The sequence below is a fragment of the Ruegeria sp. CDSA034 genome, assembly GCF_059612275.1.
Window position 1 is genome coordinate 168,868 of the sequence record NZ_JBXWQH010000003.1, and the last position, 110,094, is coordinate 278,961.

119 protein-coding genes (2 of these 119 cut by a window edge) are annotated in these 110,094 nt (G+C 57.7%); 73 read left to right on the forward strand and 46 right to left on the reverse strand.

Annotated elements, in window-relative coordinates; all coding sequences use genetic code 11:
- The 4 genes in view from dusA to AC2FLJ_RS07625 are tightly spaced (at most 40 nt apart) and all read left to right on the forward strand, a layout consistent with a single transcriptional unit that may run on beyond the window.
- On the forward strand, positions 1–107 hold the 3' portion of the coding sequence (gene dusA, locus AC2FLJ_RS07610; RefSeq protein ID WP_496705127.1) for a tRNA dihydrouridine(20/20a) synthase DusA. 889 nt of this gene lie to the left of the window's left edge; the window shows 107 of its 996 coding nt (coding positions 890–996); the start codon falls outside the window, past its left edge; its stop codon occupies positions 105–107.
- 40 nt (positions 108–147) lie between these two features.
- Positions 148–972: a sulfite exporter TauE/SafE family protein gene (locus tag AC2FLJ_RS07615; RefSeq protein ID WP_282151560.1), complete on the forward strand. Its 825-nt coding sequence runs from the start codon at positions 148–150 to the stop codon at positions 970–972.
- Entirely contained in the window at positions 969–1,751 is a 783-nt protein-coding gene (locus AC2FLJ_RS07620; protein ID WP_496705129.1) for a hypothetical protein, read from the forward strand. Before AC2FLJ_RS07615 ends, AC2FLJ_RS07620 begins: the two co-directional genes overlap by 4 nt.
- Positions 1,752–1,784: 33 nt before the next feature.
- On the forward strand, positions 1,785–2,513 hold the full coding sequence (locus AC2FLJ_RS07625) for a SpoIIAA family protein (protein WP_496696900.1): 729 nt from the start codon (positions 1,785–1,787) through the stop codon (positions 2,511–2,513).
- A gap of 268 nt (positions 2,514–2,781) precedes the next feature.
- Here the strand turns inward: AC2FLJ_RS07625 and AC2FLJ_RS07630 are convergent, their stop codons facing one another.
- Genes AC2FLJ_RS07630 through ccmI form a run of 3 tightly spaced genes read right to left on the reverse strand, consistent with a single transcriptional unit; the run spans position 2,782 to position 4,721 of the window.
- Positions 2,782–3,015 (reverse strand): DUF1289 domain-containing protein, encoded by a 234-nt coding sequence (locus AC2FLJ_RS07630; protein ID WP_058274068.1) that lies wholly within the window; start codon positions 3,013–3,015, stop codon positions 2,782–2,784.
- Positions 3,016–3,033: 18 nt separating this feature from the next.
- Complete coding sequence (ruvX, locus tag AC2FLJ_RS07635) at positions 3,034–3,498, reverse strand: Holliday junction resolvase RuvX (RefSeq protein WP_058278324.1); 465 nt, start codon at positions 3,496–3,498, stop codon at positions 3,034–3,036.
- Positions 3,495–4,721, reverse strand: a complete 1,227-nt coding sequence (gene ccmI, locus AC2FLJ_RS07640; RefSeq protein WP_496705132.1) for a c-type cytochrome biogenesis protein CcmI — start codon at positions 4,719–4,721, stop codon at positions 3,495–3,497. Before ccmI ends, ruvX begins: the two co-directional genes overlap by 4 nt.
- Positions 4,722–4,917: 196 nt before the next feature.
- Between ccmI and AC2FLJ_RS07645 the strand changes: the two genes are divergently transcribed.
- From AC2FLJ_RS07645 to AC2FLJ_RS07660, 4 genes are all read left to right on the forward strand, one after another.
- Complete coding sequence (locus AC2FLJ_RS07645; protein WP_058278329.1) at positions 4,918–6,162, forward strand: sarcosine oxidase subunit beta family protein; 1,245 nt, start codon at positions 4,918–4,920, stop codon at positions 6,160–6,162.
- Between the two features lie 76 nt (positions 6,163–6,238).
- Positions 6,239–6,568, forward strand: a complete 330-nt coding sequence (locus AC2FLJ_RS07650; RefSeq protein WP_109311456.1) for a sarcosine oxidase subunit delta — start codon at positions 6,239–6,241, stop codon at positions 6,566–6,568.
- A gap of 43 nt (positions 6,569–6,611) precedes the next feature.
- Positions 6,612–9,626, forward strand: coding sequence for a sarcosine oxidase subunit alpha family protein (locus AC2FLJ_RS07655; RefSeq protein ID WP_496705134.1), 3,015 nt, complete (start codon positions 6,612–6,614; stop codon positions 9,624–9,626).
- Positions 9,619–10,185, forward strand: coding sequence for a sarcosine oxidase subunit gamma (locus AC2FLJ_RS07660; RefSeq protein WP_496705136.1), 567 nt, complete (start codon positions 9,619–9,621; stop codon positions 10,183–10,185). The genes AC2FLJ_RS07655 and AC2FLJ_RS07660 overlap by 8 nt, the downstream gene beginning before the upstream one ends.
- Here AC2FLJ_RS07660 and AC2FLJ_RS07665 read toward each other — a convergent pair.
- A complete protein-coding gene (locus AC2FLJ_RS07665) occupies positions 10,179–10,415 on the reverse strand; it encodes a hypothetical protein (protein ID WP_496705138.1) in 237 nt (78 codons plus the stop codon). The two genes, AC2FLJ_RS07660 and AC2FLJ_RS07665, sit on opposite strands and share 7 nt — an antisense overlap.
- Before the next feature lie 102 nt (positions 10,416–10,517).
- The gene (locus AC2FLJ_RS07670) at positions 10,518–11,279 is read right to left on the reverse strand and encodes an FkbM family methyltransferase (protein WP_496705140.1); all 762 of its coding nucleotides are present in this window, start codon (positions 11,277–11,279) and stop codon (positions 10,518–10,520) included.
- 101 nt (positions 11,280–11,380) lie between these two features.
- On the opposite strand from AC2FLJ_RS07670, the gene AC2FLJ_RS07675 reads away from it, so the two are divergent.
- Positions 11,381–11,980, forward strand: a complete 600-nt coding sequence (locus tag AC2FLJ_RS07675) for a superoxide dismutase (protein WP_109311451.1) — start codon at positions 11,381–11,383, stop codon at positions 11,978–11,980.
- A gap of 328 nt (positions 11,981–12,308) precedes the next feature.
- Here the strand turns inward: AC2FLJ_RS07675 and AC2FLJ_RS07680 are convergent, their stop codons facing one another.
- The 5 genes from AC2FLJ_RS07680 to AC2FLJ_RS07700 all read right to left on the reverse strand — a co-directional run bounded on the left by AC2FLJ_RS07680 (position 12,309) and on the right by AC2FLJ_RS07700 (position 16,833).
- Positions 12,309–13,322: an alpha/beta fold hydrolase gene (locus tag AC2FLJ_RS07680; protein WP_496705142.1), complete on the reverse strand. Its 1,014-nt coding sequence runs from the start codon at positions 13,320–13,322 to the stop codon at positions 12,309–12,311.
- Between the two features lie 19 nt (positions 13,323–13,341).
- Complete coding sequence (locus tag AC2FLJ_RS07685; protein WP_496705143.1) at positions 13,342–14,781, reverse strand: glutamine synthetase family protein; 1,440 nt, start codon at positions 14,779–14,781, stop codon at positions 13,342–13,344.
- 103 nt (positions 14,782–14,884) lie between these two features.
- Positions 14,885–15,283 carry a cupin domain-containing protein gene (locus AC2FLJ_RS07690; RefSeq protein WP_108859955.1) on the reverse strand — a complete coding sequence of 133 codons (399 nt, stop codon included), beginning with the start codon at positions 15,281–15,283 and terminating at the stop codon, positions 14,885–14,887.
- Between the two features lie 4 nt (positions 15,284–15,287).
- Positions 15,288–15,722, reverse strand: a complete 435-nt coding sequence (gloA, locus tag AC2FLJ_RS07695; protein ID WP_085823161.1) for a lactoylglutathione lyase — start codon at positions 15,720–15,722, stop codon at positions 15,288–15,290.
- Between the two features lie 19 nt (positions 15,723–15,741).
- The gene (locus tag AC2FLJ_RS07700) at positions 15,742–16,833 is read right to left on the reverse strand and encodes an aromatic ring-hydroxylating oxygenase subunit alpha (RefSeq protein WP_496696884.1); all 1,092 of its coding nucleotides are present in this window, start codon (positions 16,831–16,833) and stop codon (positions 15,742–15,744) included.
- 457 nt (positions 16,834–17,290) lie between these two features.
- Here AC2FLJ_RS07700 and AC2FLJ_RS07705 point away from each other — a divergent pair, with 457 nt between their 5' ends.
- Together AC2FLJ_RS07705 and AC2FLJ_RS07710 are read left to right on the forward strand one after the other, a co-directional pair.
- On the forward strand, positions 17,291–17,803 hold the full coding sequence (locus AC2FLJ_RS07705) for an Lrp/AsnC family transcriptional regulator (protein ID WP_472724040.1): 513 nt from the start codon (positions 17,291–17,293) through the stop codon (positions 17,801–17,803).
- A 498-nt stretch (positions 17,804–18,301) separates the two neighbouring features.
- Complete coding sequence (locus tag AC2FLJ_RS07710) at positions 18,302–18,754, forward strand: baeRF12 domain-containing protein (RefSeq protein WP_496705146.1); 453 nt, start codon at positions 18,302–18,304, stop codon at positions 18,752–18,754.
- 50 nt (positions 18,755–18,804) lie between these two features.
- On the opposite strand, the gene AC2FLJ_RS07715 is transcribed toward AC2FLJ_RS07710, so the two are convergent.
- On the reverse strand, positions 18,805–19,356 hold the full coding sequence (locus AC2FLJ_RS07715) for an LOG family protein (protein WP_058277461.1): 552 nt from the start codon (positions 19,354–19,356) through the stop codon (positions 18,805–18,807).
- Positions 19,357–19,482: 126 nt separating this feature from the next.
- Between AC2FLJ_RS07715 and AC2FLJ_RS07720 the strand changes: the two genes are divergently transcribed.
- From AC2FLJ_RS07720 to AC2FLJ_RS07730, 3 genes are all read left to right on the forward strand, one after another.
- Positions 19,483–20,799, forward strand: a complete 1,317-nt coding sequence (locus tag AC2FLJ_RS07720; protein ID WP_496705148.1) for a LysM peptidoglycan-binding domain-containing protein — start codon at positions 19,483–19,485, stop codon at positions 20,797–20,799.
- Between the two features lie 79 nt (positions 20,800–20,878).
- Positions 20,879–22,678: an ABCB family ABC transporter ATP-binding protein/permease gene (locus tag AC2FLJ_RS07725; RefSeq protein ID WP_496696876.1), complete on the forward strand. Its 1,800-nt coding sequence runs from the start codon at positions 20,879–20,881 to the stop codon at positions 22,676–22,678.
- Positions 22,679–22,836: 158 nt separating this feature from the next.
- Positions 22,837–23,160 (forward strand): hypothetical protein, encoded by a 324-nt coding sequence (locus AC2FLJ_RS07730; RefSeq protein ID WP_496696873.1) that lies wholly within the window; start codon positions 22,837–22,839, stop codon positions 23,158–23,160.
- A gap of 45 nt (positions 23,161–23,205) precedes the next feature.
- Here the strand turns inward: AC2FLJ_RS07730 and AC2FLJ_RS07735 are convergent, their stop codons facing one another.
- Both AC2FLJ_RS07735 and AC2FLJ_RS07740 read right to left on the reverse strand, forming a co-directional pair.
- Complete coding sequence (locus AC2FLJ_RS07735) at positions 23,206–27,003, reverse strand: efflux RND transporter permease subunit (protein ID WP_496705151.1); 3,798 nt, start codon at positions 27,001–27,003, stop codon at positions 23,206–23,208.
- Positions 27,000–28,232: an efflux RND transporter periplasmic adaptor subunit gene (locus tag AC2FLJ_RS07740; protein WP_472724036.1), complete on the reverse strand. Its 1,233-nt coding sequence runs from the start codon at positions 28,230–28,232 to the stop codon at positions 27,000–27,002. The genes AC2FLJ_RS07735 and AC2FLJ_RS07740 overlap by 4 nt, the downstream gene beginning before the upstream one ends.
- Before the next feature lie 225 nt (positions 28,233–28,457).
- On the opposite strand from AC2FLJ_RS07740, the gene AC2FLJ_RS07745 reads away from it, so the two are divergent.
- The 5 genes from AC2FLJ_RS07745 to AC2FLJ_RS07765 all read left to right on the forward strand — a co-directional run bounded on the left by AC2FLJ_RS07745 (position 28,458) and on the right by AC2FLJ_RS07765 (position 33,857).
- The gene (locus AC2FLJ_RS07745; RefSeq protein WP_496696869.1) at positions 28,458–29,129 is read left to right on the forward strand and encodes a hypothetical protein; all 672 of its coding nucleotides are present in this window, start codon (positions 28,458–28,460) and stop codon (positions 29,127–29,129) included.
- Between the two features lie 42 nt (positions 29,130–29,171).
- Positions 29,172–30,494 (forward strand): outer membrane protein assembly factor BamB family protein, encoded by a 1,323-nt coding sequence (locus AC2FLJ_RS07750; protein WP_282120414.1) that lies wholly within the window; start codon positions 29,172–29,174, stop codon positions 30,492–30,494.
- A 48-nt stretch (positions 30,495–30,542) separates the two neighbouring features.
- On the forward strand, positions 30,543–32,006 hold the full coding sequence (der, locus tag AC2FLJ_RS07755) for a ribosome biogenesis GTPase Der (protein ID WP_496705154.1): 1,464 nt from the start codon (positions 30,543–30,545) through the stop codon (positions 32,004–32,006).
- Positions 32,007–32,170: 164 nt separating this feature from the next.
- On the forward strand, positions 32,171–33,157 hold the full coding sequence (locus tag AC2FLJ_RS07760; protein ID WP_496705156.1) for a fatty acid desaturase: 987 nt from the start codon (positions 32,171–32,173) through the stop codon (positions 33,155–33,157).
- 91 nt (positions 33,158–33,248) lie between these two features.
- Entirely contained in the window at positions 33,249–33,857 is a 609-nt protein-coding gene (locus tag AC2FLJ_RS07765; RefSeq protein ID WP_496696863.1) for a helix-hairpin-helix domain-containing protein, read from the forward strand.
- Positions 33,858–33,911: 54 nt separating this feature from the next.
- On the opposite strand, the gene serS is transcribed toward AC2FLJ_RS07765, so the two are convergent.
- Positions 33,912–35,204, reverse strand: coding sequence for a serine--tRNA ligase (gene serS / locus AC2FLJ_RS07770; RefSeq protein ID WP_496705158.1), 1,293 nt, complete (start codon positions 35,202–35,204; stop codon positions 33,912–33,914).
- 72 nt (positions 35,205–35,276) lie between these two features.
- Complete coding sequence (locus AC2FLJ_RS07775; RefSeq protein ID WP_496705160.1) at positions 35,277–36,941, reverse strand: mechanosensitive ion channel family protein; 1,665 nt, start codon at positions 36,939–36,941, stop codon at positions 35,277–35,279.
- A 201-nt stretch (positions 36,942–37,142) separates the two neighbouring features.
- On the opposite strand from AC2FLJ_RS07775, the gene yajC reads away from it, so the two are divergent.
- The 10 genes from yajC to AC2FLJ_RS07825 all read left to right on the forward strand — a co-directional run bounded on the left by yajC (position 37,143) and on the right by AC2FLJ_RS07825 (position 44,138).
- Positions 37,143–37,430 (forward strand): preprotein translocase subunit YajC, encoded by a 288-nt coding sequence (yajC, locus tag AC2FLJ_RS07780; RefSeq protein ID WP_058274044.1) that lies wholly within the window; start codon positions 37,143–37,145, stop codon positions 37,428–37,430.
- Positions 37,431–37,463: 33 nt separating this feature from the next.
- A complete protein-coding gene (gene secD / locus AC2FLJ_RS07785) occupies positions 37,464–39,125 on the forward strand; it encodes a protein translocase subunit SecD (RefSeq protein ID WP_496696858.1) in 1,662 nt (553 codons plus the stop codon).
- 1 nt (position 39,126) lies between these two features.
- A complete protein-coding gene (secF, locus tag AC2FLJ_RS07790; RefSeq protein ID WP_058277475.1) occupies positions 39,127–40,101 on the forward strand; it encodes a protein translocase subunit SecF in 975 nt (324 codons plus the stop codon).
- Positions 40,094–40,864: a sulfite exporter TauE/SafE family protein gene (locus tag AC2FLJ_RS07795; protein WP_282151534.1), complete on the forward strand. Its 771-nt coding sequence runs from the start codon at positions 40,094–40,096 to the stop codon at positions 40,862–40,864. Before secF ends, AC2FLJ_RS07795 begins: the two co-directional genes overlap by 8 nt.
- Complete coding sequence (locus AC2FLJ_RS07800; RefSeq protein WP_496705163.1) at positions 40,851–41,204, forward strand: Mth938-like domain-containing protein; 354 nt, start codon at positions 40,851–40,853, stop codon at positions 41,202–41,204. The genes AC2FLJ_RS07795 and AC2FLJ_RS07800 overlap by 14 nt, the downstream gene beginning before the upstream one ends.
- A 147-nt stretch (positions 41,205–41,351) precedes the next feature.
- Positions 41,352–41,966: a heme ABC exporter ATP-binding protein CcmA gene (ccmA, locus tag AC2FLJ_RS07805; RefSeq protein ID WP_496696852.1), complete on the forward strand. Its 615-nt coding sequence runs from the start codon at positions 41,352–41,354 to the stop codon at positions 41,964–41,966.
- Positions 41,963–42,619, forward strand: coding sequence for a heme exporter protein CcmB (ccmB, locus tag AC2FLJ_RS07810; protein WP_058274038.1), 657 nt, complete (start codon positions 41,963–41,965; stop codon positions 42,617–42,619). Before ccmA ends, ccmB begins: the two co-directional genes overlap by 4 nt.
- 61 nt (positions 42,620–42,680) lie before the next feature.
- Positions 42,681–43,454 (forward strand): heme ABC transporter permease, encoded by a 774-nt coding sequence (locus AC2FLJ_RS07815; protein ID WP_058274037.1) that lies wholly within the window; start codon positions 42,681–42,683, stop codon positions 43,452–43,454.
- Complete coding sequence (gene ccmD / locus AC2FLJ_RS07820) at positions 43,451–43,609, forward strand: heme exporter protein CcmD (protein ID WP_199520000.1); 159 nt, start codon at positions 43,451–43,453, stop codon at positions 43,607–43,609. Before AC2FLJ_RS07815 ends, ccmD begins: the two co-directional genes overlap by 4 nt.
- Positions 43,602–44,138, forward strand: coding sequence for a DsbE family thiol:disulfide interchange protein (locus AC2FLJ_RS07825; protein WP_282120427.1), 537 nt, complete (start codon positions 43,602–43,604; stop codon positions 44,136–44,138). Before ccmD ends, AC2FLJ_RS07825 begins: the two co-directional genes overlap by 8 nt.
- Positions 44,139–44,252: 114 nt before the next feature.
- Here the strand turns inward: AC2FLJ_RS07825 and acnA are convergent, their stop codons facing one another.
- Positions 44,253–46,943 (reverse strand): aconitate hydratase AcnA, encoded by a 2,691-nt coding sequence (gene acnA, locus AC2FLJ_RS07830; protein WP_496705166.1) that lies wholly within the window; start codon positions 46,941–46,943, stop codon positions 44,253–44,255.
- Positions 46,944–47,174: 231 nt separating this feature from the next.
- Here acnA and AC2FLJ_RS07835 point away from each other — a divergent pair, with 231 nt between their 5' ends.
- The gene (locus AC2FLJ_RS07835) at positions 47,175–47,876 is read left to right on the forward strand and encodes a DUF1223 domain-containing protein (protein WP_496696846.1); all 702 of its coding nucleotides are present in this window, start codon (positions 47,175–47,177) and stop codon (positions 47,874–47,876) included.
- Here the strand turns inward: AC2FLJ_RS07835 and AC2FLJ_RS07840 are convergent, their stop codons facing one another.
- From AC2FLJ_RS07840 to purB, 5 genes are all read right to left on the reverse strand, one after another.
- Positions 47,877–48,800, reverse strand: coding sequence for a lysophospholipid acyltransferase family protein (locus AC2FLJ_RS07840; protein WP_282120430.1), 924 nt, complete (start codon positions 48,798–48,800; stop codon positions 47,877–47,879).
- A gap of 115 nt (positions 48,801–48,915) precedes the next feature.
- Positions 48,916–50,007: a flagellar motor switch protein FliG gene (locus AC2FLJ_RS07845; RefSeq protein ID WP_496696843.1), complete on the reverse strand. Its 1,092-nt coding sequence runs from the start codon at positions 50,005–50,007 to the stop codon at positions 48,916–48,918.
- A 68-nt stretch (positions 50,008–50,075) separates the two neighbouring features.
- A complete protein-coding gene (locus AC2FLJ_RS07850; RefSeq protein ID WP_058277484.1) occupies positions 50,076–50,615 on the reverse strand; it encodes a tetratricopeptide repeat protein in 540 nt (179 codons plus the stop codon).
- 104 nt (positions 50,616–50,719) lie between these two features.
- On the reverse strand, positions 50,720–50,872 hold the full coding sequence (locus AC2FLJ_RS07855) for a chitin-binding domain-containing protein (protein WP_160116474.1): 153 nt from the start codon (positions 50,870–50,872) through the stop codon (positions 50,720–50,722).
- Positions 50,873–50,993: 121 nt separating this feature from the next.
- The gene (purB, locus tag AC2FLJ_RS07860; protein WP_496696840.1) at positions 50,994–52,298 is read right to left on the reverse strand and encodes an adenylosuccinate lyase; all 1,305 of its coding nucleotides are present in this window, start codon (positions 52,296–52,298) and stop codon (positions 50,994–50,996) included.
- 89 nt (positions 52,299–52,387) lie between these two features.
- On the opposite strand from purB, the gene AC2FLJ_RS07865 reads away from it, so the two are divergent.
- The 5 genes from AC2FLJ_RS07865 to AC2FLJ_RS07885 all read left to right on the forward strand — a co-directional run bounded on the left by AC2FLJ_RS07865 (position 52,388) and on the right by AC2FLJ_RS07885 (position 54,855).
- Positions 52,388–52,720, forward strand: coding sequence for a hypothetical protein (locus AC2FLJ_RS07865; protein ID WP_496705170.1), 333 nt, complete (start codon positions 52,388–52,390; stop codon positions 52,718–52,720).
- On the forward strand, positions 52,717–53,139 hold the full coding sequence (locus AC2FLJ_RS07870; RefSeq protein ID WP_496705172.1) for a DUF6314 family protein: 423 nt from the start codon (positions 52,717–52,719) through the stop codon (positions 53,137–53,139). Before AC2FLJ_RS07865 ends, AC2FLJ_RS07870 begins: the two co-directional genes overlap by 4 nt.
- 68 nt (positions 53,140–53,207) lie before the next feature.
- Positions 53,208–53,795 carry a biotin transporter BioY gene (locus tag AC2FLJ_RS07875; RefSeq protein WP_496705174.1) on the forward strand — a complete coding sequence of 196 codons (588 nt, stop codon included), beginning with the start codon at positions 53,208–53,210 and terminating at the stop codon, positions 53,793–53,795.
- Positions 53,796–53,936: 141 nt separating this feature from the next.
- A complete protein-coding gene (locus AC2FLJ_RS07880; protein WP_496705176.1) occupies positions 53,937–54,494 on the forward strand; it encodes a hypothetical protein in 558 nt (185 codons plus the stop codon).
- Positions 54,495–54,504: 10 nt separating this feature from the next.
- Positions 54,505–54,855 (forward strand): hypothetical protein, encoded by a 351-nt coding sequence (locus tag AC2FLJ_RS07885; protein WP_108860327.1) that lies wholly within the window; start codon positions 54,505–54,507, stop codon positions 54,853–54,855.
- Positions 54,856–54,864: 9 nt separating this feature from the next.
- Here AC2FLJ_RS07885 and AC2FLJ_RS07890 read toward each other — a convergent pair whose 3' ends face one another.
- On the reverse strand, positions 54,865–56,079 hold the full coding sequence (locus tag AC2FLJ_RS07890; RefSeq protein WP_108860328.1) for a bifunctional alpha/beta hydrolase/OsmC family protein: 1,215 nt from the start codon (positions 56,077–56,079) through the stop codon (positions 54,865–54,867).
- A 241-nt stretch (positions 56,080–56,320) separates the two neighbouring features.
- Here AC2FLJ_RS07890 and AC2FLJ_RS07895 point away from each other — a divergent pair, with 241 nt between their 5' ends.
- Positions 56,321–56,515, forward strand: coding sequence for a hypothetical protein (locus AC2FLJ_RS07895; protein WP_109311422.1), 195 nt, complete (start codon positions 56,321–56,323; stop codon positions 56,513–56,515).
- Positions 56,516–56,519: 4 nt separating this feature from the next.
- On the opposite strand, the gene dddP is transcribed toward AC2FLJ_RS07895, so the two are convergent.
- Entirely contained in the window at positions 56,520–57,863 is a 1,344-nt protein-coding gene (gene dddP, locus AC2FLJ_RS07900; RefSeq protein ID WP_496696834.1) for a dimethylsulfonioproprionate lyase DddP, read from the reverse strand.
- 123 nt (positions 57,864–57,986) lie between these two features.
- Here dddP and AC2FLJ_RS07905 point away from each other — a divergent pair, with 123 nt between their 5' ends.
- Positions 57,987–58,730 (forward strand): heme-dependent oxidative N-demethylase family protein, encoded by a 744-nt coding sequence (locus tag AC2FLJ_RS07905; protein WP_496696833.1) that lies wholly within the window; start codon positions 57,987–57,989, stop codon positions 58,728–58,730.
- 36 nt (positions 58,731–58,766) lie between these two features.
- On the opposite strand, the gene AC2FLJ_RS07910 is transcribed toward AC2FLJ_RS07905, so the two are convergent.
- The 5 genes from AC2FLJ_RS07910 to AC2FLJ_RS07930 all read right to left on the reverse strand — a co-directional run bounded on the left by AC2FLJ_RS07910 (position 58,767) and on the right by AC2FLJ_RS07930 (position 63,255).
- Positions 58,767–59,678: a hypothetical protein gene (locus AC2FLJ_RS07910; RefSeq protein WP_282169331.1), complete on the reverse strand. Its 912-nt coding sequence runs from the start codon at positions 59,676–59,678 to the stop codon at positions 58,767–58,769.
- A 199-nt stretch (positions 59,679–59,877) separates the two neighbouring features.
- Positions 59,878–60,666, reverse strand: coding sequence for a lytic murein transglycosylase (locus AC2FLJ_RS07915; protein ID WP_108860333.1), 789 nt, complete (start codon positions 60,664–60,666; stop codon positions 59,878–59,880).
- A 66-nt stretch (positions 60,667–60,732) separates the two neighbouring features.
- The gene (locus tag AC2FLJ_RS07920) at positions 60,733–61,377 is read right to left on the reverse strand and encodes an MSMEG_1061 family FMN-dependent PPOX-type flavoprotein (RefSeq protein WP_496705180.1); all 645 of its coding nucleotides are present in this window, start codon (positions 61,375–61,377) and stop codon (positions 60,733–60,735) included.
- Positions 61,378–61,476: 99 nt separating this feature from the next.
- A complete protein-coding gene (glnA, locus tag AC2FLJ_RS07925; RefSeq protein ID WP_058277498.1) occupies positions 61,477–62,883 on the reverse strand; it encodes a type I glutamate--ammonia ligase in 1,407 nt (468 codons plus the stop codon).
- A gap of 33 nt (positions 62,884–62,916) precedes the next feature.
- The gene (locus AC2FLJ_RS07930) at positions 62,917–63,255 is read right to left on the reverse strand and encodes a P-II family nitrogen regulator (protein ID WP_058274017.1); all 339 of its coding nucleotides are present in this window, start codon (positions 63,253–63,255) and stop codon (positions 62,917–62,919) included.
- A 169-nt stretch (positions 63,256–63,424) separates the two neighbouring features.
- Between AC2FLJ_RS07930 and AC2FLJ_RS07935 the strand changes: the two genes are divergently transcribed.
- From AC2FLJ_RS07935 to tig, 3 genes are all read left to right on the forward strand, one after another.
- On the forward strand, positions 63,425–65,161 hold the full coding sequence (locus tag AC2FLJ_RS07935) for an NAD(P)H-hydrate dehydratase (RefSeq protein ID WP_496705182.1): 1,737 nt from the start codon (positions 63,425–63,427) through the stop codon (positions 65,159–65,161).
- Positions 65,162–65,462: 301 nt separating this feature from the next.
- Positions 65,463–66,587: a porin gene (locus AC2FLJ_RS07940; protein ID WP_496705184.1), complete on the forward strand. Its 1,125-nt coding sequence runs from the start codon at positions 65,463–65,465 to the stop codon at positions 66,585–66,587.
- Between the two features lie 183 nt (positions 66,588–66,770).
- Positions 66,771–68,102 carry a trigger factor gene (tig, locus tag AC2FLJ_RS07945; RefSeq protein WP_282151585.1) on the forward strand — a complete coding sequence of 444 codons (1,332 nt, stop codon included), beginning with the start codon at positions 66,771–66,773 and terminating at the stop codon, positions 68,100–68,102.
- A 95-nt stretch (positions 68,103–68,197) separates the two neighbouring features.
- Here the strand turns inward: tig and AC2FLJ_RS07950 are convergent, their stop codons facing one another.
- The 7 genes from AC2FLJ_RS07950 to rpsF form a co-directional block, all read right to left on the reverse strand.
- A complete protein-coding gene (locus AC2FLJ_RS07950) occupies positions 68,198–69,049 on the reverse strand; it encodes an acyl-homoserine-lactone synthase (RefSeq protein ID WP_496705186.1) in 852 nt (283 codons plus the stop codon).
- A 97-nt stretch (positions 69,050–69,146) separates the two neighbouring features.
- Positions 69,147–69,848 (reverse strand): LuxR family transcriptional regulator, encoded by a 702-nt coding sequence (locus AC2FLJ_RS07955; protein WP_058274014.1) that lies wholly within the window; start codon positions 69,846–69,848, stop codon positions 69,147–69,149.
- A gap of 214 nt (positions 69,849–70,062) precedes the next feature.
- Complete coding sequence (locus AC2FLJ_RS07960; protein ID WP_496705188.1) at positions 70,063–70,551, reverse strand: transglycosylase SLT domain-containing protein; 489 nt, start codon at positions 70,549–70,551, stop codon at positions 70,063–70,065.
- A 154-nt stretch (positions 70,552–70,705) separates the two neighbouring features.
- A complete protein-coding gene (locus AC2FLJ_RS07965) occupies positions 70,706–71,062 on the reverse strand; it encodes a hypothetical protein (protein WP_496705190.1) in 357 nt (118 codons plus the stop codon).
- 240 nt (positions 71,063–71,302) lie between these two features.
- The gene (rplI, locus tag AC2FLJ_RS07970) at positions 71,303–71,923 is read right to left on the reverse strand and encodes a 50S ribosomal protein L9 (RefSeq protein WP_109311413.1); all 621 of its coding nucleotides are present in this window, start codon (positions 71,921–71,923) and stop codon (positions 71,303–71,305) included.
- 12 nt (positions 71,924–71,935) lie between these two features.
- Positions 71,936–72,163 carry a 30S ribosomal protein S18 gene (gene rpsR / locus AC2FLJ_RS07975; RefSeq protein ID WP_005982441.1) on the reverse strand — a complete coding sequence of 76 codons (228 nt, stop codon included), beginning with the start codon at positions 72,161–72,163 and terminating at the stop codon, positions 71,936–71,938.
- A gap of 27 nt (positions 72,164–72,190) precedes the next feature.
- Positions 72,191–72,544, reverse strand: a complete 354-nt coding sequence (rpsF, locus tag AC2FLJ_RS07980; protein ID WP_082637099.1) for a 30S ribosomal protein S6 — start codon at positions 72,542–72,544, stop codon at positions 72,191–72,193.
- 284 nt (positions 72,545–72,828) lie between these two features.
- On the opposite strand from rpsF, the gene AC2FLJ_RS07985 reads away from it, so the two are divergent.
- Both AC2FLJ_RS07985 and AC2FLJ_RS07990 read left to right on the forward strand, forming a co-directional pair.
- Positions 72,829–73,347: a hypothetical protein gene (locus AC2FLJ_RS07985; RefSeq protein WP_108860342.1), complete on the forward strand. Its 519-nt coding sequence runs from the start codon at positions 72,829–72,831 to the stop codon at positions 73,345–73,347.
- A gap of 128 nt (positions 73,348–73,475) precedes the next feature.
- A complete protein-coding gene (locus AC2FLJ_RS07990; protein ID WP_108860343.1) occupies positions 73,476–74,048 on the forward strand; it encodes a YceI family protein in 573 nt (190 codons plus the stop codon).
- Between the two features lie 59 nt (positions 74,049–74,107).
- Here the strand turns inward: AC2FLJ_RS07990 and AC2FLJ_RS07995 are convergent, their stop codons facing one another.
- Positions 74,108–75,334 carry a cytochrome b/b6 domain-containing protein gene (locus tag AC2FLJ_RS07995; RefSeq protein WP_496696817.1) on the reverse strand — a complete coding sequence of 409 codons (1,227 nt, stop codon included), beginning with the start codon at positions 75,332–75,334 and terminating at the stop codon, positions 74,108–74,110.
- A gap of 161 nt (positions 75,335–75,495) precedes the next feature.
- On the opposite strand from AC2FLJ_RS07995, the gene fabD reads away from it, so the two are divergent.
- From fabD to mltG, 7 genes are all read left to right on the forward strand, one after another.
- A complete protein-coding gene (fabD, locus tag AC2FLJ_RS08000; protein ID WP_496705193.1) occupies positions 75,496–76,434 on the forward strand; it encodes an ACP S-malonyltransferase in 939 nt (312 codons plus the stop codon).
- Positions 76,435–76,476: 42 nt separating this feature from the next.
- On the forward strand, positions 76,477–77,214 hold the full coding sequence (gene fabG / locus AC2FLJ_RS08005; protein WP_058274008.1) for a 3-oxoacyl-[acyl-carrier-protein] reductase: 738 nt from the start codon (positions 76,477–76,479) through the stop codon (positions 77,212–77,214).
- 209 nt (positions 77,215–77,423) lie between these two features.
- Positions 77,424–77,657, forward strand: a complete 234-nt coding sequence (locus AC2FLJ_RS08010) for an acyl carrier protein (protein WP_005982462.1) — start codon at positions 77,424–77,426, stop codon at positions 77,655–77,657.
- Between the two features lie 139 nt (positions 77,658–77,796).
- Entirely contained in the window at positions 77,797–78,336 is a 540-nt protein-coding gene (locus AC2FLJ_RS08015) for a GNAT family N-acetyltransferase (RefSeq protein ID WP_282120449.1), read from the forward strand.
- Positions 78,337–78,459: 123 nt separating this feature from the next.
- On the forward strand, positions 78,460–79,203 hold the full coding sequence (locus tag AC2FLJ_RS08020) for a 1-(5-phosphoribosyl)-5-[(5-phosphoribosylamino)methylideneamino]imidazole-4-carboxamide isomerase (protein ID WP_058274006.1): 744 nt from the start codon (positions 78,460–78,462) through the stop codon (positions 79,201–79,203).
- Positions 79,204–79,395: 192 nt separating this feature from the next.
- Complete coding sequence (gene fabF, locus AC2FLJ_RS08025) at positions 79,396–80,661, forward strand: beta-ketoacyl-ACP synthase II (protein WP_109311409.1); 1,266 nt, start codon at positions 79,396–79,398, stop codon at positions 80,659–80,661.
- Positions 80,662–81,822 (forward strand): endolytic transglycosylase MltG, encoded by a 1,161-nt coding sequence (gene mltG / locus AC2FLJ_RS08030; RefSeq protein WP_496705196.1) that lies wholly within the window; start codon positions 80,662–80,664, stop codon positions 81,820–81,822.
- Positions 81,823–81,861: 39 nt separating this feature from the next.
- Here the strand turns inward: mltG and AC2FLJ_RS08035 are convergent, their stop codons facing one another.
- Positions 81,862–83,118: a DEAD/DEAH box helicase gene (locus AC2FLJ_RS08035; RefSeq protein ID WP_496705198.1), complete on the reverse strand. Its 1,257-nt coding sequence runs from the start codon at positions 83,116–83,118 to the stop codon at positions 81,862–81,864.
- Positions 83,119–83,538: 420 nt separating this feature from the next.
- On the opposite strand from AC2FLJ_RS08035, the gene AC2FLJ_RS08040 reads away from it, so the two are divergent.
- The 19 genes from AC2FLJ_RS08040 to AC2FLJ_RS08130 all read left to right on the forward strand — a co-directional run bounded on the left by AC2FLJ_RS08040 (position 83,539) and on the right by AC2FLJ_RS08130 (position 99,982).
- The gene (locus tag AC2FLJ_RS08040) at positions 83,539–84,606 is read left to right on the forward strand and encodes a linear amide C-N hydrolase (RefSeq protein ID WP_496696807.1); all 1,068 of its coding nucleotides are present in this window, start codon (positions 83,539–83,541) and stop codon (positions 84,604–84,606) included.
- 498 nt (positions 84,607–85,104) lie between these two features.
- A complete protein-coding gene (locus tag AC2FLJ_RS08045; RefSeq protein WP_496705411.1) occupies positions 85,105–86,475 on the forward strand; it encodes a DNA-packaging protein in 1,371 nt (456 codons plus the stop codon).
- 109 nt (positions 86,476–86,584) lie between these two features.
- The gene (locus tag AC2FLJ_RS08050) at positions 86,585–87,295 is read left to right on the forward strand and encodes a S1 family peptidase (RefSeq protein WP_496705201.1); all 711 of its coding nucleotides are present in this window, start codon (positions 86,585–86,587) and stop codon (positions 87,293–87,295) included.
- 147 nt (positions 87,296–87,442) lie between these two features.
- Positions 87,443–88,606, forward strand: coding sequence for a phage portal protein (locus AC2FLJ_RS08055; protein WP_496705203.1), 1,164 nt, complete (start codon positions 87,443–87,445; stop codon positions 88,604–88,606).
- A complete protein-coding gene (locus tag AC2FLJ_RS08060; protein WP_108860356.1) occupies positions 88,599–88,817 on the forward strand; it encodes a GTA head formation protein, RCAP_rcc01685 family in 219 nt (72 codons plus the stop codon). The genes AC2FLJ_RS08055 and AC2FLJ_RS08060 overlap by 8 nt, the downstream gene beginning before the upstream one ends.
- A 26-nt stretch (positions 88,818–88,843) precedes the next feature.
- Positions 88,844–89,389, forward strand: coding sequence for an HK97 family phage prohead protease (locus tag AC2FLJ_RS08065; RefSeq protein WP_496705204.1), 546 nt, complete (start codon positions 88,844–88,846; stop codon positions 89,387–89,389).
- A 34-nt stretch (positions 89,390–89,423) separates the two neighbouring features.
- The gene (locus AC2FLJ_RS08070) at positions 89,424–90,602 is read left to right on the forward strand and encodes a phage major capsid protein (protein WP_496705206.1); all 1,179 of its coding nucleotides are present in this window, start codon (positions 89,424–89,426) and stop codon (positions 90,600–90,602) included.
- A gap of 169 nt (positions 90,603–90,771) precedes the next feature.
- The gene (locus AC2FLJ_RS08075) at positions 90,772–91,371 is read left to right on the forward strand and encodes a head-tail connector protein (protein ID WP_496705208.1); all 600 of its coding nucleotides are present in this window, start codon (positions 90,772–90,774) and stop codon (positions 91,369–91,371) included.
- Complete coding sequence (locus tag AC2FLJ_RS08080) at positions 91,368–91,706, forward strand: phage head closure protein (protein ID WP_496705210.1); 339 nt, start codon at positions 91,368–91,370, stop codon at positions 91,704–91,706. Before AC2FLJ_RS08075 ends, AC2FLJ_RS08080 begins: the two co-directional genes overlap by 4 nt.
- Positions 91,703–92,116 carry a DUF3168 domain-containing protein gene (locus AC2FLJ_RS08085; protein ID WP_496705212.1) on the forward strand — a complete coding sequence of 138 codons (414 nt, stop codon included), beginning with the start codon at positions 91,703–91,705 and terminating at the stop codon, positions 92,114–92,116. Before AC2FLJ_RS08080 ends, AC2FLJ_RS08085 begins: the two co-directional genes overlap by 4 nt.
- Before the next feature lie 20 nt (positions 92,117–92,136).
- Positions 92,137–92,550, forward strand: a complete 414-nt coding sequence (locus tag AC2FLJ_RS08090; RefSeq protein WP_496696792.1) for a phage major tail protein, TP901-1 family — start codon at positions 92,137–92,139, stop codon at positions 92,548–92,550.
- A gap of 4 nt (positions 92,551–92,554) precedes the next feature.
- The gene (locus AC2FLJ_RS08095) at positions 92,555–92,875 is read left to right on the forward strand and encodes a gene transfer agent family protein (protein WP_496696790.1); all 321 of its coding nucleotides are present in this window, start codon (positions 92,555–92,557) and stop codon (positions 92,873–92,875) included.
- The gene (locus AC2FLJ_RS08100; protein WP_496696788.1) at positions 92,872–93,081 is read left to right on the forward strand and encodes a rcc01693 family protein; all 210 of its coding nucleotides are present in this window, start codon (positions 92,872–92,874) and stop codon (positions 93,079–93,081) included. The genes AC2FLJ_RS08095 and AC2FLJ_RS08100 overlap by 4 nt, the downstream gene beginning before the upstream one ends.
- Positions 93,068–93,730: an RcGTA-type gene transfer agent tail tape measure protein gene (locus AC2FLJ_RS08105; protein WP_496696786.1), complete on the forward strand. Its 663-nt coding sequence runs from the start codon at positions 93,068–93,070 to the stop codon at positions 93,728–93,730. The genes AC2FLJ_RS08100 and AC2FLJ_RS08105 overlap by 14 nt, the downstream gene beginning before the upstream one ends.
- Before the next feature lie 16 nt (positions 93,731–93,746).
- Positions 93,747–94,379, forward strand: coding sequence for a phage distal tail protein, Rcc01695 family (locus AC2FLJ_RS08110; protein WP_496696784.1), 633 nt, complete (start codon positions 93,747–93,749; stop codon positions 94,377–94,379).
- Positions 94,379–95,266 (forward strand): phage/gene transfer agent baseplate hub protein, encoded by an 888-nt coding sequence (locus AC2FLJ_RS08115; protein ID WP_496705215.1) that lies wholly within the window; start codon positions 94,379–94,381, stop codon positions 95,264–95,266. Before AC2FLJ_RS08110 ends, AC2FLJ_RS08115 begins: the two co-directional genes overlap by 1 nt.
- A complete protein-coding gene (locus tag AC2FLJ_RS08120) occupies positions 95,263–95,709 on the forward strand; it encodes an NlpC/P60 family protein (RefSeq protein ID WP_496705217.1) in 447 nt (148 codons plus the stop codon). Before AC2FLJ_RS08115 ends, AC2FLJ_RS08120 begins: the two co-directional genes overlap by 4 nt.
- On the forward strand, positions 95,710–99,678 hold the full coding sequence (locus tag AC2FLJ_RS08125) for a baseplate multidomain protein megatron (RefSeq protein ID WP_496705219.1): 3,969 nt from the start codon (positions 95,710–95,712) through the stop codon (positions 99,676–99,678).
- Positions 99,679–99,685: 7 nt separating this feature from the next.
- Positions 99,686–99,982, forward strand: coding sequence for a DUF7742 family protein (locus AC2FLJ_RS08130; protein ID WP_496705221.1), 297 nt, complete (start codon positions 99,686–99,688; stop codon positions 99,980–99,982).
- On the opposite strand, the gene AC2FLJ_RS08135 is transcribed toward AC2FLJ_RS08130, so the two are convergent.
- Positions 99,963–100,301, reverse strand: coding sequence for a TraR/DksA family transcriptional regulator (locus AC2FLJ_RS08135; protein ID WP_108860362.1), 339 nt, complete (start codon positions 100,299–100,301; stop codon positions 99,963–99,965). The two genes, AC2FLJ_RS08130 and AC2FLJ_RS08135, sit on opposite strands and share 20 nt — an antisense overlap.
- 84 nt (positions 100,302–100,385) lie before the next feature.
- Between AC2FLJ_RS08135 and cysE the strand changes: the two genes are divergently transcribed.
- Positions 100,386–101,195 carry a serine O-acetyltransferase gene (gene cysE, locus AC2FLJ_RS08140; RefSeq protein WP_058277511.1) on the forward strand — a complete coding sequence of 270 codons (810 nt, stop codon included), beginning with the start codon at positions 100,386–100,388 and terminating at the stop codon, positions 101,193–101,195.
- 6 nt (positions 101,196–101,201) lie between these two features.
- On the opposite strand, the gene AC2FLJ_RS08145 is transcribed toward cysE, so the two are convergent.
- The 4 genes from AC2FLJ_RS08145 to pdhA form a co-directional block, all read right to left on the reverse strand.
- A complete protein-coding gene (locus AC2FLJ_RS08145; RefSeq protein WP_496696776.1) occupies positions 101,202–101,438 on the reverse strand; it encodes a hypothetical protein in 237 nt (78 codons plus the stop codon).
- A 148-nt stretch (positions 101,439–101,586) separates the two neighbouring features.
- Positions 101,587–102,891: a pyruvate dehydrogenase complex dihydrolipoamide acetyltransferase gene (locus AC2FLJ_RS08150; protein ID WP_496696774.1), complete on the reverse strand. Its 1,305-nt coding sequence runs from the start codon at positions 102,889–102,891 to the stop codon at positions 101,587–101,589.
- Positions 102,892–102,905: 14 nt separating this feature from the next.
- Complete coding sequence (locus AC2FLJ_RS08155; protein ID WP_282169358.1) at positions 102,906–104,273, reverse strand: pyruvate dehydrogenase complex E1 component subunit beta; 1,368 nt, start codon at positions 104,271–104,273, stop codon at positions 102,906–102,908.
- Between the two features lie 15 nt (positions 104,274–104,288).
- Entirely contained in the window at positions 104,289–105,278 is a 990-nt protein-coding gene (pdhA, locus tag AC2FLJ_RS08160; protein WP_496696772.1) for a pyruvate dehydrogenase (acetyl-transferring) E1 component subunit alpha, read from the reverse strand.
- A 243-nt stretch (positions 105,279–105,521) separates the two neighbouring features.
- Between pdhA and AC2FLJ_RS08165 the strand changes: the two genes are divergently transcribed.
- The gene (locus AC2FLJ_RS08165) at positions 105,522–105,998 is read left to right on the forward strand and encodes a hypothetical protein (protein ID WP_496705224.1); all 477 of its coding nucleotides are present in this window, start codon (positions 105,522–105,524) and stop codon (positions 105,996–105,998) included.
- A 27-nt stretch (positions 105,999–106,025) separates the two neighbouring features.
- Positions 106,026–106,232 carry a hypothetical protein gene (locus AC2FLJ_RS08170; protein WP_496696768.1) on the forward strand — a complete coding sequence of 69 codons (207 nt, stop codon included), beginning with the start codon at positions 106,026–106,028 and terminating at the stop codon, positions 106,230–106,232.
- Between the two features lie 56 nt (positions 106,233–106,288).
- Here the strand turns inward: AC2FLJ_RS08170 and AC2FLJ_RS08175 are convergent, their stop codons facing one another.
- From AC2FLJ_RS08175 to AC2FLJ_RS08185, 3 genes are all read right to left on the reverse strand, one after another.
- Positions 106,289–106,588 (reverse strand): FtsB family cell division protein, encoded by a 300-nt coding sequence (locus tag AC2FLJ_RS08175; RefSeq protein ID WP_058273997.1) that lies wholly within the window; start codon positions 106,586–106,588, stop codon positions 106,289–106,291.
- A gap of 165 nt (positions 106,589–106,753) precedes the next feature.
- The gene (locus tag AC2FLJ_RS08180) at positions 106,754–107,098 is read right to left on the reverse strand and encodes a lysozyme inhibitor LprI family protein (protein WP_058277516.1); all 345 of its coding nucleotides are present in this window, start codon (positions 107,096–107,098) and stop codon (positions 106,754–106,756) included.
- Positions 107,099–107,159: 61 nt separating this feature from the next.
- A complete protein-coding gene (locus AC2FLJ_RS08185) occupies positions 107,160–108,350 on the reverse strand; it encodes a phosphoglycerate kinase (RefSeq protein WP_496696766.1) in 1,191 nt (396 codons plus the stop codon).
- A gap of 136 nt (positions 108,351–108,486) precedes the next feature.
- On the opposite strand from AC2FLJ_RS08185, the gene AC2FLJ_RS08190 reads away from it, so the two are divergent.
- Together AC2FLJ_RS08190 and AC2FLJ_RS08195 are read left to right on the forward strand one after the other, a co-directional pair.
- Positions 108,487–108,993 (forward strand): peptidylprolyl isomerase, encoded by a 507-nt coding sequence (locus AC2FLJ_RS08190; RefSeq protein WP_108860369.1) that lies wholly within the window; start codon positions 108,487–108,489, stop codon positions 108,991–108,993.
- Positions 108,986–109,534, forward strand: a complete 549-nt coding sequence (locus AC2FLJ_RS08195) for a peptidylprolyl isomerase (protein WP_109311395.1) — start codon at positions 108,986–108,988, stop codon at positions 109,532–109,534. The genes AC2FLJ_RS08190 and AC2FLJ_RS08195 overlap by 8 nt, the downstream gene beginning before the upstream one ends.
- 39 nt (positions 109,535–109,573) lie before the next feature.
- On the opposite strand, the gene AC2FLJ_RS08200 is transcribed toward AC2FLJ_RS08195, so the two are convergent.
- Positions 109,574–110,094: the 3' portion of an alpha/beta fold hydrolase gene (locus AC2FLJ_RS08200; protein WP_496696763.1), read on the reverse strand. 322 nt of this gene lie beyond the right edge of the window; 521 of the gene's 843 nt are visible here — the last part of the coding sequence; the start codon falls outside the window, past its right edge; its stop codon occupies positions 109,574–109,576.

Genomic DNA, 110,094 nt, shown 5'->3' on the forward strand with positions numbered 1-110,094 from the left:
CGCGTGCGTGGAGGCGGGCTTTGTCCGAGGGTGCGGTTCACGATGGGGCAGGCCCCGAGGTGATGCTGCAGGCGCTGGACAGCATCGCGCCTTTGGCAGAGGTTTGACAGCTACAGGATACGGCCAGTTGGCCGGTTTGGGGGGATGATGCCCGAGACGATGTTACTGGCCCAGATGCTGGGCCTTTTGCTTGTAATCGGGGCGCTGGCCGGTGTCTTGGCTGGATTGCTGGGTGTCGGCGGCGGCATCGTTCTGGTGCCCGCGTTTTTCTATGCGTTCCAAACGCTTGGGTACGGCGGCCCGCAATTGATGCAGTTGTGTCTTGCGACCTCGCTGGCAACCATCATCATCACTTCAATGCGATCCGTCTTGGCGCATAACAAGAAGGGCGCGGTGGACTGGGATATCCTGCGCGGCTGGGGGCCAGGAATTGCAGTTGGGGCCATTGTCGGCGTGCTGGTCGCCTCGGCGCTACGAACCGAAGCGTTGCAGGCGTTGTTCGGAGTGTTGGGTATGGTCATCGGCGCTTATCTGGGCTTGGGCAAATCGGAATGGCGGCTTGGTGATGTGATGCCAAAAGGCGTGAAGCGGGCCGTTTTGTCGCCTTCGGTCGGGTTCCTTTCAGTTCTTATGGGCATTGGCGGCGGCAGCTTTGGCGTGCCGCTGATGAGCCTGTTCAACACACCCATCCACAGGGCGGTTGCAACGGCGGCCGGGTTTGGCGTGATCATCGCCGTGCCTTCAGTTCTAGGCTTTCTATTCTTGGACATAGCGCCTGAACACCGCCCGCCGTTCACAATTGGCGCTGTCAATTTGATAGCATTTGCAATTGTCGTGACCATGACCATGATCACCGCGCCGTGGGGTGTGAAACTGGCGCATGCGATGGATCCCAAACCATTGAAGCGCGTGTTCGCGGTGTTTCTGACGCTGGTCGCCTTGAACATGCTTCGCAAGGCGTTGGGGCTATGACCGATTTTTGGGACAAGGGCTGGATCAGGTTTCCACACGATCCGACACTTGCCCAATGGGTTGAACACGCTTTGCCGCAAGCCCGCGCCTCGGTCACAGATCCAACCTTTGCGGAATGGCTGGATTGCGAAGGCACGTGGTTCATCGGCGTGGATGCGCTGGATAACGATCCAGAGGGCAGGGTGGGGCAATCAGACCTTTTGTCAGGTCAGGCGATGGACTTTATCGCCGAACATTACGGGCGGTTGCCACTGCACAAGGGGCAGGTCTCGGTCGTTTATCCCGGTTATCCCCGCCCACGTCGTGGCGAAAACGATGCCGCCAGCAGATACCGGCGGAACCGTGACGCGGCGCATGTAGACGGTTTGCGTCCCATGGGGCCGGATCGCCGACGACGGGTGGATGAGCCACACGCATGGATCCTTGGCATTCCGTTAACGGATGCAAGCGCGGATGCCGCACCGATGGTTCTGTGGCAAGGCAGCCACAAGATTCTGGGGGCAACCTTTCAGCGTGCCATGGAAGGCCAACCCACGGACAGTCTGCACCAGATTGACGTCACCGACATATATCAGACCGCCCGTCGTGAGGTGTTTGAAACCTGCCCCCGTATCGAACTGCCTGCAAAACCGGGTGAAGCCTACCTGCTGCATCGCCACTGCCTGCACGGCGTCGCGCCTTGGGCCGAGGGGGCGACCGCCGGGCCGGATGGACGGATGATCGCCTATTTTCGTCCGGAATGCGCGGGGGGAGTAGCCGAGTGGATCGAATCCCCGTAACCTGTTGCCATTATTCAGGTTTGGAGGTTTTCGATGATTACGGTTCATACGCATTCTGAAGGGGCCCAGATTGAGGTCGAGCTGTCCGGCGAAGTGACAAGCAAAGATTACAGCGAGACATTGGTCCCCGCGATCGAAGCGGCGTTAGAGGCTCATGATGCGGTGCGTTTGTTGGCGATCGTGCAGCCAGAGTTCAAAGGCTATGATCTTGGGGCCGCGTGGTCCGATACCAAGCTGGGTCTCAGCCACTGGCGCGGGTTTGACCGTATCGCAGTTGCGGCTGATCAGGGCTGGGTGCAGACCAGCATCCGTCTGGCCGCACCGATTCTGCCATGCCCCGTTCAGGTGTTTGAACTTTCGGAACTTGAGGTCGCGCGCCGTTGGATGCGCGAGTCGCTGGGTGCCATTCATGTGACCGATCTGGGCGGGCCCTGCGTGCAGATCAGCCTGATGGGCAAATTGGATCCCGAGGAGTACCAGCAGGCAGAGCGTGATCTGGATACCTTGCTAAGCTCAAAGAACGGGTTCCGTCTGTTGATCGACCTGCGCGAGTTTGACGGCTGGCAGGGGCTGACCGCACTGGCCGCGCATTTCCGCCTGGCCCGAGGGCATGTGGGAATGCTGGATCGCGCCGCTATAGTGGGGGACAAAGCGTGGCAACATATGGCGCAGCGTGTCGCCAGTCACGTTCTGGGTGCCCGTACGCAGTTCTTTCCTTCTGAGGATTTCGAAAACGCAAAATCCTGGCTTGCAGCCGGGTAAGGCGGCGGCCGGCAGAGCGAAAGATTTCGCCTGGCTTTACCATTACGCAAGGTTAAATTTTCGGCTGTTTATTTTTTCTTGATCAGCCGGTCAAAAAAAGATTAAACGTGTTTTAGTCTTCCGTATGACCACTTCGGAAGAACTTAAATGCTGAAGAGCGCCGCTGTGGGTTGCCACTCACTTACGCATGTCGTCGAACTTGATCCCCCCTCGGAGTTCAGACCGACCCGCAGCGGCGCGAATTCAGCCAAAAAGCCAGAAGTGGATATCAGGATTTGTTCATTCGCGCAGCCCGCCCACCGCGCCGTTTGGCGAGGCGGGGTTTGCGTGCAGGCAGATCTTCCATGATTTCGGCACGCTCAACGCTGTCCATTTTCGACCAGCGCGTGATCTCATCAATTGTGCGATAACAACCGGTACAGATGCGCTCGGTCGGGTGCACGACGCATATCTGGATGCAAGGGCTCTCGACCTCGTTCCTTTTCCAGACCATGTTTGTCATCGGTATACCCCGTTGCCCTTAAAGAAAGCGCAGCCTATCCAGCGCTCCTTGTAGAATATAGCCTGCCGCGACGTGATCGATAACCTGTCCGCGACGTTTTCGTGACGTATCCGCCTCAAGAAGTGCCTTTTCCGCCGCGACTGTGCTTAGCCGTTCGTCCCAGAAGCTGATTGAAACCTCGGTCAGACGTGACAGATTTCGGGCAAAAGCGCGGGTCGATTGGCACCGGGGGCCTTCGGTGCCGTCCATGTTTTTGGGCAGGCCGAGTACGACACCACCAATCTCGCGGTCCGCGATGATGTCCAGCAATCGGGCCGAATCCAGGGTGAATTTCTTGCGCCGCACGGTCTCAAGCGGGCTGGCCACGCCGCGCATCCGGTCGGACACGGCCACGCCGATGGTCTTTTCGCCCAGATCCAACCCCATCAGGGCAGTCATAGGGGACAATGCGGCGGCGAAGTCTTCGAACTCGTCGTATATCATTGAGCAATACCTGCCTGAAGTGCGGCAGCGTCGATGATCTCCAGCGCATCGGCGTCTCCGGCAAAGACCGCCATGGCTTCGTTCCTTATGTCGATCGCGCGCTGTCCTTCGCCCAGAACGCCCAGTGCAGCGATCAGACGGGCCCAATCCTCGGGCGCGCCTCCTTCGGTGGCCAACCGGTCGGAGAGCTGATTAACCATGCCTCGGATCATCTCTTGTCGTTCTTCCGGGGTCAGCGAAGCGGCAGCCTCGACGTCATCCTGGCTTGGGCCGGGTCCTGCGGGGGCAGAAACCTCGGGCGCGTTGAACACCCCTGCGCGAAAGGCCAGCTCATCCAGTTGGGCCAGAATTGCGTCGACCCATGGCGCGCCGACCGGTGCGTTGCGCAAGGCGTCGGTCCAGATGCGATACCCGATGTCGGGGCGCCCGACCTGCACCATCATCTGGCCAAGGTAATACAGCGCCGGGCCATGTCGCGGATCGCGTTTTAAAGCTTCGCGCAATGCAGCTTCGGCTTCGGGGGATACATATCCACCCGCCGACAAGATCATCATTTCGGCCAGATGCGAATAAGCGTCTGCAGGGACAGCGTCGCCAGACAATTCGATCACGCGCTGCTGGGCCTTGTAAGCGGCCGAAAAGTTGCCTGCGTTCGCCTCGTGTTGCGCCAAAAGAACATGGCCTTGCAGGTCATCGGGACGCGCTTCGACGGTTTCACGTAACTGCTCCAAAAGCGCCGCATAGCTTTCTTCCAGCTGCGGCAGGGGGGCTGGTGTTGTGGTGGCTTCGAATTCAGCTTGGCTGGGGCGTTCCGCGCGCAAGGTTTCCGCTCGATCAATGCGCAGCGACAGAGGTTGATCCGGCAGCCCCGCCGCACCCATCCGGTCGTACATCCAGGTCGCACCGCCGACCAGGATAAGACCCACGGCTGCGATAGCGGTGACCGAAGCCCAAAGTGGCGGTCCCGGTCGAGTCGACTGTGCCTGTATCTGTACGTCTGCGGCCAGAATACGGCGTGAAATCTCGGTGCGTACACGCTCGGCATCTGCTTCCCCGATGACACCTCGGGCGAGATCCTTGTCCACGCCCGCCAATTGTTCGCGATAAACACGCAGGTCATAGGCCGCTGCGGGTTCGCGTGTGTCGCGCGCGCGCAGGATAGAATAGCCCAGGAACACTGCAGTCACGGCAGCTGTTAGGATGATCAGGACCCAGAACGACATGGCTTCTCCGAAGTGGCTGCCCTGACTTAGACCTCTCGGCGGGCCGACAAAAGGGACAAATGGCCGCTGGCAGACTTCGTGTCGCAATAATGGGGCCTATGTCGCAATAGTGCGATATTACGGCGTTGAACGGCAGGGGCGCGCTGGCGTTACGCGGCATATCTTCGCGCAATCACCGAACCGGATGGATTCGCCTATGAAACACTATTCAGCCTTTGCTGTAGCGCGCGAAGCGCTGCGCTATCACACCGGATGGGAACGCGCCTGGCGTTCGCCCGAACCCAAGAAGAAATACGACGTGATCATTGTCGGTGCGGGCGGTCATGGTCTGGCCACAGCTTATTATCTGGGTAAGAACTACGGCATCCAGAATGTCGCCGTGATCGAAAAAGGCTGGCTGGGCGGTGGTAACACCGGTCGGAACACGACTATCATCCGCTCGAACTACCTGCAGGACCCTTCGGCAGCGATCTACGAAAAAGCGCGCAGCCTGTACGAGGATCTGAGCCAGGAACTGAACTATAACATCATGTTCAGCCCCCGTGGCGTTATGATGCTGGCCCAGACCCATCACGAAATTCGCGGATATCAGCGCACGGCGCATGCCAACGCATTGCAAGGTGTTCAGACCGAATGGATCACCCCCGAGCGCGTCAAGGAGCTGGTGCCGATCATCAATATCGACGGTCCGCGCTATCCGGTTCTGGGCGCATTGTGGCAGGAACGCGGGGGCACCGCTCGTCACGATGCCGTGGCTTGGGGATATGCGCGCGCCTGTTCCGCAATGGGCATGGACATCATCCAGCAATGCGAGGTCAAAGGCGTCAGGTCTGAGAATGGCCGCGTTGTTGGCGTCGATACCACCAAGGGTTCTATTGACTGTGACAAGCTGGGTATGGTGGTTGCGGGCCATTCCGGTCAGCTGGCCGAGATGGCGGGCTTCCGTTTGCCGCTTGAAGCCATTGCCCTGCAGGCGTTGGTGTCCGAGCCGATCAAACCCTGCATGGACGTGGTGGTGATGGCCAACACCGTGCATGGCTATATGTCTCAGTCCGACAAGGGCGAGATGGTGATCGGCGGCGGCACTGATGCCTTCAACAACTACACCCAGCGCGGCAGTTTCCATCATATCGAGGAAACCGTTCGCGCACTGGTCGAAACCTTCCCGATGATCTCGCGCCTGAAGATGTTGCGCCAGTGGGGCGGGATTGTGGACATGACTGGTGACCGGTCTCCGATCCTGTCGAAAACGCCACTGGGCGGCTGCTTTATCAACTGTGGCTGGGGCACGGGTGGCTTCAAGTCGATCCCTGGATCGGGATGGGGCATGGCGCAGCTGATGGCCACGGGTCATTCACCGCTGACCGAAGCCTTTACGCTGGATCGCTTCAAAGAGGGCCGCTTCATCGACGAAAGCGTCGCCGCCGGGGTGGCGCACTAACACCCTGGCCTGAAGGTGCCACCTAATAGAATTCTGGTTGGCCACATTGCCAGCCGACCGCCAAAAGGATGACCATATGCTGATCCTGAACTGCCCGTATTGCGGCGTCGACGCCGAAGAATCTGAACTGTCCGCCGGAGGTGAGGCGCACCTGAAACGCTTCGGTCCCGGCTCGTCGGATGGCGAATTCCACGACTACCTGTTCATGCGTGAAAACCCCAAAGGCGTTCATTTCGAACGCTGGCGCCACAGCAACGGCTGCGGTAAGTGGTTCCACGCCGCTCGCTGCACACAAACGCTCGAAGTGTTCGGAACCTATTCCGCCCAGACGACCGAGCCGCCGAAAGAACTCAAGGACGCGATCACTGCAAAGCGCCCTGGCTGGACGTGGAGAGAGTACGAATGATCCGCGCTGCCATCCCTAATTCCGCCTGCGAAAGGTCCGCAACATGAGCACCCGTCTCGCAAAACAAGGCCGGCTGATTGACCGGTCGAAACAGGTCACCTTCACCTTCAACGGCACCTCGATGCAGGGGTACGAGGGCGACACACTTGCCTCGGCCCTGCTAGCCAATGATCAGATGATGATGGGCCGGTCATTCAAATACCACCGGCCGCGCGGTGTTGTCGCCAGCGGTGCAGAAGAGCCGAACGCTTTGGTTGGCCTGGGGCAGGGCACCCGGTTCGAGCCGAACCAGCGCGCCACAACGACCGAGCTGTTCAATGGTCTGACCTCAATTTCACAGAACCACTGGCCGAACCTGGAATTCGACATCGGTGCCGTGAACACAGCGCTGGCGCGGTTCCTGCCGGCGGGCTTCTACTACAAGACGTTCATCCACCCCAAGCCATTCTGGAAACACGTCTACGAGCCGATCATCCGGCGGTCGGCCGGTCTAGGTAAAGCACCCGACAAGGACAACCGCGACGCAGATACTTATGAGCACTTCTACGCCTTCACCGACGTTCTGGTGATCGGTGGCGGTGTCGCCGGGTTGCAGGCGGCCATGGCTGCGGCCGAGACCGGTGCCAAGGTTCTGCTGATCGAGCAAACCGCGCATTGGGGTGGGCGTGCTCCGGTCGATGGCGGGGCCATCAATGATGAGCCTGTGGATAAGTTCGTGGAACAAATGGTTTCCAAACTGGAAACAATGGACAACGTCATCATGCGCAACCGCTGCATGGGCGCGGGCGTCTATGACCATGGTTATGTGCTGGGGTATGAGCGTCTGAACGACCATAAACCGGGCACACAAGGTCCACGCCATCGCCTGTGGCGTATCCGGGCCAAGCAGGTCGTCACTGCAACAGGTGCAATCGAACGTCCGCTGTCATTTGCGGGCAATGATGTGCCGGGCGTCATGCTGGCCGCGGCCATGCGCGACTATGTGGTGAATTGGGGCGTAACCCCGGGCGAACGTGTAATCGTTGCGACCAACAATGACGACGCATATCGCACAGCGATCATCCTCAAACAGGCAGGTGTCGATGTTCTGCGTGTGATCGATGCGCGTGCTGCAGCCGGACCGCTGGCCGAAGAGGCGCGACAGCTTGGCATCCGGGTCGACCCCGGCAAGGCCATTGCCAAAGTCAAAGGCGGCAAGCGCGTCAAAAAGGTCGAGATCTGCAATCAGGAAGGCATCGGTGGCGCTCGCGAAGAAGTTGAGTGCGACGCGGTTGCCATGTCTGGCGGCTGGTCCCCGGTTGTTCATATGTGGTCGCATTGCGGCGGCAAGCTGATTTGGGACGAGGCGCACGCGCATTTCCGCCCTGATCCGGCGCGGCCACCACTTGGGGCGAACGGCGAGGGATTTGTTGTGGCTGCCGGTGCGTCTAATGGCCCTCTGGCATTGGGCGATGTCCTGACGGACGCGCACGCTGCGGGCAAAGCGGCCGCCAAAGCAGCTGGCTTCAAGCCAAAGAACACCAAAGCTCCGGCTGGTGAGGCCACGCAAGAGGCCGCTATGCAAGCGGTCTGGCTGATGCCCGCCAACGCCGAAGTGCAGTTACGCATGAAATCCTGGCTGGACTTCCAGAACGACGTCAAAGTCTCTGACGTGCAACTGGCCGCGCGCGAGGGCTATGAAAGCGTCGAGCATACTAAGCGATACACTACACTGGGTATGGCGACAGATCAGGGTAAGTTAAGCAATATCAACGGGCTGGCGATTCTTGCTGATGCGCTGGAATCGGAAATCCCGAAGGTTGGCACCACCACCTTCCGCCCGCCATATACCCCTATCTCGATGGGTGCGATTGGCGGCGAAGCGCGGGGTGAGGTGTTCCAGCCGATCCGCCAAACACCGATGCATGACTGGCACGATAAGAACGGCGCCGATTGGGAGCCGGTCGGTCACTGGCGCCGGACCTATGCCTATGTGCGACCCGGCGAATCCGTGCACGATGCGGTGAACCGCGAGGTGAAGAACACGCGTGATAATCTCGGTCTGCTGGATGCCTCGACGCTGGGCAAATTGATCGTCAAAGGCCCCGATGCCGGTAAATTCCTGGACATGATGTACACCAACATGATGTCCACGCTGAAGATCGGCAAATGCCGCTATGGCCTGATGTGCTCGGAAAACGGGTTCCTGATCGACGACGGCGTTGTCGCCCGCATCGACGAGGATACCTGGCTGTGTCACACAACCACCGGCGGAGCCGAACGCATCCATGCCCATATGGAAGAATGGCTGCAGACCGAGTGGTGGGACTGGAAGGTCTACGTCGCCAACGTGACCGAGCAATACGCTCAGGTGGCGGTTGTCGGCCCCAATGCCCGCAAGCTGCTTGAAAAGCTGGGCGGCATGGATGTCAGCGCTGAGGCGCTGCCATTCATGGAGTGGCGCGACGGGCAGATCGGTGGTTTCGATTGCCGGGTCTACCGGATTTCATTCTCAGGTGAACTGAGCTGCGAAATCTCGGTTCCGGCCAGCCAGGGGCAAGCCTTCTGGACCGCTCTGATGGAGGCAGGTAAGGAATTCGGAGTGATGCCGTACGGCACCGAATGTCTACACATCCTGCGGGCCGAGAAGGGCTTTATCATGATCGGGGACGAGACCGACGGCACCGTGATCCCGCAAGATCTGGGGCTGCACTGGGCGCTTTCGAAAAAGAAAGAGGACTACCTTGGCAAACGTGCCCATTCGCGCAGCCACATGGCCGATCCGGACCGCTGGAAACTTGTTGGTCTTGAGACTGTGGATGGTTCTGTCATCCCTGACGGAGCTTACGCAGTCGGCGAGGGCGTCAACGCCAATGGTCAGCGCAACATGATCGGGCGCGTGACCTCGACCTATTACTCGGCCAATCTGGGTAAGGGCATCGCCATGGGTCTGATCAAGCACGGTCCCGACCGCATGGGCGAGATCGTCGAGTTCCCAGGCACCGATGGTAAAACCTACAAAGCTAAGATCGTGGACCCGATCTTCTTCGATAAGGACGGGGAGAAGCAGAATGTCTGAACCTATCAGCGCACTGAACCACGCAAGCTATGATGGCATCGCCAAGGTCCAGGAATGTGGCCTGCAGGGAATGATTACCCTGCGTGGCGACCTGTCCGACAAGGTGTTGGCCAAGGCCGTCAAGGACGCAACGGGTCAAAAAATGCCCGGTCAGCGCGAAGTTCTGGTCAATGGTGAGGCCGGCGTTTGCTGGATGTCCACCGATGAATTACTGGTGCTTGTTCCCTACGCCGAGGTTGAGGCCAAACTGGCGGCCATGACCAACGCGCTGAGCGGTACACACGCGTTGGCCGTCAACGTCTCGGACGCCCGCGCGGTGTTCCGTATCTCGGGCGGCAATGCGCGTGAGGTGCTGGGCAAGCTTGCCCCGGTCGAGCTGTCGGCGGAGGCATTTCAACCAGGTCAGATCCGCCGCTCGCGCTTGGCGCAGGTGGCAGGGGCGTTCTGGATGGACGACGCTGAAACCTTCCGCGTTGTCTGTTTCCGGTCGGCCGCAGACTACGTGTTCAAGTTGCTTAAAGTTGCGGCGCAGCCCGGCAGCGAAGTTGGGGTTTACTGAACCGAAGTGAACAGAAAAGCCTCGGCTAAGCCGGGGCTTTCTTTACCCGGTGAGTACGCTGCAAACTCCGGATCCATAAGGATTGTCGGCAACGTCTGTGAGCGCAAAACTGGCGCGATCCAGCCATGGCCGTCCGACTTCGTGATTTCGCATTTGTATTCGACGGTGCCAGCTAAAACTGATTGCGCGGAAACGATCATCGCAGCAATCGCCGTAAGCGAAGCTTTCATTTTTGTTATCCTTGAAACTATTCCGTGGGTTCACTTCAACAAGCTCACGCTTGGGTTGCAAGTGTGGAAACACCTACTTCGACAGGGCTAATGGCCGCATTACTAGCCAGTAAACAAAACCGTACGGTACCGTGTCATTTCCGTTGGGCTGAGCGCTTTCTGAACATCCAGCTGGCGTCCGGTTTCGTCAGTAATTTCAGAATAAAAGGAGAGACTGCTCAGCAGGTCTGAGGTCCGCTGATGTCTGTCCTCTTCGGGCAAAAGCGGTGAGTGGAGTGAGAGGTACAGAGTAGGTCGCGTCCGTTTCAACCAGGGCAGGATCGTTGGCAGCACAAAAAACTCAGCCCCTTCAATATCCATCTTGACCAGAGAGATACCCGACAGGTCATTCGCGGCCTCGAACTGGTCCCATGCGATCGTCAAGGCGTCGTTGCCATGCGTTCCGTCATGCAAAAGTGAGCTGGTGGAATCCCCCGGCTCGCCGCGCACCGACGCCATACGGGCCACTCCGAACTGGTCCGACAACGCCACGCCAAAGGCCGAAACGTTGCGGATGTCGTTCAGGTCGAGGTTCCAGGCCAGATGCCGAAAGGCCGTTGGGTCCGGTTCGAAACACCAGACGTGCCGCGCCTTGCGGGCACCGTACAGGACCGTGGGGCCAATCCACGCGCCGATGTCCAGATAATCCCGATCTGCCGACAGATACTTGTCGAGTACCGCGAAGGTTTCAGGCTCCCACTTGCCATCAGACGCCTTGCGCCAAAATTTCGAATGATAAGGGTCCAGCCGAAACGGCTCGCCATTCAACTGGCCCGCATAGTATCCGCGGGCGCGGTAAAACATCTTGCGCGCCTGTGTAAGCATCGCCTGCCTCCGGGTTTTCTTGTCTCGGCTCTTGACCTGCGGCGGCTGCCAAAGCATTTAACCTTGGGAACCGCAACTTACATTTTTAACAGGGGGCCGATATGGCTTTTGAACTTCCTGATCTTCCTTATGCACATGACGCGCTGGCAGCCAAGGGTATGTCCGCGGAAACACTGGAATATCACCACGACCTGCACCACAAGGCCTATGTCGACAACGGCAACAAGCTGATCGCTGGCACCGAGTGGGACGGCAAGTCGCTGGAAGAGATCATCGTTGGCACCTACGACGCAAATGCCGTCGCGCAAAACGGCATCTTCAACAACATCAGCCAGCTGTGGAACCACAACCAGTTCTGGGAAATGATGGGCCCCGGCGGCAACGCAATGCCCGGTGACCTGGAAAAAGCCTTGACCGAGAGCTTTGGCTCGGTTGACGAGTTCAAGTCGCAGTTCAGTGCGGCTGGTGCTGGTCAGTTCGGTTCGGGCTGGGCGTGGCTGGTCAAAAACGCAGACGGCTCGCTGGCTGTAACCAAGACTGAAAACGGCGTTAACCCGCTGTGCTTTGGTCAGACAGCACTGCTGGGCTGTGACGTTTGGGAGCACAGCTACTACATCGATTTCCGTAACAAGCGTCCGGCTTACCTGTCGAACTTCCTCGACAATCTGGTGAACTGGGAAAACGTTGCATCGCGGATGTGATTGTTGACCCGATAAGGGTTTATCAAGGGCCTGCTGGCGGTGACGTCGGCAGGTCTTTTTTATTTAGATGGGTGTTTCTGAAGGTGATGCGGCGTTTTGCAATCGGCGTCGAATGGCAGCAGTGAGCCCAAAGTTTCGAATGCTGTGACTGGTATTGGCGTCTGCTGTGTGCGGTAAAGCGGACTTTAAAAAGTTGATCGAACAAACCAAAGTAGAGCTATACCTAAACCAACATGTTTGCGTTCCAGTTGCCGCGTTGCCGCCCCTCGTTTCACGAAAAATATCGGTAAATAGTGAATGCGTACGGCCCCCAGTTATTCACCAAGTGTTAATCTTCTAAAAGTTCCCGAATATTTGCATCTAGCTGCGCAGTGAAACCTTTGTCATTGCCTGGATTGGCAGCGCAATGGCCCCAAGGGGAATTGTAAGGGCGGAAGACGGCGCGAGGTATGTGGTGGGCCTCAATTTCGTTGTCCTCGGGAGGGAAATATAGATCCTGAGTACAAGGCATCAGAATGGCACGAGCCTTGATGGCACCTAGCGCCAGTTCAAAATCTTCATTGTAAAGCGGCCCGGCTGAGATGTCGCCTGCCTGCCAAGTGGCAAGCTTTGCCAGTAAGTTGTTGGCATCCCAGCCCTGCACATGGTCCTGCTCCCAATCCTGCATCAGCTCTTCTATCGATTGGAATCCCAGCTGCCGATATAGCCCCTCGCGATAGAAGGTCTGAGAGAAGGCCCAGCCTGCATAAACCCGGCCAAAGGCGCTAAGCCCGGCCTCGGGTGGGCTGTCATAATTACCGCCGTTCCAATTCTGATCCGCACAAAGGGCGGCCTTGACCCCTTCGAGGAAGACAAAATTATGCGATGAGGTCTTGGCCGAGGCGCAGAAAGGCAGGATCGCTTGGACCATGTCCGGGTATTGCGCCGCCCACTGGTAGGATTGGCAGCCCGCCATTGACCAGCCAGCGACTAGGGCGATTTTCTCGATCCCCAGGTGATCATGGATCAACCGATGCTGGGCAGCGATGTTGTCCCACATCTGCACCAGCGGAAATCGCGGGCCGTCCTGCGGCGCAGGCGTATTCGATGGCGACGATGAGCGACCATTGCCGAACAGGTTCGGGCTGACGATAAAATGGCGGCTTGGATCAATCGCGCGACCTGGGCCAAAGAACCCCTCGTTACGGGAATTAGTGCCAGTATAAAAGGTGGGCAGAACGATGACGTTGTCACGGGCGGCCGACATTGTACCGTAGGTCTGATAGGCAAGCTTGGCATCCTTCAATACCTTGCCCGACAAAAGCGGAAAGTCGCCCAGCTCGTAAATCTCAAAATCTGGCACCACCCGATCCTTTCCTGTCTTAGTAGAGCCGCAGATATTCCTGCACTTCCCAATCGGTGACCGATTGGTGATACCGCTCCCACTCATCGTTTTTATATTCGAGATAAGAACTACGCATCACCGGGCCCATCACATGTTCCGCCATGGCATCGCCACGCAAAGCCTCAATCGCGTTATAGAGCGTTCGCGGCAATCGGTGGATTCCGAGTTCGGCAAGTTCAGCTTCGGTCTTAGAATAAAGATCAAAATCTGTTGGTTCGCCCGGGTCGGTCTTTTCTTTGATGCCCTTAACACTACAGCTCAGATGCATCGCCATTGCCAGATAGACATTCATGGTCATGTCGCAGGCACGGTTTTCGATGCAGTGGCGGCTCTGTGGCAGGCGGAACTGGGCCGAGCGATTGTTGAAGCCATATGTGATATTGGTCGGAGCCCAGGTGACAGTGCCGCCTTCAAAACCGCCAACGCGCGGCACCAACCCGTTATAGGAATTCACTGTCGGACAGGTGATTGCGGTGATCGCTTCGGCGTGCTGCATCAATCCGCCTACTGCCCAGCGGCTCTCGTCGCTCCAGTTGCCATCGGGTGTCTCAAAAATGTTTTCGCCAGGGCGACTTTCATGCTGCATCGACAGGTTGATATGCGCCCCGGACCGCCAGTCCCCCACAGTTGGCTTTGGCATGAAGGTCACAAACAGCCCATGCTGCTTGGCCACCTCTTTCAACGTGATGCGCAGAAAAGCCAACCGGTCGGACATCTCCAGCAGGTTGGTGTAGTGGAAATCAAGCTCAAACTGGGAGTACGCACCCTCGGCCACCACGTCATGCAGGTTCCAGCCTAATCCTTCGATGATGTCGATCAGGGTTTTTAGGAATGGCATCGAGTCGATGGAATACTCAACATCATAGCCAAATGCCTGACGACGCGGACGAAGCCCATCTGCAGGGTCATTGTCAAATGCCTTAACGGGCTGCCCGGCGTCGTCATATTTCATCACGATAAACTCGGGTTCTACCCCGGCGTAACCAGTGTACCCTTCCAGCGCGGCCTCGTGCATGGCGCGTTTCAGGGCCTGACGCGGGCAGACATTATAGGGTGCGTCTTCCCAGTAGAGATCCGAGAAGATGATCGCCATCGATGTGTCCCACGGACAGACGTAGACGGCATCGAGATCCGGAACCACCACCTGATCGCTGTCGGCGGGGCTTAGCTCGGGCACGTACGAAATCGAATGCACCGCGAATTGCGGGCCTTTTCCAAGGCATAGCGGTTCAAAATCACTCATCGGTACGGGTTTTGTTTTTGGAATACCGTGCAGGTCAATCCAGGCGGCCATCACGTATTTGACGCCAGCCTCCTCCAGACGTTGCCGTACCTCTGCGATACGCGGGCGGTTACGCTCGACAGCGTCATGGAAAGTCTCGTAGTAGATGCGGGTGCTGGCATTATCCTTGGGCATTCGGCGTCCTCCCATCGAATGGCAATCAGATTTGGTTCACCGAGGGTGATCCCTCAGTGTTGGTGCTGGTTTCGTTTGTTCTGTCGCTCAGCGGTTAAGATGTTCAGCCGGGGACAAAATCGTCAGGATCGATGCCCGGAACCTGCGTGATCCCGGCAAGCTGTTTCCAGTTGTGAGGGTAGGCGGCATAGAAGATCACGCATTTGCCGTCCGACTCGTAGGAAATGTGGTTGTCCTTCGGGACAAACAGCACATCACCACGATTGCAAACATAGCTTTTGCCATCGCAAACCAGTCGGAATGTACCCTCAAGGCAATAAATGATCTCGTCGCAGGTCAGATCCCACGGCACCTTGATGTTGTTCAGAACGTTGATACCGCCGCACATGGACTTGCTGAATTCGCTGGTCACCATCGGTTTGATGTAAGTGTCGCTGTCCCCCATCGAGTCGTAGCGGTTTTGAACCAGATCGAATTTGAAAAGTTGAGGTGTGTCACCCATTTGGTCAGCCTTCCTGTGCCAGGTGTTTCAGTATGGATTCGTTCAATTCGACCTTGTAACCGTCAGGGTCCTCGCAAAAGGCGATGACCCTTGTGCCGTTTTTCATTGGCCCCGGTGGGCGGGTGATGTTTACCCCGGCCGCAGCCAGCTGTTCGCACGCGGCATAAACATCTGGCGTTTCGATGCAGATGTGGCCCCAGCCGTCGCCTTTGTCATAAGGCGTGCCCTGATCCCAATTGGCGGTCAGCTCCAGCGTTGGAAACTCGGCCTCGGGCCCATAGCCGATAAAGGTATTGGTGAATTTGCCTTCGGGGTAGTCCGTGCGCCGCTGCACTTCCATACCCAGAATTCCGCAATAGAAATCCAGTGACTTCTCCATATCTGTGACCCGCATCATCGTATGGGCCAGACGAAACCCTTTGGATATGGACTTGTTCATCGTTATTGTTCCTTCTTGCTTAGGCACCAGCTACGTCGCGCTCGATCAGATCCTGAAAGGCGCGCACGCTGTCTTCCCAAGCGGGCGACAACAGGCCTCCATCCTCGGCGACCGGGGATTTGCGGCCCTCAAACATGCGTTCAACCATCTCGTGATCTTCCTTGTGGACATCCCACCAAAGGTTTCTGAGGGCTTGTATTTCATCGGCGCTCAGTTCCTGGCCTTCTGTCGTGTAAAGTGCTCGGTACTGGCGCATTTTTCCGGGGCCGATGGGTACGTTCAGATAGACGCCTAGTTGATCAGGGAAATAGCGACCCAGAATGAAGTTGGGGTACAGTGTCAGATATCGAGAGCTGACGCCCAGACTGCCGGATGTGCCTAGTTCTTCGTTCAGGTCCACCGCGCTGCCGATGCAGTTTCCGTCGATGAGGGTATAGTGGTTTTCCAACGGCTGATCGGTGGTTGAGGCATGTACAAACTGGACGTGGTAGGGCTCGATAAAGTTCTCCATGATCAGCTTCCAGTTGGTGCCAATCTCACCAAAATCGAGCAGGCCAATTGGTTCCACTCTGGTGAAATCCATCCCCTCCAGCCGGCTGATCAAAGGCGCGGCATAGTCTTCGAAATCAGGCGCGTTCCCATCCAGATTGACGAAAATCCAATCATGCCAGACATGGGTCCGTACGGGTTTCAGCCGGTGCTCTTTGATGTCAAAACCGTCGAACTCCTGCCTTCCGGTTCCGGCAAAATGCGGTGCAGCCCGCAGGCGTCCATCCAGATCATAGGCCCATGCATGATAGGGGCAGCGGATCAGCTTGCCGACATTCTTGGGTTTGTCGACCAATGTCATGCAGCGGTGCAGGCAAACATTGTGAAACACCTGGATGTCGCCATCACGACCGCGCACTGCCAGCAGTGGCAAGTCGGCGCAAGTGACAGGATGCGCATCGCCTGGGTTGGATATCTGATGGGCAAACCCGATGAACACCCAGTTCTTGGCCAGAACCGTCCGGCATTCCTGCTGCCAGAACTCTTCGCTGCGATACGCCCCGGCGGTCAGCCCGTGCTGAGGCCCTCCAATAGCCTGGGCTCTATCCTCGGCAATTGTCATTTGTCCTCCCTTCGACACTGCCACCTGTACCTGTCGGTCCAACGACAGGCGCATGGTTTTTCCGTTTCTCGCGGTCTTCCTACTTGCCGACTTTGTCCCGCCGCGCCGGGCCTTGAGGTTTCGACTGCGAATATCGCATTTTTCGTCTAGCGATATTTCGATTTCCGCGATTAATTGGAATTTTGGGACAAGAATCGGAAATGATCTGGTCAAAAAACGGCATGATGGTACGAATTTCGAATAACGAGGTCGTGTGGATTGCGAGAGTCGCAATTCCAACGGGATTTTACAGAAAATTTGACAATAGGCCCGCGTCACCGTCCTTGGAATCTGCGGTGTCGAGGGCAAAGGATGTCGTTTTCTGCACTTCCTGCCACAGATTTCTTAGCGGAGAATTGCGGATTTCGATGTCCTCACCTAGTCTCAGCTACGAATGCAGCAATCGAGCATCAGGTATATGGCAGTCAAAAAGCAATCAAACGTGCGCGCCACCGCACAGAGCATTAGGTCCCCAAAGGATGACTTGAACCAACAGATCATCCGGCTGTTGCAGCAAGATGGCCGGATGGCCTTTTCGGAGATTGCGCAGCAGTTGAACGTGTCCGAAGGAACCATCCGCAACAGGGTGAGCGGTCTGCGAGACAATAACATGTTGCGGATCGTCGCGATGTCGGATCCCGTGGCCACAGAGTACACAACCGACGCGATGATTGGGTTGAATGTGGCTGTTGGCGTGACCCCACGCCAAGTGGCGGAGCGGCTTGAAAAGAACCCTCGGGTTGTTTTCATTCTGTGGGTCGCGGGTCGATATGACCTGATCATTGAATTGGTCAGCGACGATGATGACGCATTGAAGGAATTTCTGGAGCATGAAATCCACGCGAATGACGATATCGCCAATGCCGACGTTATGCCGGGGTTGAAGAACTTCAAGAATCAATTCCTGCTAAAGCAGGATGTGAGGGAATGATTGGGGAGAAGCCCATCGCTGAAGCCAATAGGGCGAAAGGATTTTGACAGAGTTTTTGCGGAGATAATATGCGCCGGTCTTAATGTCGCCTCCGACAGCAATCAGTCTTCCCAACTGTGCAAAAGATGTTGTCTGACAAGTCGTCGTGAATGCCGGGTTGCTTCAGCAAAATACCGCTTTGCGTTGGCAGACAACCTTTGTGCTCAGATAAGCGAACAGCGGGTTTGTCCGCAAAACTGACTTTAGTCGAAAAGCCATTCGACAGTGTCGACGTGACCCTGCAACTCTGCCGCAGGAGAAAACCTGCCTATACGTCAACTTTCGAATTGAGACCTATTGTACGCCGTCCCGCAATACCTAGCTAAAGTATGCGGAGGGAGAGAGCCGTAAACCACTAAGAAAACGGTCAGGCAACGCGCCGAATGACTTCGGTGCGTCTCGGGTAAGCTGTGCCTGACGCATGAGGGATGGCCAAAAACGCCATTACAGGAGAACACAATGGTCGAACTTGCACAGGGAACATGGGTTGTCATCGCCGACGGGGAAAAGGCGCTGTTCATGGAGAATATCACCGACGCTGAAGATCCCAATCTGGTTGTCGTATCCGTAGAAGAAAGCAATGGACCAAGGACCAAGCCTTCGGACCGGGCCGGTCGTCGTTTTGACACGGCGCCACACCAGAAATCGGCCGTGGAAGAGAGCAAATGGAAAACCCACGCGAAGTCCCTATTCGTGCAGGATGTCGCCAACTTGTTGAACCGCAAGGGATTAAAAGGGGCCTATAAACGTTTGGTCCTGGTGGCCAGCCCGCATGTTCTGGGGCTGCTGCGTCGGCGGTTGCACAGCGAAGTGCTGGGAAAAGTGGTTGCAGAGGTTGATAAAACCCTGACCAATCACCCGCTGCACAAGGTTGAACAAGTGTTGCGACAGCGCTTTGCCCCTGCGACTTGAATTCGGTGAAATCAAACGGGCGGTTCTGACCGCCCGTTTTACCAGCCGCGTTAGTTCAGAACTTTTCTGAGCACTGACATTGCGGCGTTGGGGCCGTCGACCCATGTGATGAAGTCTGACAGCGACGCATCGGCAAAGCCTTGGCCGATGACCTGTTGCAACAACTCGTGCAGCGTATCCCAATACCCATCCACATTCATGACTAGAATGGGCTTGTCGTGCAGGCCCAACTGACGCCAAGTAAGCGCCTCGAACAACTCGTCCAGCGACCCCGGGCCGCCGGGCAGGACGATGACTGCATCGGCGTTCATGATCATGACCTTCTTACGTTCGTGCATAGTCTCGGTGACCACGAAACGGGTCAGGTCCGTTTTGCCGACTTCGCGTTGCAGAAGATGCACGGGGATGACGCCGAACGTGTCGCCACCAGCGGATTGCGCGGCACGCGCGACCTCACCCATTAGTCCGACATCTCCGGCACCGTAGACCAGTCGCCAGCCTTCTTCGGCCAAAAGGGTTCCAAAGTGCTGCGCCGCTTCGGAATAGGCCGGATTCGCGCCATTTCGTGACCCGCAATACACACAGACAGATTTCTGAGACATGGGATGGCTTCTCCGGGCTTGTATATGGTGTTTTGACCCGTGATAGCGGGATTGATAGATTGGCTCAACCGTCAGGCAGAATGTGTTATACTCAAAGCACTTGCGCTGCGGAGTGAAGGGAAAAGAATGAATTCCAATTCGGGAAGCGAAAGTTCCGGAACTTTCACCTGGGGGGTGATTGCCGGCGTCGTTGCATTGGTGGGAGCCGGTGGGTTGTACCTGTCCGGTATCTTCGGCGCTGGTCCTCAGGACGCTGTGCCGCAACAAGACACCGCAGTCCAGACCACGGAAGCGGCCAGTACGAATTCCACCGCCTCTGAGGATCAGACCACGGCAATTCAGGAACAGGAAGCCATTGATCAGTCTGATGACACTTCTGCACCAGCGACTGATACCGCCGAGGTCGAGCCGGTTGCCGCACCACCGACTCTGGACCAGATTTTCGTAGAACCCGACGGAAATACTGTTCTTTCGGGCAACGCAGAACCGGGTGCGGACATTCGTGTTTTGCTGGATGGTGAGCAGGTACACAGCTTTACCGTCGACGACTCCGGTCAGTTTGCCGAGTTTCTATCGATCCCATTCTCAGATGATGCACGCGGGTTAACACTGGAAACTGCGGGTGAGGATCAAACTGTCCGTTCGGACGATTATTTGATTGCAGCCTTGCCTGAACCGGAACCGGCAATTGAGCAGATAGCTGCCTTGGAAACAGGTGACGCCGCCAGTGATCAAACTGCAGGGGCGCAAGACACGTCGACGCCTGCGACGACCGATGAAACATCGACAACCGGTGATGTCGAAACGGCGGAGGCAGTTGCAGATCAACCAGAGGATCAACCCCAGGAAACTGCACAACAAGTCGCTGAAGAAAGCAACGAAAGTCAACAAGTTGCTATTTTGCGTTCAGGGGAAGACGGGGTTGAACTGGTTCAATCTCCAACAGCCGAACCCGATACTTCGGATGAGGTCTCGTTGGACACGATTGGGTATTCTGACGTTGGCGACGTTGAACTGACTGGCCGGGTGCCGGACGGGTCTGCGGTGCGGCTGTATCTGGACAACCAGCTTGTCGCCGACCTGCCGCTGGTCGATGATGGTAAATGGCGCAGCGAGTTGGAAGGGATTGACCCCGGGATCTACACCCTGCGTGTGGATGAAATCGCCACGGATGGCACCGTGGTCAGTCGCCTTGAAACGCCGTTCAAGCGCGAACCACTGGAAGCTCTGCGCGCGGCAGAGGGTGGTGACCAGCCCGAGGGCGAAACAGATACCCCCCCGATCCGCGCGGTCACTGTGCAGGAAGGCGACACGCTTTGGGCCATATCGCGTGATCGGTTCGGCGATGGTATCCTTTACGTGAAATTGTTCGAGGCTAACCGCGACGCGATCCGCGATCCTGATTTGATATATCCCGGTCAGATATTCACCATCCCGGAATGAACTATTGCTGCTGGCCCTTGGTGGGCCAGCGGTCTATCTCTGACCGCAGATCAGGTACGTGATGAGACGAGCAGCGCCAATGACCTCAGCCGATACGCCCACGCCCGACGACCGCCGCTCTGGTTGGCGCACGATCCGGAAGGTTGCGCCTTATATGTGGCCCGAGGACGAGCCTTGGGTAAAACGTCGCGTCGTTCTAGCCATGGGTATGCTGGTGCTGGCCAAGCTGATCGCCGTCTATACCCCTATCCTTTATAAGGGCGCTGTCGATGGGCTGGCAGGTGAGGGTGTTCCGCCACTGGCCTTGGGCGCTGTTGGCCTGACCGTGGCGTATGGCGTCGCACGTATGATGACCGTTGGTTTCCAGCAGTTACGCGATGCGGCCTTTGCCCCGGTAGGGCAGCGGGCCTTGCGCGCACTGGCATTGGAGACCTTCCAGCACATCCACCAGCTGTCCATGCGTTATCACGTGACGCGCCGCACCGGAGGGCTGAGCCGGATCATCGAGCGTGGTGTGAAAGGCGTGGAATTCCTGCTGCGCTTTTTGCTGTTTTCCATCGGTCCATTGATCCTGGAACTGCTGTTGGTCGCGATCATTCTGATGTGGCTGTTCGACGTCTGGTATCTGGTTGTCGTTGCTGTCACCATCGCGCTGTACATCTGGTTCACCTTTGCGGTGACCGAATGGCGCGTGAAGCTGCGCCGCGAGATGAACGATCAGGATACTGAGGCCAACCAACGCGCCATCGACAGCCTGCTGAATTTCGAAACCGTCAAGTATTTCAATGCTGAGTCACGCGAGGCGGCTCGGTACGACGTGTCGATGAAGGCCTATGCCGGGGCTGCGCTTAAGACGGCGTATTCGCTGGCCTTCCTGAATTTTGGTCAGTCCCTTCTGATCACTTGCGGGCTGATCGGCGTGATGGTTCTGGCGGCCATGGGGGTGCAGCAGGGTACGCTGACCGTCGGCGATTTCGTCATGGTCAACGCCTATATGATCCAGATCACAGTGCCGCTGAACTTTCTGGGCACCGTCTACCGGGAAATCCGCCAATCGCTGGTGGATATGGGGCAGATGTTCGACCTGTTGGAACAACCGACCGAGGTGCAGGACAAGCCCGGCGCGCCAGATCTGGTGGTCAGTGGTGGTGAGGTGACATTGGACAATGTGCGCTTTGGCTATGATGTGGACCGCGAGATACTCAAAGGTGTGTCGCTGACGGTACCTGCTGGCCAGACTGTTGCAATTGTCGGTGCCACAGGTTCGGGTAAGTCAACGATAGGCCGCTTGCTGTTCCGGTTCTACGATGTCACCGGGGGCGCGTTGAAGATCGACGGGCAGGACGTGCGCCACGTGACCCTGAACAGCCTGCACTCAGCCATCGGTGTCGTGCCGCAGGACACGGTGCTGTTTAATGATACGATCCGGTACAACATCGCTTATGGCCGGGACGGGGCCACGCAGGAAGAAGTCGAAGCAGCTGCCAAAGCTGCGCAGATCCATGATTTTATCGTGACCTTGCCAGAAGGCTATGACACCAAGGTTGGAGAGCGGGGCCTGAAGCTGTCGGGTGGTGAGAAACAACGGGTGGGCATTGCGCGTACCCTTCTGAAGAACCCGCCGATCCTGCTGTTGGATGAGGCGACCTCGGCGCTGGACACAGATACCGAGCAGGACATCAAGGATGCCTTGGCGCGGGCAGGCGAAGGACGAACCGTGCTGACGATCGCGCACCGCCTTAGCACGATTGCCGAGGCGGACCGCATTGTCGTTCTGGAACGCGGAGAAATCCTTGAACAAGGCACCCATGACCAGCTTTTGCAGCGCGCGGGCCGTTACGCGCAGCTCTGGAGTCGCCAGCAAGCGGACGCGGCCTGATCCGGTCATGAGGGTAATTCCTGAGGCCGGGCAGAACAGCCCTGCAAAAATGCGTTCATTCCCGCAGGTTTAATTTGACGTTCATTTTCCTTGGTGACAAATCACCTAAAGTCACGGTGCCAGGTTCTTTGGCCGGACCTTAATCAAAGGAATATCTAATGAAAATGCGTGCAGCAGCAGCCTTGGCCGCAACTGTTCTTGTGGCGACTTCGGCATTTGCCGAGGATCTTGAATTTCTGGTTGTGAATGACTCCAGCGCGGATCTGGTCGAGTTCAATGTCTCACCTGCGTCTTCCGACAGCTGGGAGGGGAACCTGCTGCGCGGTGGCTATGTCGCGCCCGATTACGAAATCGATGTTGTCATCGCGGATGGTCTGACCACATGTGTCTACGATATTCGGGGGGCGTTCGACGATGGTTCGTCGGCTGAAGACTTCGGTCTGAACCTGTGTGATTTGGGTGAATATGTATTCACCGACTAGGTCATAGAAAAGAAAAATGGCGAACCGTGGGGTTCGCCATTTATGTTACTCAGCCGCCTTGAGGGGCGATGTTGGTGGGTGATCGGGACGCTCATCCTTGTCTGCATCTGGTGCGGGCGCAGTCGGCGTCTCATCACCCCAGACAACCTCGGTGGCCTGTACCTGACGGGCAGCGTGACCAACCGCCATATCCTGAGCGATTTGGCTGGAACGACCTGCAGTGGCGCGTGCCAGCGCCTTGGCCAGCCATACCGCATAGGTGGTGACCCACACCCGTAGCGCCAGGAACGATGGCGTCACGATCAGCGTCAGAACCGTTGCAATACCCAGCCCAAACACAACTGCCGTAGCCAGCTGTTTCCACCACAGCGCAGTTGGGCTGTCGATAGAATAGCCGCCATTGATGAAGTCCAGCGACAATCCGAACATCATCGGCGTCAGACCGGCCATCGTGGTCAAGGTGGTCAGTAGAACCGGCCGGATACGCGCTTCAGCCGTGCGGATGATCGCCTCGATCCGGGGCATATATCGGCTATATTCCTGATATGTATCGATCAGAACTATGTTGTTGTTCACCACAATCCCTGCCAAGGCCACAATCCCTGTACCGGTCATGATGATCGAGAACGGTTGCTGCATGACCATCATCCCGATCAGAACGCCGGTGGTCGAAAGCACAACGGCCAGCAGAACAAGCACCGAGTTGTAGAACGAGTTGAATTGCGCCAGCAGGATCACAAACATCAGGCCTAAAGCAGCCAAGAAAGCGCTGGACAGGAAAGCCTGGCTTTCTGCCTGATCTTCCTGATCGCCGGTCCATTCCCAACTGACGGTGCTGCCGAAGGGATTGGTTTCAAGCCACTCGGTCAGCACTGCAATGCGTTCGTTGGGATTGATCAGGCTAATCCGGGCGTCGCCGGATTCAATATCAGACCGCATGACGTCGACGTTTTCTGCGCCTGTAAGCGTCACCAGCTCATAGATATTGCCTGTCGGGGCGGTTAGCGTCGCGCCGGTAGGTTCGGATCCGTCGACAACCTCGCGCACGATTGCCAGCCGTTGCTCTGTGCCATCTTCATTGTCTACCACAACTTTGCTCAAGCCTGGCTCAACATCCGCTTTCACATCGTAATAGCGCTGCTGGTTGATCCGGTTGATCTCGGCCAGTTTGGCCACAGGCTTGCGGGTGACAAAGTTCGACAAAGGCACCAGCCCATCCGGCGTACGCACCTTGAGCGTATCCAATGTCGACAAAACCCGGTCTTCATCGGGCAGGCGAACGCGGATTTCGATTTCCTCGTCCACGCTGTCGGGGCGCATTTCGCCCAGCAGCAGCCCGCGCGTGACCAGCTGCACCATCGCGCCCACGGTTGCCACATCCGCGCCAAAACGACCCGCTTTGGCAACATCCACGTCGATTTGCCAGTCGATACCCGGCAAGGGCAGGGTGTCTTCGATCTTGATCAGGCCGGGCGTTTCATCGAACGTTTTACGGGCCGCAGCAGTGGCTGAGTTCAGTTCTTCCCAGCCATCCGCCTTGATGCGCAAATGAACGGGTTTGGCCGAGGCCGGACCCTGTTCCAGCGGTAGGATTTCCACGATGAAGCCCGGAATTTTCGCAAGTTCGGCGTTCAATTGATCGAGCACGAAGTCGCCGTCATATTCCGGGGCAACCGTTTCACGGTCGATCAACCCGCCGAAGATCGGTTCGGACACGTTAGGCCGGTCTTCCCACGGGATGATTTCAAACTGGACGCGACCGACAGTGTCTGCCGGTGCTTGCGCACCTCCATTGTTTTGGTTCAGCCCGCCTTCTCCGGCAAAGGAAAACACGTTCACGACTGCGGGATGTGCGCTGATAATTTCTTCGGCCGCCAGTACCATTTGGTCCTTTTCGACCAGCGATATGTTGCCACGTGCACGAACATAGGCCGTGGCTTGCTCGGGTTCGCTTTCGACGAAGAACTCTACACCCCGATTGTTGTTCCCAAATGCGGTCATGACTGACATCACGGCGAAGCCAATGACGACAATCGAAACAATCGGCATGATTGGGTTGCCGACGAGGAACTTGATGACATAGCCAAAGGGTGTGTGTTCGCGTGCTGTATGCACATGCTGATCGGGTGCGCGTTCTATTTTGGCGGCACTCAACGTAACAGAACCGGCAAATGCTCCAAAAATGAACAGGAAGGCGCCAAGCAGAACTGCTCCGAATGCGCCTTCGGGTAACAGATAGGTCGGATTCAGCAGTTGCATCGCACCAAGGAAGATCAGGTACAGCGATGGCGGCACCATAACCGCACGAACCCACCACCGGGTGCGTGCGCGCAGCCAGTCGGATGTGCGGTCAAAAACCCGGCTCAGACGTCCCGAAACACCGCCCATGACAGGCAGATAGATCAGTGCAACGATCAACGAAGCGGACAAAACGAAGATCAGCGTGACAGGCAGCATGCCCATGAATTCACCCGGGACACCCGGCCAAAACAGCATCGGCAGGAAGGCGCACAATGTTGTGGCCGTGGATGACACGATAGGCCAGAACATACGCTGCGCAGCCTCGACATAGGCGTGCATCGGGCCGACGCCCTCTTTGATGCGCCGGTCAGCGTATTCCACGACAACAATGGCCCCGTCGACGAGCATACCCACCGCAAGGATCAGACCGAACATCACGATGTTCGAGATGCTGATGCCCATGACTGCCAGGAACGCAAAACACAGCAGGAATGAGGTCGGGATCGCAAAACCAACCAGCAATGCGGCGCGTGTGCCCAAAGAGGCCAGAACAACGATCATCACCAGTGCGATGGCCGTCAGAACCGAGCCTTCCAACTGGCTGACCATCGAACCGACGATGCGGCTTTGGTCGTTCGAGGTGCCCAGCTGGATTGCGGCCTGCATCTCGGGCGGCCATTTGGCCTGCGCAGCGGCAATGGTTTGTTTCACACCCTCGACTGTGTCGATCAGGTTGTAGCCCTTGCGCTTAACCACCTGCAACGCGACGGTTTGTTCGCCGTTGAAACGGGCGGTGCCTTCGCGGTCCTCAAAGGTATAGTTGATCTGCGCCAATTCCCCCAGGGTGACGACCCGGTCGCCGTTCACTTTGACCGGCAGGCCATAAACATCCTGCGCAGTTTTGAAGGAAGAGGGGATCTTGACCGAGAATGTTCCCTGAGCGGTTTCAACCTCACCGGCAGCGATCAGCTGATTGTTGTTGCGCACAACATCGATAAGCTCGGCGGCGGTGACGTTGTATGCCTCAAGCCGAAGAGGGTCGATTATGACCTCAAGCAATTCGTCACGGTTGCCCGCGATACCGGCTTCGAGCACCGAATCCATCGCCTCAAGGTCGTCCTGTAAAGCCTTGGCGACCCGCGCCATAGTGCGCTCGGGGACTGCACCCGTCAGGTTGACGATAACGATGGGGAATTCTGAGAAATTGATCTCGGTCAGCGAGTATTGCTCGGCTCCGTCGGGGAATTCGGCTTGCGCGCTGTTCATCGCGTCGCGCACATCAGCCATGATCGCGGTTTTGTCCCAGCCGAAATCGAACTCCAGCGCCACGCCGGCATACCCTTCGGCGGCGGTCGAGGTCATCTCTTTCAGCCCATCAAGGTCCGCAAGTTCGGTCTCCATTGGTTTGACCAACAGGTTTTCCGAATCCTCGGCTGAGATGCCCGGAAACTGAACCGAGACAAACAGGGCAGGGATTTCAATGTCTGGCTCGCCTTCTTTCGGCAGGCTGACATAGGCAAAGCCGCCAATCACCAATGAGATGGCGATAAAGGCCAGAACCATTCTGGCCCGGCCGGCGGCCCAACTGACGATTCCGGTCATTTGGAAGCTTCCCGATATGTGGGTTCAACTGTGACGCCGCGGGTCACGAACTCTTGCCCGATGACGATGATGTCCACAGTTTCCGGCAGGCCACCGACCCAAACGCCTTCGGCAGTATCACGAAGAAGAACGACGGGCTGGAAATCGACCACGTTGCTCTGGCCAATGGTGCGGACACCGAGTTGACCGTTATTGCTCAGGGTCAGTGCCGATTGCGGCAGGAAATGCGCCTTGGCCCCGGCGGCCGAAATGCGGATGTCGGCGGTTTGGCCGTCCCGAATGGCCAGTTCCGGGTTCGGAACAGTGATTTCGACCTCAAACGTGCGGGTTGTTTCATCGGCCGAGCGGCTCAGGAATGTCACACGACCAGAAACCTGCAGGCCAGTGACCAACTGCGCCGTGGCTTCGGTTCCGACAATGATGCGGTTCACCTCGGTTTCCGGCACAAAACCCACCAGCTTGATTGGATCTAGTTGGATAACGGTCGCGCATAGCGCACCGGGCTGCATCAGGCTGCCCAATTCTGCGGTATCGCTTTCCAACAATCCCTTGAAGGGTGCTGTGATCGTCTGGCGATCGATTTCGCGTTCCGCGGCTTTGACCTCGGCGGTTGCGGCTTCGATTCCAGCGCGGGTGGCCTCAAGACCGGCTTCGGCGGTTTTGATACCGGCCTCGGCGGTTCTCATCGCCGCCTCGCTTGAGATTCTGCGTGTTTCAGATCCAAACCCCGAGTCAGACAGTTTATTCGCAGCCGTCAGGTTGATCTCGGCTTCGGCGACACGCGCATGTGCTTCTTCCAGGCGGGCTTCGGCTTCTGGAATGCGGCTTTGGGCTTCTAGCTTGGCAGCCTTCGCTTCGGCCAAACTGGCGGGGCGGGTGCCTGGATCAAGCTCGCACAGAAGATCGCCGGCTTCGACGAACGTGCCTTTGCGCTTAGGCTCTGAGATGACGGTCGATGTGGTTTCAGCCAGAACTTCGACCTGACGATTGGCCTTGGTCTGGCCCCGCAACAACACGGCGCTGTCAATTTCACGTGCGGTTGACCTAAGGGCAACAACGCCAATCGTCGCCTGATCCACGTCCACGACTTCGCCAGATTCGCTGGCAACCTCAGGGCTGGCCTCGGCTTCCGCGCGCCCGGCGAAAGAGAACAGGCTATCCCGTTCGAAAACCAAAAAAAACAAAACAACAATAACCAAAGCGGCGTTTACTAATGAAATCAATCGCATGCAGGACAACTCCCAGAATTCTGCGCCACATTTTTTTTGCGGTCATGCTAGAAAGTGGGGACGATTATGTATCGTTTCCACACTAAACTGAATAGTTCGGTTTATTTTTTTCTACAAGAGGGCAGGCCACCGGCGGGATTGTAAAAAATCGGGCTCTTGGCTTGGCGATTGCGCCGGGGTATGACATGGCGCCATACACCAAGGATGCAGCCCCGGAGGGCAGGGATGAGCGACGTCGACAGTTTTATTGATGAGGTGACCGAAGAGGTACGCCGGGACCGCCTGTTCTTGCTATTGCGTAGATGGGGCTGGATCGGTGTGCTTGTGGTTGTCCTGATCGTGGGCGGTGCTGCGTTCAATGAAGTCCGCAAGTCGCGCGCAACCAGTCAGGCGCAGGATTTGGGTGATTCAATCCTGGCGGCGCTGGCACAGAATCAGTCGGATGACCGTGCCGCCAGTCTTGCCGCCGTCGAAACACAATCGCCGGGTGGGGATGCGGTTCTTAACATGCTGTTGTCGGCCTCTCAGTTTGAGGCCGGATCGGAACAGGATGCGGTCGCCAGCCTGAACGCCATTGCGTCCCAAGGGGATCTGCCGGAAATCTACCGCGCGATCGCGGCTTTCAAGGCGCTGCTTTTGCAAAGCGACACTCTGCCCGCAGCCGATCGCCGTCTTCAGTTCGAAGCGCTGGCTGCGCCGGGTGCTCCGCTGCGGTTGCTGGCCAAAGAACAGTTGGCCCTGATTGATGTGTCCGAGGGCAATGTTGACGCGGCCATCACGCGGCTTCAGGCCTTGCGCCAGGACGCAGAAGTTGGCGTGGATCTGCAACAGCGTGCGGCTCAGTTGATTGTAGCGCTGGGTGGCGAACCAGAGCCGCTGATCGCCCAACAGGGCTGATCCGGTGGCGGCAGGAAAACTTACAGGCGAGTTCGGAACATCATGGTAGCAAGTCTATTCTCCCGTATTGGATTGCCGATGGCAGCCCTTTCACTGACCCTGGTCGCCGCCTGCCGGGAACCCGAGGTTATCTTGCCGGGGCCGCGAGAAGATATCCGGCCCACTGCCGATACCGAAACGGTGGAAACTCGCGGCTCAAAACCGATCAGCCTTCCGGCGCAAAGAGCCAACGCGAGTTGGCCGCAAAGCCCGGGTACGGCCGCGTTCCGGACGACCAATGCACAGTTGCGCGCAACGCCGCAGCGCATCTGGTCCGCATCAATCGGTCAAGGTGACTCGCGCAAGCAAAGGATCACGGCTGATCCCGTGGTTGCGGGCGGGTTGATTTATACGCTTGATGCCGGCGCAACGGTGTCTGCAGTGTCGCCGCAAGGGCAGGTTGTTTGGAACACCGATCTTATTCCGCCAAGTGATGGCGACTCGGATGCCACGGGTGGTGGCATGGCCTATGATAACGGTGTGCTTTATGTGTCTTCCGGCTATGGCCGCCTAACAGCGCTGGATGCCAAAACCGGTGCAGTTCGTTGGCAAAAAAGGTTGAATGCGACCGGTAGCGGCGCGCCTTTGGTCAGTAGCGGGCTGCTGTATCTGGTGGCAGGTGACGAAACTGGCTGGGCGGTCAACACCAAGGACGGCCGCATCGCCTGGCAAATTCAGGGCACCCCAAGCGTTGGAAACGTTCTGGGTGCGCCGGCGCCAGTGATTGCATCAGATTTTTCCGTGTTCGCCTTTGGCTCGGGTGATGTCGCAGCGACGTTCCGTCGGGGGGGGATTCGCCGCTGGAACGCGTCAGTAGCCGGGGGACGTCGCGGACGTGCGGCGGCGCAGATCGTCGATGTAACCGGTGGACCAATGGTTGCGGGCGATAAGATCTATATCGGCAACCATTCTGGGCGCACAGTCGCGTTTGACGCCAATTCCGGCGAACGGATATGGACCGCAGACGAGGGGGCCGTCGATACCGTCTGGGCCGCTGGCAACAGTATTTTCCTGATCAGCGACCGCAGCCAACTGGTGCGGCTGGACGCTGCGACCGGAGCGATTGTCTGGGCGCAGGACCTGCCGGGTTTTGTTAAGGATAAGCCGGGACGCCGCGGTCCGGTCTACGCGCATTATGGTCCGATCATGGCGGGTGGGCGCATCGTCATCGCCTCGAATGACGGCTATGTTCGGTTCTTCAGCCCTGTTGACGGAGCACTGGTGAACCGTGTCGAAGTGCCAGGTGGCGCGACCACGGCACCGGTTGTGGCGGGTCAAACACTGTACGTCGTGTCGACCAAAGGTGATTTGCACGCTTTCCGTTGACCACAAGATGCGCTAAAGGGCGCGTCTGAGTCTTGAAAGTTGAGTATCATGTCGCTGACCCTCGCCATCGTGGGGCGCCCGAATGTGGGCAAATCCACCCTGTTCAATCGCCTTGTGGGCAAACGTCTGGCTTTGGTCGACGACCAGCCCGGCGTGACGCGCGATTTGCGCGAAGGCCAAGGGCGTCTGGGGGATCTGCGCTTTACCGTGATCGACACTGCGGGGCTTGAAGACGCAACCGACGACAGCCTTGAGGGTCGCATGCGCCGCCTGACCGAGCGTGCGGTGGACATGGCAGATGTCTGTCTGTTCATGCTTGACGCGCGCGTCGGGGTCACGCCAACCGATGAGATGTTTGCCGAGATTCTGCGCAAACGTTCCAAACACGTGATCCTTGCGGCCAACAAGGCCGAAGGAAACGCGGCGGATGCGGGTGTGCTTGAAGCCTATAACCTTGGTCTGGGTGAGCCGGTGCGCCTGTCGGGCGAGCATGGCGAAGGGATGACCGATCTTTATTCCCAGCTTATGCCATTGGCCGATGCCGCCGAAGAACAGGCGGTCGAGTATGCGCCGGAAACCGATATCGAACTGGATGAGGACGGTGAGGGCGAGACGCCAATGATCACCGCCGAAAAGCCTTTGCAGGTGGCAGTTGTTGGCCGCCCGAACGCGGGCAAATCCACATTGATCAACAAGATCATTGGGGAAGACCGCCTGCTGACCGGGCCAGAGGCTGGTATTACGCGCGATGCCATCAGTCTGCGGATCGATTGGGCCGACCCGGACGGGGACAGCACGCCGATGCGTATCTTTGATACGGCCGGTATGCGTAAAAAAGCCAAAGTTCAGGAAAAACTTGAAAAGCTTTCAGTCTCGGATGGTCTGCGTGCTGTGAAATTTGCCGAAGTGGTGGTGGTTCTGCTGGACGCTGCCATCCCCTTTGAACAGCAGGACCTGCGTATTGCCGATCTTGCCGAGCGTGAGGGTCGCGCCGTTGTTGTCGCCATCAACAAATGGGACATCGAAGAAGATAAACAGGAAAAGCTGCGGGATCTGAAAGAGTCATTCGAACGTTTGCTGCCGCAACTGCGTGGCGCACCGCTGGTGACGGTCTCGGCAAAGACAGGCCGGGGTCTGGAACGGTTGCGTGCCGCGATCCTGCGGGCTCATGACATTTGGAACCGCCGTGTGCCGACGGCCGCGTTGAACCGCTGGCTGACAGCCATGTTGGAGCAGCACCCGCCGCCAGCCCCGCAGGGTCGTCGGATCAAGCTGCGGTATATGACTCAGGTCAAAACCCGCCCGCCGGGCTTTGTCGTCATGTGTTCGCACCCTGACAAGATGCCAGCCAGTTACACCCGGTATCTGGTCAACGGTCTGCGCGAATCTTTTGACATGCCCGGTACTCCGATCCGCCTGACTTTGCGCGGACAGGGGGACAAGAACCCGTACAAGGGACGCCGTAAGAAAAACGCGGGCGCCTTGGCCAAACATCTCAAAGGTCGCGCGTAACTGCGCCAATTTTCAGCATTTTCGGCTGAAGGGCGTGACAGCCCCATTTCCCCGCGCTAGCATTCACTGGCGTGCATCTGTTTTTGTGTGCGCGTAATTTCACGCGGAGCTTCCGCACCAGTTTTTGACAACCATTGGACCTGACCAACGTGAGGAGCGGCTGGATGGATCTGAGGGAATACACTCGGCAATACGCGGTTCAGGACAACAGATTGGCCGCGCTGAGCTATTTTGGAACCTTCGCGATGTACTTCACATCGCTGGCGCTGGCGATCATCTTTGTGGATCGCTGGTATGTCATGATCCCGGCCGGGGTCGTCTTTGCCTTTTCGGCGGTGCGCCTGTACGTGCTTCAGCACGATTGCGGCCATCACTCGCTGTTTGAGACACGTCGCCAAAACGAGTGGGCGGGCCACGGGCTTTCGCCGTTCACCTTTGCGCCCTTCGAGGTGATGAAACAGAATCACAACTTGCACCACGCCGGAATCGGCAATCTCGAGCACCGTGAGACGGGCGAAATCCACACAATGACCGTGCGGGAATGGAACAAGGCGGATTGGAAAGCGCGCCTATATTACAGGCTCTACCGAAATCCCTTCATCCTGGTTCCGGCTGGGGCGCTGTTCACGTATTTCATCCGCTATCGGTGGCCCAAGAACACAGTTAGATTTGGCGTGAAGGGTGTATTGCTGCACAACTTGTCGATCATCGTCTTTCTTGGCCTTCTTTACCTGATAGCTGGCACCATGGGTATTCTGGTCTGGTTGGTGTTTTCGCTTTTGGGTGGGATGCTGGGTGTTTTTTTGGTCTATCTGCAGCACAATTTCGAAGACACATACTGGGACCGTCGTCCGGATCTGGACCCGCAACTAGCGGCGCTGCAGGGATCATCGGCGCTGGATTTTGGTTGGTGGTTCGACAATGCGGTTGCCTGCATCACGCTGCACGACATCCATCATTTCAATGCGCGCATTCCGTCTTATCGGCTGCGTGCATGCCACTATAACCTACCGCCCGAATTCACGCCCCGCCGGATCAAATTCCCCGAGGCTGTTGCCGCTTTGAACCTGAAACTGTGGGACGAAGACGCCAAGCGGCTAGTGCCGTTTCCCGGAAAGGACCAATCCGGTAACCTTGCACACAGTAGTTGACATAAATGACCTGCATCTCTGGGCACTGGCTTGTGAGAACGTGTATCTGGTATACATAAGATAATGCAGGGAAAATCGGAAAGGACAAAGAATGACCGCAGTGACCGCAATAAAAGGCGTTGGAGAGGGGCTAGGAAAGTCACTCACCGCCAACGGTTTCAAAACCGCTGAAGCTGTTGCCAAGGCAACCCCCGCTGCACTGGTCAAAGCTCCTCGTATCGGCAAAGCCCGCGCAGCCGTCCTGATTGCCGCCGCGAAAGAGGCGATTGCGGCGAAACCAGCAGCCGCAAAACCCGCCGCGACTAAGCCAGCCGCCAAACGCCCTGCTGCGAAAACAAGTACGCGCCGCGCGCCTGCCAAAAAGCCCGCAGCGCGCCGAACAGCGCCCCGCAAGACCATCGCCGCCGCCGCTGCCGACAAGCGGGCGGAAGAGGCTGCGCGCAAAGCGGCTGAGGAAAAGGCCGCAGCCGAACTGGCAGAAGCCAAGGCAAAAAAGAAGGCTAAGGCCAAAGCCAAGGCTGAAAAGGCCGCTAAAAAGCTTGAGGAAATGGAAGCCGTCTTTTCAAAAGCCAAGGACAAGGTGAAGGCCAAGGCGAAGAAAGATAAGAAGAAAGATAAAAAGAAAAAGGCCGACAAGACGGACAAGAAGAAAGATAAGAAAAAAGATAAAAAGAAGGATAAGAAAAAGGCGAAGAAGTAAGCCTTCTCCGCCCTTAAGCCTCTTGAACCGGCGCCCTGTTGGCCGCCGGTTTTCTTATGCCAGCGTGCCGTCCAGTTGCAGCGTCAGCTTACCACCCAGATAGGGGGCCAGAACCTCGGGCAGGGTGACGGTGCCGTCTGCGTTCTGGCCGTTTTCCAGCACGGCGATCAGGCAGCGCCCAACAGCCAGACCGGATCCGTTCAGCGTGTGAACGTATTCCGGTTTGCCCCCAGCCTCGGGACGGAAGCGCGCGTTCATCCGGCGCGCCTGAAAATCACCACAAGTCGAGACTGAGCTAATCTCACGGTACGTATCCTGACCCGGTAGCCATGCTTCGATGTCAAAGGTTCGGCGCGCGCCAAAGCCCATGTCACCTGTGCACAAGATCACTGTGCGATAGGGGATGCCCAGCTTTTCCAGAATACCCTCGGCACAACGCAGCATGCGTTTTTGCTCTTCATCCGACTTGTCGGGATGGGTGACCGAGACCATTTCGACCTTTTCGAACTGGTGCTGGCGCAACATGCCGCGCGTGTCCCGGCCAGCCGATCCGGCCTCAGACCGGAAGCACAAGGAATGCGCGGTGTAACGGCGGGGCAGATAGCTTTCTTCAATCATCGTGTCGTTGACGATATTGGTCAGCGACACCTCGGACGTCGGGATCAGCCACCAGCCTTCGCGGGTCTGATAGCTGTCTTCGCCAAACTTCGGCAATTGGCCTGTGCCCTGCATCATCTCGGACAGAACCAAAACCGGGCCGTTCACTTCGGTCAGTTCGTTTTCGTTGATGTGCGTGTCCAGCATGAACTGCGCCAGTGCGCGGTGAACGCGGGCGACGCCGCCGGACAACAGGACAAAGCGCGAGCCGGACAGCTTTGCCGCCGTTTCAAAATCCATGCCGTTCTGAACGGCCTCAATTTCAAAATGCTCTTTCGGTGCAAAATCCAACTCACGCGGGGTGCCCCAGCGGTTGACTTCGACATTGTCGTTCTCGTCCGCACCTTCTGGTGCGTCCTCGGCTGGCAGGTTCGGGATGCGGATCAGCTGATCAGTCAGCAGCGCATCCAGATCCTTGGCCTCGGTCTGCATCCGGGCGATTTCGGCCTTTTTCTCGGCGACCAGTGCGCGCAGGCGTTGGAATTCATCCTCGTCGCCGCGTGCCTTGGCGGCACCAACCTCTTTGCTGGCCTTGTTCTGTTCGGCTTGTGCCGTTTCTGCGGACTGAATCTTGGCCCGGCGGCTTTCGTCCAGCCTTAGCAAATCTGACGACACCGGCGCGTCCCCACGGCGCGCAAGTGCGGCGTCGAAGGCGGCGGGGTTTTCGCGAATGGCGCGGATGTCGTGCATGGTTCAGATCCTTAAATGCGTGAATCACTGAAACCGCTTATGCACCATCTGAAAGGCAGGGTGTAGCGCCGGTTACGACTTATCGGCATCCTCGTGTTTTTCATGCGCCAGATGGCCATCCCAATGTTCGGTTGGGATCTTGGGATCAGGCGGATCAGCCATGTAAGAGGGCGTCATGATCTGCACACTGTTTTCATTGAACACGGCCACGATGTTGCGATGCAGGTCCGATTTTATCTTTGGAATAATACTGCCGCGTGTCGAATACCCGTTGATCTGATAATTGATCGCGTAATCGGCCAATGCTGTCCACAAAACAAACGGTTCCGGTTTGGACTTGATCCCCTTGGTGCGGTTGGCGGCCTCGATCAGCATCGCCTCGACCTTCTCGGGCGGCTCTTCATAGCCGATGCCAACCGTGGTGTGCAGCAGCAGTCCGCTGCCGTCTGTTTTCTTCGAGAAGTTCACCACATCCGAATTCATCAGTTGCGCATTAGGGATCGAGATCAGTTCGTTCTTAATGGATTTCAGATGCGTCTCCATCAGTTTGATCTGAACTACATCGCCGATGTGGTCGCCGATCTGAATGCGGTCCCCGATCGAGGTCGAGCGACGATAGATCACGAACAGTCCGGCCAGCATGTTTGAGACGACAGAATTTGCGCCCAGCGACAGCATGGCACCCACCAGGATCGTCAACCCCTGGAACGCCGCCGAATCCGATCCGGGGATGTAGGGAACGGCAAAGACCAATGCGATCATGATCACCACAACACGGGCAATGTTGAAGGTTGGGCTGACCCAGTGCTTTTCGAAATCGCCCATGTCGAAGGAACCCGCTTCGACCGCGTCGAAGAACACCCGCATCCCCTTGATGATGTACAGCGCCACCCAAGAAATCAGGCCCAGCATGATCAAATTGGGGATGTAACTGATAATGCCTTTGAAGATCAGCAGTACCGGCTCGGTCAGATAGGTCAGCAATAGCTGCGCAAAATAGCGGGTTTCGGCGAAAGCCAGCAGAACAAACGAGAGGTAGTAATAAAAGCCGAGAAAGAAGATGATAAGCAGAACGAAGTTCAGCCCATATCGTACCAGCGCAGCGATCGCTTCGGCCTGAACGCTTTTGGCTGTGGCAGTTTCCACGTCCTTGAGGTGGAGTGAGACAAATTTTAATGTCTTCCGTCGAATCCGACGGTGCACCCACAGGATTGCCACCACAAACGCCACAAAACCAATGGTCCACGCCACTGCCTCAATTGCACCGGACACGCGCGCCCGATCGGTGCGGTTGGCGCGGTAGTCTTCGATGGATTTTTTGATCGCGTTCCCGTGCAAAACGCTTAGAACGCTAAGCTCCATCTGATCCAACTCGGCATCGGCTTCGGTGACGATCGAGACTCTCTCGCCATCGGCCAGGGTCCAAATGCCGAACTCGGTCTCTTCGTATGTCACCTCAACCGTCAGTGCATCCGAGGCTTCGGCGATTTCGATGATCTTGTCCTGAACGTCTTCCGCCCTCTCTGGCGCGGGCAGGGCACTGGATCCCCTGACCTGGAACAATACGTCCCCGTCCACGATGACCGGAGCCACGAAACTGTCCGAGTCCGCCCCGTCAGAAGCAGGGGGCTCTGTCGGTGTTTCCTGTGCCAGTACGACGTCCGAAAACCACAGGCTGGACGCCAGGGCCGTCAGAAAATAAACCAGCAAAAGGAAGGGCTTGAATTGCCTTGCCATATGTCCCCCTTAACCCGAACTATACCCGGTTTCAGCGAGGTGCCTAGGACATATCTGCAACGCCTGGCTTGTTCTTTGTGCACTGTGGCCGGGTCAGGGCGGTGTACAGCGTTGCCTTCGCTTGCAAAGGCGCAATTCAGAGCATAGGTTCCCGCCAAATTTGCGGAGCATTTCCGCAGCACCAAAACAAAGGAATATCCCATGGAAGGTGGCGCAATCGCCCAGTTTCTCCCGCTGATCCTGATCTTCGCGATCATGTATTTTCTGCTGATCCGTCCGCAGCAAAAAAAGATGAAGCAACATCAGGCCATGGTCGAAGCCGTGCGTCGCGGCGATCAGGTCGTCACCCAGGGTGGAATGATCGGCAAAGTGTCCAAGGTCAAGGAAGGCGACAACGAGATCGAAGTTGAAATCGCCGAGGGTGTGAAGGTTCGTGTGGTCAAGTCGACCATTGCGCAGGTTCTGAACAAGACTGAGCCCGCGAAGTAACTTCGCGCCACAATTCCTTGAAAAGGCAGGGTAATGCTGCAAATTGATACCTGGAAGCGGGTTCTGATCTGGCTGGTCTGCGTGATCGGTCTGATCCTTGCCCTGCCGAATGCGTTTTATACGCGCGTCGAGCAATCCAACGATGCCAAGGCCGCAATTGAGCTTGGCATCGACACTCCCGAAATGCAGGCCGAGGCGGCGCAATGGCCGAACTGGCTGCCGTCGTCGCTGGTCAATCTGGGCCTCGATCTGCGCGGTGGTGCGCATCTGTTGGCCGAAGTTCAGGTCGGCGATGTGTACGAATCCCGGATGGAGGCCATGTGGCCCGAAATTCGCGATGCGCTGCGGGATGAGCGCGCCACTGTAGGCACCATCCGCAAGCAAGAGTCGGCCCCGGACGAGATTCGGGTGCGCATCAGCCAGCCCGAGGGTATGTCCCGAGCGCTTGAAGTTGTGCGCGGCCTGGCCCGTCAGGTGCAAACCCTGACCGGTGTAGGGGCAACCGATATCGAGGCGCGGGCTGAAGGCGACACAATCGTTGTTCAACTGTCCGAGGCGGAAAAACTTGCCACAGACGACCGCACTGTGCGCCAGTCGCTTGAGATTGTGCGCCGTCGTATTGACGAGGTCGGAACGCGTGAACCCACGATTCAACGGCAGGGTGCGGATCGTATCCTTATTCAGGTGCCGGGTATCGGCAGTGCTGGTGAACTGAAAGAGATCATTGGCACCACCGCTCAGCTGACATTCAATCCCGTTGTGGGGCGGGGCACCAACCCGGACGCAGTGCCGGGGATTGGCGAACAGGTCCTCCCCTCCATCGACGAAACCGGTTTGTTTTACACAGTCGAGGCGGCCCCAGTCGTCACCGGTGAAGAGCTGGTGGACGCGCAGCCAGCCTTCGACCAGAACGGTCGCCCAGCGGTCAGCTTCCGGTTCAACACTTCGGGAGCGCGCAAGTTCGGCGACTATACGCTGGAAAATATCGGCCAGCCGTTCGCAATCATTCTTGATGATGAGGTCATCTCAGCCCCTGTCATTCAAAGCCACATTCCCGGCGGTTCGGGCATCATCACCGGCAACTTCACCGTCGAAGAAAGCACCAATCTGGCTGTTCTGTTGCGCGCAGGCGCGTTGCCAGCCGGGCTGGAATTCCTCGAAGAGCGTACCATCGGCCCCGAACTGGGGCAGGACAGCATCGACGCGGGTAAGGTCGCAACCATCGTAGCCTTCGTCGCGGTGCTTGCCTTTATGGCGCTCAGCTATGGTTTGTTTGGTCTCTTTGCCAACGTCGCCCTGATCATCAACGTCGGCCTGCTGTTTGGTCTGTTGTCCCTGATCGGAGCCACCCTGACGCTGCCCGGTATCGCCGGTATCGTGCTGACGGTTGGTATGGCGGTGGATGCCAACGTGCTGATTTTTGAGCGTATCCGCGAAGAACTGAAATCCGCCAGAGGCCCGGCGCGCGCGATCGAACTGGGTTATGAAAAGGCGTTGTCGGCCATTCTGGACGCAAACGTGACCACATTCATCACCGCTGTTATCCTGTTTGCCATGGGCAGCGGTCCGGTACGCGGTTTTGCCATCACGCTGGGTCTGGGCATTCTGACCTCGGTCTTCACCGCGATCTTCGTGACGCGCCTGATGATCGTGATCTGGTTTGAACGCCGCCGCCCGAAAACGATCGAGGTTTGACATGAGACTGAAACTCGTACCCCAGAATACCTCGTTCGATTTCTTCAGCCGATGGAAAATCTGGCTGGGTATCTCGGCCTTGATGATGATCGTGGCGTTCACGTCCTTCATGCTTCAGGGGCTGAACTTCGGCATCGACTTCCGCGGTGGCACAACGATCCGGACGCAAAGCACCCAAGAGATTGATGTCGGAGTCTATCGTGACGCCCTTGCCCCGTTGGAATTGGGGGATGTGACAATCACAGAGATTTTCGATCCAAACTTTGGACCGGATGAGAATGTTGCGATGATCCGTATCCAGGCTCAAGAAGACGCCGAGGCGGTTACATCGGACGTGATCACTCAGGTCGGCGAGGTGCTTGCTGCTGCTGATCCGGGCCTCAAATTGCCGTTTGAAAGCGTTGAATCCGTCGGTCCTAAAGTCTCGGGTGAGCTGATCCAAACTGCGGTTATCGCGGTGGTGTTGGCGATCGGAGCGGTGCTGGTATATATCTGGCTGCGTTTCGAATGGCAGTTCGCCTTGGGCGCGGTGGCCGCATTGGTTCACGACGTAATCCTCACGATCGGCATATTTTCGGAACTGCAAATCCGGTTCGATCTGGCCATCATCGCCGCATTGCTGACCATCGTGGGGTATTCGCTGAACGACACCGTGGTCGTCTTTGACCGCGTCCGCGAGAACCTGCGGAAGTACAAGAAGAAGGACCTGAAAGAGGTCCTGAACATCTCGATCAACGAAACGCTTAGCCGGACGGTGATGACCTCGGTCACCACGCTGCTGGCGCTGATCTCGCTTTACGTACTGGGCGGGGACGTGATCCGCGGCTTTGTTTTCGCGATGATCTGGGGCGTGATCGTAGGGACGTATTCCTCGGTCTTTGTGGCCTCGACCATCCTGCTGTGGCTGGGCGTCAAGCGCGACTGGTCGAAGCCGTCCAACAACGCGGGCAACCAGTTCGCAAATGTGGATGCCTGATATTCTCGGCCAGTCCCCCACGGGGCTGGCCGTTATCTTTTTTGCAGCGACGCTAGGCGGCATCGTACGCGGGTTTTCCGGCTTTGGCACCGCGCTGATTTTTCTGCCTCTGGCCACTCCGTTCCTCGGCCCGTTTGGGGCGCTGATCGGACTGACGATCATGGATATCTTCGGGCCACTCCCCAACCTGCGGCGGGCGTGGCGCGCCGTAGACCGCGGAGACCTGGCACGGTTGCTGCTTGGCTGCGCTTTGATCCTGCCTGTTGGCTTGTGGGTCCTCACGCAGGTCGAGCCCGAGGTGTTCCGATACGCGGTCAGCTTCCTGGCCTTGTTCATGCTTGCAATCCTGATCCTTGGATTACGCTACCAAGGCCGCGTGCGACGAGCGATGGTGACAGCCATCGGTGGCGCTGCGGGTTTTCTCGGCGGCGTCGCTGGGTTGCCTGGACCGGCGGTGATCCTGTTCTACATGTCCCGTCCGCTGCCGGTAGAAGTCATTCGGGCTACGATCCTGCTGTTCCTTTTCGGCTTCGACTTTCTTATTTTTGGCTTTCTGTCTGCTATGGGGCGCGTGACTTTCGACAGTGTTGTTCTGGGGCTGGCTTTGTCGGTTCCGAACCTTTTGGGCAATTGGCTGGGCGGCTGGCTGTTCAACCCGGAAAAGGAAAAGCTCTACCGCACCGCCGCCTACGTTGTCATCGCGCTGGCCGCCTTGTCGGGCCTGCCGCTTTGGGGCATAGAAGATATCCATGCGGTTGAATGAGATCACATATAGCAACGCAACACCGGTCGATGGCTACGGGCCCGGCTTTTTCCGTATTGGTGGCCAGGTCCACGAAGGGGCGGTTCTGACCGGTCCATCGGGCACCACCGGTTGGGGCGGATACGACGATCAATCCTCTTTGCTTACACTGGCTGGGCATGTGGATGTCCTGTTGATCGGAACGGGCGCTGATCTGGCCCATATCCCCTCAGACCTTCGAGCGGCGCTTGAGCAGGCCAGCATAGGCGTTGAGATCATGAACTCTCCTGCAGCCTGCCGTACCTACAATGTTCTGCTCTCCGAAGGCCGCCGCATCGCGCTGGCTTTGCTTCCCACCTGACGGGATCCGTTTCATCTGACCAAAAATATCCCGGGGAGCGGGAGGGGGTAGCCCCTCATTTTCATGTTTATCCGAAAGCGGCTCGGGCATTGCCCTGCGGCAAATCCCGCCTTTTGCCCCTATGCGCAATAAGATAAGCGGGAAGGTATGACACTGACCGTAACCGATCTTGCCATCACCCGCGGGGGTATCCCCGTGCTCGAGGGGCTCAACTTCTCGCTTCAATCCGGGCAAGCACTGATCCTGCGTGGGCCAAACGGGATCGGCAAAACAACTTTGCTGCGTACACTTGCGGGGTTGCAGCCGGCGTTGAGCGGAACCATTGACGGGGCCGAGGATCAAATTGCCTACGCCTCGCATTCCGACGGGTTGAAGCCAACGTTGACGGTTGTGGAAAACCTGACCTTCTGGGCCTCGGTCTTTGGGACAGATGACATCCAACCGGCATTGGATGCCTTTGCCTTGAACGAGCTGTCGGACCGCCATGCGGGAAACCTGTCCGCCGGGCAGAAACGTCGCCTTGGACTGGCCCGGATGCTGATCACCGGGCGGCCGATCTGGATGCTGGACGAACCGACGGTGTCACTGGACAAAAGCGCCGTCCAGATGTTCGCCGATACCGTTCGTGCCCATCTGGGGCAGGGCGGTTCCGCCCTGATCGCAACCCATATCGACCTTGGTCTGGACGGCGCGGTTCTGGATGTGGGTCCCAACAAAGCCAAACCAAAACCCATCGACGACTTTGACGGAGGCTTCCTGTGATCGCCCTGCTGCTGCGCGACCTGAAACTGGCCTTCCGCGCGGGCGGGGGGTTTGGCCTTGGTCTGGCGTTCTTTTTGATTGTGACCGTTCTGGTGCCGTTCTCAGTCGGCCCGCAATCTTCGCTGCTGTCGACCATTGCCCCGGGTGTGCTTTGGCTGGGCGCGCTTTTGGCCTGCCTGTTATCGCTTGATCGTCTGCTTGCGTTGGATTGGGAAGACGGGTCGCTTGACCTGTTGGCCACCGCGCCCTTGCCGCTTGAGGCGGTTGTGTCGATCAAGGCGCTGGCCCACTGGATAACAACGGGTTTGCCACTGGTTCTAGCCGCGCCGTTTCTGGGTGTGCTACTGAACTTGCCGGTGCCAGGCTTTTTCTGGCTGGTGATCTCACTTTTGGTCGGCACCCCGGCCATGAGTGTGATCGGGACCTTTGGCGCAGCTCTGACTGTCGGCCTGAAACGGGGGGGGCTATTGTTGTCATTGCTTGTCCTGCCGTTGTATGTTCCCACGCTGATCTTCGGGGCCGAAGTCGCACGCCGCGGCGCCACGGGGATGGAAACGCAGACACCGCTGTTGATGCTGGCAGGGATCACGGCGGCCACGATTGCTCTGTTGCCTTTTGCCAGTGCGGCCGTGCTGCGGATCAACCTTCGGTGACACGGTCGCAGTTTGACTGATGTCAATTGAGAACAAACACGAGTCGGACTAAGTAGAGCCCATGTCTATCGCAGCCAAAGCCAATACCCTCTGGGAATACGCCAACCCGCGCAAATTCCTCGCGACCAGCGAGCGGGTCCTGCCGTTCTTCTGGATGACTTCTTTTGTGTGTCTGGTCGTCGGGCTGATCTGGGGCTTTTTCTTCACGCCGGATGACTACAAGCAGGGCTCGACCGTCAAGATCATTTACCTGCATGTGCCTGCGGCGCTGATGGCGATCAATTGCTGGCTGATGATGCTGGCCACATCTTTGGTCTGGCTGGTGCGCCGCCACCATGTCAGTGCACTCGCTGCGCGAGCGGCAGCTCCCATCGGTATCGTGATGACCCTGATCGCGTTGGCAACCGGCGCGATCTGGGGGCAACCGATGTGGGGTACGTGGTGGGCCTGGGATCCACGCCTGACGGCTTTCCTGATCCTGTTTCTGTTTTACCTTGGCTACGTAGCCCTGTGGGAAGCGATCGAGGATTCCGATACAGCCGCTGATCTGACCTCGGTCCTGTGTCTGGTGGGGTCGGTTTTTGCCTTGCTCAGCCGCTATGCGGTGAACTTCTGGAACCAAGGCCTGCATCAGGGGGCATCCGTGATGCGCGCCGCAGCCGTCACCGGCGCGGATACCGAAGAAAAAGTCAGCAACATTTATTTCTATCCGCTGCTGGTATGTATCATCGGATTTGTGCTGCTGTTCATTGCGTTGGTTCTGTATCGCACAGGAACGGAAATCCGGGCGCGACGGATTAAGGCGCTGCTGGCGCGAGAAAGGCTAAACGGATGATCCCTGATCTTGGAAAATATGCCGACGCGGTCCTGTGGTCCTATGCGGCCTCGCTGGGGTTGCTGATTGCACTGGTCGCTCTCAGCGTAATGCGTGGGCGCAAAGTCCGGGCGGAAATGGAAAAGCTCGAACACAGGATGTCACGCAATGGCTAAAATCTCACCCCTGATGGTTGCGCCGCCGTTGATCTTCGGCGCTTTTGCCGTTTTGGCCGGCATTGGCATGTTCCGGGATGACCCCGATGCCTTGCCATCTGCACGCGAAGGGCAGCCCGCGCCACCTGTCGCTCTGACCGAGTTTCCGGGCAAAACGTTGTTCGACGATGACACCCTGCGTGATGGTGAGGTCAAGCTGGTCAACTATTGGGCCAGCTGGTGTGCGCCCTGCCGGGCTGAGCACCCCAACCTTGAGGCGCTGTCCGAAGAGGGCATCCCGGTCTATGGCATCAACTACAAGGATCAGTTGGCCAATGCCGAAGGTTTTCTGACCGAACTGGGCGACCCATATGAGGCCATCGGACGGGATGAACAAGGGCGCATGGCGCTGGACTGGGGTCTTTACGGTGTTCCGGAAACTTATGTAATCGACGGAGAGGGCACAATCATCCTGCGCTTTGCCGGTCCGATTACGCAGCGCGTCATCGAAAGCAGGATCCGCCCGGCACTGGAAAAAGCCGGCCAGTGATCTGATCCGTTGCCATCCGGAGCGTGCCTGCTGCACGCGCTCTATTTCTTATTTCTGCTAGTTGCGCTGGCACCCAAGAAAAAGCCCCGGCGCATTGGCCGGGGCTTTGTTGCTTTAATCTTCCTTGGCAAGGTTCCGCAGCACATATTGCAGCACGCCGCCGTTTTCGATGTATTCGATCTCGGGCGCGGTATCGATCCGGCATTTCAGCGTGATTGTTTTCTCGGTTCCGTCGCCGAAAATGATGGTGCAGGGCACCTCTTGCAGCGGCTCGACCGAATCCAAGCCGTGGATTGATACGGTTTCATCGCCTGTCAGGCCCAATGTCTTGCGGGTGTCGCCGCCGGTGAACTCGAACGGGATCACGCCCATGCCAACCAAGTTGGACCTGTGGATACGCTCAAAGCTTTCGGCGATCACGGCTTTGACGCCCAGCAAGGCCGTGCCCTTGGCAGCCCAGTCCCGGGATGAGCCGGCGCCGTATTGCTCGCCACCAAAGACGACCAGCGGAAGGCCTAGTTCCTGGTAGGCCATTGATGCGTCGTAGATCGAAGCCTGTTCGCCGTCAGGACCTTTGGTATAGCCGCCTTCGACGCCGTCCAGCATCTCATTCTTGATGCGGATGTTGGCGAATGTGCCACGCATCATGACCTCGTGGTTGCCGCGGCGGGAACCGTAGGAGTTGAACTCGCGTGGCTGCACCTGACGTTCGATCAGGTACTGACCGGCAGGTGAAGTGCTTGCAAAAGACCCTGCGGGTGAGATGTGGTCGGTCGTGACCATGTCCCCAAGAACCGCCAACACCATGGCCCCTTCGATATTTGAGATCGTGCCCGGCTCGGTACCCATTCCCTGAAAATAGGGAGGGTTCTGGATATAGGTCGAAGTCGGCGGCCAGTCATAGGTTTCCTGTTGCGGAACCTCGACGCTTTGCCATTTCTCATCGCCTTTGAAGACATCCGCATATTTCGACTGGAACGCTTCGCGGGTGACAGTTTCCTGCACCAGCTCGGCAATTTCGCTTTGGGTTGGCCAGATGTCCTTCATGAAGACGTCATTGCCGTCCTTGTCCTGCCCAATCGGCTCGGATGTCAGGTCGATATCCATGGTGCCAGCCAACGCATAGACTACAACCAGCGGTGGCGAGGCGAGGTAGTTGGCCCGCACGTCCGGCGAAATCCGGCCTTCAAAGTTGCGGTTGCCGGACAGGACGGACGTGGCGACCAGATCACCCTCGGCAATTGCTTCACTGATCTCCCTCTGAATCGGGCCAGAGTTGCCGATACATGTGGTGCAGCCATAACCAACCAGGTTGAACCCGATGGCATCCAGATGTTGCTGCAGGCCAGCCGCCTCAAGGTATTCAGATACAACCTGCGAGCCGGGGGCCAGCGAAGTTTTGACCCAGGGCTGTCGGTTCAGGCCCAGCTCATGCGCCTTTTTTGCAACCAGACCGGCCCCGATCATCACGTAAGGGTTCGAAGTGTTGGTGCAGGATGTGATCGAGGCGATCACGACCTTGCCCGATTCCATGCCGTAGTTTTCGCCCTTGACCACGACCTGCTTGCCCATCGGGCGCTTAAAGGTTTCGGCCATTTCCTTGGTAAATGCCGCCTTGGCGTCGGTCAGCGCAACATAGTCCTGCGGTCGTTTCGGGCCGGAGATAGCGGGAACGATCGTGCCCATGTCCAGCGTCAGAGTGTCGGTGTAGATGGGCGCGTAGTTCTCATCACGCCAAAGGCCGTTTTCCTTGGCATAAGCTTCGACCAGTGCCAGGCGATCCTCATCCCGACCGGTGTTACGCATATAGCGCAGGGTCTCACCATCAATCGGGAAGAAGCCGCAGGTCGCGCCATACTCGGGGGCCATATTGGCAATCGTTGCGCGGTCAGCCAACGGCAAACGGTCCAGACCGCTCCCGTAGAACTCGACAAATTTGCCCACCACGCCGTTCGCGCGCAGCATCTCGACGACTTTCAGAACAAGGTCAGTGCCAGTGGTGCCTTCCACCATCGCGCCGGTCAGCTCAAAGCCTACTACCTCAGGGATGAGCATCGAGATCGGCTGGCCCAGCATCGCGGCCTCGGCCTCGATCCCGCCGACGCCCCAGCCCAGAACGGCCATGCCGTTGACCATGGTTGTGTGGCTGTCGGTGCCAACCAGCGTGTCAGGGTAGGCGACTTCGTCGCCGTTCTGATCGGTGTCGGTCCAGACTGTTTGCGCCAGGTATTCCAGGTTCACCTGATGGCAGATGCCGGTTCCGGGGGGAACAACGCGGAAGTTGTTGAAGGCTGACTGCCCCCATTTCAGGAACTGGTAACGCTCCATGTTGCGTTCATATTCGCGATCCACGTTCATCTGGAACGCGCGCGGGTTGCCGAATTCATCAATCATGACCGAGTGGTCGATGACCAGATCAACCGGGTTCAGCGGGTTGATCTTCTGCGCATCGCCGCCCAGCCCTTTGATGCCATCGCGCATCGCGGCCAGATCAACAACAGCCGGAACGCCGGTAAAGTCCTGCATCAACACGCGGGCAGGGCGATACGCAATCTCGCGCGGGTTCTTGCCGCCATTGCGTGCCCATTCGCCAAAGGCTTTGATATCGTCGACCGCGACGGAAAAACCATCGTCCTCGAACCGCAGCATGTTCTCGAGCACCACTTTGAGCGCGGCGGGAAGCTTGGAAAAATCACCCAGACCGGCCTCTTGCGCGGCGGGGATAGAATAATATGAAATGGATTTGCCATTCACGCTAAGGTTGCGGCGTGTTTTGGCGGTATCTTGTCCGACTTTGATGGGCATCTGTGGCCTCCCTCTGAAATGACTTAGATCCCGGGATTCGCTAATCTTTATCTGCATCACCAACGCCTTTGGTTCAAGGACCAAGGTGGTGAGCTCATTGAGTTATGTATACCATTGCACACAAAATTTAAGGGTAACGATGGTCGCATGTCTCAAGAAACGTTGATTGGAGGTTGAACGGGCTTGCGTTTAAACCGGGCAGTACACCCAGCCAAAGGCCCGAGACCCGTAATGTTCAGATCCATTCGCGCGACAGCGCTAGTTTCCTTGTTTCTCTCTACAGCAGCCCTGGCCGGGGGCGACCCGGTTGTGGTTGAGTTGTTCACATCTCAGGGCTGTTCGTCCTGTCCGCCTGCCGACCGGATCATGCATGATTTGGCCAAACGCGACGATGTGATCGGCCTGGCACTGCATGTGGATTACTGGGACTACATCGGCTGGAAGGACGAATATGCCGACCCGGATCACACTCTGCGCCAGCGCACTTATGCGCGAGAAGGTGGGCGGTCGATGATCTATACGCCTCAGATGGTGGTGAATGGGCAGCAGGATGTGGTCGGGGCGCAATCGCGGGAACTGGATCGCCTGATCAATGCACATCTCAAGGCCACCCCGCAAGCATCCGTGACGGCCGTGCGCTCGGGTGATGATGTATCGGTGGATGTGACGCCGGTCGAACTGCCGGCCGGAGAAACCTATGACATTAGGGTCATTCAGTATTCACCGATGCGCCATGCCTCGATCCGACGCGGAGAGCTGGCTGGCCACGATCTGGACTATGCCAATGTTGTCGAGGCCTGGCATATGGCAGGTCAATGGGACGGCGTCGCGCCTCAGGCGTATTCGGTAACCGTCGACACAGATTATCCGGTAGTTGTGCTGGTGCAAAGGGCAGGGCACGGCCCGATCGTGGCAGCCGCGCGGGTCAAATAATCAGGGCATGTCCTCGGGCTGCACGCCCAAACCGTTCCAGGCTTTCCAGCGCCGGTGGATCCAAAACCACTGACCCATATGCTGTCTTACCATGGCCTCAAGATCGTCATTGGTGAACTGGGTCATGGTCTTCGGATCTGTATGCGGCACCGGATCGTGTAGCACGATTTCAAAGTCCACGCCGTTTGGTTGCCGCACCGCATAGCATGGGATCAGGACGGCGTTGTATTTCATTGCCAGTTCTGCATTCAGGACTGAGGTCACGGCGGGTTTGCCAAAGAATGTCAGCTCTTCACCGCCATGGGCGTGCAGATCGGATACGATCGCGATGATCCCATTTTTTTTGAGCGAACGAACCATCTCCACCATTCCGCGACGGCCCTGTTCAAACATCGGCGAGCCGGTCTTATGGAACGCCTCGACATACATGTCGTTGAAATAAGGGTTCGCCATGCGGCGATAGAGGCACCCAATCGGTTGACCGCTGCGTTCCTGCAGGGCGATGCGTGCCGCAAGATAGTGACCAAAATGCGCGGTGATCATCATGATCGGTCGCCCTTCGGCGACGGCAGTGTCAAATGCGGCAACACCCGAGCCGCTTACCTTTGCCGTGCGCTGACGTTCGGTGAACCCTTCCGGCGAAAAATGCTCCATAATCGCGCGACCGGCATTGTCCGGAACGGCGCTGCAAATTCTGTTGACCTCGGCTTCTGACAGGTCAGGGCGGGTCAATTTCAAGTTGCTGCGCACGCGTTTGGTAAAGCCGATCAACGGTGAAAGCCCACGTGCGATTGCGCCCATGGTGGCCAGACGTGTTTCATAGGGCAACAACCTCAAGGTCCCGATGACGCCCTTCATGAACAATCCAGTGATGTAGTATTTTCTAAGCTCTGTGCGGCTTAGTTCCGACTTTTCGACGGGCATGAATAGGTCTCACCGGCTGTTGCGATTTGCCGGGCAAGACATACAAGGCGGAAACCGCAACCACAAGCGTTGCAAAACAAAGCCATGTTTTGACTTGCCGGATCGGACTTGCCCGTCACTCTTCGCTATCCTCTTCGATCAACGCTATTGCGCCTTCGTCGACCAGTGTTCGAATTGAGCCGATGACAAGTGTCATCGCTTCTTCGGCTTCTGCCAGCTTCACCTTGCCGCGTTCGGTGATTTCCTCGCGCAGGTTATCCGCCATACGTGTCGACATGTTGGATAGCAGGAACTCGACCGCGGCTTTGTCATTCTCGGCCGTGGCGCCAGCCAAGGCGGTGACGAGATCAGCCTGATCCAATCCACGCAGAATCGCAGGCACGTCCCTGGGCAGGATGCGGGCCGGGATATGGGCGAAGGTGAATATTGATTGGCGCACCAAAGCTGCAAAGTCGGTGTCTTCTTCATCCAGGGCCGTCAAAAGCCCGTCGCGCGTCGCTGCGGCTGATTGGTTCAGAATCGCACCGACCCGCGCTCCGGGGCCATCCGAAAAGGCCGTGGCCGGGCGTCGATCAAGTTGCGCCGCCAGCGACCAGCCAATCCGTTCAACCGCCTCGGGTGTGATGTTGGCCGTTTTGGACACGGCATAGGTGATGCGCCGCGCGACCGGGCCGGGCAGGTGACCCAGAAGTTGCGCGGCATTTGCAGTTTCCAGCTTGGACAACATGACCGCTGCAATTTCAGTGCTTTCGGCCAGAGCGATGGTGGCCAAATCTTCTGTCGGGATTTCGCGCAGCCGTTGCCACGGATCGCCGATCTGGCGCACCCCGGCTTCCTTCCGCAACCTAGCCGCTGTTGCCGGCGTAATCTTGTCGCTGACTGCGTCCAGAGCACCGGCCAACCCATGTGGAAAAGACAGGCCGACACTGTCCAGCGCTTCGGCAAATTCATGTGCGACGGATGCCAGCGTGATGCGATCCACTAGGCCCATCTGACCCAGCTGGTGCGTCAGCTTTTCCTGCAAATCGTCGGGAAGTTCTTCCAGGGGGATATCTGCGCCCTCATTCAACAAAAGACGCACCACGACGGCGGCTTTTTGTCGGTTGCTCAACGCCTTGGGCACGACGCGGGGCGCGTCGTTCTGGGCGTCGGCTGCGGGTGTTGATGTCCCCGGTGCCAGTTGAACCAAAGAGTTTGTGTCCTGCATCTGCCCGTGGTGCCAAGTTTCTGTTCCACAGGCAGATTACGGAGAGTCGGGTAAAGAAAGGCTGAAGTTTAGTAGTTGTAAGTCAGCCCGGTGCGGATCGCCTCGCGCAGGGATGCCTCGGCCCAGGTGCCTTCACCGCCGCGCGCCTTGATCTCGCGCCACTGTGCGATGGCAAGATCGGTTTTGCCTTCGGTGACAAAGCCCTGACCCATATAGCTGCGCGCCAGTATGTTGTCGGGATTCGCCTCAATGGCGTTCGAATAGAAGGCATTCGCCAGATCAAGCTCACCCATTTTGCGGTAGGTGAAACCCCAGTAAGTCAACACGCGATCATCATCCTGATCCATGATGCGCAGGATGTCCTGTGCATTTTCGATCTGTCCATCATAGGCCAGTTCGCGCACGGCGTCATACAGCTCTTCTTCAGTAAAGTTGGTCTTGTCCGGCTTCACGCACCGTCCGGCGTCTTTGTCATAGACGCGACCGAAGAAACACTTCTTGGTCGTGTTGGTCGGTTTTGGCGGGCTGCTGTCACCGCCAGCGGCGATCGCGACCGGCGCGAATGCAAAGGCCTGAAGGGCGATGGCTGAAGCGAGTACTAGGCGCATTTTCCTACTCCGTTGTCTGGGCTACTTACAGAAAGCATAGTGCGTTTCTCTCAAAAGCTAACAACCGAAGGCTCGCGTTTATTCACAAATGGGAAAAAATTTTCTCAGCTGTTCGTAATTTTGGCGCAGGTTTGAGTTTCAGCATCCCAAACCGAACCTGGTGCGCAGGACTGGGTTTGCTTGGAATGACCACTACAGGCCAATGCAACGGAGGCTGAGCAACCAATGGCCAAAGCACAAATCAGAATACGGATCATCGTGTTTCTCCTGTCCGGATTTACACCCACATCATAGCTTGTTTTGACCCGTCTGGCAAAACACCAAGGCCCAGAACGCGTCCTGCGATCCGGGCCCTGCGAACCAACTGATCAGATTGGGTTATTCGCCAAACACACGGGCGAAGATCGTGTCGACGTGTTTGGTGTGATAGCCCAGATCGAATTTCTCTTCGATTTCTTCCGGGCTCAGCGCGGCGGTGACGTCGGAATCCGCCAGCAGTTCCTCTTTGAAATCGGTGCGGTGTTCCCAGACTTTCAGCGCGTTGCGCTGCACCATGGCATAGGCATCTTCGCGACTGACACCTGCTTGGGTCAACGCCAGCAGAACCCGCTGGCTCATCACAAGACCTGGGAACTTGTTCATGTTTTCGATCATGTTCTCGGGGAAGATTAACATCTTGTCGATCACGCCTGTCAGTCGCGCCAGTGCAAAATCCAGTGTGATCGTGGCATCCGGCCCGATCATGCGTTCGACCGAGGAATGCGAGATATCGCGCTCGTGCCAGAGTGCCACGTTTTCCATCGCCGGGATCACTGCCGCGCGCACCATGCGGGCCAACCCGGTCAGGTTCTCGGTCAGCACCGGGTTTTTCTTGTGTGGCATGGCCGAGGAGCCTTTCTGACCCATCGAGAAAAACTCGGCCCCCTCCAGCACCTCGGTGCGCTGCATGTGGCGGATTTCGATGGCGACGTTCTCGATGCTGCTGGCAATAACCCCCAGCGTGGCAAAGAACGCTGCATGACGGTCGCGCGGGATGACCTGAGTGCTAATCGGCTCGGGCACCAGACCCAGCTGGTCGCAGACATGCTCTTCCACACGCGGGTCAACATTGGCGAAGGTGCCAACCGCGCCGCTGATCGCGCCAGTGGCGATTTCAGCGCGGGCGTCGCGCATGCGGGAAAGGTTGCGGTCCATCTCGGCGTAGAAACGCGCGAAGGTCAGGCCCATGGTGGTTGGCTCTGCGTGGATACCGTGGCTGCGGCCGATGCGGACCGTGTCCTTGTGTTCGATTGCGCGGCGTTTCAGGGCAGCCAGCAGACCTTCGAGATCTGCGATCAGCAGGTCGGCGGCGCGGGTCAGTTGCACGTTGAAACAAGTGTCGAGTACGTCCGAGCTGGTCATGCCCTGATGGACAAAACGCGCCTCTTCGCTGCCGACATGTTCGGACAAATGGGTCAGGAAGGCGATGACGTCGTGCTTGGTAACCGCTTCGATTTCGTCGATGCGCGCCACGTCAAATTCCACATCCTTGGCCTTCCAGACGGCCTCAGCATTCTCGCGTGGGATCACACCCAGATCCGCCATGGCGTCGCAGGCATGGGCCTCGATCTCGTACCAGATGCGGAACTTGGATTCGGGCGACCAGATGGCGACCATATCGGGGCGGGAATAGCGTGGAATCATTGGCAGCGGCACCTTATTGTGATTTGGCAGGAGGCGTTGCGGCGGGGTTTAAACCCGCGCAGACAAAGGAACAAGGCGCGAGTGCGAATATGAGACGGTTTGCCCTGATTTTGGCCCTATGGCCCGGTTTTCTGGCGGCTGAGGAGTTCAGAACGCTGACGGGGGATGAAATTCTGTCTGCATTGACTGGACAGAAGCTCGATTACGGGGAAGGGATCTGGCAGACCTTCGAGGATACGATGCTGACGCAGTACTTTTCGGGCGGACCCAGCGCCGGGCGGTGGGCGGCGCGCGAGGATCGTTATTGCTCGCTCTGGCCGCCTTCGGATTTTTGGGCCTGCTATGAGGTCCAACAAAGCGGCAAAGTGATCCGGTTCGTGGATGATAACGGTGCCACGACCGACGGGACACTCGCCGAATGAGCCTGCCGCGCAGACTGTCGGATTTCGAAGGCCATTGGAGCCTGACCCGGACCATTCTGGATATGCAGGCGGGGCAGGTGGTGCAGGCCCATGGTCACACGGTCCTGAGCCCGACCGAGGACGGCTTGATATACGACGAAGAAGTCACGCTGCGTGTGCCGGGGCAAGCCGAGATGAAAGGCACGCGCAGGTACCTGTGGCACGCGGCGGGTGAGGCGATTGCCATACATTTTGACGACGGCCGCTATTTTCACCGGCTGGCCATGGGCCAGGCACATGCGTCTGACCACCATGATTGCCCGCCCGACAGCTACGATGCTGTCTACGATTTTTCGGCCTGGCCAGTCTGGTCAGTGCGGTGGATCGTCTCGGGACCCAGAAAATCTTATGAAATGAGCACCGAATATCGGTTAAGATAGCGTAATCATGTTGCAGTCAAAGCTCTAAGCGGGCATTTCTGCAGTTGAAAATAGGTGGAGACATAAGAATGAATGCGAATGTACTGGCCAATGCGATTGGCCCGCGCGAAGGCACCGCGCTGCGCGTCAAGCAAGTTGCGCTGGTGGCACTAGGTATTCTTGCGCTGGCAATTGCTGCCAAGATCAAGGTTCCGATGTGGCCTGTCCCGATCACAATGGGCACCTTTGCCGTGCTGACAATCGGCACCGCCTATGGCACGCGTCTGGGTCTGGTCACCATGCTGGGTTACCTGCTGATCGGCGCGCTGGGCTTCGACGTGTTCGCGGGCTCTTCGGCCGAAAAATTCGGTCTGACCTACATGATGGGCGGCACCGGCGGCTATCTGGTTGGCTACCTTCTGGCAACCGTTCTGCTGGGCGCACTGGCTGCGCGGGGCTGGGACCGTTCGTTCAGCAAGATGGCGCTGGCGCTGGTTCTGGCCAATGTCGTGATCTACGTTCCCGGTCTTGTGTGGCTGGGTCAGCTTTATGGCTGGGACCAGCCGATCCTGCAGTGGGGCCTGACACCATTCCTGGTGGGTGACGTGATCAAGCTGGCGCTGGCTGCGATGCTGATCCCTGCGCTGTGGAAAATGGTGGGCGACGCACGTTCGTAATTTCCAACCAATCCAAATCTGACGAAGCCGCGCCCGGAGATATCCCGGCGCGGTTTTTTTGTACCCGCAGATCGGGATGCTGGACAAAAGGGGCCACTACGGGCCAATCTGCACTCAATGAAATCATCAGGTTATTGAGATATGCGTATTCAATTAGCTTCGGCACTCGCGGTTTGCGCCTCGCTTTTGCTGAGCGGTGGGACGGCATCCGCAGACACTCCGGTCACTTATCTGGATAACGGGCGCGCGCTGTTCGGCTTTTCTGTACCCGACTTCTGGGCGCTGCGCACCGGTGGCCCGCGCGAAATTGAAGATACCGAGCTGGGCGATGCACGTGCCGTGGCCCGGGTCATGGGGATGCGGCCAGTCACGGACGACAATGTCTGGATGGGCTTTGTGTCGCCTGCGGGTGTGGCCTCGATCGAGGGCGGTCTTCGGTATCTTGAGGATATCGACAGGTTTCTAGTCAAGGATCCAACAGTGTCCGAGACCACCACGACGCGCATTGGCGGGTTGCCCGCGCGTGTCATTCGCGGGACCGGCAGTCGCAAAGGGCGCGGTGTGAACTTCACAGTTTCCGTGATTGACTTGCCGAAGGGGCGCGTGGCCATTGCAGTTGCGATCCTGCGGGACGGCGCCGATCCGGCTTATGTGGACGATCTGAACGCCGTGTTCGCGTCGTTCCGGTCCCTGCAGTGAGGAGGCGCACATGACCCGCAAACTGATCAAACGCGCAGCCCTCGCCCTTGGATTGGGTGCAGCAAGTCTGACGCTTTCGGCCTGTGACGGCGTAACCGTTGGCGTAGGATACGGGTATGACCCATTCTACGACTCGATGCTGTGGAATGACTATTATCATGACGTAGACGTGGATATTGACATCGACCGGCCGGATCGCCCCCGGCCGCCTGATGGTCGCCCACCTGCGCGCCCCGTTCCACCTATCGCCAAGCCACCGAATAGACCACCGGTGTCGCGACCGCCGAACAGGCCACGGCCTCCGGTTGCACGACCCCCGGCGGCACGGCCGCCTATTCACCGCCCCGCAGGCCGGCGCTGAACCGACAGGTCAGTCCAGTAATTCAGTTGTGATCTGGGCTGACCCTTCCAAGGTTCTGTGGACCGGGCATTTGTCCGCGATTTCCAGCAATCGCGCGCGTTGCTCGGCCGTCAGCGGACCTTCAAGGCGGATCTTGCGGCGGAACTGATCGACTTTTCCTTCGTTAGCCAGCCCCGCGTCCTGCGCATGCACCTTGTTGTGGCACACATCGACTGAAACGGTTTTCAGCGGCCACCGCTTGCGCCGCGCGTACATGCGGATAGTCATTGATGTGCAAGCCCCCAGACCAGATGACACAAACCCGTAGGGCGACATGCCACGGTCGGTGCCACCGTATGAGGCGGGCTCGTCCGCGACGGCATGGTGCCGGGGACCGGATTGAATGTCTTGAAGGAACCCTTCCGGATCAGCTTCGGTCACGCGAACAACACCTTCGGGTGCGCCAGGTGGTGGGGCCGGCGGGCAGAGCTTGACGTAGCGCGTAACCCATGCGGTGATCACGTCCGCCGCGTATTCTGCGTCAGATGCGCGGGTAATCAGGTGATCGGCGTCGTCGAGGGTCACAAAGCTCTTGGGATGTTTGGCGGCTAGGAAGATTGTGCTGGCATTGTCGATACTTACGGTCTCGTCCCGAGGCGCATGCAAGATCAGCAAAGCGGCCTTCAGGTCTGCGATTGCCGGTATCAGGGCCGCTTCGGAAATATCATCCACAAAGGCCTTGCCAATGCGGAAAGGACGTCCGCCCAACATCACGTCCGCTGATCCAGCCTGCGTGATCTCAGGCAGCGCATCTTCGAAGTGATGCGCCACATGGCCGGGATCTGCGGGTGCACCCAGAGTGACCACAGCTTTGACACTAGGAATCCCGGCACGGGCGCGCAACACAGCCGCACCACCCAGCGAATGGCCGATGAGCAATGCCGGAGCCATGTTGCGGCCAGCCAGATAATGCGAGGCCGCGATCAGGTCTTCGACATTGGAGGTGAAGGTTGTGTTGGCAAACTCCCCGCCGGAATGACCCAGCCCGGTGAAGTCAAATCGCAGAACGGCGATGCCCATCGCCGCCAGTCGGGCCGCAATCCTGCGCGCAGCAGGGATGTCTTTGGAACAGGTGAAACAATGCGCAAATAGCGCCGTGGCCAGGACCGGCCCGTCCGGCAAATCCAGGCGCGCGGCCAATTGGTTGCCGTCGTGACCGGCAAAGGTAATGCGTTCGGTGGGCATGACAGTTCCTTGTTCGTCGGGATGACCAATAGTGTGTGCTTCCTACTGGCCGCTCAACCCCATTGTAAGAAGCGTCACGGGAAGGTGAGTGAAGCGAACAGATTGAGCGCAATCCTTTGTCCGCCCTGTGAACCTAAAGCATCAAATTTCGTGAAGTATATTCTAAAATATATTCGTTTTACTAATTTACGTCACCACCCCATCTTACGACCATCGCAAACGTGCAGCCCAGGAGGTTCAAATGGCACATACTGCAATGGATCCACGGGGCGTGGTTCTACGCCCGGATATACTGGCCGTGATTGCTCTGACTGGGGTGATCGGATTTGCGCTTGGTCAAACCCTGCCGCCGGTGGCATCTACTGAGGCGCAGGTTGCTGATCCCGTGTCCGAAGACTGGCACGGAAATGTCAGGCGGTCACATTGGTCGAACTGAAACGTTAGCTCAGGCCCATGAGCTGTGAATCAAAGGGATAGGTGGTCAGGTTCTCATATCCGTCTTCGGTGATCAGAACCTGATCCTCCAGCTTGATCGAGAAATCTCCGCCAACCTCTCCAACGGCAGCCTCGACACACAGGACCATGCCGGGTTCGAGCGCGTAGTCGTAAGAGCCCGCCACTGCCTTGTCCGGATAAGCAACCAGAGGCCACTCATCGCACAAGCCGACGCCGTGCATCAGGCAGCCGTATTTCTGCGCCAGAAACTTGTCGTCCAACTTGTGAGCATTGGCCGTCAGTTCCGGAATCATCACGCCGGGCTTCAGCATCTCCATATTGGTCATGATATGCTCATGCGCGTGCTGCATGGCGTACACCATGTCGGGCCGCGGTTTTTCGTCGCCGATCCACCATGTGCGCGAGATGTCGATGCAGATGCCGTAGGATCCGATCAGGTCGGTATCAAAGGCGATGATCTCATTCTGTTGGGTGATCCGGGGACCGCATTCCTGAAACCAAGGATTGGTGCGCTGACCCGAAGCCAGCAGACGGGTTTCGATCCATTCGCCGCCGCGCCTGATGTTTTCGGCGTGCAGAACCGCCCAAATGTCGTCTTCCGAGGTTTTGCCGTCTCCCACATTGGCGCGCGCGAATTTTTCCATTTCCGCCACAGCGGTTTCGCAGGCGTGATTGGCGCAGCGCATGGCTAGGATTTCGTCCGGGCCTTTTATGGCGCGGGTCTTTTCCGTAGCCTCTTCGCCTTCCATGATTTCGAACCCTTGCGCCTCAAGCGCGCGCAGGCCGTGCAGCATGATCTTGTCCACACCGAGGCGCTTGTTGCCGCCACCATGTTCGTCGATCAGGACGCGCACCTCGTTTGAAAACACGTCCGCTGCCACATCTACCTTGTCGCCCCGGTCAAAGTAGAACAGGTCGGCGCCGGATCGTTGCTCGCGCACCAGTGGGTTGAACGTGGAAAGGAACGGAGAATTCTTATAGTCCCAAATCACCATGTAGCCGTCGGCGCACAGCAACACCGCGCGAAACGGATTGTGCGTGTTCCACAACTGCATGTTGGTGCTGTCGGTGGCATAACGAATGTTCAGCGGGTCGAACATCAGCAGCCCGCCATAGCCACGGTCGACAATGGCTTGCGTCAGTCGTTTCCAACGGTGTTCGCGCATCCGGGCCAGATCGGGCATGGCAAGGCCGGCCTTTTCCCATTCTGAAAACGCAAGCTGCGTAGGGCCAATTTCGATCCGGTCGTTTTCATTCGGGGTACCATCACCAAGAGTCGCACCTTTGGTCGGGTCGATCTTGCGGCTGTCGCGGTAGTGTCGGTTCATGGTGGGTCTCCCTGCCTGTTCTTTGAGCGTGAAGAATCAATCTCCCGACGTCTTGAAGGTTTGCGACGGTGCGTTCGTCGCTTTTTGACCGACAAGTGGAAATTCTGATGATACGTCAAATTCATGACGACCATTCTTCAGACTTCAATTCCGTATGACCCGCTGAACAAGCGCTCTTTGCCAGGCATTCAGCCAGCAAGCATGGACAACTGGTTGCACCGCGATGATGCGTTCGCCGCCCAGATGCAAAGACGCGAGGACCTGTTGGTCGGTCATCGTTCGGATGTTCTGGCGATGGATGCAGGTGCTAAACCCGCTGCGCAGGAGTTGTTGGATCTTGTCCTGAACCAAGTCTATCCCGAGTGCACAGATCACGTCGCTCGCCCGGACGGGACAGATGTTACGATCGATCCGGATCAGCCATTGGACACACTGTGCCGATTGGTGCAGGAAGATTTCTGCATCCTGCAAAAGCAGGGGGATGAACATGTTCTGACCGGTGCCATCCTGTGTTTTCCTGCCAGTTGGCGCTTGTCCGAGAAATTCATGCGGCCTCTGATCGACATCCATCTGCCTGTTGACAGCTACAACGCCGACATCGCCCGGCGGGTTCAGCGGTTGTTTGACGGGATACAACCGGGACGCCCTCTGTGGCGATTCAATGCGCTGTGGTATGAGGACGCCGAGCTGCATCAACCCCGCAGTGCATACGACCGGCGGGCCGCACAGGAGCCAGGGCACGCCCGGTTCCTGCGGAGTGAGCGGCAGACGCTGTTGCGACTGCCTGAGACGCAGGCCGTGGTTTTCTCGATCCATACATATGTTCTGGCGGCAGAGCAGGTGCCAAAAATGGAAAACCCCGCCTGATGGCGGGGCCTCCAAGGAGGGTCATTTCATACCAGGCTACATGCCCAGCGCGCTGGCAGCGCCCGCAAGTGCCCCGCTTGTGCTGAGAGCGGAGATCGCGATCGAATACACCAGCACCTGAGTGTTCAGGCGGAAGTCTTCGCCCCTTATCAGGTTCACAGCGGCCAAAGAGGCCGCAATCGGGACGGACACGCTTGCCACGGCACCCGTCAATCCCCAACTGGTCAGTCGGAGGATATCGCTGGGTTGCTCATGGACGAGGGGGGGCGTGTCGTCCCGATCGGTAGGCTGCTCGATAGGTTCTGTCCGAAAAGCGATGCTGAGCAACTGCTCATCTGACAGCTGGATTGGCCGGGCTACTGGGGTCAGCGCCTTTTTTTCTGGCTCATCCAGGTCTTCTGCGTCAGTAACATTCAGTCCGGCAAACGGGCCTGTCACTGCCTCGAAAATCTGTTTTCTGTCACGCGGCCTGCTTGGGGCCAGCGTGTCAAATGCGCTCATGAATTGTTCGATGGTCAGAACGGTGTTGGGCGACAGCCATTCGACCCGCTGGGTCGCGCAGACGTCAACCATTCTGTAAAGGATCACGACCAGCATCAGCTCGGAAACTTCGCTGTCATCCAATAGGGGGGAAACCGGGGTCACAGTGATCGTCAGCCGGTTATTCGGCAGGGTGACGATGGGTCTCTGGATTGTCTTCAGACCTGCGGCGCGGTTGAGGCGCTCGAATCGGTCTTCGGTTTCGGCAACCTTAGTATCCAGCGTCAGGCGCACCAGATACTGACTGGACACAATGCTGGCTTCGGTGCTGTTCTGCAGAGACTTGCGCTCGACCAGGTGACCATAGTCCGCAAGGGTCTTGGCAACGATGTCGCTGAACCGCTCGATCGCGTCCTCGGTCTTACCGTCGAATTGCAGACCACCGTGATAGCTGTGCTTCGGAGTCACTGCGCTGTCCTTTGTCGCATCCTTTGTTTGGAAACAATCTAGCAAGCGATCTGGGGCAGATTTGGGCAAAAATGGAAAAAAATGAGAAATCGGGCTGATTGATTACGCTATGGAAACCTAGGCATTTTAAGGGCCTTTTGGCGTCTGTGGCGACAATGTGGCCGAAATCGGGTGTAACTGCCGGAATCCCAAGCCAGCTTCAACCGTCGATTCGGGCAGCCATTATTGCAATGGATTGTTGGTAAACCGAGGCGGCATTCCACTGTTGAATGACTGCAAAGTTTGGCTGACCCTGTTGATAGCCCCGACCGGGTTTCCAGCCCTTCTTACGCAGAAAATTGGCAGTTGAGGCCAATGCATCGGTCATATTGTAAAAGTCGACCTGACCGTCGCCGGTGGCATCAACCCCGTATTGCATGGCATTGCCCGGTAGGAACTGGGTGTGCCCAAGTTCGCCATGTTTTGCCCCTTTTGTCGCTGTCGTAATGCTGCCTTGATCGACCAGCTTCAGCGCCCCGATCGCGTGAGGAATGAAAAATTCGGACCTGCGGCAGTCATAGGCCAGTGTTGTGATTGCGGAAACAACCTGACTGTCCCCCATGAAGTTTCCGAACCCGGTTTCCATGCCGTGAATGGCGATCAGCACCCCGGCCGGTACGCCGTATTGACGTTCGAGTGCCGCATAGAATTGTGGGTTGCGCGCTTTGCGTTTGCGCCCTTGCGCCACGATGGTGTCTGCCCCTCGGACGCGCATGAACTTGTCTAACGAGTATTTAAAGCTCTTTTGATTGCGGTCCGCGGCTATGGTTCGCGTGGCGTATTGGGATTGGGCCAGTGCCTGCAATCCTTTCTTTTTGACGCCCGCGCGTTTCGCCTGTTTGGCAAAGTCCTTCTTCCATGTCTCAAAGCCGCTGCTGGTGTTGCCGCAAGGTGCCGCGGAAGCAAGGGCGGGAAGGGATAGGGCGAACAAGAGAGCGAAGCGAAGCATCAGGGAAACCCGGAAAATTGCATTGTCAGGAAAAGAGTACGCTGCATTTCTCTGTGCGAAAAGACGTTAGTACAGGTCCAGCTCTCCGGTACCTTTCAGACTTTCAAACCACTCATCGGGTGTTTTGTCGATTTTGGCGTGTTTGACCATCATCGCGTTCATATTGGGTAGGTCCGAGGAATCCGGCCATTCCTCCGGTCGCCACAGGTTCGCGCGGATCACACATTTGGGGCAGTGTGCGAACACTGTTTCGACGTGAATGACCAAGGCCAGTTTCGGCGAGCGGTTGTTTATTGCCATGCTATCCAGCAAGTCGCGGTCTTTGCATAAACGGGAAGTTCCACGAAGGCGCAGAGTTTCCATCTTGCCCGGCACGAAGAATATCAGGCTGACACGTGGGTCCAGCAAAATATTGTGGAACGTATCTACGCGCTTGTTGCCGGGTCGATCAGGGATTGCGATCAGTGTGTCGGATAACACATTTACGAACCCTTCTGGATCACCTCGGGGCGAGATGTCCATATGACCACCTGGATTGGCTGATGCGATCAGGCAGAATGTGGATTTAGCAATAAAGTCGCGGCACATCTGGTCCAGCCCGGACAGCTCTTTGGCGATGATCTGGGGCAGGGGCGCTCCGGTTATGCGCTCCAGTTCATCGCTCGAAGTCACGAAGTCTGTGAATTGAAAAAAGGGGGCGTCTGATGACATGCGATCTCTCCTAACCGGGTGGGTCGAGTGTGAGAGATCGTACCAAACGAAACAAGGGCGCCCGAGTGGACGCCCTTGAATTTTAAACCGCAAATCGGATCAGCAGCTGTAGTACATTCCGTATTCAACCGGGTGCGGGGTGTGCTCGTAGGTTTCGACTTCTTCCATCTTCAGTGCGATGTAGCCGTCGATCTGGTCCTTGGTGAACACGTCACCCTGCAGCAGGAAGTCGTGATCCGATGCCAGAGCTTCCAGAGCTTCGCGCAAGCTGCCGCAGACGGTCGGGATATCGGCCAGTTCTTCGGCAGGCAGATCGTACAGGTTCTTGTCCATGGCTTCGCCCGGATCGATCTTGTTCTTGATGCCGTCCAGACCGGCCATCAGCAGAGCGGCAAATGCCAGGTAGGGGTTCGCCGCTGGATCGGGGAAACGAGCCTCGACGCGCTTGGCTTTCGGGCTTTCAGTCCACGGAATACGGACGCAACCCGAACGGTTACGGGCCGAATAGGCGCGCAGAACGGGGGCCTCAAAGCCCGGGATCAGACGCTTGTAGCTGTTGGTCGCCGGGTTGGTGAAGGCGTTCAGCGTTTTGGCGTGCTTCAGGATGCCACCGATGAAGTACAGTGCTTCATCCGACAGATCGGCGTATTTGTCGCCTGCGAACAGTGGCTTGCCGTCTTTCCAGATCGACATGTTCACGTGCATGCCGGTGCCGTTGTCACCTGCGATCGGTTTCGGCATGAACGTGGCCGATTTACCGTAGGCGTGCGCAACATTGTGGATGATGTACTTGTACTTCTGCAACTCGTCGGCCTGTTTGGTCAGGCTGTCAAAGATCAGACCCAACTCGTGCTGGCACGACGCCACTTCGTGGTGGTGCTTGTCGACCTTCATGCCCAGACGCTTCATGGTCGACAGCATTTCCGAACGCAGGTCCTGCGCTTCGTCGATCGGGTTCACCGGGAAGTAGCCGCCCTTGACGCCCGGACGATGGCCCATGTTGCCCATCTCGTATTCGGTGTCAGTGTTCCACGACGCGTCGGTCGCATCAACTTCGTAAGATACCTTGTTGATGCTGTTGGAGAAACGGACGTCGTCGAACAAGAAGAATTCCGCTTCAGGGCCCATATAGGCCACATCACCGATACCTGATGCTTTCAGATAGGCTTCGGCTTTCTGAGCGGTGCCGCGCGGATCACGCTCATAAGCTTCGCCGGTGTCGGGCTCAACAACCGAACAGTGTACGCAGATGGTTTTTTCCGCGTAGAACGGATCGACATATGCGCTGTTGGTGTCGACCATCAATTTCATGTCGGATGCTTCGATCGACTTCCAGCCCGCGATGGACGAACCGTCGAACATGAAGCCTTCTTCCAGGAAGTCCTCGTCAACTTGGTCGGCCATCAGCGTGACGTGCTGAAGCTTGCCGCGGGGATCAGTGAAGCGAACGTCGACGTACTCGGCGTCCTCGTCTTTGATCAGCTGAAGAACTGCGTCCTTGCTCATAACTTAATATTCCTCTGCTTTGAGTTTGTTCTGTTACAGCGCTTCCGGGCCGGTTTCCCCGGTCCGGATGCGAATGGCTTGTTCAACGGGCGAGACAAAGATCTTGCCGTCGCCGATCTTGTCGGTCTTTGCTGCCGCGACGATAGCGTCGATGGCTGCGTCAACCTGATCATCGTCCAGCACGACTTCGACCTTCACCTTGGGCAGGAAATCGACGACGTATTCCGCGCCGCGATACAATTCAGTGTGGCCCTTCTGACGGCCAAAGCCCTTAACCTCGATCACGCTGAGACCCTGGACGCCGACATCCTGCAGCGCCTCTTTAACCTCATCGAGTTTGAACGGCTTGATGATCGCTTCGATCTTCTTCATTCCGGGCTCCTGTTAACTCTTGTCAGTTTGGCACTGACCACGTCTAAATTCGGGCGGCAATGTGATTGCGATACCGGCCCGAGCCGGGCGCTGAGAAAATGGGCGTCGGGTCAATTTTTGATCAACTTGCACAAAAAGTAAGCGAAACTGAATCGCCAGAGGATTTGAGATGACGGAATTGCTGACAGCGGCGCAGATGCGAGCAATTGAAACAGCGGCGATTGAGTCCGGTCAGGTGACCGGTCTGGAACTGATGGAGCGCGCCGGTCGCGGGGTTGTCGAGGCGATTTTTGAGGAATGGCCGGAGTTGGCGAAAACTTCGGGGTGTGCTGTGGTTTTGTGTGGCCCCGGCAACAATGGCGGTGATGGGTTCGTCGTTGCGCGCCTGTTGAAAGAGTGGGGCTGGGAAGTCGAGGTTTTTCTGTATGGGGACGCCGACAAGCTGCCAGCAGATGCGCAAATGAACTATGATCGGTGGCAGGAGTTGGGGGAGGTTGTTCCGCTGACTGAAAAGGACATGCGCAAGGGTGGTTTTGCCGATCTTTACGTTGACGCTCTGTTTGGGACGGGACTGAAACGCGGCTTGGACGGTGAACTGTTCAAGGTCGTTCGGCATCTTTCTGGTATGGATGGGGACGATTACACCGACCGCCTAGTCAGCATAGATGCCCCATCCGGCTTGTGTTTGGACAGCGGGCGGGTGTTGCATCAAGAGCCATTGAACCTATGGCCTCGCGAATTTCTGGACGGTGTGCCCGCAGAGATGCGAAACAAGGTTGCTACTGCGGGCGGCGCGCGCGCTTTGCATGACCGTTTTGCTTGGTTGACAGTGTGTTTCGACAGCCCAAAGCCTGGGCATTTTCTGGCGCAAGGGCCGGATTTGTGTGGCAAGCTTGCTGTGAAAGACATCGGTATTTCCAAGCAGCGTTGCCGCTTTAACGGTGAACCATATGACGATGCGTTCACGTTAGGACCAAAGCCTTTTCGCGGCGCGAACCGACCTGCTTTTCTAACCCTTGCCGAGGCACCTGGCCGCGTGAAGGACGAGCGAACATGGGGTGGTTTGCCGCTCTATCGCTTGCCCAAATTCAAACAGCAACACAAGTATTCCCATGGCCACGCCTTCATCTTGTCAGGTAGTTCGGGCAGGACCGGCGCGACGCGATTGGCAGCGCGCGGTGCTTTGCGGATTGGGGCCGGGTTGGTGACATTGGGGGTTCCGCCGGCGGCGCAGACAGAGGTTGCGGCACAGGTTACGGCCATCATGTTGCAACGGGTTGAGGGTGGCGACGGCTTGTCCGATGCTCTCAGCGATGAGCGGTTGAATGCGCTTTGTCTTGGACCTGGTCTGGGATTGGAGCGTGCGCGGGATCTGGTGCCGGTTGCTTTGGCGGCAAATCGGGCGACGGTTTTGGATGCCGACGCTTTGACCGCGTTTGCAGACGACCCTGCGGCTCTGTTTGACCAATTGCACGATAATTGCGTTCTCACACCGCATGGTGGAGAGTTCGCAAGGCTGTTCCCTGACATATCTGAAAAGCTCAAGGCGGTTCCAACCAAAGGCCCGGCTTATTCCAAGGTCGACGCAACGCGTGAGGCGGCCAAGCGGGCAGGGTGCGTCGTTCTGTTCAAGGGGTCGGACACGGTGATTGCCGCGCCGGATGGGCGCTGCGCGATCAATTCGGCCCATTATGAGCGTTCGGCACCGTGGTTGGCGACGGCTGGCTCTGGCGATGTGCTTGCCGGGTTTATCACCGGGTTGCTGGCGCGTGGGTTCGCTCCGATGCAGGCTGCGGAAACGGCGGCCTGGCTGCATGTGGAATGTGCGCGCCATTTCGGCCCCGGGTTGATTGCCGAGGACTTACCCGAGCAACTACCAGCGGTTTTTCAGAGTTTGGCTAAATGACGCATGGGCGGAAATTAGCCGCTTTTTTCAGCGTTCGGCAAGAAATAGCCGCACGTATACGCATCAGTGCATGTCATTCCTTTTGAAAGACATCAGGCAGAGTGGCAGACTTGTACCCAGATTTTCCTGCCTACGAAGCCTTGGTAGCCAAATCTTTGATATGATTAAAATTTACTTTCTGCCGATTTGAGCCGTAAGGCAGAAATCCTAAACGCGACTAACTCGGTTCCTTGCGGAGTGGTCCGTCACATCGGTTTTTCTTTTGGCGGTTCCCACAAACGAAACGTTCAAGGTGAATAAAATGACAGTGAATTTGAAACTTCCCTCGGTTGCCGCTGTTCTGGCGATGACCACGGCGATCCCTGCCGCTGCTGAACTAAAGTACGAAAATAACAGCGGCGGTTATGTGGTGCTGTACGGTCAGCTCGATCCAGTGATCGTATCGGTCGATGACGGTCAGGAGACCGAGACCCGGTTGCTGGACAATGACCTGTCCAACAGCCGCGTGGGTTTGCGCGTCATGCAACCTTATGGCAGCAATGAGTTCATGTTCCGGTTCGAAACCGGTCTGGGTCTGCCAAGTACCGGGACAGCCAACCAAGATGGTACCAACACCAACGGTTGGAGCCGTGAAGATATCCGTCACGTCGATTTCTCGCTCAAAGGTGGATACGGCAAGTTCTCTGCCGGTCAGGGTAGTATGGCCTCGGACGGGGCCGCCGAGACTGATTTGTCCTACGTCGGGACGGCTTTGTATTCTTTTACGAACGATGAAAACGGCGCGTTTTTCTACCGGGGAGCAGACGGTGTCTTGAGTGGCACCACCGTTGGCGACTCGGCCAGCAACTTTGATGGCGCGCGTCGGGGCAGGGTCCGGTATGACACGCCCGATTTCAACGGCTTCTCAGCGGCGATTGCTTATGGTCAGAACATCCTTTCCAGCAGCGACGACGACGATTATTACGATCTCGCGGTCAAGTACCGGAACACCTTCACGAACGGTGTCGAGTTCGCAGCGAGCATTGCCTATGCAGTAAGGGATTTCGACGGCCAACCCGGCGAACGCAAGGATACCATTGGGTCCGCGTCGGTCCTGTTGCCCAGCGGGTTCAGCTTTACTGCAGCCCTCGGCACGCGGGACGATACCTCTACCGGCGCCAGCGATCCGGATTACTGGTACACTAAACTTGCTTATGAAGGGGATTGGGTGTCCTGGGGTAAAACCGGCGTTGGTATCGACTATTTCGACGGTTCCGATTTCGAAAATCAGGGGTCCAGCACCAAGTCCTGGGGTATTGCCGTTGTTCAGCGGATCGACGCGATTAACACAGACGCCTACCTGAAATACCGCAACCACGATTTCGACGACACGGTCGACTTTGACAAGAACGAAGCCTGGGTACTGGGTGCGCTCTGGAAGTTCTGACGACGTTTCCCCGTAAACTAACGGCGCCCCAGTTTGGCTGGGGCGTTTTTTTGTTCAAATCGGCGGCAAAACAAGGCTGATCTGGCCATTGCCTCTTGCACGTAACCGGCTGGGCAAATAGAAGGCGTCAAATTTGCCCGGCGCGCCGTTTTGCGCGCCCCGAATCCTATGGGGACTACCATAATGCAGGTTACCGAGACGCTGAACGAAGGTCTGAAACGCGGCTACAATATCATCGTATCCGCAGCCGAGCTGGACGACAAAGTTAACGAGAAACTGGTCGAAGCGCAGCCGGAAGTCGAAATGAAGGGTTTCCGCAAAGGCAAGGTGCCGATGGCATTGCTGAAAAAGCAGTTCGGTCAGCGCCTGTTGGGCGAAGCGATGCAGGAAAGCATCGATGGTGCGATGAACCAGCATTTTGAAGACAGCGGCGAGCGTCCTGCGCTTCAGCCCGAGGTCAAAATGACCAACGAAGACTGGAAAGAAGGCGACGACGTCGAGGTCGCAATGTCCTATGAGGCACTGCCCGCGATCCCCGAAGTTGACCTGAAATCGGTCGAGTTGGAAAAGCTGGTTGTCAAAGCGGACGACGCAGCCATCGAAGAAGCGCTGAACAGCCTGGCCGAAACCGCGCAGGACTTCAAAGCGCGCCGCAAGGGTTCGAAAGCCAAGGACGGCGATCAGGTTGTGATCGACTTTGTTGGCAAAGTTGACGGCGAAGAGTTCGAAGGCGGTTCGGCTGAAGACTATCCGCTGGTTCTGGGTTCCAACAGCTTCATCCCCGGCTTCGAAGAGCAGCTGGTTGGAGTGAAGGCCGAAGAAGTCAAAGACGTCAACGTTTCCTTCCCCGAGGAATACGGCGCAGAGCATCTGGCCGGCAAAGACGCCGTATTCACTTGCACCATCAAAGAGGTGAAGGAACCCGTTGCTGCGGAAGTAAACGATGAGCTGGCAACCAAGTTTGGCGCAGAAGATCTGGCCGCGCTGAAAGGTCAAATCGCCGAGCGTTTGGAAGCGGAATACTCCGGTGCATCGCGCGCGGTCATGAAGCGTGGCCTGCTGGACGCGCTGGACGAGAAGGTATCCTTCGACCTGCCGCCGTCGCTGGTTGAAGCCGAAGCCAAGCAGATCGCACATCAGTTATGGCACGAGGAAAACCCGGAAGTGGAAGGTCACGACCACGCTGAGATCGAGCCCACAGACGAGCACAACAAGCTGGCCGAACGCCGCGTGCGTCTGGGCCTGCTGTTGGCTGAACTGGGCCAGAAGGCCGAGGTTGAGGTCACCGACTCTGAGATGACCCAGGCGATCATGAACCAGGCACGTCAGTACCCGGGTCAGGAACGTCAGTTCTTTGAGTTCGTGCAGCAGAACGCTCAGATGCAGCAACAGCTGCGCGCGCCGATCTTCGAAGACAAAGTCATCGACTACGTCTTTGAACTAGCTCAGGTCGCGGACAAAGAAGTCAGCAAAGACGATCTTCAGAAAGCCGTTGAGGCACTGGACGAGGAGTAATCCTCGTTCAACCATCCCCATGGGCATAAAAAATACGGAGCCGTCTGAAAAATGACGGCTCCGCTTGGGTGGCTTTAACCTATGAGGTGAGGGGGTCAGGCCTCATGAGCAAAAGCACGGGGGGTTCTTAACAGAGCGGTCTTCTGCTCTGGCGTAAAGCGGTCTGAAAGCGCCTCGATCAGCTTCAGTACAGACTCGACTTCGGTTTTCGATGTTGCCGAACTCATCTGTTCGACAAAGTACTTTTCCAACTGAGTCAGCGGCTGGTGGTCGTAGTTTGCGGAACTTGGCTTGGCCTTTGCGCCCTCAAACAACTCCAGCGCCTGTTCTTCGGTCAGGAAGACATCGTGTTCAATGTCGGCGTAATCCCGAATTCCGGCGATCCGTTCATCCGAACAGTCCATAAGAGCGGCCATGGCCACAACCTTGCCCATTGGCTTGGCAGTTCCAAGATAGTCGTAAGGCGCGTTGCCGGATCGTTGCAGGACGCGGTTCATCACAGGGTCAATCACGGCAATCGAGTCCAATACGCCGGCCATCTTGGCATATTCGAACGAGCCAATCATGATCTCGCTGGTGACATAGGATACCGAGTTTTCCCCACGTCCTCGCCCAAGCTTTTTGGTGTCGACGCAAAACCGGGTTGCTTCCCAGACCTGCGCGCTGCGGATCGGCGGTTCGCCGTCTAGGATTGAATGAAAAACGTCGGACAGCATGTGCGGCCCGGTCGTTTGCAGTAGTCTCATGCACCCAACAACGTCCCCCTCGTCGTCGATGCTAACTACATGTGCTGGATGAAGGTCGTCAAAATGGTCGCGTTCGCGCCCATCAACGATATTTACATCCCAACCAAGGCGGTCGCCAAAAACGCGCGCGCGCAGTTTGTACATCTCGTCCAAGACATGCTTAAACTTATTCTGGTTGATACCATCAATTACGATGATCATTTCCATCCCCCTACAGTCTGGTTACCGTAAGGATGACGTTAACTAAGATTTGAGCTAAGACTATTGGGGGTTTCCCGTATTTTTTGATCTTTTTTGATTATCCTGGGGCAATTAGGCCCAATCCAATAGCTCTTCCAATGGCTTGCGGTGTTGTCAACGCGCCCATTTTTTCACGCCCGGATCGCATATGAACTTCGACGGTTCGGTGGGAAATCGACAGGATATCACCGATGTCTTGCTGTGATTTTCCGTCCGCAACCCACTGCAGGATCTCTTTCTCTCGCGTCGAAAGGGCTGGTAAATACAGTGCTTTGGCCAGCAGGCCAGACTGCATCACGGTATCATGCGCTGTAACTGCGGCCATCTGCAGGTCCCCCATCACATGTTTCTTCAGCTTTGCCCACTCGGAATCCGAGCAATTTCGGGTCACATTCAGCAGGCCACATTCCCCGTATGGGCCACGTACCGGAACGGTTAAGCCACGGGAAGTAATGCCAAAATCATGCGCGTCCCGAAAAACCGAATGGAACTTTTCGTCGTGATTAAATCTGCCCCAGTCTACCGGAGCGATGCTGAGCGCAGATTGATACAAGGTCGGATCGAAATGGTGGAAGCCTTGGCTGCCATAGTGAATCTTCCATTCGTCCGGGTAGTTGGCATACCCCTGAACGTCACCCTTTACAGGGTTAAAAGTGGCATAAGACGCGTAATCGAAACCCAATTCATCGCAGACAGCATTAATTATGTCGGCTGCCGACTTTTCCTCGTGGTCGATCGCGGCCAAGTCTATAAGTTTCACCTGTCCAACCCTTGCGGCGGCAAATCTTTCCCCAAAGACATGCCAAATCTGTCCATTTCACCGAATACGTTGCGTCAACTGTGGTGCCTGACGCAAGCTAATTATGTATATCGCTTAGGCATAATGCGTGGTTATGGCAACAGAATACCTTAGCGATTACATAAGTCATTATTGCAACCTTTACGCTAATGACAAGCTATATCCTTACCCAGCGTCACTCTGACCTTAGGCCAGTTTCAACCAGCATCCCGGCGGCCTTCGCCTCGGGGTAGTAACCTTTGGCATAAAGGAAGATAGCCCGCTTCTGGTCGCCATCTGACAAGAGCCACGCCCCACGCAGGTATTTTCCGGCAAACTCCAGATTGGTGTCTGCATCCAACAAACCCTGAGCGTTGCCTTTGTACCCCATGGATCGCGCTGTCGCGGGCAGGATCTGCAGCAACCCGTAATATGGCCTGTTGACGGCCCATGGCCGGTGCGTGCTTTCCCTTATGGCGAGCTTGTGCAACAGCTCGCGCGGCAGTTCATAATGGTCAGCCCACGTGTTGATTGATGCACGCAATTCAGGGGTCTCATTGGGGTATAGCGGCGGATCAAAAGGGGCATTGCGAGAGCTCCGCTTGCCATCCAGGCCGCCGCAGGCAGCCAGGGCAGGTGCGCCGAGTAATGCAACAAGTAAAGCGCGGCGCGTGTAGTGGGGCATGTGTAGTCTCCGGATGGGGTTTGGCCGCATGATAGTCCCGTCGAATGCAACCGCAAGCAGACACACAGTCCGCGCGCTGATTTATGCCGGGTCTCGTTGCGTCATAACCTGGTGCCAGAGTGTTCCGTAATTGTCAGGTCGGATAGGCGGGTCGTTAAATTTCGACCTGGAACCACAGAATGATATCGGCAAACCAGATCTTGTTCTCTGTCGCGCGAAACTGAACAGTGTTGTTGATCCCCGGATTCAGGACGGTTCCGGGAAAGGCCTCCCATAATCCGCGAATGTCGCCGCCCGATATGGACGGGCCATAAATGAAGGTGTCGTTAATTTCGATCTGAAAAGCCCCTCCGGACGGCGTTGCCCAGGCTTTGAAGGCAAGGATCGGCTTCGCGCGGTTGGTTCCGATGATCAGGTTGGAAGGGATCGGGTCGCTGAAGGTCTGGCTTTCACCGGGGTTTAAAGAAAAAGAGCCGTCATTCACGACGATGTAGTTGCACAAGGATGCCATAGTGATTTCTCCTGTCGGATCGCGATCCGCCCAGATGTGCGATCACGCAAATTGCTAATAAAATGAACTTCAAAAAAAATGCGGCTGGGGCGGCAGGGGCCGCGTGACCGTAGGATAGCATAATTTCAATCCAAATTCCTGGTCGTGCCTGACGTCACTCTTTGTCACGGCCTGGGGTTCGAACACAAAAAAAGGCCGCGCCCTTCGGCGCGGCCAATCAATCTTTCAAAGGCAGCCGGATCAGGCTTTGGCTTCGTCTTCCTCAGCCGGGGCCTCTTCCGTAACCAGATCGTCGTCGTCGGAAGCTGCGGAACCGATATCGTCGAACAGTTCGGCGATTTCGAATTCTGCGGCGGCCTCTTCTTCGGCAGCCAGTTCCTGGATCGACTTGCCCGAAGCCTGCAGTTCGGCTTCTTCTTGCGAACGGGCAACGTTCATTTGGATCTTGACTTCGACCTCGGGGTGCAGCTTGACCGCCAGCGAGTGCAGGCCCAGCTCTTTGATCGGAGCGATCAGAGCAATCTGCTTTTTGTCGACGGTGAAACCAGCCTCGGTTGCGGCATCTGCGGCGTCACGCGGGGTGACCGAACCGTACAGAGCACCAGCATCCGATGCCGAGCGGATCACGATGAACTGCTGACCGTCCAGCTTTTCAGCCAGAGATTCAGCTTCTTTCTTGGTTTCCAGGTTGCGCGCCTCAAGCTGCGCTTTTTGGGATTCGAACGACGCAATGTTGGCGTTCGAAGCGCTCAGTGCTTTGCCTTGGGGCAGCAGAAAGTTGCGGGCGTAGCCAGACTTGACGTCAACGACGTCGCCCATTTGGCCCAGTTTCGCAACGCGTTCCAGAAGAATAACTTGCATATCAGTCTCTCCTTACTTCACAGCGTAGGGCAGCAGGGCGAGGAAGCGGGCGCGCTTGATAGCACGGGCCAATTCACGCTGCTTTTTTGCCGAAACGGCGGTGATGCGCGAGGGAACGATCTTGCCACGCTCAGAGATGTAGCGCTGCAGCAGACGTGTGTCTTTGTAATCGATCTTCGGCGCGTTGTCGCCCGAGAACGGGCAGACCTTGCGGCGGCGGAAAAATGGTTTTGCGGCCATGGTATATGTCCTTTCGTCAGGCGTTGATCAGCGGCGCTCGCGGCGGCCTTCGCGCTCGTCGCGCTTCTGCATCTGGACCGAAGGGCCCTCGTTGTGCTCGTCGACCTTGATGGTCAGAACGCGCATAACGTCGTCATGCAGGCGCATCAGGCGCTCCATTTCCTGAACGGCGCCAGCTGGGGCGTCGGTCTTCAGGAAGGAATAGTGACCCTTGCGGTTCTTGTTGATCTTGTAGGCCATCGTCTTGACGCCCCAGTACTCGCTTTCGACGACGTTGCCGCCGTTGTCAGCCAGAACGGTGCCGAAATGTTCGACGAGGCTTTCTGCCTGCGCGTTGGACAGGTCCTGACGCGCGATCATTACATGCTCATACAGTGGCATGTGCACTCCTGTTTCTATCAAGGCGCATTTCAAAGGCGGGGCCGGTTCGTCCTTCGCGACCCTGCCACGAGAGGCTGCGCGATTCATAACTCTTGCGAAGGATGGCCCCATATACACCATTCGCGTCGGGGGGCAAGGGCTGTCACACATGCCTTGGTGAAGTCGCGCTATTTCCTTTGCGCTGCCCAATTCCTGACGCTTTTCGGCTCAAAGTTGTTTTGCATACCGGGAACTAACCGGACAGACCGAACCAAAGACGGCAACGTGAACTAGGGTACAGAGAAATGACCGCGATGAACACGAATACCTTCGAGAAGTCTGCGACCAGCACGACTTATGATCAATCGGTTCCAGTTCTTATCGCATTTGCGCCGAACTGGAGGGCACGCACCGTTCTGGCACGCATCGCGGGGGCGTTGTTGATCGTTGTCGCGTTTTCCATGTGGCTGATGTCTGGCGCGGTGATGGCAACCGAAGTTTGGCCGATCAAACTGGCTGCGTCGCTGACATTCTTACTGATCGGCGTCAGCCTGCTGACCATTCAGGTGCTTGATGCGCGCCCCGATGCCTATTTTGATCCGATCCGCCGCGAAGTACGCGTGCTGCAAAAGAATGAAAACGGGCGTCCTCAGACAGTACTGCGCCGCAGCTATGACACCTTGGGTGGTGCACGGTTCGATGATGATCAGGTCGAACTCTATGATGTGGACGGCAGCCTGCTGATGAAGTTGCCGCTACAATCGGCGGATGTTGGCCGAGCGCTGAAGGGCCAATTGAGCGGAAGTGTAACGATCTTCGCCTGATTTTCATTTCTGTTCATTTAGGAACAGAAATTGTTAGAGAATAAGTCTTGTGTGCCGCCCAAGGGCGGCACATTTTTGTTGTTGAGCATTCCAACTGGTTTGCACTCACAACATTTTTGGAGATAGTCATGAAATCCACCCTTCTTGCTGCTGCACTGGCCGTATCGGCGACCTCGGCGTTTGCAAGCGCCGAGAAATACGTTTTGGACCCCAGCCACAGCCAGGTTGTCTTCAACTATAACCACCTTGGTTTTTCCACCACGACTGGCATGTTCTCGGGCTTTGAAGGCGAGATCATGTTCGATCAGGAAAACCCGGCCGATTCCAGCGTGAGCGTGTCGATGCCAGTGGTCGAAATGATCACCGGCTGGAAGCCGCGCGAAGATCACTTCATGACCGAAGACTTCTTTGGCGTCGCCGAGGGTGACCTGATTTCGTTCACCTCGACCGGTATCGAAGTCACCGGTGAAAACACCGCGAACATCACAGGCGATCTGACCATGAACGGCGTGACCAAGTCGGTTGTTCTGGACGCGAAGCTGAACCAGGTTGGCGAGCATCCGATGGCGGGCAAGCCCTGGGCCGGATTTGATGCCACCACCACACTGGTCCGCAGCGAGTTCGATCTGGGCCAGTTCGCACCGTTTGTTAGCGACGAGGTTGAGATTCGTATTTCAGTAGAGGCGCAAAAGGCCGAGTAAACCCGCCTTATATGCAAAAAGAAACCGCCGGGACCCTTCAGGTCTCGGCGGTTTTTTCTTTATTCGGCTTGGGTGGCTGTCAGTTCAAGGGCGACTTTGACGGCAAAGGCCAGCGAGTCCTCGGTTGGTTGTGTCGTACCGACGTCGTAGTCCATTCGGTTCAGATCCAACTCTCCCTGCATCTTGGCGGTGCCGTCCTGCAAGTCCAGTTCGAACGGCAGGACGACGTCCATGGTTTTATCGCGAATGGTCAAAGTGCCGCGTGCCTCATAGGCCAGATTGGTTTTGAACAGATCTGCAGTGAAATTCGCGGTCGGGAATTGAGCGCTGTCAAAAAAGTCCGCACCAAGGGCCTGTTGTGTCACGGTGCCGATGGTCAATGAGCCTATGGCAATTGTCACATCAACAGCCCCGGCCGGTCCCGGTTCTGTTGGTTCGTCGAATGTGATTGCGGCGGTCCAGTCGGAAAACGCGCCGCTGACGGGGCTGCCCAACTGGGTGATCGTGATTGCCAAAGTGCCTTCCTGCACCTGCCAGTCGGATTGGACGGCCTCCAGTTCGGCAGATGCATTATCACCGGTCGGATGTGCCGAGTAGGCTCCGTCGAACCACCCGATGCTAAGAGCAACAGCCCAGATCACGACTGCTGCTACGACGGGGGCAGGTGAGTGCCATTGCGTTGGTGGTTCCGGCAATTCCACCTGTCCGGGCAGCATGCGGCGCAATGTGCTGTCTTTGTCGATTACATGGTGCTTGAGCGCGCCAACGATATGCAAAACCAGCGCACCCACCAGCACAAGCATCAGGACGAAGTGTAACCCGCCGCTTGCTTCGGCCAATGCGGGGGATTTGGGCACAAACGGCAGGTTCTGCCCGAACGGCCAGAGGATCGGTGCAAACCCTTCGGTGGCCGCATGGTGAATCCAGCCTGTCAGAGGAACCAGAACCAGCGAGCCATACAACAGCCAGTGGACGGTTTCCGCAGCAAATGCCTCGGGCTTGTTTTCAGCATTGAGCAACCCAGGCTTGGGTTGGCTGATCGCCCACAAGATACGGGCAAGCGCCACGAAAAAGACCGTGACACCGATAGTTTTGTGCAGCGAGAACAGCCGGGCCGCCTGTTGCAGGTCTTCCGGTGTCGTTGGAATGGCCGGGTCTTCAATTGCGTGGGCCAGTTCGTTCGCAAACCATCCAATCGGAAGCGCCGTCAGAATGAGCAAGGCCGTCAGCCAGTGGAAGGTTTTTGAAACGCCCCCGTAGCTTTGGGTGGTGTTGGCAATGGGCATTGGTTCACGACTCCGATCTGTTTGCTGCGACCACCCTAAATGCAGCGGAGGCCGACACAATAGCCTCTGACGCACAGAATGCGTGTCAGGATGCAGAGCTTGTGCCGCTCGTTCACTCGGTTTACACCCCATCGCAACCTAACGTCATCCAAGAGGTTGCAATGACACGCGCGTTCGTTTTTCCGGGGCAGGGCGCCCAAACCATCGGTATGGGCAAAGCACTGGCCGAGGCCTATCCGGCTGCAAAGGCAGTTTTCGACGAGGTCGATGAAGCGCTTGGTGAAAAGCTGAGCAACCTGATCTGGGAAGGTGATATTGCCGACCTGACGCTGACGCAGAACGCACAGCCGGCGCTGATGGCAACCTCGATGGCCGCGATGCGCGCGTTGGAGGCCGAAGGTGTTGCGGTCACGGACGCTGCATTTGTAGCTGGGCATTCGCTGGGGGAATACTCAGCGCTTGCGGCAGCTGGTGCGCTGTCGATTGCGGATACGGCGCGTTTGTTGCGGACACGTGGTCAGGCGATGCAAAGCACCGTTCCGGTTGGTGAAGGCGCAATGGCCGCAATTCTGGGACTGGACCTTGAGGCCGTGCGTGCAGTCGCAGAAGAGGCCGCACAAGGCGCGGTCTGTCAGGCCGCGAACGACAACGACCCTACACAGGTTGTTGTTTCGGGAGCGAAGGCGGCCGTGGAACGTGCTGCCGAGATTGCCAAGGAAAAAGGTGCCAAGCGTGCTGTGATGTTGCCTGTGAGCGCCCCGTTCCATTGTGCGTTGATGCAACCCGCTGCAGATGTGATGGCAGAGGCGCTGGCTGCAGTTGAAATCAAGGCCCCGGCAGTTCCGCTAGTTGCGAACGTGCGCGCCGAGGCTGTCAGCGACCCGGACCTGATCCGTCAGTTGCTGGTCGAGCAGATAACCGGTTCTGTGCGCTGGCGTGAAAGCGTGCTGTATATGGCGGCACAAGGCGTGACCGAGACGTGGGAGATCGGTGCAGGCAAAGCGCTTTCGGGGATGATCCGCAAGATCGACCGCGCGATTGCTGGCAAGGCTGTAGGCACGCCGGATGACGTGCAGAATATGGTTAAGAGCGAATCATAAGAACAACGTGCGACGCAAGTTGCGCTGCAAAGGGAAGATCGAATGTTTGATTTGACAGGTAAGAATGCGTTGATCACCGGTGCGTCCGGCGGGATTGGTGGCGAGATTGCGCGCGTGCTGCACGGTGCGGGGGCCACGGTTGCGCTGTCCGGCACACGTGTCGAACCGCTGGAGGCATTGGCCGCCGAACTGGGCGAGCGGGCGCATGTTCTGCCATGCAACCTGAGCGACGGCGAGGCTGTTTCCGCACTGCCAAAGCAAGCGGCTGAGGCGATGGGGTCGGTTGATATCTTGGTCAACAACGCTGGGATTACCCGGGACAACCTGTTCATGCGTATGTCGGATGACGAATGGCAGAGCGTGATCGACGTGAACATGACCTCGACCGCCAAGCTGTGCAAAGGAGTGCTGCGGGGTATGATGAAAGCGCGCTGGGGTCGGATCATCAACATTTCATCCGTCGTCGGTGCCACTGGGAACCCCGGTCAGGCAAACTATGCAGCGTCCAAGGCAGGTATGGTCGGTATGACGAAGTCGTTGGCCTATGAAGTTGCCAGTCGTGGGATCACGGCTAACGCGGTTGCGCCCGGCTTCATCACCACAGCCATGACCGACAAGCTGACCGACGATCAGAAATCGGGCATTTTGGGGCAGGTTCCCGCCGGTCGTATGGGCGATGCGTCGGAAATTGCGGCGGCTGTTCTGTATCTTGCCAGCCCCGAAGCTGGATATGTTACCGGAACCACCTTGCATGTTAACGGCGGTATGGCCATGTTGTGAGCGCGGACAGGGGCAGGTGCGAAAGCGTTTGCCTCGCGCGTTGTCTATGCTATAGGCGGCGCATAAATGCTGGGGTCGACCAAATGGTCGGCCTTCTACTTTCCCGGTCATCCGGGACCCAACCGCCCGCACCGGGCAAATCAAAGCCAGCCTGAGCGGGCAAGGGCAGAACCGGGCACTAGGCCCTGAAAACGGAATGAGGAATAGACATGAGCGACGTCGCAGATCGCGTTAAAAAGATCGTTGTTGAGCACCTGGGTGTTGAAGAAGACAAAGTGACCGAAAACGCGTCCTTCATCGACGATCTGGGCGCAGACAGCCTGGACACTGTTGAGTTGGTTATGGCCTTCGAAGAAGAGTTCGGCATCGAAATCCCCGATGACGCAGCCGAGACCATCCAGACATTTGGCGACGCCGTCAAATTCATCTCGGAAGCTTCCTAAAGCTTCGAAATAACTAAAAAGCGGCGCTTCCGGGCAACGGAGGCGCCGTTTTTTTGTGCCTTGTTCAATTCTGCCTTGCAAGGTGCCGTATTCGTTCGCAACCTTTTGCCCGAGGCACATAATTCAAAGCGGGCAGGGCATGATACGATCCACCCCTATGATCAATACGGCCCGTTTGACGCTGTGCGCCATGCGGCCAGAAGATTTCAACCGGTTCGCCGAGATTTGGCGCAACCCGTGCATCGTGCGACATATCGGCGGCAAGCCGCGGTCGCGCGGAGAGGCGTGGGATTCATTCCTTCGAAATGCCGGGCACTGGCAAATGGCCGGTTTTGGGCAATGGGCCGTGGTCCAGCAGTCGAATCGCCAGATGGTCGGTCAGGCGGGGTTCTTTTACGGTAACCGTTCGATTGGCGAGGATTTCGACAGTTTTCCCGAGGCCGGATGGATTCTGGTCCCCGAGGCGCAGGGACAGGGATTGGGGCTGGAGGCGGCACAAGCCGCACATGATTGGTTTGACCGGATCATGCCCGGTCCGTTGGTCGCGATGGTGAATTCGGCGAACTTGGCCTCGCGCAATCTGGCGGGCAAGCTGGGCTATACCCCGATGCGCGAATGCGCGTTCAACGGCAGCGACGTCACGCTTATGCGCCGCAACGGACCGCCGCCGCGCCACTGACAATTTGAGACTTCGCGAATGCCGCAAACCGGCCGTAGTTTGCCGATCCTGGTAATAACGGACCGATCTTCCGCGTGTATGGTACTCTGGAATTGCAGAGCGATTGAGCGGAGGAGAATGCTCATGAGGATTTACCCCACGATGGAATTGCAGAACGGCCGGTGTGTCACACTGGACAAAGGCCGTCTGGACGACGCGATGATCTGGCATGTGAATCCGGCGGACACGGCACGCAGCTGGTCTGCAGCCGGTGCCATGTGGATGCACCTGACGGATTTCGATGCGATCGAAGGCCGCGATACCAACGCCGAATTGGTCGAGGAAATTATCCGCACGTCCGAGATGTCTGTGCAACTGGCCGGCGGTATGCGGACGCGGGAACAGGTCGAATACTGGATCGACAAAGGCGCGGGACGGGTGGTGATTGGTACGCTTGCCGCCTGGGATCCGAATCTGGTCAAGGAACTGGCCAAGCTTTATCCGGACCAGATCGTTCTGGCTGTGGATGTCTGGCAAGGTCAGGTCATGACTGAAGGCTGGCGCAGTCAGAGTGCGTTTACGCCCGAAGCGTTTATTCAAGCGTTCGAGGGCACGCCCTTTGCGGCGATTCTGGTGACCGATATCGACAGCGACATCGAAGACGTCGATGCGCAGCTGGGTCTGATCTCGGGTCTTGCACAGCTGTCACGCACGCCGGTTATTGCCAGCGGTGTCGTTCGGACATCAGATGACATCTCGCGTCTGGCCTATGTGCACAACATCTCGGGCGCATTGGTTGGGCGGGCTTTGTTCCGCAAAACGATTGACTTGGCAGACGCGCTTAACGTGGCCGAGCAAGCCCACGAGCCGGTCGCTGAATTCCAGTAATCCTGTCTTGCACGTCATTGCCCCGGCCTTTCAATTCCGTGAAAGGGCCGGGGCAATTTGTTTTGGTACAAGCCGCACAGACGGACCGTCCGGCGAAATGGTGCCGGGTGGGAATGTGCCGTTGCTCTTGCCCCCGGACCCCGGGCCGGGGTATGAGCGGTTCTCAAATAGGAAGCAGGCAAGAGGCATTTCATGCGCAGAGTCGTTGTAACCGGTCTGGGATTGGTCACTCCTTTGGCCAGCGGGGTCGAGAAATCTTGGTCACGGCTGCTGGATGGGGAATCCGGCGCGGGCCCGATCACGAAATTTGATGCCGAAGCAAGCGGTGTCACCACGACCTATGCCTGCGAAGTTCCGCGCGGCGATGGAACTGATGGGACATTCAATCCCAACGATTGGTTGCCGCCAAAAGAGCAACGCAAGATCGAAGACTTTATCCTGTATTCGATCGCTGCCGCTGACATGGCTTGTCAGGATGCAAACTGGCTGCCCGAGGATGAAGAAGACCGCCTGCGAACAGGTGTCCTGATCGGATCGGGTATCGGCGGTTTGGGCTCTATCGCTGAAACAGCGAACCTGATCCGCGACAAAGGTCCGCGCCGTGTATCGCCGTTCTTTATCCCAGGCGCACTGATTAATCTGGCGTCCGGTCAGGTTTCGATCCGCCATGGGTTCAAGGGGCCCAACCACTCGGTCGTGACGGCCTGTTCGACTGGCGCGCATGCAATCGGTGATGCCAGCCGCATCATTCGTGCGGGTGACGCAGATGTCATGGTTGCTGGCGGCGGCGAAGGCTGTATCTGCGAGATCGGTATCGCTGGCTTTAATGCGTGCAAGGCGCTGTCGACCAAATATGCCGACGATCCGAAGAAAGCCAGCCGACCATATGATGTGGACCGTGACGGCTTTGTCATGGGCGAGGGCGCAGGCATTGTGGTTCTGGAAGAATACGAGCACGCCAAGGCGCGCGGTGCGAAGATCTATGCCGAAGTGCTAGGTTACGGCATGTCCGGCGACGCTTATCACATAACTGCACCGTCCGAGGATGGTGATGGCGCTGAGCGTTCCATGAAGGCCGCATTACGCAGCGCCGGTTTGGAGCCTTCGGATCTGGACTATATCAACGCGCACGGCACATCGACCATGGCGGATACGATCGAACTGGGCGCGGTAGAGCGCCTGTTAGGTGATCACGCCAGCAAGGCCACCATGACTTCGACCAAATCGGCCACCGGTCACCTTTTGGGTGCGGCTGGCGCGATTGAGGCGATCTTTTCGATCCTGGCGATCCGGGATCAAGTGGCCCCGCCGACGATCAATTTGGATAACCCCGCCGTTGAAACTCCGATTGATCTGGCACCCAACGCCAAGCGTGAGCGTGAGATCAACGTGGCGCTGTCGAATTCGTTCGGCTTTGGCGGCACCAATGCCAGCGTGATCTTCGGAAAGGTCAGCTAAATGTTGCGGGCTCTTGCTTCGAACGCGCTGACTCTGCTGATTGTAGGCTTGTTCCTGATGGGCGGGCTGGTTGTGTGGGGGCAGTCGCAATACAAGGCCGAGGGTCCGCTGGAATCCGCCATGTGCCTGCAAGTCAGAAGCGGGTCGAATATGACCCGTGTCAGCCAAGAGCTTGAAGATGACGGAGCCATCAGCAGCGCCATGATCTTTCGCATGGCTGCGGACTACACAGATAAATCGCAGCAGCTGAAAGCCGGTAGCTTTCTGGTGCGCGAAGGTGCGTCGATGGAGCAGATCATCGATGAGATCACCAGCAGCGGTGCCAGCACCTGCGGGTCTGAGATTGAATACCGTATCGGTGTCACGCGCATCCAGACCCGGGTTCGCGAGTTAGACCCGGCAACGCTGGAGTTTGTCGAAATCGCTTCGTTTGATGTGACCGACGAAAAAATCCCTGCCGAATATGGTCAAAAGCGTGAAGAAGCCGACACCCGGTACCGTGTGTCTGTTGCCGAAGGCGTGACCTCTTGGCAGGTGGCGCAAGGCTTGCAGGCGATTGAACCGCTGACAGGTGAGATTGCCGAGATCCCGGCCGAAGGGATGTTGGCGCCTGACAGCTATGACTTGGCACCGGGCGATGACCGGACGACTGTTCTGCAGGCGATGCAAGACAAGCAACAATTGCGCATCAATGCAGTGTGGGAGAGCCGCAAAGGCGACCTTCCCATCAGCAGCCCAGAGGAAATGCTGATCCTCGCGTCGATCATCGAAAAGGAAACCGGTGTTCCCAATGAACGCGGGCAGGTTGCAAGCGTCTTTGTGAACCGGCTTGAGCAGGGCATGAAGCTGCAGACAGACCCGACGGTCATCTATGGCGTCACCAAGGGTCAAGGCACGCTGGGGCGCGGGCTGCGTCGCAGTGAACTGCGCCGTGCAACACCCTGGAATACTTATGTGATAGACGGTTTGCCGCCGACACCCATTGCCAACCCAGGGTTGGCCAGCCTTGAGGCTGCTGTCGCACCGGAAGAGACCAACTTTGTCTTCTTTGTTGCGGATGGCACCGGGGGGCACGCGTTTGCGGAAACCTTGCAGGAGCACAATCGGAACGTCGCTAAGTGGCGAGAGATTGAGGCTGAAAGAAACAGCTCAAGCAACTAAGAAAAAAGGCCGCGTCGAAAACGCGGCCTTTTCTTTTTTTCACGCAGCGGGACGTCCGCGTGGACGACGACGCTTCGAGGACGTGGGCTTCGATGTCGAATTTGCCCCCTGCGGTTTACGCCCCCGGAAGCCTCCGCGATTGCGGGTTTTCTTAGGCTCGGAAAATTCTGGCATGGTGCCGCTGGCGACCGGAATTTCGATCTTCATCAGCTTCTGAATCTGGCGCAGCTGGTCCACCTCGTCCGGTGAGCAGAAGGCGATAGCTTCACCTTCGCGACCAGCACGGGCTGTGCGCCCGATGCGGTGGACATAGTTGTCGGGCACTTCGGGCAGGTCATAGTTGATCACATAGGCAACACCGGGAATGTCGATGCCACGCGCGGCCACGTCGGTCGCGACCAATACGTTGATCTCTCCGGCCCGGAACGCCTTGATCGCGCGGTCGCGCTGTCCCTGGCTTTTGTTACCGTGAATCGAAGCCGCGTTGAAACCATCGGCCACAAGGCCTTTCATCAGTTTCTCGGCACCGTGTTTGGTACGAGAAAATACCAAGGTCAGAGCTTCCATGTCACCGGACAGAATTTCGCGCAGTTTCCGCGGTTTGCCGGCCCTGTCGACGAAATGCACAGACTGCGTGATCTTGTCAGCCGCTTTACCTGGAGGCGAGACCTGCACCCGCTGCGGGTTGGTCAGATAGGATTGGCTGAGTTCCTCCATCTGCTTCGGCATCGTGGCCGAAAACAGCATGGTTTGACGCGGCGTGCCCAGCTTGGGTGCGATTTTGCGCAGCGCGTGGATAAAGCCCATGTCCAGCATCTGGTCGGCCTCGTCCAATACAAGATGTCGCACTGAGCCGAGGTCAACGGCACCGCGTTCCATCAGGTCAATCAAACGCCCGGGCGTGGCGACCAGAATGTCGGTGCCGCGCGACAGGAACGAGATCTGTCTGCCGATCGACTGGCCACCGACCACGGTGGCTACGCGCAGCTTGGTCTTGTCGGTCAGGTTGCGCAGGCTATCCGCGATCTGGTTGACCAGCTCGCGGGTGGGGGCAAGGATCAGCGCCTTGGCGGTTTTGGGCGCGGGTTTGCCGGACTGCGCCAGCAAATGGTCGATCAGCGGCAGACCGAATGCCAGCGTCTTACCGGTGCCGGTCTGCGCCAGGCCCAGGATGTCGTGACCGTTCAGCGCCAGCGGGATGGCCTGGTTCTGAATAGGGGTCGGTTGTGAGAAATTGGCACGTTTCAGTGCATCGTTGAGGGCTGGTGCAAGACCCAGCATGTCGAAGTCGAACAAATAACTATCCTTCGTAATCCGCAAGGCGATAGCCGTACGGACAAGACGTGTCTGGCCACGCAGCGCGTGACCGGCAGGGTTTCCGCTAAACCTCGGGACGTGCAGGCGAACCCTGCGCCATCTGGCGTCGCGTCAAGAACCCTGCGTGAATGGGAACTAGGAGATGTAGTGATGCGCTGTGGGGTCTGCTACGACCGTCAATGCTCACGCGTCAGCGCTGTCTTAAGGTGGCACATGCTAGTTTTTCTAACAATTGTCAAGGCATGAACTGTGAAGTGGGAACATGTACCTGCCGCGGCCGTCAGGGATCGGATTGTTCAAATAGAAGAACCTTGTCCGGCTGGGCTTTGAAAATCCCGAAGTGCTTCTTGGCTTTCATAACATCGGTAAATACCCGATCCTTAGGGGAGATGACTTTTTGTGTATGACCAAAAAAGGATTCCAGAAATGTGCGCTAAAATACTTGTAGCTACCACTCTGACCGTGGTTCTAGCCGCGTCTTCAGCAATCGCATGCTCTCGGATCGTCTATGAAACGGCAGACGGATCCTTCCTCACGGGGAGGACGCTTGACTGGTTCGAAGATACTTCAACAGATATTTGGGCCTTCCCGCGGGGCATGTACCGAGACGGTGGTGCCGGAGAGAATTCGGTCGAATGGACGTCCAAATACGGCTCTGTCGTGGCAACGATCTATGACGGAGCAACTGTTGACGGCATGAATGATGGCGGGCTGGTCGGCAATGCTCTCTATCTTGCCGAAGCGGATTACGGGACGGAAAATGCCGGAGACAAACCTCTCATTTCTGTCGGAGGGTGGTTGCAGTATTTTCTAGACAACTTTGCAACAGTTGAAGAAGCCGTTGCAGCTATGGAGCAAGAGCCATTCGTGATTGTAGCGCCGATGTTGCCTAGCGGACATGAGGCAGGGGGGCATATTGCGCTATCCGATGCGTCTGGTGACAGTGCAATATTCGAGTATCTCGATGGCGAGTTGGTTATCCACCATGGCCGCGAATTTACTGTCATGACAAACTCTCCTACTTTTGACGAACAACTCGCTATCACTACTTATTGGGGTGAAGTTAATGGTCTTTCATTTTTGCCCGGCACCCATCGGTCCTCCGACCGGTTTGCGCGGTTGAGCTGGAATCTGAATGCCGTTCCCTCGTTCGAAGACAAAAACGATGCGACGGCAGCGGTGTTCTCTCTTGTGCGATCAATTTCCGTACCATTTGGTGTGACGGACCCGGAGCGCCCAAACATCGCATCGACAACCTGGCGTACGGTCGCTGATCATGAGCTGGGTCGGTACTATTATGAGAGCGTGTTCAGCCCTACATTGTTTTGGGTGGATATCGAAAACCTTGATCTCTCCGATGGGGCTTCTACCCTGAAACTGGAACTTGGCGAAAAGCCCATCCTTGCGGGCGAGGTTTCGGCCAGCTTTGAACCTTCCGAGCCATTTCTTTTTCTCGGCGATACGTAACGTTGTAGTCACGGAGCTCAACCACTGACGACCGTCTGCCACATGGTCCTATCAGTAAAGGCCTCTTAACTATCAGCGCACGTTACCCGTTGCGCCGTTGTTGCGCAAAGCATTGACTTTGCGGGCTTTATCGCGTATAAGTTGTGTCATGCTAGAAGAGGTGGGCGACGGCCCCGGGGCGACCCGGTGGCCGTTTTTCGTTTCTCTCGTGCGGAGATCACTCACGCATGAGGTCACAGGCACACATGACTTTGATTACCCCGGAAGAGCGGATGTCCCAGACGGCTGATTTGTTGCAGTCGCTTGAGAGATCCATTCGCGATCTGCGCCAAGCAGCGGAAGAACTGCGCAGGCAGATCGGTGCCGGGGAGGATGCAGATCTTGCTGGTTCAGCCAAGCAACTCGGGCAGTTAGAGGGGCTGATCCGAAGTTGTCAGAAAGTGGAGACAAGCTTTGTCGAACAACATCACAGACAAGCCGGAATTGCCCAAGGGGGGTATGCGCTCGACCTTGAGCGCGCTCGATTTGAGGTTGGGTGCAGGCTGGATCGCCTCCGCGCCTGCTGCGGTTCGGGACAGATTTCTGAGTGAGATCGGGGAGGGGGGGCTGTGCGCCCTCCCTTTTCTGTTCGAGTTCTGGGCACTGCCGCATCAGTTGCCGCCCGAAGGCGACTGGCGGTCTTGGGTCATCATGGGGGGGCGTGGGGCTGGTAAGACGCGAGCCGGAGCCGAATGGGTGCGACAGGTGGTCGAGGGGTCTTTGCCGCTGGATCGCGGCGGGGCGCGTCGTGTGGCATTGGTGGGTGAGACATTCGATCAGGTACGCGATGTGATGATCTTTGGCGATAGCGGGATATTGCAATGCTCGCCGCCGGATCGGCGACCCGTCTGGAAGGCGTCCGAACGGAAACTGATCTGGCCAAACGGAGCAGAGGCGCAAGCGTTTTCAGCGCATGATCCCGAAGGGTTGCGCGGGCCTCAGTTCGATGCAGCCTGGGTGGATGAGTTGGCTAAGTGGAAGAAGGCGGGCGAGACCTGGGATATGCTGCAATTTGCGCTGCGCTTGGGGGAGCGGCCTCGGGTCTGTGTGACGACCACGCCGCGCAATGTGAAGGTTTTGAAGGAATTGCTGGCATCTCCGTCCACCGTGCAGACCCATGCGCCGACCGAGGCGAACAGGGCCAATCTGGCGGATTCGTTTCTGGCCGAGGTGCGGGCGCGCTATGCGGGGACGCGGCTGGGGCGGCAAGAGTTGGACGGCGTGCTGCTGTCGGATGCCGAGGGGGCGTTGTGGACCGGGTCCATGCTGGATGCGGCGCGAGTTGAAAATGTACCAGAGTTGGACCGTATAGTGGTGGCGCTGGACCCGGCGGTGACGGCTGGGTCGAATGCGGATGCTTGTGGGATCGTGGTGGTCGGCGCACAAGTGCAAGGGCCGCCCGAGGAGTGGCGCGCCTATGTGCTGGCCGATCGGACGGTGCAGGGCGTTGGCCCGGCGGGCTGGGCGCAGGCGGCAATTGACGCGATGGATGAGTTCGGGGGTGAACGTCTGGTGGCCGAAGTCAATCAGGGCGGGCAACTGGTGGAAGAGGTGGTGCGGCAGGTGGACCCTCTGGTCCCGTTCCGCGCTGTGCGGGCGTCGCGCGGGAAGGTCGCGCGAGCTGAGCCTGTGGCGGCATTGTATGAACAAGAGCGGGTGGTGCATGTGGCCGGGTTGGACGCGCTGGAGGAGCAGATGTGCCAGATGACCGCGCACGGGTTCGAGGGGCAGGGCTCGCCCGACCGGGTAGATGCGCTGGTCTGGGCGCTGCATGAGTTGGTTGTGAGGCCTGCGGGGGCGTATCGGCGGCCGAGGGTGCGGAGTTTGTAGATGCAGTCAATGAATTAGTTTTTCCTTTGTATTGCGATACATTACAGCTTGACGTTCTCATATGGATAGCCCAGCTTTTGCGTGACTATTATCTAAGGTTGCGCACTCGATGGGCGATGTAACTCACCTAGATCACTCTAGTTCGGTGTTTCGAATAATGCCGCCCACGACTAATGTATTGGGCCGAACCTTCCTTTTTCGATCATCGCAGTTAGGAACCGCTGTTTCAGTCCAGTACAGAGGCAATCATTATTTTATCACGGCCAACCATTTAGTTGATGACAGCTTAGAAAAACCGATTGCAATAAAGAGTCGACATGGCTGGGAGTACCTCAGTTCTGCTGTTTTGCTAACTAAGTCAGTCGATCTTGATATTGCTGTATTCAGTAACCCTCTATACCCTGTTGATTTTCTTGATAAGCTGTCGCTTCCGCTAGATATTGACGGCCTTGTTTGTGGGCAGCACGTACACTTCCTAGGATTCCCCCTGTCGCTTGAGGAATATGTTGACTTCTCGGGTTTGGAGGGGCGTCCTTTCCCATTTCAGAGAGGGGCTATTGTATCAGCTATTACCGGAAACCGTATGATATTGGACGGGTTCAATACGATAGGTTTCTCTGGTGGACCGGTTGTTCATTATAGAGATGGCTTACATAGAGTTTGCGGTGTCGTTACTGGCTACAAGGAAGAAATCAGACCAGTCGAAATGCCAGATTCCGATTGGCAGTCAGAACTAGATGCCGTTTACAAGCAAAACACTGGAATCACCTACGCAACATGCGCCAGCTCGATTAGAAATCTGATAGACGAAATCGGTTAAGAGCCTGTAAGTGTTTCTCTTTCCATGAATGGTAAGCGCGATTTTCCGTTGCTCAACCTCCGCACGCTCCATTCCCGAGGCTTAAACCTCTTTCCGTCATAACTCCTTTCAACAAGCCGGGCAGAGCGGCGGCAGAAAGGAGCACAGATGGTATTCGATTTCTTGCGTCGTGGATCGGCTGGGGAAGCGCCTGAGGCAAAGGCGAGCGCGGCGGGGCCTGTAGTGGCCTGGCAGACGGGCGGACGCGTGGCGTGGAGCCCCAGGGACGCGGTTTCGCTGACGCGGACGGGGTTTTCGGGGAACCCGGTGGGGTTCCGCTCGGTCAAGCTGATTGCCGAGGCAGCGGCGGCGTTGCCTTTGGTGCTGCAGGATCAGGCGCAGCGTTATGACGTGCATCCAATCATATCCCTAATGCGCCGTCCGAATGCGGCGCAGGGGCGGGCGGAGTTGATGGAGGCTCTGTTCGGACAGTTGCTGTTGTCGGGCAATGCCTATGTCGAGGCGGTGCAGGCCGAAGAAGGGCTGCCGGTTGAGCTGCATGTGGTGCGCTCGGACCGGATGAGCGTGGTGCCCGGGGCGGATGGGTGGCCCAAGACTTATGACTATGCCGTCGGGGGCAAGAAACATCGGTTTGCAGCGGAAAATATCTGTCATATCAAGTCATTCCATCCGCAAGATGATCACTACGGGTTCTCGCCAATGCAGGCGGCGGCGATGGCGATTGATGTGCATAACAGCGCGTCTCGGTGGTCGAAATCGCTGCTCGACAATGCGGCACGGCCTTCGGGGGCGCTGGTGTGGAAGGGTGGCGATGGCCATGGGGTGATGGCTGAGGATCAATTCCGCCGCTTGTCCGATGAGATTGAGCAGAACTATCGCGGGGCGCGCAATGCAGGCCGTCCGATGGTTCTGGAAGGGGGGCTCGATTGGAAGCCGATGGGTTTCTCACCCTCTGACATGGAGTTTCAAAAGACCAAGGAAGCCGCCGCCCGCGAGATCGCGCTGGCCTTTGGGGTCCCGCCGATGTTGCTGGGAATTCAGGGCGACGCGACCTATTCGAACTATCAGGAGGCCAACCGGGCGTTTTACCGCCTGACCGTTCTGCCCCTGGTGACGCGGGTGGCGGCGGCGGTGTCGGAATGGCTGGCGGGCTTTACTGGCGAAGAACTGGTGTTGAAACCCGACCTAGATCAGGTGCCGGCGCTGTCGGCGGAGCGGGATGCGCAGTGGGCGCGAGTCAACGGTGCCGAGTTCCTGACAGACGCTGAAAAACGCTTGATGCTGGGGCTGCCGGAGCGTGCAGATGGCTGAGGGGTATCCGCCGTTTGACTGTGCGCCGGGCCTGCGTCTGGCTGCGCATGAACGGGTGGCCGAGATTCAGCACGCGCATCTATGCAGGCGGCTGGATCAGATCGAAGAGATGATGGAACGGCTGGAGAAACGGCTGTGGTTGACGGTCTATGGAGTCGTTGCGGTGATCCTGGCGCAAGCGTTTCAGTCAATTCTGGTGGTGTCGCCATGAATTCAGAGACTTATGAGGAGGTATTCATGGACTTAGAGCACAAGTTCGCGCGGTTTAGCGATGGATTGTCGGTGACCGAGGACGCGGTGATCGAGGGCTATGCCAGCCTGTTTGGGCAGGTCGATCAAGGGAGCGATGTGGTGCAGAAAGGCGCATATCGCAGGTCGTTGGCCGGACTGAAGGCGGCAGGTCAGCTGGTCAAGATGCTGTGGCAGCACGACCCGGCGCAGCCCATCGGTGTTTGGGACGACGTGCGCGAGGATGAGCGCGGGCTTTGGGTCAAGGGACGTATGTTGGAAAGCACGCAGAAAGGTCGTGAAGCCGCGGAATTGATCCGGGCCGGGGCCATTGACGGGCTGTCGATCGGCTATCGCACCAGACGAGCCAAAAAAAATGAAGAGGGCCATCGGGTCCTGACCGAACTGGAGCTGTGGGAGGTGTCGCTTGTGACTTTTCCGATGCTGCCCAGTGCGCGGGTAGCGGCAAAGGGGGCGACCCCGGACGCCGAGGACACTCTGCGCTGTATTGCCGAGGTGTTTGATCACGCCCGGCAGGAGTTGGCGCGAACCTAGCGCGCCTCAATCCCACCCAAATAAGGAAGTTCTGATGAGCAAGACCGAGACCCCGGCCTTGACCGGAGAGGGTGTGCCCCTGGTTCAAGAGGTGAAGCAGGCGATGACTGGCTTCGTAAACGAATTCAAGGGCCTGAAGGCTGAAGTTAAAACCAAACTGCAACAGACAGAAGAGCGACTGACCATGCTGGATCGTAAATCAATCATCGCGGCGCGCCCGCATCTTGCAGCATCAATCGAGGACGGTGCGCCGCATCAGAAGGCTTTCGACGCCTATGTAAGATGCGGTGACGATGACGGCCTGCGCGGCCTGGATATCGAAGCCAAATCGCTGTCCAGCGCCGTTAACAGCGATGGCGGATATCTGGTCGATCCGCAAACCGCCGAGATGATCAAGTCGGTGCTGAAATCCACGGCCTCGATCCGTTCGATCGCTTCGGTAGTGAATGTCGAGGCAAATTCGTTCGACGTGTTGATCGACCACACTGACGTGGGCGCCGGCTGGGCGGATGAAAGCTCAGCGGCCACCGAGACAGCGACCCCGTCAATTGATCGAATCTCGATTGCCCTGCACGAGCTGAGCGCGCTACCCAAGGCGTCGCAACGTTTGCTGGATGACAGCGCGTTTGATGTCGAAGGATGGCTGGCCGGTCGTATTGCTGACAAGTTTGCCCGTGCCGAAGCGGCGGCGTTCATCTCGGGCGATGGCGCGGACAAACCCAACGGCATTCTGAACCATGCCAAGGTCGACAATGATGTCTGGACCTGGGGCAATCTGGGCTATGTCCCGACCGGCATTGACGGTGGTGTCGATGCGGATGCGATTGTCGATGTGGTCTATGCGCTGGGCGCGCAGTATCGCGTCAATGGCTCCTTCGTGATGAATTCAAAAACAGCCGGTGTGATCCGCAAGCTGAAAGACAGCGATGGTCGCTTCCTCTGGTCTGACGGTCTGGCTGCCGGTGAGCCTGCGCGCCTGATGGGATATCCGGTTCTGATTGCCGAGGATATGCCGGACGCGGGCACCGATAGCTTCTCGATCGCATTCGGTGACTTCCAAGCCGGTTACACAATTGCCGAGCGCCCTGATCTGCGCGTCTTGCGTGATCCGTTCAGTGCCAAGCCACACGTTCTGTTCTACGCGACCAAGCGCGTCGGCGGTGACGTGAGTGACTTTGCCGCGATCAAGCTGGTGAAATTCGGCACCGCCTAATTGGTGACGGATCCGGGGGGCATTTGCCCCTCGGGCGCGGGCGCGGGCCGGGGTGAGATCCCCTGCGTTGTCTAGCTGCTCCCCTCCGTCCGAGCAACGTGGGGCGGCGCGTGCCCGTCATTTTCTTGAGTGAGGCCCCCGGAGGGGTCCGAGATTGCGGAGTGAATGGATGATGTTGATCGAAGGAACCGCCATCGCGGATGCGGCGCTGCCGGTGGATCAGTTTAAGGCGCATCTGCGGCTGGGCACGGGCTTTGCCGAAGACAGCGTACAGGATGATGTACTGAAAGGATTTCTGCGCGCAGCCGTTGCGGCAATCGAAGCGCGCACTGGCAAGGTTCTGATCGAGCGCGATTTTTCCTGGAGCCTGACCGTATGGCGAGACCAGTCGGGAGAGGTGCTGCCGGTGGCTCCGGTCACCGAGGTCAAGAGTGTGACGCTGGCTGAGGCAGAAGGCGCAGAGACTGTCTTAGCCCCGGATAGATACCGGTTGGAAAAAGATGCTCAGCGTCCCCGTCTTAGGCCAATGGGGCCACTGATGCCGAAGATGCCAAAGGGTGGTTCTGTCAGGATCGTCTTTGCCGCTGGGATGGCAGCGGATTGGGGCGGGTTGCCCGCCGATCTGGGGCAGGCGGTGCTGTTGCTGGCCGCGCATTATTACGAATACCGCGACGAGACAGCGCTGGGTGCCGGGTGCATGCCATTTGGCGTTACCAGTCTGATCCAACGCTATCGCACAGTTCGGTTTGGCGCTGGGGTGATGCAATGAAAGCGCCGCGGTTGAACAGAAAGCTGGAGTTGGAGGCGCCGGTGCGCGTGGCCGATGGGTCAGGCGGATACACCGAAACCTGGGTGCCGCTGGGCACGGTATGGGCCGAGGTGACCGCCCGCAGCGGGTCCGAGCGGCAGGTGGCTGGTGTCCCTATTTCGCGAGTCGGCTATCGCATCGTGATCCGGGGCGCGCCCACCGGTTCGACCACGCGGCCATCGCCGGATCAGCGCTTTGCTGAGGGCGCACGTCGCTTTGTCATCCGCGCTGTCGCTGAGCGTGATCCGCGCGGCCAGTACCTGATCTGTTTCGCGGATGAGGAGGTGGCAGCATGAGCTATGGCGTTTCAGCCGCCCTCCAGGCGGCGGTGTTCAAGCAGATTTCAGAGGACGCGCAAGTTAACGATTTGTCGGGTGGCGCAATATATGACGCGCTGCCAGCCGGAGCAGTACCACAGACTTATGTGACGCTGGGACCAGAAGAGGTTCGTGATGTCTCTGACCGATCGGGCGGGGGTGCGGTTCATCGGTTCACGGTTTCGGTCGTGTCCGAAGCCGCAGGGTTCGGGGCCGCCAAGACCCTGGCAGGAGCTGTGTGTGACGCGCTGAAGGGTGCCATGCCCAGCCTTGATCGCGGGCGTGTGGTGGGCCTGTGGTTCGAGCGCGCATCAGCCCGGCGCACCGGGACCGGTGGAGCGATCCGCCAGATCGACCTGAAATTCCGCGCCCGCGTGGAAGACGACTAACCAATCAACGGAGAGAGCATATGGGTGCCCAGAACGGCAAGGACCTGTTGGTCAAAGTGGATATGAACGGCAGCGGTCTGTTCGAAACGATCGCGGGATTGCGCGCCACGCGCGTCAGCTTCAACGCGGAAAGTGTGGATGTCACCAGCTTGGAAAGTCAGGGTGGCTGGCGCGAACTTCTATCGGGTGCCGGGGTCAAATCAGCGTCGATATCCGGCTCGGGGGTGTTCAAGGACGCCGGGACTGATGAACGCGCGCGGCAATTGTTCTTTGACGGCGAAACACCGGATTTTCAGGTCATCATCCCGGATTTCGGTATTGTCGCCGGGCCGTTTCAGGTCACAGGTGTCGAATATGCGGGCTCACACAACGGCGAGGCGACCTATGAGATGAGTTTAGCCAGCGCGGGCGCGCTGAGCTTTACGGCGCTGTAAACCGATGGCCAATCCGTGGACGGGCGAGGTGGCATTGACCATCGATGGAGAGCGGCGGGTGCTCAAGCTGACGCTGGGCGCTTTGGCGGAATTGGAACAAGAGCTAGGCGCCGGTTCGCTGGTGGAACTCGTGCAACGGTTCGAAGGCGGAGCCTATTCCAGTGGTGACGTATTGGCGCTGATTGTGGCCGGATTGCGCGGCGGTGGCGGCGACGTCAACCGCGCCGATCTGTTGAGCGCCGAAATCGAGGGTGGCCCGATGGCAGCTGCGCGTGCGGCAGCCGAGTTGTTGGCGCGGGCCTTCATGGTGCCGGATCAAGCATGAGCGGGTTCAACTGGCCCGCCTTGATGCGGGCCGCGCTTGTCGGTCTGCGTCTGACGCCAGATCAGTTCTGGCGACTGACGCCAGCCGAATTGCAACTGATGTTGGGGCAGGGCCTAGGCCTTTCGGCGATGAACCGGGCTGGCCTGGATGCGATGCTGAAGGCCTATCCGGACAAATTACAAGGAGAGCGTGATGACGGATCGTGACGGGTTTGACGACTTGCAGGAACGCGGCGATGCGCTGGGTGACTCGCTGGGCGACGCGGCATCTATGGCGGCTGCTTTTGACGGCCAGATGAAACGGATCAGCGCGGCGTTTGAGGAAACCGGCAAGGATGTCGCGACGCTGGAGCGCGGCATGTCCAGCGGGTTGCGCAAAGCTTTCGATGGCGTGGTGCTGGATGGGATGAACCTGTCCGAAGCGCTCGACGTTTTGAAGAATTCAATGATCCGTACCGCGTATTCGGCGGCGATCAAGCCCGTGACGGATCACTTTGGCGGGATGCTGGCCGGAACCGTTGGCGGTCTGGTGCAGGGGCTTTTGCCATTTGCCGACGGCGGCAGTTTTTCTCAAGGGCGCGTCATGCCATTCGCCAATGGCGGTGTTGTCAGCGGCCCAACCACATTTCCCATGCGTGGCGGAACCGGGTTGATGGGGGAAGCCGGACCCGAAGCGATCATGCCTTTGGCGCGCGGGTCGGACGGTAAGCTTGGGGTGCGCACTTCGGGCGGTGGGCGTGCCGTAAATGTCGTGATGAACATCACCACCCCGGACGTGCAGGGGTTCCGTCGCAGTCAAAGCCAGATTGCGGCGCAGATGAGCCGCGCACTTGGGCGCGGCAATCGCAACAGGTAACTTGAGGGAGCAGGCCATGAATTTCCATGAGGTTAGATTTCCCGCCAGCCTGAGCTTTGGTTCGGTTGGCGGCCCCGAGCGGCGCACAGATATCGTGACGCTGGCCAACGGGTTTGAAGAACGCAACACGCCCTGGGCCCATTCAAGACGACGCTATGATGCCGGGCTTGGGATGCGCTCGCTTGACGATATCGAAGCGCTGATTTCGTTTTTCGAGGCGCGGCAGGGACAGATGTTCGGATTTCGGTGGAAAGATTGGTCTGACTTCAAGTCGGGCGGAGCAACGGCTGAGGTAGACAATGCCGATCAGGTCATTGCACGTGGCGACGGCAAGACGACCGAGTTCCAGTTGGTGAAAACCTACAGCTCTGGCGGGTTCAAATACGCCCGTCCGATCCTCAAACCGGTTCTCGGGACCGTCAAACTTGGTCTTGAGCAGGACGAAATGCGCGAAGCCGTGGATTTCGAGGTGGATCTGGCGCGGGGTCGGGTCACGTTTACGAACGCGCCGCCGCAAGATGTGGAAATAACGGCAGGGTTCGAGTTTGACGTGCCCGTTCGTTTTGACACCGACAAGATCCAGACCAGCGTGGCCAGCTTTCAGGCAGGCGACGTGCCCAACGTTCCGGTGGTCGAGGTGCGGGTCTGATGGGCGGTAACGCACAAGGATTGCAGGCGCATCTGCAAAGCGGGGTGACCACCACCTGTCGATGCTGGGCCATCATGCGCACGGATGGGCAGGTCTATGGGTTTACCGATCATGATATGGAGTTGCGCTTTGACGGGCTGACATTCAAAGCAAGCTCTGGCCTAACCGCGGCAGCGATCGAACAGGCAACCGGGCTTTCGATCGATAACTCTGAAGCGATGGGTGCGCTGTCTGATGCCGCGATTAGGGAAGAGGATATTGAGGCCGGACGGTTTGACGGTGCTCAGGTTCAGGCTTGGCTCGTGAACTGGGCAGACCCCGAACAACGAACTCTACAGTTTCGTGGTTCAATCGGGGAAATGCGTCGCGGCGGCGGGGCCTTTCATGCTGAGCTGCGAGGGCTGACGGATCTGCTGAACCGGCCCTTGGGGCGGATTTACCAAAAACCCTGCACCGCCGTGCTGGGCGATGACGCTTGCCGATTCAACGCGGCAGCGCCCGGTTTTCAGGCAGTGGCTGAGATCGTCAGCCTGTCGGCGGACAGTGTGCTTCAACTGAAAGGTGCGGACGCGCCGGATATGGGATGGTTCGAACGTGGCCGTCTGGATGTGATTTCCGGCACGGCCTCGGGTCTTTGGGCGTCGGTGAAACAGGATGAGCGTATCACGGGCGGGCGCAATGTCACCTTATGGACGGGGATCAGTGGCGGGCTGACAGTCGGTGATCGCGTCCGGCTGACTGCCGGGTGCGATAAGCGAATGGAGACCTGCCGAAGAAAATTCAACAATCTCATCAATTTTCAGGGCTTTCCGGACTTACCGGGTGAGGACTGGGTGATGGCTGTTCCCAAGAAAGACAAACCGAACAAAGGGGGCAGCAGACGATGACAATAGACCGGCAGGATATAGTTGCAGAAGCGCGCCGATGGCTAGGCACACCGTATGTGCATCAGGCGTCCGTCAGGGGTGTGGGTGCGGATTGTTTGGGATTGCTACGCGGAATCTGGCGCGCGCTGTACGGAGCTGAGCCGGAAACCGTGCCGAGCTACAGCATGGACTGGTCAGAGCCGCAGGGTGATGAACGCATGTGGGATGCCGCCCGCCGAAATTTGACATCAAAGCGGCCCTCGGAACTGGCAGCAGGCGACGTATTGCTGTTCCGCATGCGCGATGGCGGCGTCGCCAAACATGTGGGTGTTGTCAGCGAAACCGGCGCGGTCCCGCGGTTCATTCACGCATATTCCGGGCACGGCGTTGTGGAAAACGCCCTGAGCGACCCTTGGCGTCGCCGGGTTGTCGCCTGTTTCGCATTCCCGCTGGAGGTCAAGTAAATGGCTACGATTGTACTTTCCGCAGCCGGGGCTGCTCTTGGCGGCTCGATCGGTGGCACTGTCGCGGGTCTTTCCACAGCGATCATCGGCCGGGCTGTCGGCGCAACGTTGGGGCGGGTCATCGACCAGCGGCTGATGAGCCAATCTGTGATGGGTGGCGGCAGCGAGGTTGTCGAAACCGGGCGTCTGGATCGTTTCCGCCTGACCGAAACCGGAGAGGGGGCTTCGGTCACTACCGTGTTCGGACGTATGCGTGTCGGTGGGCAGATCATCTGGGCGTCGGACTTTCTGGAAACCCGCAGCACCAGCACGGCAACGCAATCCACGCGGGGCGGAAAAGGGTCGCGGCGGCCAAGTTCGGCCACAACAACCACGACCACGCATACCTACAGCTATTCGATCTCGCTGGCGATTGCCGTGGGCGCTGGGCAGATCTCTGACATCTCGCGTATCTGGGCCGATGGTGAAGAGCTTGAGCGCGCCGGGCTGAATGTGCGCCTGTACAAGGGCACCGACAATCAATTGCCTGACCCGTTGATCGAGGCGGTCGAGGGCACCGGACAGGTCCCTGCGTACCGGGGCACCGCATATGTGGTGATCGAGGACCTACAGCTTGCTGCATTCGGCAACCGGGTCCCGCAGTTTTCCTTTGAGGTTGTCCGACAGGAACAGCCGGGGCTGCCCGACACACTCGGTGCTGTTTCCCGGATCGTGCGCGGCGTGGCGATGATCCCGGGTACGGGCGAATATTCTCTGGCCAACAGGCAGGTGAATTATTCCAAAGGGCAGGGGCAAAGCTGGGCTGCGAACGTGCATTCGGCTTCGGGCGTTTCCGATCTGGTCACCTCGACCCACGCGCTGAATGCTGAATTGCCCGCCTGCGATGCGGTGTCGCTCGTCGTGTCCTGGTTTGGCGACGATCTGCGGTGCGGTCATAGCAAGGTGCAGCCAAAGGTCCTGCACAAAGAGTTTGATGGCAAGATCATGCCGTGGAGCGTATCAGGCGTATCCCGGGCGGCTGCCCAGATTGTTCAGATCGAAAACGATAGACCTGTCTATGGGGCGACACCGGCGGATGCGTCCGTAATCGAAGCGATCCGGCATCTGAACTCATCCGGTAAGCGGGTGATGTTCTATCCCTTCATCCTGATGGATCAGTTGCGCGGCAACGGTCTGCCCGATCCCTGGTCCGATGCCACCGATCAACCGCACCTGCCGTGGCGAGGGCGGATCACGCTGAGCGAGGCACCAGGCCGCAACGGGTCTCCGGATATGACTGCCGGCGCCGATGCGCAGGTTGCGCAGTTCTTTGGCCAGGCCCGCGCAAGCAACTTTGTCGTCGGCGATGGCACCGTCACCTATACCGGCCCGCAGGAATGGGGTTTGTTCCGTTTTATTTTGCACTATGCGGCGCTCTGCAAGGCAGCTGGTGGAGTGGCGTCGTTCTGCATCGCATCCGAGATGCGCGGCCTGACGCAAATCAGGGGCGCGACCGGGTTTCCTGCGGTGGCGCAGATGCAAATCCTCGCGGCTGAAGTGCGCAAAATCCTCGGGCCGAACACCAAAATCGGCTATGCGGCCGACTGGAGCGAGTATTTCGGTTACAAACCCGTCGATGCTGGCAGCGACCGGTACTTTCATCTGGATCCGCTTTGGGCCGATGACAATATCGACTTCGTTGGTATCGACAACTACATGCCCCTGTCCGATTGGCGGGACGGAGAAGATCACGCCGACGCCAAAGCGGGCGTAGATGCGATCTATGATCTGGACTACCTGCGCGGCAATGTTGAAGGTGGGGAAGGGTACGACTGGTACTACGCCTCGACCGAGGAATCCAAAGCGCAGATCCGGTCTGCGATCGAAGATCAGGCGCATGATGAGGCCTGGATCTGGCGATATAAGGATATACGCAACTGGTGGTCGCAACCGCATCACGAACGGATCGGAGGCGTGCGTCAAGCCAATCGGACCGCATGGGTGCCTCGGTCCAAGCCGATCTGGTTCACGGAACTGGGTTGTGCGGCCATCGACAAAGGCACCAATCAGCCGAACAAGTTTCTGGACCCGAAATCCTCGGAATCCAAGCTGCCGCGCTATTCCAACGGTCTGCGGGATGATTTCATTCAGGTGCAATATCTCAAGGCGATTTTGGGCTATTGGTCCGAGGCAAAAAACAACCCGGTTTCCAATACTTACGGCGGTCACATGATTGATCTGTCCAATGCCTATGTCTGGGCCTGGGATGCGCGGCCATATCCAACCTTCCCGAACCTGCAAAGCCAATGGAGTGATGGTGAGAATTACGCGCGGGGGCATTGGCTGAACGGGCGGTCGGGGTCGCGCACGCTGGCATCGGTGGTGACCGAGATTTGTCACGGGGCTGGCGTGACCGACATCGACACGTCGCGCCTTTATGGTGTGGTGCGCGGCTATGCCATCGAACAGGTCTCGGACGCGCGATCCGCCTTGCAGCCGTTGATGCTTCGCTATGGTTTCGATGCAATCGAGCGGGATGGCGTATTGCGGTTCCAGATGCGCAATGGGCAACGCGCCATCACACTGGATCAGGAGCATCTGGCGCTCAGCTCGGATATTGAGGCCGGTATCGAACATCGCCGCGAAGCCGAGGCTGAAATGACTGGCCGGGTGCGCTTGCGCTTTGTTCAATCGGATGGGGATCATGACATCGTCGCGGAAGAGGCCGTTCTGCCCGACACGCGGACGCATTCGGTGTCTGTCAACGAGATGCCCCTGTCCATGACCCGTGCCGAAGGTCGCCAGACGGCGGAACGGTGGCTAAGCGAGGCGCGGGTGTCCCGCGAAACCGTGCGCTTTGCGCTGCCGCCTTCGTTGGGGCACATCGGCGCGGGGGATGTCGTCAGCCTGGATGAAGGCGGACAGGGTGCGCGTTTCAGGATCGATCGACTGGAACAAGCTGAGATGCAATTGGCGGATGCCGTTCGGATCGAACCGGGAATATACGCGCCGTCTGATCTGCCTGATGACCTAGTCTCGACCAAGCCCTTTGTCGCCCCGGTTCCGGTTCTGCCAGTGTTCATGGATCTGCCGCTGATTACCGGCTCAGAGGTGCCGCATGCGCCTTACCTGGCTGTGTCTGCCGACCCCTGGCCCGGCAGCGCTGCAATGTATTCGGCTGTGAATGATGAGGATTATACCTTGCAAGAGGTTATCTCGGCACAGGCCGTCATCGGGTTTACTCAATCGCCTTTGCAGCGCGCCAGCGTAGGGGTTTGGGACGACGGTGAGCCGCTGCGCGTCAGGCTGGTCGACGGCTTGCTGGAATCGCGCCCGCGCGACGCTTTGTTGAATGGTGCCAATCTGGCCGCAATAGGGGACGGGACGCCCGGAAACTGGGAACTGTTCCAGTTCGCCAGCGCCGAACTTGTGGGTCAGGGGACCTATGCCCTATTGGGGCGCCTGCGCGGGCAATTGGGGACGGACAGTGTTATGCCTGAAACCTGGCCTGAAGGTTCAACTTTTGTCTTGCTCGATGAAAGAGTGTTCCAAACCGGGCTGTTGCGGTCTGAAAGGCGTGTGGCGAAACACTATCGCATCGGACCCGGAACGCGTGCCTATGACGATCCTTCTTTCCTCCACCAGGTTCACGCCTTCGACGGCAACGGACTTCGGCCATATGCTCCGGTGCATGTCAAATTAGCAAAAATCGGAGCGGGTGATGAAATTTCGTGGATCCGTCGAACCCGGCTGGACGGCGATGGCTGGGATGGATTTGACGTGCTGCTAGGGGAAGAGACTGAATCCTATCTGGTGAAAATCAGGATCAACGGGTCAGTAATACGCGAACAGGTTACGTCAGAGCCGCGCTGGACATACCCATCAACGATGAAAGCCGCCGATGGCGTAACCGGCACTTACGAGGTTGATGTGGCACAGATCTCAGCCAGCTACGGGCCGGGTCCCGCCGCACGTCTTCTGGTTGGGTAAGGCAGTTATGCGTCCTGTTTTGCACGGCGATGTAAGTGCCGCGGCGCGGGTGTTGCTAAACGCGACGCCTTCCGACCGGGAACGCCTGTGCACTAGAATGATCAACGAAGCTGAACTGGCCGACATCTATGTCGGCCATACAGGCCGGCTACACCCGCTGTTTGGTAATGGCTCATTGATGACAGTGGCCCGAACCCGGCCATTGGCCAACGAGCCAAGCTTTGACGATTTGCAATATTGCCAGTGTTTTGAGATGGTTCTGCGATGCCTGGTTCAATTCCGCGTTACCCGGATGCGCAGCTGACGCACTTGCTGGCCGCTGGATCAAGGTTCAGACGACCAACCGGAATCTCTTCGCCGCAATCCTCGCAATACCCGAATTCTCCATCTTTGATCCGGGTCAGGGCCACTGACAACCGGCGTGTTTCGATATCACGATTCGCTTGCTGAGCCTTGGCCATGGCCTGATTTTGCAGGGCGTCCATCCGGCTGAGCCGCCCGACTGCCTGTTGGTCCAGTTCAACAACTGCCTGTGCCTCGGTTCCAAGCGCAGAATGCGCGGCCAATTCGTCCAATCGCGCGCGGATACGGGCTTCGAAATCCTCCAACTGGGTTTCATTCATTTTCGTTGCCCTGCAGATCACGGGTTTGCGTTTGGTGATTTTACAACTAAATGGCATTCTAGGCGCAGCAAAGGATGAAAAGCCATGTTCGAAACGCGCAGCCACGTGACCCCTGTCGACCCTGTTTGGGATCGCATCACCGCCGAAGCTCAGTCGGCAGTTGAGATTGAGCCTTTGATGGGTGGGCTGGTTCACGCCTGTATCTTGCACCACCGTAGCCTGGAACGGGCGCTGTCCTACCGGATTGCGGCCAAGCTGTGCTCGAACGAAATGTCGATGATGGTGCTGCGCGAGATCGTGGACGAAGCCTACGCCGACGACCCCGCACTGCTCGAAGCTGCGCGCGCGGATTTGATGGCCGTCTACGAACGCGACCCGGCCTGCCACCGCCTGTTGCAACCAATCCTTTACTTCAAAGGGTATCAGGCGATGCAAGCCTATCGCGTGGGGCACTGGTTGTGGCGCAAGGGGCGTTATGATCTGGCGTACTTCTTTCAGATGCGCTCGTCCGAGATTTTCGGGATTGATATCCACCCCGCGGCAAAGATCGGGAAAGGTATCATGATCGACCACGCGCATTCGATCGTGATTGGTGAAACGGCGATCGTTGGCGACAACGTCTCTATGTTGCATTCGGTGACCCTTGGCGGGACCGGTAAGGAAGAAGAACAGCGCCATCCCACGATTGGCGATGGCGTGCTGATTGGGGCGGGTGCTAAGGTTCTGGGCAATATCGTAGTTGGCCATTGCAGCCGTATCGCTGCAGGCTCGGTCGTGCTGCAGGAAGTGCCTGCTTGCAAAACCGTGGCCGGAATACCGGCCAAGATCGTCGGAGAGGCCGGGTGCGATCAACCCTCAATCTCGATGGATCACATGCTGGGCAAAGACCAGTAATTCAAGTCAGTTCAAGCGGTCGTTCTTTTTGATCGACCGCTTGCGTCGCTGTTCTTCACGCCGCTTTTTTCGTTCTTCTTTCCTTTTCGCGCGTTCAGCTTCTCGTTTGGCCGTTTCGGCTGGATCAGAACTAAAGGCGGAATGTTCACCCGGATAGGTATTGGGCTTCGCCGCCGCAACCGTCGGCATACCAAACACAAGGGCTGCAACCAGCAAGAAGTTTACCGAATAGGTGGAAGTCATAGGGCACCTGTGTCCGTGATTTTCATTCAGACAAGGTGGTTGACGGTAGGTGTCGGTGCAACACGCGCGGTGATCACAAGCGCTCACATGACGGTTGTGATCTGGTTGGGTCGCGCCGGTCTGGTATCGGCGCGACCCTAATTTTTCCTTAGGCCAGCATGACCATCGGGTTTTCCAGGTTGTCCACAATAGCTTGCAGCAACTGGGCACCAAGCGCACCGTCAATGACCCGGTGATCGACAGACATTGTCACCGACATAACAGTAGCTACTGTCAGTTCACCGTCATCGCCGACAACCGGTTTTTTCAGCCCTGTTCCCACTGCCAAGATGCCCGCATGCGGCGGGTTCACGATGGCATCGAAATTGTCGATGCCGAACATGCCGAGGTTCGAGACCGCGAAGGTGCCCCCCTGATATTCATGCGGGGCCAGCTTGCGCTCACGCGCGCGACCGGCAAGGTCCTTCATCTCAGCCGAGAGCGCGGACAGCGACTTAGTGTCGGCGTCCTGCAGGACCGGTGTGAACAGACCGCCTTCGATCGCAACCGCGACCGCTACGTCCGAGGGTTTCAATTGCAGAACCCGGTCACCGGCCCAGACAGCGTTGCAGGCGGGAACCTGTTGCAGCGCGTTGGCGACGGCCTTAATGATGAAGTCGTTGACGCTCAACTTTACGCCACGGCCTTCCAGCTGCTTGTTCAGCTGGCTGCGGAACTTGAGCAACGCGTCCAGCTTGATATCGCGGCGCAGGTAGAAATGCGGGATCGTCTGCTTGGCTTCGGACAGGCGGGCAGCAATGGTCTTGCGCATCCCATCCAGCTTGATCTCTTCGTACGCGCGGCCCTCGTACATCCGGGCAACGGCATCCGCAGATGGACCAGCAGGCGCGGCAGCAGCCGGGGCAGGTGCTGGCGCAGCAGCCAGAGCTGGAGCAGCGGCAGTTGCCGTGGCGCCTTCGACATCGGCCTTCACAATCCGCCCATGCGGGCCAGAGCCGGTGATTTGCGCAAGGTCCAAACCTTTTTGGGCTGCAATGCGACGGGCCAGCGGTGACGCAAAGATGCGACCGCCATCCGCCTTGGCCGGAGCAGCCGGGGCAGGGGCGGGCGCCTCGGACGCCGCTGGCGCGGCAGCCTCGTTGCCCGCGGCCGCTGCGGGTGCAGCCGCGGGTGTTGCAGCTGGCGTGGCCGCGATGTCATCGGCGCTCTCGCCCTCTTCCAGCAGGACTGCGATCGCGGTGTTTACTTTGACCCCTTCGGTGCCTTCGGGGATCAGAATCTTGCCGATTGTGCCTTCGTCGACGGCCTCGAATTCCATCGTGGCTTTGTCGGTTTCAATCTCGGCCAGCAGGTCGCCGGACGAGACGGTGTCGCCTTCCTTGACCAGCCATTTGGCAAGGGTGCCTTCCTCCATGGTCGGTGACAGGGCGGGCATCAGAATTTCCGTGGGCATCTGTCTGTCGCTCCTTACCGGTAGGTCACTTGTTTGACGGCGGCGATCACTTCTTCGGTTGTGATCAGGGCCAGTTTTTCCAGATTTGCGGCATAAGGCATCGGAACATCCTTGCCGGTGCAGTTGATGACCGGCGCGTCAAGGTAATCGAACGCTTCCTGCATCACCACGGATGAGATATAGCCGCCAACCGAGCCTTGCGGCCAGCCTTCTTCGACGGTCACCAGACGGTTGGTCTTCATCACAGAGTTGATAATCGCGCCTGTGTCCATTGGCCGGATAGTGCGCAGGTCGATCACCTCGGCACTGATACCGTCCTCGGCCAGCTTGTCGGCGGCCTCAAGCGCATATTGCATGCCGATGCCAAAGCTGACGATGGTTACATCCGTGCCTTCGCGCCAGATACGCGCCTTGCCCAGCGGGACGGTCAGATCGTCCACCTGCGGCATGTCGAAAGAACGACCGTAAAGGATTTCGTTTTCTAAGAACACAACCGGGTTCGGATCGCGGATCGCCGACTTCAACAGACCTTTTGCATCGGCTGCGGAATAGGGCATCACCACTTTCAGGCCCGGTATTTGCATATACCACGCTGCGTAATCCTGGCTGTGCTGCGCACCGACGCGAGCAGCGGCACCGTTGGGGCCACGGAACACGATAGGACAACCCATCTGACCACCGGACATGTAGAGCGTCTTGGCCGCCGAGTTGATGATCTGGTCAATCGCCTGCATGGCGAAGTTGAAGGTCATGAACTCGACAATCGGTTTCAGTCCGGCCATGGCGGATCCGACGGCGATGCCGGCAAACCCGTGTTCGGTAATCGGGGTGTCGATCACGCGCTTGCTGCCGAACTCGTCCAGCATGCCCTGGCTGATTTTGTAGGCGCCCTGATACTCGGCGACTTCTTCGCCCATCAGGTAGACGTCCTCGTCACCACGCATTTCTTCGGCCATCGCATCGCGCAAAGCTTCACGCACGGTCTGCTGTTTCATCGGCGCATCTGCTGGCCAGTCCGGGGAAAGATCCACCTTAGGCGCGGCAGGTGCAGTTGCAGCAGGGGCAGCGGTCTCTGCTGCCGCAGGGGCCGCCTCGGCCACCGCCGCAGGTGCAGCTGCGGGAATGGCGGAGGCGTCTTCGCCTTCTTCAACCAGCACCGCGATAGGAGTGTTCACTTTTACCCCTTCGGTGCCTTCGGCGATCAGGATCTTGCCGACGATGCCTTCATCGACGGCTTCGAACTCCATTGTCGCCTTGTCGGTTTCGATCTCGGCCATGATGTCGCCGCTGGATACGGTGTCGCCTTCCTTGATCAGCCACTTGGCCAATGTGCCCTCTTCCATTGTGGGCGAAAGGGCGGGCATGAGAATTTCGGTTGCCATGTCTTAGTCGTCCTCTCAGGCGTAAATGTCGGTCCAGAGCTCTTCGACGGAAGGCTCGGGGCTTTCTTTCGAGAATTCGGCGGCTTGATTGACGATCTCTTTGATCTCTTTGTCGATCGCCTTCAAATCATCCTCGGTCGCGTGTTTACCGGTCAGCAGCAGCTCGCGCACATGTTCGATCGGGTCGCTTTGCTCACGAACCTTCTGAACCTCTTCGCGGGTGCGGTACTTGGCCGGGTCGGACATCGAGTGGCCGCGGTAGCGGTAGGTCTTGATCTCGAGGATATAGGGGCCTTTACCCGCACGGCAGTGCGCGACAGCTTTTTCCCCTGCGGCTTTGACCGCAAGTACATCCATGCCGTTGACGATCTCACCGGGGATGCCGAACGCTTCGCCGCGGTGGTAGATATCCTTGGTCGAGGTCGAGCGCGCCTGCGCCGTACCCATGGCGTATTGGTTGTTCTCGATCACGAACACTACCGGCAGGTCCCAAAGGGCGGCCATGTTGAATGTCTCATAAACCTGGCCCTGGTTCGCTGCACCGTCACCGAAATAGGTAAAGGTCACGCGACCGTTGCCTTTGTATTTGTCGGCAAATGCCAGACCCGCACCCAGCGGAACCTGCGCGCCAACAATGCCGTGGCCGCCATAGAAATGCTTCTCTTTCGAGAACATGTGCATCGAGCCGCCCTTGCCTTTGGACAGACCGCCAATGCGACCGGTCAGCTCGGCCATCACGCCACCCGGATCCATGCCGCAAGCCAGCATGTGACCGTGGTCGCGGTAAGAGGTAATCCGCTTGTCACCTTCTTCAGTCGCAGCCTCAAGGCCGACGACAACGGCCTCTTGGCCAATATAGAGGTGGCAGAAACCGCCAATCAGACCCATGCCATAGAGCTGACCGGCCTTTTCTTCGAATCGGCGGATCAGCAGCATTTCACGGTAATAGTCGGTAAGTTCTTCCGCAGAAACGTTTGGTTTCTTTGTGGTTTTTCGCGCAGCCATGTTGGCGATCTCCCCCTCTCGGCAAGATAGTTTAGCGTTAAACTATTTCATAAAGCATTTCCTGCTTTCTGGCGAGCAGAAATGTGACGCAGCGTAGGGCGAGCCGTCCGGCTTCAAAACTCAGGCCATTTTTGCGTCAGTTCCATTTCCCGGATGTTATCTCCGATTGACTGGCGCTACGCTTTTTTGACAAGTTACGTTGGGCTATAGATACTCGCGCCCGAACTGTGGAGTTCTTTCCGAATGATGATCCTGCGACAAGATAAGCTTATGTTTATCAAAACAAAAAAGACTGCTGGGACTTCTATTGAAATTGCACTTAGTAAGCACCTTGCACAGGGCGATTTTGCGACGCCCTTCACCAAGGAGGAGGAAGAACAGCGAGCGGGCAAGCAGTTCATTGTACGCGGCTCGTTGCGTTTGCTTAGGGAAAGGTCGGAAGGCCACGTAAGGGCGCGCAATCCCCACAACGGAATCGCAGTGGCGCGAACTTATCTCGGGGACCTTTGCGACGGATGTTTCAGCTTCTGCGTCGAACGCAACCCGTGGGATAAGGCGGTTTCTGCTTTTTATTTCTGGATGCACCAGCGCGGGTACAAGATTGTTGATGTTGGGGAATCGTTTCATCGGTTCTGCAATTTGCAGCTGCGATTCTTTTCAGACTTTCATCTGTATTCTGAGAATGGGCAATTGGCGGTCGACCGCGTTCTGCGCTACTAGAGTTTGCAATCAGATTTCAACACCCTGATGGCTGAGAGGGGGATCACAGATGTCTCGCTGGGTGATCGGCGTTGGAACTCTGGTATCCGAAAAGAATATGACATCGGTGTTTTCTACGGCGAGAATTTCGATAATGCGAACGTCGATATCGTGGCGAATGTCTTTGCCGCCGAGATATCCGAATTCGGGTATGAATTTCCGACTAAAGAAAGCGTCAGGCCAAGTTCCGCGTGAGCCATTTCATCCCGGGCCGTCAGGTGCTTTGGTCAAGTAACCATCGCTCAATCGGTTCAGCGGATGACGATCTCATCTGAGCGGATCATGCCCAGCACGGACCGCGCCTGCTGATCCAAAAGATCCAGATCCAGATAATTGTCCGACAGGCGGCGCGTCAGGTTTTCCATTTCCGTGATCTCGGCATCAAGTTTGGCAAGGTCGCGCGACAGGGCGTCCCGTTCCGCTGCAATCTCGACCCGTCGGAACAGGCCATAGTCGCCTTGCACGGCGGCAAAGGTGAAATAAACACCTAACGTGAAAGCCACCATGAAAAATGCAACTGCGCCCAAACCGGGCCGATGGGAACGGGACACTCTGTTTACCGCCGTATGAAGTCTGCCTCAAAAACGTGCCCTTTTCGGACATCTGTCTGCACTATGTCACAGGTGATTCGGCTTGTGAATCCCTCGATTCGCAATTTTTCATGATCAGCAGAAAAAACATGTTCGCCCGATGAATTTGGCTGGGTTGAAAAGTGGTTATCGCCAGGCTTCAAGCGCTTGATTGCGCTGCAGGGTTTGTTCTTCCATGCAGGCCCAATAGAACATGGGGGCCGCGCTACCGTCGCTTTCCAGCTCGGGGTCACAGGTCGCGTCACGACGTTTAAGCCAGGCGCGTTGCTCGGTCAGCAGGGCTTGGCCATCACCACGCGTGTCCGATAAGGGTTTGATCTCTGACCAAAGGCTGTTCAGATCCTGATCTGCCACTTCCCATTTCTCTTTGGCGCAAAAATTGAGATCGAGCTGTGTGTGCCCGTTGCAGTGGGATTGCGCATATGTCGTGACGGGCAGCAGGGTGGTGGCAAGGACGGCAACAGCTTTCATGGTGCATCTCCCGGTTTGACGAAGAGAGTACCATGAATGCCGATTGCCAGACAGATAGGGGTTACTGATCCAGTGCCGCAACACCGGGCAGCGTTTTGCCTTCCATCCATTCCAGGAAGGCACCCCCTGCAGTCGAGATGTATGAAAAGTCCTTGGCAGCACCGGACGCATTCAGCGCAGCGACCGTGTCACCACCGCCTGCGACCGACACAAGCTGTCCGGACCGTGTCAGCTCAGCCGCTTTCAGGGCCGCTGCGTTGGTGGCGGCATCGAATGGTTCAATCTCGAATGCACCCAGCGGGCCGTTCCAGATAAGCGTTTGGCTCTTGTCGAAAATCGCAGTGATTTCCGCAACGGTTTCCGGACCAGCGTCAAGGATCATGCTGTCTTCGGGGCATTGATCCGCTGGTAGAACCTGATTGGAGGCGTGGGCTTCGAACTTTTCAGCGACCACGACATCGCGGGGCAGGACAATCTGACAGCCGGTTGTCTCGGCCTTGGTCAGAATCTCAGCGGCGGTGTCTTTCATCGCCGTTTCTGCCAGCGACTTGCCGACGTTTACGCCTTGCGCGACGAGGAACGTGTTCGCCATGCCACCGCCAATAATCAAGTAATCCACCTTTTCGATCAGGTTGCCCAACAGGTCCAGCTTGGTTGAAACCTTGGCGCCGCCGACCACCGCAGTGACCGGGCGTTTAGGCGCGCCTAACGCGGCTTCCAACGCGCTCAGCTCTTGCTGCATCAGGCGGCCCGCGCAGGCGGGCAGAAGACGGGCAAGCGCCTCGGTCGAGCTATGCGCGCGGTGAGCCGCCGAAAAGGCATCGTTGCAGTACACGTCGCCCATTTTTGCCATGCCGGCAGCCAGTTCCGGACTGTTCTTTGTTTCCGCAGCGTGAAAGCGCGTGTTTTCCAGTAAAAGCACCTCGCCAGCGCCCAGGTTTGCTGCAGCGGTTTCCGCCTCGATCCCCACGCAGTCATCGCCAAACCGAACCTTGGTGCCAAAGGCCGTCTCCAGCGTCGGAACAAGCTGCTTCAGCGACAGGTTCTGCCGGCGCTCTCCGCCCGGGCGTCCGAAATGCGCCAGCAGGATGGGCTTGCCGCCAGCGGCCAAGATGTCCTTAACGGTCGGCACGATGCGCTCAATACGGGTGGCGTCGGTCACGACCCCGTCGACCACTGGCACGTTGATATCCACGCGCGCCAGCACGCGTTTGCCGTTCAGGTCCATGTCGTCCAGTGTTTTCCAGCCCATCGCGCAATCCTCGACAAATGTGAAAGTGACTTAGGCGGTTCTTTTCCTGCATTTTGCCCTCAGGTCAATGCGTCACTTGGCATTCGCGCGCCCTGCGCATAGGTATTTGCGCAAGATAAAACGACAGGAGGGCCTCATGGCCGAGATCAAGGATCCCGAAAACACAATCATCGTCGAACTCAAAGGCGGCAATGTCGTCATTGAGCTGCTGCCTGACGTGGCACCGCAGCACAGCGCCCGCATGAAGGAACTGGCGCGCAATGGCGAATATGACAACGTGGCCTTTCACCGTGTGATCGACGGGTTCATGGCGCAAACCGGCGACGTGCAACATGGCGACATGGAAGACGGGTTCAACCTGCGCATGGCGGGCACCGGCGGATCGTCTCTGCCCAACGTTCCGGCCGAGTTCTCGAAGCTGCCCCATGATCGTGGCACTTTGGGTGCGGCCCGCTCACAGAACCCGGATTCGGCGAACTCGCAGTTCTTCATCAACTTCGGCGACAACCATTTCCTGAACGGCCAGTACACTGTTTATGGCCGTGTCATCGACGGAATGGAGCATGTGGACGCCATCGTACGAGGCGAGCCACCAGCGAGCCCTGATCGCATGATTAGCGTCAAGGTGGCGGCTGATGTATAAGCTGGCCGCCGCTTTTGCCTTGTTGGCCAGCCCTGCGCTGGCCACGGGTCTTGAGGTCGAGATCGAAGGTGAGGGGGCCAATGGCACTGTCACCATCGACCTGTTCGATGATATTGCTCCGAAACATGTTGAGCAGATCGCTGCTCTGGCCAATGAAGGCAAGTACGATGGCGTGGTGTTTCACCGCGTGATTGACGGCTTCATGGCGCAGACCGGCGACGTGGAACATGGCCGTTTGGGTGGCGACATGCGCCGCGCCGGCACAGGCGGTTCCGACCGTGCAGACCTTCCGGCCGAGTTTTCAGATTTTGAATTCGACCGGGGCGTGGTTGGCATGGCGCGGGCGCAAGACCCCAACAGCGCCAACTCACAGTTCTTTATCATGTTCGAACCGGGCCCGTTCCTGAACGGCCAGTATACGGTTGTTGGTCAGGTGACTGACGGCATGGACGTGGTTGACGCGATCAAACGCGGTGAAGGCCAGAACGGTGCCATTATCGGCCAGCCGGACGTGATGAAAAAAGTCACCGTCACCGAATAATCCTTGAACCCGGCGCTGGCATCAGCGCCGGGTTTTTCGTCATTGGTCGATGAAGCCTCTGATCGCTTGCGTGTATGCATCCGGGTCTTGAAACGACGCAAAGTGACTAACGTCTTTCAAAATCAGAAGATCAGCATCAGGGATAGCCTCGGCAATCGCTTGCGAGTGTTCGGTAAGGATGGCCTCGTCATGTTCGCTCTGCACGACCAGAGTGGGCACGGTCACCGATTTCAGCCCCTCAAGCCCGCCGGGCTTTTCTGTGGCCCACATGGCCGCGACACCGCCCAGGAACGCTTCGAACCCGTCCGGGGTGGGGGACATGGCGGCATAGTCCCCGGCCATCATTCCGACGTAAGAACCGAAGACTTCGTTGGTTTCTACTGAAGGATCGATCCCATCCAGCGTGACATTGCCCGCATGGGCGAAATGGCTGGCAAGACGGTCAGGCGCAGTGGTCGAAATCGTGTAGCCAATGTTGGCACCATCCGACCATCCAACCAGATGCACTTGTTCGACATTCAGATGATCCAGCAGCGCCAGATAGTCCTGCGCCAGCAATT

Bases quoted from the DNA above. Each gene is read 5' to 3' on its own strand.
- AC2FLJ_RS07615 (WP_282151560.1), top strand. From the start codon at position 148: ATGCCCGAGACGATGTTACTGGCCCAGATGCTGGGCCTTTTGCTTGTA.
- AC2FLJ_RS07620 (WP_496705129.1), top strand. From the start codon at position 969: ATGACCGATTTTTGGGACAAGGGCTGGATCAGGTTTCCACACGATCCG.
- AC2FLJ_RS07625 (WP_496696900.1), top strand. From the start codon at position 1,785: ATGATTACGGTTCATACGCATTCTGAAGGGGCCCAGATTGAGGTCGAG.
- AC2FLJ_RS07630 (WP_058274068.1), bottom strand. From the start codon at position 3,015: ATGACAAACATGGTCTGGAAAAGGAACGAGGTCGAGAGCCCTTGCATC.
- ruvX (WP_058278324.1), bottom strand. From the start codon at position 3,498: ATGATATACGACGAGTTCGAAGACTTCGCCGCCGCATTGTCCCCTATG.
- ccmI (WP_496705132.1), bottom strand. From the start codon at position 4,721: ATGTCGTTCTGGGTCCTGATCATCCTAACAGCTGCCGTGACTGCAGTG.
- AC2FLJ_RS07645 (WP_058278329.1), top strand. From the start codon at position 4,918: ATGAAACACTATTCAGCCTTTGCTGTAGCGCGCGAAGCGCTGCGCTAT.
- AC2FLJ_RS07650 (WP_109311456.1), top strand. From the start codon at position 6,239: ATGCTGATCCTGAACTGCCCGTATTGCGGCGTCGACGCCGAAGAATCT.
- AC2FLJ_RS07655 (WP_496705134.1), top strand. From the start codon at position 6,612: ATGAGCACCCGTCTCGCAAAACAAGGCCGGCTGATTGACCGGTCGAAA.
- AC2FLJ_RS07660 (WP_496705136.1), top strand. From the start codon at position 9,619: ATGTCTGAACCTATCAGCGCACTGAACCACGCAAGCTATGATGGCATC.
- AC2FLJ_RS07665 (WP_496705138.1), bottom strand. From the start codon at position 10,415: ATGAAAGCTTCGCTTACGGCGATTGCTGCGATGATCGTTTCCGCGCAA.
- AC2FLJ_RS07670 (WP_496705140.1), bottom strand. From the start codon at position 11,279: ATGCTTACACAGGCGCGCAAGATGTTTTACCGCGCCCGCGGATACTAT.
- AC2FLJ_RS07675 (WP_109311451.1), top strand. From the start codon at position 11,381: ATGGCTTTTGAACTTCCTGATCTTCCTTATGCACATGACGCGCTGGCA.
- AC2FLJ_RS07685 (WP_496705143.1), bottom strand. From the start codon at position 14,781: ATGCCCAAGGATAATGCCAGCACCCGCATCTACTACGAGACTTTCCAT.
- AC2FLJ_RS07690 (WP_108859955.1), bottom strand. From the start codon at position 15,283: ATGGGTGACACACCTCAACTTTTCAAATTCGATCTGGTTCAAAACCGC.
- gloA (WP_085823161.1), bottom strand. From the start codon at position 15,722: ATGAACAAGTCCATATCCAAAGGGTTTCGTCTGGCCCATACGATGATG.
- AC2FLJ_RS07700 (WP_496696884.1), bottom strand. From the start codon at position 16,833: ATGACAATTGCCGAGGATAGAGCCCAGGCTATTGGAGGGCCTCAGCAC.
- AC2FLJ_RS07705 (WP_472724040.1), top strand. From the start codon at position 17,291: ATGGCAGTCAAAAAGCAATCAAACGTGCGCGCCACCGCACAGAGCATT.
- AC2FLJ_RS07710 (WP_496705146.1), top strand. From the start codon at position 18,302: ATGGTCGAACTTGCACAGGGAACATGGGTTGTCATCGCCGACGGGGAA.
- AC2FLJ_RS07715 (WP_058277461.1), bottom strand. From the start codon at position 19,356: ATGTCTCAGAAATCTGTCTGTGTGTATTGCGGGTCACGAAATGGCGCG.
- AC2FLJ_RS07720 (WP_496705148.1), top strand. From the start codon at position 19,483: ATGAATTCCAATTCGGGAAGCGAAAGTTCCGGAACTTTCACCTGGGGG.
- AC2FLJ_RS07725 (WP_496696876.1), top strand. From the start codon at position 20,879: ATGACCTCAGCCGATACGCCCACGCCCGACGACCGCCGCTCTGGTTGG.
- AC2FLJ_RS07730 (WP_496696873.1), top strand. From the start codon at position 22,837: ATGAAAATGCGTGCAGCAGCAGCCTTGGCCGCAACTGTTCTTGTGGCG.
- AC2FLJ_RS07735 (WP_496705151.1), bottom strand. From the start codon at position 27,003: ATGACCGGAATCGTCAGTTGGGCCGCCGGCCGGGCCAGAATGGTTCTG.
- AC2FLJ_RS07740 (WP_472724036.1), bottom strand. From the start codon at position 28,232: ATGCGATTGATTTCATTAGTAAACGCCGCTTTGGTTATTGTTGTTTTG.
- AC2FLJ_RS07745 (WP_496696869.1), top strand. From the start codon at position 28,458: ATGAGCGACGTCGACAGTTTTATTGATGAGGTGACCGAAGAGGTACGC.
- AC2FLJ_RS07750 (WP_282120414.1), top strand. From the start codon at position 29,172: ATGGTAGCAAGTCTATTCTCCCGTATTGGATTGCCGATGGCAGCCCTT.
- der (WP_496705154.1), top strand. From the start codon at position 30,543: ATGTCGCTGACCCTCGCCATCGTGGGGCGCCCGAATGTGGGCAAATCC.
- AC2FLJ_RS07760 (WP_496705156.1), top strand. From the start codon at position 32,171: ATGGATCTGAGGGAATACACTCGGCAATACGCGGTTCAGGACAACAGA.
- AC2FLJ_RS07765 (WP_496696863.1), top strand. From the start codon at position 33,249: ATGACCGCAGTGACCGCAATAAAAGGCGTTGGAGAGGGGCTAGGAAAG.
- serS (WP_496705158.1), bottom strand. From the start codon at position 35,204: ATGCACGACATCCGCGCCATTCGCGAAAACCCCGCCGCCTTCGACGCC.
- AC2FLJ_RS07775 (WP_496705160.1), bottom strand. From the start codon at position 36,941: ATGGCAAGGCAATTCAAGCCCTTCCTTTTGCTGGTTTATTTTCTGACG.
- yajC (WP_058274044.1), top strand. From the start codon at position 37,143: ATGGAAGGTGGCGCAATCGCCCAGTTTCTCCCGCTGATCCTGATCTTC.
- secD (WP_496696858.1), top strand. From the start codon at position 37,464: ATGCTGCAAATTGATACCTGGAAGCGGGTTCTGATCTGGCTGGTCTGC.
- secF (WP_058277475.1), top strand. From the start codon at position 39,127: ATGAGACTGAAACTCGTACCCCAGAATACCTCGTTCGATTTCTTCAGC.
- AC2FLJ_RS07795 (WP_282151534.1), top strand. From the start codon at position 40,094: ATGCCTGATATTCTCGGCCAGTCCCCCACGGGGCTGGCCGTTATCTTT.
- AC2FLJ_RS07800 (WP_496705163.1), top strand. From the start codon at position 40,851: ATGCGGTTGAATGAGATCACATATAGCAACGCAACACCGGTCGATGGC.
- ccmA (WP_496696852.1), top strand. From the start codon at position 41,352: ATGACACTGACCGTAACCGATCTTGCCATCACCCGCGGGGGTATCCCC.
- AC2FLJ_RS07815 (WP_058274037.1), top strand. From the start codon at position 42,681: ATGTCTATCGCAGCCAAAGCCAATACCCTCTGGGAATACGCCAACCCG.
- ccmD (WP_199520000.1), top strand. From the start codon at position 43,451: ATGATCCCTGATCTTGGAAAATATGCCGACGCGGTCCTGTGGTCCTAT.
- AC2FLJ_RS07825 (WP_282120427.1), top strand. From the start codon at position 43,602: ATGGCTAAAATCTCACCCCTGATGGTTGCGCCGCCGTTGATCTTCGGC.
- acnA (WP_496705166.1), bottom strand. From the start codon at position 46,943: ATGCCCATCAAAGTCGGACAAGATACCGCCAAAACACGCCGCAACCTT.
- AC2FLJ_RS07835 (WP_496696846.1), top strand. From the start codon at position 47,175: ATGTTCAGATCCATTCGCGCGACAGCGCTAGTTTCCTTGTTTCTCTCT.
- AC2FLJ_RS07840 (WP_282120430.1), bottom strand. From the start codon at position 48,800: ATGCCCGTCGAAAAGTCGGAACTAAGCCGCACAGAGCTTAGAAAATAC.
- AC2FLJ_RS07845 (WP_496696843.1), bottom strand. From the start codon at position 50,007: ATGCAGGACACAAACTCTTTGGTTCAACTGGCACCGGGGACATCAACA.
- AC2FLJ_RS07850 (WP_058277484.1), bottom strand. From the start codon at position 50,615: ATGCGCCTAGTACTCGCTTCAGCCATCGCCCTTCAGGCCTTTGCATTC.
- AC2FLJ_RS07855 (WP_160116474.1), bottom strand. From the start codon at position 50,872: ATGATCCGTATTCTGATTTGTGCTTTGGCCATTGGTTGCTCAGCCTCC.
- purB (WP_496696840.1), bottom strand. From the start codon at position 52,298: ATGATTCCACGCTATTCCCGCCCCGATATGGTCGCCATCTGGTCGCCC.
- AC2FLJ_RS07865 (WP_496705170.1), top strand. From the start codon at position 52,388: ATGAGACGGTTTGCCCTGATTTTGGCCCTATGGCCCGGTTTTCTGGCG.
- AC2FLJ_RS07870 (WP_496705172.1), top strand. From the start codon at position 52,717: ATGAGCCTGCCGCGCAGACTGTCGGATTTCGAAGGCCATTGGAGCCTG.
- AC2FLJ_RS07875 (WP_496705174.1), top strand. From the start codon at position 53,208: ATGAATGCGAATGTACTGGCCAATGCGATTGGCCCGCGCGAAGGCACC.
- AC2FLJ_RS07880 (WP_496705176.1), top strand. From the start codon at position 53,937: ATGCGTATTCAATTAGCTTCGGCACTCGCGGTTTGCGCCTCGCTTTTG.
- AC2FLJ_RS07885 (WP_108860327.1), top strand. From the start codon at position 54,505: ATGACCCGCAAACTGATCAAACGCGCAGCCCTCGCCCTTGGATTGGGT.
- AC2FLJ_RS07890 (WP_108860328.1), bottom strand. From the start codon at position 56,079: ATGCCCACCGAACGCATTACCTTTGCCGGTCACGACGGCAACCAATTG.
- AC2FLJ_RS07895 (WP_109311422.1), top strand. From the start codon at position 56,321: ATGGCACATACTGCAATGGATCCACGGGGCGTGGTTCTACGCCCGGAT.
- dddP (WP_496696834.1), bottom strand. From the start codon at position 57,863: ATGAACCGACACTACCGCGACAGCCGCAAGATCGACCCGACCAAAGGT.
- AC2FLJ_RS07905 (WP_496696833.1), top strand. From the start codon at position 57,987: ATGACGACCATTCTTCAGACTTCAATTCCGTATGACCCGCTGAACAAG.
- AC2FLJ_RS07915 (WP_108860333.1), bottom strand. From the start codon at position 60,666: ATGCTTCGCTTCGCTCTCTTGTTCGCCCTATCCCTTCCCGCCCTTGCT.
- AC2FLJ_RS07920 (WP_496705180.1), bottom strand. From the start codon at position 61,377: ATGTCATCAGACGCCCCCTTTTTTCAATTCACAGACTTCGTGACTTCG.
- glnA (WP_058277498.1), bottom strand. From the start codon at position 62,883: ATGAGCAAGGACGCAGTTCTTCAGCTGATCAAAGACGAGGACGCCGAG.
- AC2FLJ_RS07930 (WP_058274017.1), bottom strand. From the start codon at position 63,255: ATGAAGAAGATCGAAGCGATCATCAAGCCGTTCAAACTCGATGAGGTT.
- AC2FLJ_RS07935 (WP_496705182.1), top strand. From the start codon at position 63,425: ATGACGGAATTGCTGACAGCGGCGCAGATGCGAGCAATTGAAACAGCG.
- AC2FLJ_RS07940 (WP_496705184.1), top strand. From the start codon at position 65,463: ATGACAGTGAATTTGAAACTTCCCTCGGTTGCCGCTGTTCTGGCGATG.
- tig (WP_282151585.1), top strand. From the start codon at position 66,771: ATGCAGGTTACCGAGACGCTGAACGAAGGTCTGAAACGCGGCTACAAT.
- AC2FLJ_RS07950 (WP_496705186.1), bottom strand. From the start codon at position 69,049: ATGATCATCGTAATTGATGGTATCAACCAGAATAAGTTTAAGCATGTC.
- AC2FLJ_RS07960 (WP_496705188.1), bottom strand. From the start codon at position 70,551: ATGCCCCACTACACGCGCCGCGCTTTACTTGTTGCATTACTCGGCGCA.
- AC2FLJ_RS07965 (WP_496705190.1), bottom strand. From the start codon at position 71,062: ATGGCATCCTTGTGCAACTACATCGTCGTGAATGACGGCTCTTTTTCT.
- rplI (WP_109311413.1), bottom strand. From the start codon at position 71,923: ATGCAAGTTATTCTTCTGGAACGCGTTGCGAAACTGGGCCAAATGGGC.
- rpsR (WP_005982441.1), bottom strand. From the start codon at position 72,163: ATGGCCGCAAAACCATTTTTCCGCCGCCGCAAGGTCTGCCCGTTCTCG.
- rpsF (WP_082637099.1), bottom strand. From the start codon at position 72,544: ATGCCACTGTATGAGCATGTAATGATCGCGCGTCAGGACCTGTCCAAC.
- AC2FLJ_RS07985 (WP_108860342.1), top strand. From the start codon at position 72,829: ATGACCGCGATGAACACGAATACCTTCGAGAAGTCTGCGACCAGCACG.
- AC2FLJ_RS07990 (WP_108860343.1), top strand. From the start codon at position 73,476: ATGAAATCCACCCTTCTTGCTGCTGCACTGGCCGTATCGGCGACCTCG.
- AC2FLJ_RS07995 (WP_496696817.1), bottom strand. From the start codon at position 75,334: ATGCCCATTGCCAACACCACCCAAAGCTACGGGGGCGTTTCAAAAACC.
- fabD (WP_496705193.1), top strand. From the start codon at position 75,496: ATGACACGCGCGTTCGTTTTTCCGGGGCAGGGCGCCCAAACCATCGGT.
- fabG (WP_058274008.1), top strand. From the start codon at position 76,477: ATGTTTGATTTGACAGGTAAGAATGCGTTGATCACCGGTGCGTCCGGC.
- AC2FLJ_RS08010 (WP_005982462.1), top strand. From the start codon at position 77,424: ATGAGCGACGTCGCAGATCGCGTTAAAAAGATCGTTGTTGAGCACCTG.
- AC2FLJ_RS08015 (WP_282120449.1), top strand. From the start codon at position 77,797: ATGATACGATCCACCCCTATGATCAATACGGCCCGTTTGACGCTGTGC.
- AC2FLJ_RS08020 (WP_058274006.1), top strand. From the start codon at position 78,460: ATGAGGATTTACCCCACGATGGAATTGCAGAACGGCCGGTGTGTCACA.
- fabF (WP_109311409.1), top strand. From the start codon at position 79,396: ATGCGCAGAGTCGTTGTAACCGGTCTGGGATTGGTCACTCCTTTGGCC.
- mltG (WP_496705196.1), top strand. From the start codon at position 80,662: ATGTTGCGGGCTCTTGCTTCGAACGCGCTGACTCTGCTGATTGTAGGC.
- AC2FLJ_RS08045 (WP_496705411.1), top strand. From the start codon at position 85,105: ATGCGCTCGACCTTGAGCGCGCTCGATTTGAGGTTGGGTGCAGGCTGG.
- AC2FLJ_RS08050 (WP_496705201.1), top strand. From the start codon at position 86,585: ATGGGCGATGTAACTCACCTAGATCACTCTAGTTCGGTGTTTCGAATA.
- AC2FLJ_RS08055 (WP_496705203.1), top strand. From the start codon at position 87,443: ATGGTATTCGATTTCTTGCGTCGTGGATCGGCTGGGGAAGCGCCTGAG.
- AC2FLJ_RS08060 (WP_108860356.1), top strand. From the start codon at position 88,599: ATGGCTGAGGGGTATCCGCCGTTTGACTGTGCGCCGGGCCTGCGTCTG.
- AC2FLJ_RS08065 (WP_496705204.1), top strand. From the start codon at position 88,844: ATGGACTTAGAGCACAAGTTCGCGCGGTTTAGCGATGGATTGTCGGTG.
- AC2FLJ_RS08070 (WP_496705206.1), top strand. From the start codon at position 89,424: ATGAGCAAGACCGAGACCCCGGCCTTGACCGGAGAGGGTGTGCCCCTG.
- AC2FLJ_RS08075 (WP_496705208.1), top strand. From the start codon at position 90,772: ATGATGTTGATCGAAGGAACCGCCATCGCGGATGCGGCGCTGCCGGTG.
- AC2FLJ_RS08080 (WP_496705210.1), top strand. From the start codon at position 91,368: ATGAAAGCGCCGCGGTTGAACAGAAAGCTGGAGTTGGAGGCGCCGGTG.
- AC2FLJ_RS08085 (WP_496705212.1), top strand. From the start codon at position 91,703: ATGAGCTATGGCGTTTCAGCCGCCCTCCAGGCGGCGGTGTTCAAGCAG.
- AC2FLJ_RS08090 (WP_496696792.1), top strand. From the start codon at position 92,137: ATGGGTGCCCAGAACGGCAAGGACCTGTTGGTCAAAGTGGATATGAAC.
- AC2FLJ_RS08095 (WP_496696790.1), top strand. From the start codon at position 92,555: ATGGCCAATCCGTGGACGGGCGAGGTGGCATTGACCATCGATGGAGAG.
- AC2FLJ_RS08100 (WP_496696788.1), top strand. From the start codon at position 92,872: ATGAGCGGGTTCAACTGGCCCGCCTTGATGCGGGCCGCGCTTGTCGGT.
- AC2FLJ_RS08105 (WP_496696786.1), top strand. From the start codon at position 93,068: ATGACGGATCGTGACGGGTTTGACGACTTGCAGGAACGCGGCGATGCG.
- AC2FLJ_RS08110 (WP_496696784.1), top strand. From the start codon at position 93,747: ATGAATTTCCATGAGGTTAGATTTCCCGCCAGCCTGAGCTTTGGTTCG.
- AC2FLJ_RS08115 (WP_496705215.1), top strand. From the start codon at position 94,379: ATGGGCGGTAACGCACAAGGATTGCAGGCGCATCTGCAAAGCGGGGTG.
- AC2FLJ_RS08120 (WP_496705217.1), top strand. From the start codon at position 95,263: ATGACAATAGACCGGCAGGATATAGTTGCAGAAGCGCGCCGATGGCTA.
- AC2FLJ_RS08125 (WP_496705219.1), top strand. From the start codon at position 95,710: ATGGCTACGATTGTACTTTCCGCAGCCGGGGCTGCTCTTGGCGGCTCG.
- AC2FLJ_RS08130 (WP_496705221.1), top strand. From the start codon at position 99,686: ATGCGTCCTGTTTTGCACGGCGATGTAAGTGCCGCGGCGCGGGTGTTG.
- AC2FLJ_RS08135 (WP_108860362.1), bottom strand. From the start codon at position 100,301: ATGAATGAAACCCAGTTGGAGGATTTCGAAGCCCGTATCCGCGCGCGA.
- cysE (WP_058277511.1), top strand. From the start codon at position 100,386: ATGTTCGAAACGCGCAGCCACGTGACCCCTGTCGACCCTGTTTGGGAT.
- AC2FLJ_RS08145 (WP_496696776.1), bottom strand. From the start codon at position 101,438: ATGACTTCCACCTATTCGGTAAACTTCTTGCTGGTTGCAGCCCTTGTG.
- AC2FLJ_RS08150 (WP_496696774.1), bottom strand. From the start codon at position 102,891: ATGCCCACGGAAATTCTGATGCCCGCCCTGTCACCGACCATGGAGGAA.
- AC2FLJ_RS08155 (WP_282169358.1), bottom strand. From the start codon at position 104,273: ATGGCAACCGAAATTCTCATGCCCGCCCTTTCGCCCACAATGGAAGAG.
- pdhA (WP_496696772.1), bottom strand. From the start codon at position 105,278: ATGGCTGCGCGAAAAACCACAAAGAAACCAAACGTTTCTGCGGAAGAA.
- AC2FLJ_RS08165 (WP_496705224.1), top strand. From the start codon at position 105,522: ATGATGATCCTGCGACAAGATAAGCTTATGTTTATCAAAACAAAAAAG.
- AC2FLJ_RS08170 (WP_496696768.1), top strand. From the start codon at position 106,026: ATGGCTGAGAGGGGGATCACAGATGTCTCGCTGGGTGATCGGCGTTGG.
- AC2FLJ_RS08180 (WP_058277516.1), bottom strand. From the start codon at position 107,098: ATGAAAGCTGTTGCCGTCCTTGCCACCACCCTGCTGCCCGTCACGACA.
- AC2FLJ_RS08185 (WP_496696766.1), bottom strand. From the start codon at position 108,350: ATGGGCTGGAAAACACTGGACGACATGGACCTGAACGGCAAACGCGTG.
- AC2FLJ_RS08190 (WP_108860369.1), top strand. From the start codon at position 108,487: ATGGCCGAGATCAAGGATCCCGAAAACACAATCATCGTCGAACTCAAA.
- AC2FLJ_RS08195 (WP_109311395.1), top strand. From the start codon at position 108,986: ATGTATAAGCTGGCCGCCGCTTTTGCCTTGTTGGCCAGCCCTGCGCTG.